This window comes from Pseudoxanthomonas koreensis, assembly GCF_041890415.1.
In the GTDB taxonomy this organism is placed as follows: Bacteria; Pseudomonadota; Gammaproteobacteria; order Xanthomonadales; family Xanthomonadaceae; genus Pseudoxanthomonas; species Pseudoxanthomonas koreensis_A.
The window spans coordinates 2,019,424-2,134,280 of record NZ_CP169056.1; the positions used below are offsets into that span (position 1 = coordinate 2,019,424).

Annotated in this window: 96 protein-coding genes and 2 tRNA genes (1 of these 98 running past the window's edge); 33 read left to right on the top strand and 65 right to left on the bottom strand. The window is 68.9% G+C overall.

All coding sequences use genetic code 11. From position 1 onward, the window contains the following. From ACEJ41_RS09305 to ACEJ41_RS09335, 7 genes are all read right to left on the bottom strand, one after another. Positions 1–1,693, bottom strand: the start of a protein-coding gene (locus ACEJ41_RS09305; protein ID WP_374012000.1) for a DEAD/DEAH box helicase family protein. Its footprint begins 1,766 nt before the window's first position; 1,693 of the gene's 3,459 nt are visible here — the first part of the coding sequence; it begins with the start codon at positions 1,691–1,693; its stop codon lies beyond the left edge, outside the window. Between the two features lie 2 nt (positions 1,694–1,695). Further along, positions 1,696–2,808 (bottom strand): restriction endonuclease subunit S, encoded by a 1,113-nt coding sequence (locus tag ACEJ41_RS09310; protein ID WP_374012001.1) that lies wholly within the window; start codon positions 2,806–2,808, stop codon positions 1,696–1,698. Next, positions 2,805–4,289 (bottom strand): N-6 DNA methylase, encoded by a 1,485-nt coding sequence (locus tag ACEJ41_RS09315; protein ID WP_374012003.1) that lies wholly within the window; start codon positions 4,287–4,289, stop codon positions 2,805–2,807. The genes ACEJ41_RS09310 and ACEJ41_RS09315 overlap by 4 nt, the downstream gene beginning before the upstream one ends. Continuing rightward, a complete protein-coding gene (locus ACEJ41_RS09320; RefSeq protein ID WP_374012004.1) occupies positions 4,286–5,152 on the bottom strand; it encodes a CBS domain-containing protein in 867 nt (288 codons plus the stop codon). Before ACEJ41_RS09320 ends, ACEJ41_RS09315 begins: the two co-directional genes overlap by 4 nt. Before the next feature lie 107 nt (positions 5,153–5,259). Continuing rightward, positions 5,260–5,556: a hypothetical protein gene (locus ACEJ41_RS09325; protein ID WP_374012005.1), complete on the bottom strand. Its 297-nt coding sequence runs from the start codon at positions 5,554–5,556 to the stop codon at positions 5,260–5,262. Between the two features lie 11 nt (positions 5,557–5,567). Continuing rightward, the gene (locus ACEJ41_RS09330) at positions 5,568–5,876 is read right to left on the bottom strand and encodes a type II toxin-antitoxin system RelE/ParE family toxin (RefSeq protein WP_374012006.1); all 309 of its coding nucleotides are present in this window, start codon (positions 5,874–5,876) and stop codon (positions 5,568–5,570) included. Continuing rightward, positions 5,873–6,148 (bottom strand): YlcI/YnfO family protein, encoded by a 276-nt coding sequence (locus ACEJ41_RS09335; RefSeq protein WP_374012007.1) that lies wholly within the window; start codon positions 6,146–6,148, stop codon positions 5,873–5,875. Before ACEJ41_RS09335 ends, ACEJ41_RS09330 begins: the two co-directional genes overlap by 4 nt. Positions 6,149–6,326: 178 nt before the next feature. On the opposite strand from ACEJ41_RS09335, the gene ACEJ41_RS09340 reads away from it, so the two are divergent. From ACEJ41_RS09340 to ACEJ41_RS09355, 4 genes are read left to right on the top strand one after another with little or no spacing between them, the layout of a single operon-like run. After that, complete coding sequence (locus ACEJ41_RS09340; RefSeq protein ID WP_374012008.1) at positions 6,327–6,674, top strand: ArsR/SmtB family transcription factor; 348 nt, start codon at positions 6,327–6,329, stop codon at positions 6,672–6,674. Then, the gene (gene arsC / locus ACEJ41_RS09345; RefSeq protein ID WP_374012009.1) at positions 6,671–7,102 is read left to right on the top strand and encodes an arsenate reductase (glutaredoxin); all 432 of its coding nucleotides are present in this window, start codon (positions 6,671–6,673) and stop codon (positions 7,100–7,102) included. Before ACEJ41_RS09340 ends, arsC begins: the two co-directional genes overlap by 4 nt. Further along, positions 7,099–7,824, top strand: a complete 726-nt coding sequence (arsH, locus tag ACEJ41_RS09350; protein ID WP_374012010.1) for an arsenical resistance protein ArsH — start codon at positions 7,099–7,101, stop codon at positions 7,822–7,824. Before arsC ends, arsH begins: the two co-directional genes overlap by 4 nt. 16 nt (positions 7,825–7,840) lie before the next feature. Further along, a complete protein-coding gene (locus ACEJ41_RS09355) occupies positions 7,841–9,145 on the top strand; it encodes an arsenic transporter (RefSeq protein ID WP_374012011.1) in 1,305 nt (434 codons plus the stop codon). 145 nt (positions 9,146–9,290) lie between these two features. Here the strand turns inward: ACEJ41_RS09355 and ACEJ41_RS09360 are convergent, their stop codons facing one another. The 3 genes from ACEJ41_RS09360 to ACEJ41_RS09370 form a co-directional block, all read right to left on the bottom strand. Beyond that, positions 9,291–9,902, bottom strand: coding sequence for a beta-lactamase hydrolase domain-containing protein (locus ACEJ41_RS09360; protein ID WP_374012012.1), 612 nt, complete (start codon positions 9,900–9,902; stop codon positions 9,291–9,293). 94 nt (positions 9,903–9,996) lie between these two features. After that, positions 9,997–13,059, bottom strand: coding sequence for an efflux RND transporter permease subunit (locus ACEJ41_RS09365; protein ID WP_374012013.1), 3,063 nt, complete (start codon positions 13,057–13,059; stop codon positions 9,997–9,999). Further along, positions 13,056–14,114: an efflux RND transporter periplasmic adaptor subunit gene (locus ACEJ41_RS09370; RefSeq protein ID WP_374012014.1), complete on the bottom strand. Its 1,059-nt coding sequence runs from the start codon at positions 14,112–14,114 to the stop codon at positions 13,056–13,058. Before ACEJ41_RS09370 ends, ACEJ41_RS09365 begins: the two co-directional genes overlap by 4 nt. 76 nt (positions 14,115–14,190) lie before the next feature. On the opposite strand from ACEJ41_RS09370, the gene ACEJ41_RS09375 reads away from it, so the two are divergent. From ACEJ41_RS09375 to ACEJ41_RS09385, 3 genes are all read left to right on the top strand, one after another. Beyond that, the gene (locus ACEJ41_RS09375; RefSeq protein ID WP_374012015.1) at positions 14,191–14,679 is read left to right on the top strand and encodes a MarR family winged helix-turn-helix transcriptional regulator; all 489 of its coding nucleotides are present in this window, start codon (positions 14,191–14,193) and stop codon (positions 14,677–14,679) included. Positions 14,680–14,823: 144 nt separating this feature from the next. Beyond that, positions 14,824–15,090, top strand: coding sequence for a hypothetical protein (locus ACEJ41_RS09380; RefSeq protein ID WP_374012016.1), 267 nt, complete (start codon positions 14,824–14,826; stop codon positions 15,088–15,090). Between the two features lie 148 nt (positions 15,091–15,238). Next, positions 15,239–15,919, top strand: coding sequence for a hypothetical protein (locus ACEJ41_RS09385; RefSeq protein ID WP_374012017.1), 681 nt, complete (start codon positions 15,239–15,241; stop codon positions 15,917–15,919). Between the two features lie 147 nt (positions 15,920–16,066). Here the strand turns inward: ACEJ41_RS09385 and ACEJ41_RS09390 are convergent, their stop codons facing one another. From ACEJ41_RS09390 to ACEJ41_RS09410, 5 genes are all read right to left on the bottom strand, one after another. Then, positions 16,067–17,359 carry an adenylosuccinate synthase gene (locus ACEJ41_RS09390; protein ID WP_374012018.1) on the bottom strand — a complete coding sequence of 431 codons (1,293 nt, stop codon included), beginning with the start codon at positions 17,357–17,359 and terminating at the stop codon, positions 16,067–16,069. 239 nt (positions 17,360–17,598) lie between these two features. Then, complete coding sequence (locus ACEJ41_RS09395) at positions 17,599–18,033, bottom strand: OsmC family protein (protein WP_374012019.1); 435 nt, start codon at positions 18,031–18,033, stop codon at positions 17,599–17,601. An 83-nt stretch (positions 18,034–18,116) separates the two neighbouring features. Then, the gene (gorA, locus tag ACEJ41_RS09400; protein ID WP_374012020.1) at positions 18,117–19,502 is read right to left on the bottom strand and encodes a glutathione-disulfide reductase; all 1,386 of its coding nucleotides are present in this window, start codon (positions 19,500–19,502) and stop codon (positions 18,117–18,119) included. Positions 19,503–19,514: 12 nt separating this feature from the next. Then, a complete protein-coding gene (locus ACEJ41_RS09405) occupies positions 19,515–20,768 on the bottom strand; it encodes an NAD(P)/FAD-dependent oxidoreductase (RefSeq protein WP_374012021.1) in 1,254 nt (417 codons plus the stop codon). A 95-nt stretch (positions 20,769–20,863) separates the two neighbouring features. After that, positions 20,864–22,120, bottom strand: coding sequence for a DUF418 domain-containing protein (locus ACEJ41_RS09410; RefSeq protein ID WP_374012022.1), 1,257 nt, complete (start codon positions 22,118–22,120; stop codon positions 20,864–20,866). 122 nt (positions 22,121–22,242) lie between these two features. Here ACEJ41_RS09410 and dnaE point away from each other — a divergent pair, with 122 nt between their 5' ends. Together dnaE and ACEJ41_RS09420 are read left to right on the top strand one after the other, a co-directional pair. Further along, a complete protein-coding gene (dnaE, locus tag ACEJ41_RS09415; protein ID WP_374012023.1) occupies positions 22,243–25,812 on the top strand; it encodes a DNA polymerase III subunit alpha in 3,570 nt (1,189 codons plus the stop codon). Positions 25,813–25,906: 94 nt separating this feature from the next. Further along, positions 25,907–26,866 (top strand): acetyl-CoA carboxylase carboxyltransferase subunit alpha, encoded by a 960-nt coding sequence (locus ACEJ41_RS09420; RefSeq protein WP_374012024.1) that lies wholly within the window; start codon positions 25,907–25,909, stop codon positions 26,864–26,866. A 21-nt stretch (positions 26,867–26,887) separates the two neighbouring features. On the opposite strand, the gene ACEJ41_RS09425 is transcribed toward ACEJ41_RS09420, so the two are convergent. From ACEJ41_RS09425 to ACEJ41_RS09435, 3 genes are all read right to left on the bottom strand, one after another. Next, positions 26,888–28,090 carry a hypothetical protein gene (locus tag ACEJ41_RS09425; RefSeq protein WP_374012025.1) on the bottom strand — a complete coding sequence of 401 codons (1,203 nt, stop codon included), beginning with the start codon at positions 28,088–28,090 and terminating at the stop codon, positions 26,888–26,890. A 101-nt stretch (positions 28,091–28,191) separates the two neighbouring features. Beyond that, the gene (locus tag ACEJ41_RS09430) at positions 28,192–28,956 is read right to left on the bottom strand and encodes a rhodanese-like domain-containing protein (protein ID WP_374012026.1); all 765 of its coding nucleotides are present in this window, start codon (positions 28,954–28,956) and stop codon (positions 28,192–28,194) included. Positions 28,957–29,066: 110 nt separating this feature from the next. Then, on the bottom strand, positions 29,067–29,624 hold the full coding sequence (locus tag ACEJ41_RS09435; RefSeq protein ID WP_374012027.1) for a sigma-70 family RNA polymerase sigma factor: 558 nt from the start codon (positions 29,622–29,624) through the stop codon (positions 29,067–29,069). Positions 29,625–29,728: 104 nt separating this feature from the next. On the opposite strand from ACEJ41_RS09435, the gene ACEJ41_RS09440 reads away from it, so the two are divergent. The 4 genes from ACEJ41_RS09440 (at position 29,729) to ACEJ41_RS09455 (ending at position 34,739) form a co-directional block, all read left to right on the top strand. Next, positions 29,729–32,137 carry a protein kinase gene (locus tag ACEJ41_RS09440; protein ID WP_374012028.1) on the top strand — a complete coding sequence of 803 codons (2,409 nt, stop codon included), beginning with the start codon at positions 29,729–29,731 and terminating at the stop codon, positions 32,135–32,137. A 65-nt stretch (positions 32,138–32,202) separates the two neighbouring features. Continuing rightward, the gene (gene tilS, locus ACEJ41_RS09445) at positions 32,203–33,507 is read left to right on the top strand and encodes a tRNA lysidine(34) synthetase TilS (RefSeq protein WP_374014109.1); all 1,305 of its coding nucleotides are present in this window, start codon (positions 32,203–32,205) and stop codon (positions 33,505–33,507) included. Between the two features lie 31 nt (positions 33,508–33,538). Beyond that, positions 33,539–33,796, top strand: coding sequence for an exodeoxyribonuclease VII small subunit (locus tag ACEJ41_RS09450; protein ID WP_374012029.1), 258 nt, complete (start codon positions 33,539–33,541; stop codon positions 33,794–33,796). Further along, positions 33,786–34,739, top strand: a complete 954-nt coding sequence (locus ACEJ41_RS09455) for a polyprenyl synthetase family protein (protein WP_374012030.1) — start codon at positions 33,786–33,788, stop codon at positions 34,737–34,739. Before ACEJ41_RS09450 ends, ACEJ41_RS09455 begins: the two co-directional genes overlap by 11 nt. 312 nt (positions 34,740–35,051) lie before the next feature. On the opposite strand, the gene ACEJ41_RS09460 is transcribed toward ACEJ41_RS09455, so the two are convergent. Continuing rightward, entirely contained in the window at positions 35,052–35,429 is a 378-nt protein-coding gene (locus tag ACEJ41_RS09460; protein ID WP_374012031.1) for a DUF4870 domain-containing protein, read from the bottom strand. Between the two features lie 64 nt (positions 35,430–35,493). Next, a complete protein-coding gene (gene pmbA, locus ACEJ41_RS09465) occupies positions 35,494–36,864 on the bottom strand; it encodes a metalloprotease PmbA (protein ID WP_374012032.1) in 1,371 nt (456 codons plus the stop codon). A gap of 433 nt (positions 36,865–37,297) precedes the next feature. Here pmbA and yjgA point away from each other — a divergent pair, with 433 nt between their 5' ends. After that, positions 37,298–37,888, top strand: a complete 591-nt coding sequence (yjgA, locus tag ACEJ41_RS09470) for a ribosome biogenesis factor YjgA (RefSeq protein ID WP_374012033.1) — start codon at positions 37,298–37,300, stop codon at positions 37,886–37,888. 140 nt (positions 37,889–38,028) lie between these two features. Here yjgA and tldD read toward each other — a convergent pair whose 3' ends face one another. The 4 genes from tldD to ACEJ41_RS09490 all read right to left on the bottom strand — a co-directional run bounded on the left by tldD (position 38,029) and on the right by ACEJ41_RS09490 (position 45,814). Continuing rightward, complete coding sequence (gene tldD, locus ACEJ41_RS09475; protein WP_374012034.1) at positions 38,029–39,474, bottom strand: metalloprotease TldD; 1,446 nt, start codon at positions 39,472–39,474, stop codon at positions 38,029–38,031. A gap of 142 nt (positions 39,475–39,616) precedes the next feature. Continuing rightward, positions 39,617–43,678, bottom strand: a complete 4,062-nt coding sequence (locus ACEJ41_RS09480) for a YhdP family protein (RefSeq protein ID WP_374012035.1) — start codon at positions 43,676–43,678, stop codon at positions 39,617–39,619. A gap of 61 nt (positions 43,679–43,739) precedes the next feature. Further along, positions 43,740–45,227 (bottom strand): ribonuclease G, encoded by a 1,488-nt coding sequence (gene rng / locus ACEJ41_RS09485; protein ID WP_374014110.1) that lies wholly within the window; start codon positions 45,225–45,227, stop codon positions 43,740–43,742. 8 nt (positions 45,228–45,235) lie between these two features. Further along, on the bottom strand, positions 45,236–45,814 hold the full coding sequence (locus ACEJ41_RS09490) for a nucleoside triphosphate pyrophosphatase (protein WP_374012036.1): 579 nt from the start codon (positions 45,812–45,814) through the stop codon (positions 45,236–45,238). A gap of 153 nt (positions 45,815–45,967) precedes the next feature. Here ACEJ41_RS09490 and ACEJ41_RS09495 point away from each other — a divergent pair, with 153 nt between their 5' ends. Further along, complete coding sequence (locus ACEJ41_RS09495) at positions 45,968–46,684, top strand: SIMPL domain-containing protein (RefSeq protein WP_374012037.1); 717 nt, start codon at positions 45,968–45,970, stop codon at positions 46,682–46,684. Positions 46,685–47,112: 428 nt separating this feature from the next. Here the strand turns inward: ACEJ41_RS09495 and ACEJ41_RS09500 are convergent, their stop codons facing one another. Both ACEJ41_RS09500 and rlmH read right to left on the bottom strand, forming a co-directional pair. Next, a complete protein-coding gene (locus ACEJ41_RS09500; RefSeq protein WP_374012038.1) occupies positions 47,113–50,205 on the bottom strand; it encodes a carboxypeptidase regulatory-like domain-containing protein in 3,093 nt (1,030 codons plus the stop codon). A 297-nt stretch (positions 50,206–50,502) separates the two neighbouring features. After that, positions 50,503–50,973, bottom strand: a complete 471-nt coding sequence (gene rlmH / locus ACEJ41_RS09505) for a 23S rRNA (pseudouridine(1915)-N(3))-methyltransferase RlmH (RefSeq protein WP_374012039.1) — start codon at positions 50,971–50,973, stop codon at positions 50,503–50,505. Positions 50,974–51,112: 139 nt separating this feature from the next. Here rlmH and ACEJ41_RS09510 point away from each other — a divergent pair, with 139 nt between their 5' ends. After that, complete coding sequence (locus ACEJ41_RS09510) at positions 51,113–52,822, top strand: glycoside hydrolase family 43 protein (RefSeq protein WP_374012040.1); 1,710 nt, start codon at positions 51,113–51,115, stop codon at positions 52,820–52,822. Between the two features lie 71 nt (positions 52,823–52,893). Here ACEJ41_RS09510 and ispD read toward each other — a convergent pair whose 3' ends face one another. From ispD to ACEJ41_RS09540, 6 genes are all read right to left on the bottom strand, one after another. Next, entirely contained in the window at positions 52,894–53,598 is a 705-nt protein-coding gene (ispD, locus tag ACEJ41_RS09515; protein ID WP_374012041.1) for a 2-C-methyl-D-erythritol 4-phosphate cytidylyltransferase, read from the bottom strand. Then, positions 53,598–53,924 carry a cell division protein FtsB gene (ftsB, locus tag ACEJ41_RS09520; RefSeq protein ID WP_374012042.1) on the bottom strand — a complete coding sequence of 109 codons (327 nt, stop codon included), beginning with the start codon at positions 53,922–53,924 and terminating at the stop codon, positions 53,598–53,600. The genes ispD and ftsB overlap by 1 nt, the downstream gene beginning before the upstream one ends. Positions 53,925–53,936: 12 nt before the next feature. Next, on the bottom strand, positions 53,937–55,229 hold the full coding sequence (eno, locus tag ACEJ41_RS09525) for a phosphopyruvate hydratase (protein ID WP_374012043.1): 1,293 nt from the start codon (positions 55,227–55,229) through the stop codon (positions 53,937–53,939). A gap of 290 nt (positions 55,230–55,519) precedes the next feature. Next, complete coding sequence (gene kdsA, locus ACEJ41_RS09530; RefSeq protein WP_374012044.1) at positions 55,520–56,353, bottom strand: 3-deoxy-8-phosphooctulonate synthase; 834 nt, start codon at positions 56,351–56,353, stop codon at positions 55,520–55,522. Next, a complete protein-coding gene (locus tag ACEJ41_RS09535) occupies positions 56,350–58,011 on the bottom strand; it encodes a CTP synthase (RefSeq protein ID WP_374012045.1) in 1,662 nt (553 codons plus the stop codon). Before ACEJ41_RS09535 ends, kdsA begins: the two co-directional genes overlap by 4 nt. Before the next feature lie 136 nt (positions 58,012–58,147). Further along, on the bottom strand, positions 58,148–58,408 hold the full coding sequence (locus tag ACEJ41_RS09540) for a hypothetical protein (protein ID WP_374012046.1): 261 nt from the start codon (positions 58,406–58,408) through the stop codon (positions 58,148–58,150). Positions 58,409–58,642: 234 nt separating this feature from the next. On the opposite strand from ACEJ41_RS09540, the gene parE reads away from it, so the two are divergent. Then, positions 58,643–60,532: a DNA topoisomerase IV subunit B gene (parE, locus tag ACEJ41_RS09545; RefSeq protein ID WP_374012047.1), complete on the top strand. Its 1,890-nt coding sequence runs from the start codon at positions 58,643–58,645 to the stop codon at positions 60,530–60,532. A 31-nt stretch (positions 60,533–60,563) separates the two neighbouring features. Here the strand turns inward: parE and ACEJ41_RS09550 are convergent, their stop codons facing one another. From ACEJ41_RS09550 to ACEJ41_RS09595, 10 genes are all read right to left on the bottom strand, one after another. Then, positions 60,564–61,127 (bottom strand): ECF-type sigma factor, encoded by a 564-nt coding sequence (locus ACEJ41_RS09550; RefSeq protein ID WP_374012048.1) that lies wholly within the window; start codon positions 61,125–61,127, stop codon positions 60,564–60,566. A 134-nt stretch (positions 61,128–61,261) separates the two neighbouring features. Then, positions 61,262–63,388 carry a glycoside hydrolase 43 family protein gene (locus tag ACEJ41_RS09555; protein ID WP_374012049.1) on the bottom strand — a complete coding sequence of 709 codons (2,127 nt, stop codon included), beginning with the start codon at positions 63,386–63,388 and terminating at the stop codon, positions 61,262–61,264. 28 nt (positions 63,389–63,416) lie between these two features. Continuing rightward, positions 63,417–64,442, bottom strand: a complete 1,026-nt coding sequence (gene yjfF, locus ACEJ41_RS09560; protein WP_374012050.1) for a galactofuranose ABC transporter, permease protein YjfF — start codon at positions 64,440–64,442, stop codon at positions 63,417–63,419. Continuing rightward, the gene (locus tag ACEJ41_RS09565) at positions 64,439–65,533 is read right to left on the bottom strand and encodes an ABC transporter permease (protein ID WP_374012051.1); all 1,095 of its coding nucleotides are present in this window, start codon (positions 65,531–65,533) and stop codon (positions 64,439–64,441) included. The genes yjfF and ACEJ41_RS09565 overlap by 4 nt, the downstream gene beginning before the upstream one ends. Then, the gene (locus ACEJ41_RS09570; protein WP_374012052.1) at positions 65,533–67,032 is read right to left on the bottom strand and encodes a sugar ABC transporter ATP-binding protein; all 1,500 of its coding nucleotides are present in this window, start codon (positions 67,030–67,032) and stop codon (positions 65,533–65,535) included. The genes ACEJ41_RS09565 and ACEJ41_RS09570 overlap by 1 nt, the downstream gene beginning before the upstream one ends. A 59-nt stretch (positions 67,033–67,091) precedes the next feature. Next, positions 67,092–68,057, bottom strand: coding sequence for an ABC transporter substrate-binding protein (locus ACEJ41_RS09575; RefSeq protein WP_374012053.1), 966 nt, complete (start codon positions 68,055–68,057; stop codon positions 67,092–67,094). 92 nt (positions 68,058–68,149) lie between these two features. Next, positions 68,150–69,586, bottom strand: a complete 1,437-nt coding sequence (locus ACEJ41_RS09580; protein WP_374012054.1) for an aldehyde dehydrogenase family protein — start codon at positions 69,584–69,586, stop codon at positions 68,150–68,152. A 26-nt stretch (positions 69,587–69,612) separates the two neighbouring features. After that, the gene (gene araD1 / locus ACEJ41_RS09585; protein WP_374012055.1) at positions 69,613–70,620 is read right to left on the bottom strand and encodes an AraD1 family protein; all 1,008 of its coding nucleotides are present in this window, start codon (positions 70,618–70,620) and stop codon (positions 69,613–69,615) included. A gap of 125 nt (positions 70,621–70,745) precedes the next feature. Next, entirely contained in the window at positions 70,746–71,672 is a 927-nt protein-coding gene (locus ACEJ41_RS09590; protein WP_374012056.1) for a Gfo/Idh/MocA family protein, read from the bottom strand. Between the two features lie 93 nt (positions 71,673–71,765). Continuing rightward, complete coding sequence (locus tag ACEJ41_RS09595; protein WP_374012057.1) at positions 71,766–72,824, bottom strand: aldose epimerase family protein; 1,059 nt, start codon at positions 72,822–72,824, stop codon at positions 71,766–71,768. 281 nt (positions 72,825–73,105) lie between these two features. On the opposite strand from ACEJ41_RS09595, the gene ACEJ41_RS09600 reads away from it, so the two are divergent. Next, the gene (locus ACEJ41_RS09600) at positions 73,106–74,662 is read left to right on the top strand and encodes an alpha-N-arabinofuranosidase (RefSeq protein ID WP_374012058.1); all 1,557 of its coding nucleotides are present in this window, start codon (positions 73,106–73,108) and stop codon (positions 74,660–74,662) included. A 95-nt stretch (positions 74,663–74,757) separates the two neighbouring features. Here the strand turns inward: ACEJ41_RS09600 and ACEJ41_RS09605 are convergent, their stop codons facing one another. From ACEJ41_RS09605 to azu, 3 genes are all read right to left on the bottom strand, one after another. Beyond that, on the bottom strand, positions 74,758–75,054 hold the full coding sequence (locus ACEJ41_RS09605; RefSeq protein WP_374012059.1) for a type II toxin-antitoxin system RelE/ParE family toxin: 297 nt from the start codon (positions 75,052–75,054) through the stop codon (positions 74,758–74,760). A gap of 1 nt (position 75,055) precedes the next feature. After that, positions 75,056–75,340 (bottom strand): DUF1778 domain-containing protein, encoded by a 285-nt coding sequence (locus ACEJ41_RS09610; RefSeq protein WP_374012060.1) that lies wholly within the window; start codon positions 75,338–75,340, stop codon positions 75,056–75,058. A 200-nt stretch (positions 75,341–75,540) separates the two neighbouring features. Next, the gene (gene azu / locus ACEJ41_RS09615) at positions 75,541–76,176 is read right to left on the bottom strand and encodes an azurin (RefSeq protein WP_374012061.1); all 636 of its coding nucleotides are present in this window, start codon (positions 76,174–76,176) and stop codon (positions 75,541–75,543) included. A 240-nt stretch (positions 76,177–76,416) separates the two neighbouring features. Here azu and ACEJ41_RS09620 point away from each other — a divergent pair, with 240 nt between their 5' ends. The 9 genes from ACEJ41_RS09620 to ACEJ41_RS09660 all read left to right on the top strand — a co-directional run bounded on the left by ACEJ41_RS09620 (position 76,417) and on the right by ACEJ41_RS09660 (position 89,151). Beyond that, positions 76,417–76,542: a hypothetical protein gene (locus ACEJ41_RS09620; protein WP_374012062.1), complete on the top strand. Its 126-nt coding sequence runs from the start codon at positions 76,417–76,419 to the stop codon at positions 76,540–76,542. A 10-nt stretch (positions 76,543–76,552) separates the two neighbouring features. Then, complete coding sequence (locus ACEJ41_RS09625) at positions 76,553–77,386, top strand: c-type cytochrome (protein ID WP_374012063.1); 834 nt, start codon at positions 76,553–76,555, stop codon at positions 77,384–77,386. Between the two features lie 39 nt (positions 77,387–77,425). Continuing rightward, positions 77,426–78,796: a cbb3-type cytochrome c oxidase subunit I gene (locus tag ACEJ41_RS09630; protein WP_374012064.1), complete on the top strand. Its 1,371-nt coding sequence runs from the start codon at positions 77,426–77,428 to the stop codon at positions 78,794–78,796. Between the two features lie 3 nt (positions 78,797–78,799). After that, complete coding sequence (locus ACEJ41_RS09635; protein ID WP_374012065.1) at positions 78,800–79,600, top strand: CbbQ/NirQ/NorQ/GpvN family protein; 801 nt, start codon at positions 78,800–78,802, stop codon at positions 79,598–79,600. 12 nt (positions 79,601–79,612) lie between these two features. Further along, a complete protein-coding gene (locus ACEJ41_RS09640) occupies positions 79,613–81,652 on the top strand; it encodes a nitric oxide reductase activation protein NorD (protein WP_374012066.1) in 2,040 nt (679 codons plus the stop codon). Between the two features lie 142 nt (positions 81,653–81,794). Next, positions 81,795–82,712, top strand: a complete 918-nt coding sequence (locus ACEJ41_RS09645) for a LysR family transcriptional regulator (RefSeq protein WP_374014111.1) — start codon at positions 81,795–81,797, stop codon at positions 82,710–82,712. A gap of 57 nt (positions 82,713–82,769) precedes the next feature. Then, positions 82,770–84,722 carry a glycoside hydrolase family 97 catalytic domain-containing protein gene (locus tag ACEJ41_RS09650; protein ID WP_374012067.1) on the top strand — a complete coding sequence of 651 codons (1,953 nt, stop codon included), beginning with the start codon at positions 82,770–82,772 and terminating at the stop codon, positions 84,720–84,722. A 175-nt stretch (positions 84,723–84,897) separates the two neighbouring features. Beyond that, positions 84,898–86,622 carry an IlvD/Edd family dehydratase gene (locus tag ACEJ41_RS09655; protein WP_374012068.1) on the top strand — a complete coding sequence of 575 codons (1,725 nt, stop codon included), beginning with the start codon at positions 84,898–84,900 and terminating at the stop codon, positions 86,620–86,622. A gap of 57 nt (positions 86,623–86,679) precedes the next feature. Then, complete coding sequence (locus ACEJ41_RS09660; RefSeq protein WP_374012069.1) at positions 86,680–89,151, top strand: beta-L-arabinofuranosidase domain-containing protein; 2,472 nt, start codon at positions 86,680–86,682, stop codon at positions 89,149–89,151. A 17-nt stretch (positions 89,152–89,168) separates the two neighbouring features. Here the strand turns inward: ACEJ41_RS09660 and ACEJ41_RS09665 are convergent, their stop codons facing one another. The 6 genes from ACEJ41_RS09665 to uvrB form a co-directional block, all read right to left on the bottom strand. Beyond that, positions 89,169–92,429, bottom strand: coding sequence for an error-prone DNA polymerase (locus tag ACEJ41_RS09665; RefSeq protein WP_374012070.1), 3,261 nt, complete (start codon positions 92,427–92,429; stop codon positions 89,169–89,171). Next, complete coding sequence (locus ACEJ41_RS09670) at positions 92,426–93,856, bottom strand: DNA polymerase Y family protein (RefSeq protein ID WP_374012071.1); 1,431 nt, start codon at positions 93,854–93,856, stop codon at positions 92,426–92,428. The genes ACEJ41_RS09665 and ACEJ41_RS09670 overlap by 4 nt, the downstream gene beginning before the upstream one ends. 9 nt (positions 93,857–93,865) lie before the next feature. After that, positions 93,866–94,492 carry a translesion DNA synthesis-associated protein ImuA gene (imuA, locus tag ACEJ41_RS09675; protein ID WP_374012072.1) on the bottom strand — a complete coding sequence of 209 codons (627 nt, stop codon included), beginning with the start codon at positions 94,490–94,492 and terminating at the stop codon, positions 93,866–93,868. Position 94,493: 1 nt separating this feature from the next. Then, positions 94,494–95,102 carry a transcriptional repressor LexA gene (gene lexA / locus ACEJ41_RS09680; protein ID WP_374012073.1) on the bottom strand — a complete coding sequence of 203 codons (609 nt, stop codon included), beginning with the start codon at positions 95,100–95,102 and terminating at the stop codon, positions 94,494–94,496. Between the two features lie 288 nt (positions 95,103–95,390). Beyond that, a tRNA-Val gene (locus tag ACEJ41_RS09685) sits at positions 95,391–95,465 on the bottom strand. Positions 95,466–95,880: 415 nt separating this feature from the next. Then, positions 95,881–97,908, bottom strand: a complete 2,028-nt coding sequence (uvrB, locus tag ACEJ41_RS09690; protein ID WP_374012074.1) for an excinuclease ABC subunit UvrB — start codon at positions 97,906–97,908, stop codon at positions 95,881–95,883. A 259-nt stretch (positions 97,909–98,167) separates the two neighbouring features. On the opposite strand from uvrB, the gene ACEJ41_RS09695 reads away from it, so the two are divergent. After that, positions 98,168–98,698, top strand: a complete 531-nt coding sequence (locus ACEJ41_RS09695; protein WP_374012075.1) for a GspH/FimT family pseudopilin — start codon at positions 98,168–98,170, stop codon at positions 98,696–98,698. A 28-nt stretch (positions 98,699–98,726) separates the two neighbouring features. On the opposite strand, the gene ACEJ41_RS09700 is transcribed toward ACEJ41_RS09695, so the two are convergent. From ACEJ41_RS09700 to ACEJ41_RS09710, 3 genes are all read right to left on the bottom strand, one after another. Then, positions 98,727–98,969, bottom strand: coding sequence for a hypothetical protein (locus tag ACEJ41_RS09700; RefSeq protein ID WP_374012076.1), 243 nt, complete (start codon positions 98,967–98,969; stop codon positions 98,727–98,729). 140 nt (positions 98,970–99,109) lie between these two features. Further along, the gene (locus ACEJ41_RS09705; RefSeq protein ID WP_374012077.1) at positions 99,110–99,598 is read right to left on the bottom strand and encodes a GNAT family N-acetyltransferase; all 489 of its coding nucleotides are present in this window, start codon (positions 99,596–99,598) and stop codon (positions 99,110–99,112) included. Positions 99,599–99,601: 3 nt separating this feature from the next. Then, the gene (locus tag ACEJ41_RS09710) at positions 99,602–99,865 is read right to left on the bottom strand and encodes a DUF1778 domain-containing protein (protein WP_374012078.1); all 264 of its coding nucleotides are present in this window, start codon (positions 99,863–99,865) and stop codon (positions 99,602–99,604) included. 485 nt (positions 99,866–100,350) lie between these two features. On the opposite strand from ACEJ41_RS09710, the gene ACEJ41_RS09715 reads away from it, so the two are divergent. The 4 genes from ACEJ41_RS09715 (at position 100,351) to ACEJ41_RS09730 (ending at position 103,668) form a co-directional block, all read left to right on the top strand. Next, positions 100,351–101,076 carry a toll/interleukin-1 receptor domain-containing protein gene (locus ACEJ41_RS09715; protein WP_374012079.1) on the top strand — a complete coding sequence of 242 codons (726 nt, stop codon included), beginning with the start codon at positions 100,351–100,353 and terminating at the stop codon, positions 101,074–101,076. 374 nt (positions 101,077–101,450) lie between these two features. Further along, positions 101,451–102,470 (top strand): replication initiation factor domain-containing protein, encoded by a 1,020-nt coding sequence (locus ACEJ41_RS09720; protein ID WP_374012080.1) that lies wholly within the window; start codon positions 101,451–101,453, stop codon positions 102,468–102,470. Beyond that, positions 102,467–102,829, top strand: a complete 363-nt coding sequence (locus ACEJ41_RS09725) for a helix-turn-helix domain-containing protein (protein WP_374012081.1) — start codon at positions 102,467–102,469, stop codon at positions 102,827–102,829. Before ACEJ41_RS09720 ends, ACEJ41_RS09725 begins: the two co-directional genes overlap by 4 nt. 26 nt (positions 102,830–102,855) lie before the next feature. Further along, positions 102,856–103,668, top strand: a complete 813-nt coding sequence (locus ACEJ41_RS09730; protein WP_374012082.1) for a tyrosine-type recombinase/integrase — start codon at positions 102,856–102,858, stop codon at positions 103,666–103,668. 65 nt (positions 103,669–103,733) lie between these two features. Here ACEJ41_RS09730 and ACEJ41_RS09735 read toward each other — a convergent pair. The 11 genes from ACEJ41_RS09735 to grxD form a co-directional block, all read right to left on the bottom strand. Then, positions 103,734–103,810: transfer RNA gene (locus ACEJ41_RS09735), tRNA-Asn, on the bottom strand. A 90-nt stretch (positions 103,811–103,900) separates the two neighbouring features. Beyond that, entirely contained in the window at positions 103,901–104,302 is a 402-nt protein-coding gene (locus tag ACEJ41_RS09740; protein WP_374012083.1) for a type IV pilin protein, read from the bottom strand. Between the two features lie 41 nt (positions 104,303–104,343). After that, complete coding sequence (locus ACEJ41_RS09745; RefSeq protein ID WP_374012084.1) at positions 104,344–108,111, bottom strand: pilus assembly protein; 3,768 nt, start codon at positions 108,109–108,111, stop codon at positions 104,344–104,346. A gap of 10 nt (positions 108,112–108,121) precedes the next feature. Further along, the gene (locus ACEJ41_RS09750) at positions 108,122–108,631 is read right to left on the bottom strand and encodes a PilX N-terminal domain-containing pilus assembly protein (protein WP_374012085.1); all 510 of its coding nucleotides are present in this window, start codon (positions 108,629–108,631) and stop codon (positions 108,122–108,124) included. Positions 108,632–108,643: 12 nt separating this feature from the next. After that, positions 108,644–109,678, bottom strand: coding sequence for a PilW family protein (locus ACEJ41_RS09755; RefSeq protein ID WP_374014112.1), 1,035 nt, complete (start codon positions 109,676–109,678; stop codon positions 108,644–108,646). A 20-nt stretch (positions 109,679–109,698) separates the two neighbouring features. Beyond that, positions 109,699–110,202, bottom strand: coding sequence for a type IV pilus modification protein PilV (pilV, locus tag ACEJ41_RS09760; RefSeq protein ID WP_374012086.1), 504 nt, complete (start codon positions 110,200–110,202; stop codon positions 109,699–109,701). Next, the gene (locus ACEJ41_RS09765; RefSeq protein ID WP_374012087.1) at positions 110,199–110,702 is read right to left on the bottom strand and encodes a GspH/FimT family pseudopilin; all 504 of its coding nucleotides are present in this window, start codon (positions 110,700–110,702) and stop codon (positions 110,199–110,201) included. Before ACEJ41_RS09765 ends, pilV begins: the two co-directional genes overlap by 4 nt. Before the next feature lie 125 nt (positions 110,703–110,827). Then, positions 110,828–112,210, bottom strand: coding sequence for a nucleotide 5'-monophosphate nucleosidase PpnN (gene ppnN, locus ACEJ41_RS09770; protein ID WP_374012088.1), 1,383 nt, complete (start codon positions 112,208–112,210; stop codon positions 110,828–110,830). Positions 112,211–112,248: 38 nt separating this feature from the next. After that, positions 112,249–112,851: a YhgN family NAAT transporter gene (locus ACEJ41_RS09775; protein ID WP_374012089.1), complete on the bottom strand. Its 603-nt coding sequence runs from the start codon at positions 112,849–112,851 to the stop codon at positions 112,249–112,251. Continuing rightward, complete coding sequence (locus tag ACEJ41_RS09780; RefSeq protein WP_374012090.1) at positions 112,848–113,594, bottom strand: SDR family NAD(P)-dependent oxidoreductase; 747 nt, start codon at positions 113,592–113,594, stop codon at positions 112,848–112,850. The genes ACEJ41_RS09775 and ACEJ41_RS09780 overlap by 4 nt, the downstream gene beginning before the upstream one ends. Continuing rightward, a complete protein-coding gene (gene grxD, locus ACEJ41_RS09785; RefSeq protein ID WP_374012091.1) occupies positions 113,591–113,902 on the bottom strand; it encodes a Grx4 family monothiol glutaredoxin in 312 nt (103 codons plus the stop codon). The genes ACEJ41_RS09780 and grxD overlap by 4 nt, the downstream gene beginning before the upstream one ends. A gap of 104 nt (positions 113,903–114,006) precedes the next feature. On the opposite strand from grxD, the gene ACEJ41_RS09790 reads away from it, so the two are divergent. Then, on the top strand, positions 114,007–114,585 hold the full coding sequence (locus tag ACEJ41_RS09790) for a superoxide dismutase (RefSeq protein WP_374012092.1): 579 nt from the start codon (positions 114,007–114,009) through the stop codon (positions 114,583–114,585). Positions 114,586–114,857 lie beyond the last annotated feature (272 nt).

Below are 114,857 nucleotides of genomic sequence, written 5' to 3' on the forward strand. Positions count from 1 at the left end.
ACTGCGCCTTCGGCGGCACCAGGTAGCCATCGGCCACCGCTTCATCCAGGCCATAGGCGTCGGTGGGCACGCCGGTCTCCAGCCCGAACAGGTGGTAGGTGTCGCGATCCACCTCGTCACGCGGGGTGGCGGTCAGGCCGACCAGATAGCTGTCGAAGTAACGGAAGATTGCGCCGTACTTCTGGTACACGCTGCGGTGGGCTTCGTCGATCACGATCAGGTCGAAGTGACCGACGCCGTACCTGCGCCTGGCCCCGTCCATCTCCTCGATCAGGCCCATCATGGTCGGGTATGTGGACAGGAACACTCGGCCTTGCCCGTTCCTGTCGGTGACCAGGTTGACCGGACTGGAATCGGGCAGGTGCGCCTTGAAGGCATTGGCCGCCTGCTTGACCAGCGCCACCCGGTCGGCGAGAAACAGCACCCGCTTGACCCAGTTGGCCCGCATCAGCAGCTCCACCAGCGCAATCGACATGCGGGTCTTGCCGGTGCCGGTGGCCATGGTCAGCAGGCCGGCGCGACGCCCCTGCGCCAGCGACTCCACCATCGCCCGGATGGCGCGCTGCTGGTAGGCGCGGCCACTGATGGCGACATTGACGGCCAGCGTACGCGGATCGACCTGCAAGCCGCGCCGGGTGATGGCGAGCGCCAGCTCGTCGGCATTGTGGAAGCCCTGCACCTCCCGTGGCGGCGCACGGGTATCGTCCCACAGCCAGGTGGCATGGCCGTTGGTGTAGTAGATGAGAGGGCGCTGCCCGCTCATCTGTTCCAGGCAGTCGGCATAGAGCTTGGCCTGCTGCCGCCCCACATCCGGGTCGCTGAAGCTGCGCTTGGCTTCCACCACCGCCGCCGGCTTGCCATCGGCGCCGTACAGCACGTAGTCGGCAAACCCCTCGCCCTTGCCGTTGGGCATGCCGACCAGCGGCACTTCGACCGCCGCGTTCCTGCCCACCTCCCAGCCGGCCTCCCGCAGCAGCACGTCGATGAAGTGCCTGCGGGTATCGGCCTCGTTGTAGTCATGGCCATCCGGCACCGCCAGGTTGGCGGCCTTGGCCTCGGCCAGCTCGGCGCGGCGCGCGGCCAGCTCTGCATCCACCTGCGCCAGCAGTGCCTCGCGCTCGGCCAGGGTGGCGGCCTGTTCGGCCAGCCGCGCCTCGCGCACTTCCAACGTCGCATGCAGTGCGCCGATCTGCTGCTGGAAGCGTTCCTCCTGCTTCTTCAGTTCTTCGCGGGTGAAGGTCACGGCCTCGTCGGCACGCACCAGTGTCGGCACCTGCTTCTCGTCCCACTCCGCCGCAATAGCCTTGGGATCGCTGGCACGGGTATAGGTACGGGCCAGCCAGAACAGCACATGGAACAGGTCGCGCACCAGCCGCATGGCATCGCCCGAGCCGATGTGCTGGCTGCCGTGCACGGCCTGGTTGCCGACCCGCTGGATCAGCCGCATCTTGTCGTGCACGTAGGGCGGCACCAGCTTCACGAACGCCGGCTGGGTCAGCAGCACGTTCAACCCGTTCTCATAGGGCATCCGCAGGTCGCGGTCGTTCTGGTACAGCCAGTGCACCGCCTGCTCCAGCGCATGGCGGGTGCGCATGCAGCAGGCACGCGGATCGGAATGGACCAGTTGCTCCGCACCCTTCGCCGGCTCGAGGAGCGGTTTGAACTCAGGGAGGAGGAACTGGAAGTTGGTCATCGTCACATTCCTGCCGAAAAGACCTGTGCTTGAACCGAGTTAAAGAGAAGATCTACATCCACCAACGCATTCAGCTGCTTGCTCTGCGCAGATTCGATCATCGCAACCCTTCGCGAGAACTCTGCTTGAAGTGATAAGTCAGGGACTGGAATCTCTACGCCACTGACAAGCTCGATATTGAGGTTCTTGACAGTGGCCCCAGGTGCGCGTCTCGCAAACTCTGCATACAACGAAGGCGAGGAAAGAACACTAAAAACATAGTCAGCGTTAGTCTTGGCTGCCTTAGGAGACAAGACAAGCCATCCGTCATGAATGCAGCCAGATGTTCGCAATATGTACGGGCGCCCAAAGCTCATGGAGTTCGTAAGCAGGAAATCCCCTGGCTTCACTGCCCGAGATCGCTTAGCCCCCTCTGGCTTGATCCTCCTTCTCGTTCCGGTGATGTATTTCGAACCTTCGACTGTGTCCCCGATCATGATCCAGTTGATGCCGTCCGGCGCGTCGGTGATGTAATCATCAATAGGTCGCGGAGAACCGCCGCGAGCGATCTCAAACAACTCAGACAGGCAGGTCTTTTCCCATCCTTTGGGATTGGCCACAGGATCGCCAAACATTTCAAGAAACACAGACTGCAGAAGTTGATCGAGCTTGGCGATGGCTTCGCGGCGCTTGACGCGAAGCGCGTCGGCCTTGTCCAGAATCGCCGCGATGCGGCGCTGCTCTGCAAGTTCCGGCAACTTAACTAGCCGCGATTTCACATTGCTCGGCTTTATGAACGGCTGAGCAGTACCCGATCGAACCCAACTACCCTCATCATTGAGTTGATACCAAAGGTACTTCGGATCGACTTTGCCCAAATCCGGGAAGATAAGTTGTGTGTTGGCGAGGCTTGTCCACTCCCCTTCAACATAAAAGCACTTTCCGCATCGAGCACCGATTGACGAAAGCACAATAGCCGGTCGATTGAATTCCGCAACCTCCAGATAGCCGTTAAGACCGCCGGCGCCGTACGCGGGGAATCCGGCATCGACAAAATCGTTTCCGGACAATTTAAGTCGCCCACCTTGAACGATCTCAGCCACGGAAGAAAGGCGTACTGATTCAAGGGGGCTCACTTCAGCATCCCCTCCAACTCATCCACCCCCCGCATGATCTCGGCCTCCAGCGCCTTCAGCTCGGCCAGGATCTTCAGCGGCGGATCGTACTCCACCGCCTCGTGCACCACCTGCTTGTAGCGGCTGATCGACAGGTCGTAGTCGTTGCCCGCGATCTCGGCCTTGGGCACCAGGAAACTCTGCTCGGTGCGCACGCGCTTTCCTTCGCCCTTGCGGCCCTGCCAGCGCTTGAGAATGTCCGGCAGGTTGTTGCTCTCGTGCCTGCCGGCATCCAGCGGGTTGCGCTTGTCGTCCAGGCTGTAGCCGTCGGCCTGCATGTCGTAGAACCAGACCTGATCGGTACCGCCGGAGTTGGTCTTGGTAAACAGCAGGATGGCCGTGGATACGCCGGCATAAGGGCGGAACACACCCGAGGGCATGGATACGATGCCATCGAGTTTGTGGTCTTCCACCAGCATGCGGCGTAGCGCCTTGTGCGCCTTGGACGAGCCGAACAGCACGCCGTCCGGCACGATTACCGCCGCACGGCCGCCGGGCTTGAGCAGCCGCAGGAACAGGGCCAGGAACAGCAGCTCGGTTTTCTTGGTCTTGACGACCTGCAGCAGGTCCTTGGCGGTGCTCTCGTAGTCCAGGCTGCCGGCGAACGGCGGATTGGCCAGGATCAGGCTGAACTGGCCCTCCACCCCGGCATGGCCCTCGCTGAGGCTGTCGCGGTACTCGATGGCCGGGTTCTCCACCCCGTGGAGCAGCATGTTCATGCTGCCGACGCGCAGCATGGTGGTGTCGAAATCGAAGCCATGAAAGGTTTCGGCGTTGAAGCGCCGGACAGATTTCTTGTCCTTGTAGATCTCGTCGCGATGGTGGGCGTCCATATACTCGGCCGCCGCGACCAGGAAGCCGGCGGTGCCACAAGCCGGGTCGCAGATGGTGTCTTCGGGCCGCGGTGCCATCATCTCCACCATCAGCTTGGTGATGTGGCGCGGGGTGCGGAACTGGCCGTTCTGGCCGGCGCTGGCGATCTTGCCGAGCATGTACTCGTAGACATCGCCCTTGGTGTCGCGATCGTCCATCGGCACCTGGTCGATCAGGTCCACCACCTTGGCCAGCAGCGCCGGCGTGGGGATGGTGAAGCGGGCGTCCTTCATGTGGGTGGAATAGGTGGACTCGCCCCCCTCTCCACCCAGGGTCTTGATGAAGGGGAAAACCTCGTCGGCCACCAGCCGGTACATCTCGGCCGGGGCGCCCAGTTCCTTGAACCTGGACCAGCGCAGCTTCTGCTGCCGCTTGTTGAAGATCGGGTTTTCAACGTCTTTGCCGGTGCGGGCGGCCTTCTTCTCGCGCCCCGTCTGCAGCTCGTCCAGCCGCTTGATGAAAAGCAGGTAGGTCATCTGCTCGATGACCTCCATGGGATTGGCGATGCCGCCGCTCCAGAACGCATCCCAGATGCGGTCGATCTGGGTTTTGATGGTGCCGGTGATCATCCGATCATCCTCTCTCTTTCTGCGGCGGAACTGTCCTTCCTGGCGCACGCACGCGCCAACTGGTCGAGTTCAGCAATCCACCTACGCATTTCCGTCACGAGCTTGCAAGTGGAGGCGGTCGCGCTCAGTTCATTCGCATGGGCAAGATTATTACGTAGCTTCTCGATCTCCTCGAACGTCCTCTTGAAGCGGCTTCTGGAAACTCCAGCTTCCCGGTCCCCCATGAGCTTTTCGACGATCTCCCGCTTGTCGCAGAACTGCGTGTAGAGCAATGGATCCACCTGGCTGTTGTCGCGCTTCGCCCTCACCATGACCTCGACAACCTTCGAGCACCGATCAGCTTTCAGCAGTGACAGCCAATCCTTCGGATCCGCGAACCGAGCGCTGATTACTTCCGCCATGACCATCTCCAGTTGGGTAACCAGCGCAAATAGGCAGGCTCGAACTGGAAGCTGCTGGATGTCGGAGATACTGACCAGCGCATCGATCCGGCCGCGAGACACAAGGAAGCGAAAGGGCTGAACGTGCGCCTGCTCCAGGAACTCCAGAATGCTTGTGTCTGCACCGACAAGGTGTCGCTCTGCCACCGGACTGGCAATGTCACGAACCTTCATGCCTTGGGCGGCCAACCCTGCATCACGCACGTCGAGAACCCCGATGATGGCACCCTCGTGCTCTACCGGCACATGATCAAAACCGTCTTCCGATACTCGTGCCTGCACCGCAGCAACCGGCTCATCCGGACCGCAGGTTACGAAGTTCTCCCTTGACGTGGCGATCAGCCTCAGACTCAGGCTTGCTTGATAGGCGAGCAGATCGCCAACCCTGTCCTGACTTCTTCCAGCGTCTACATGAAACGACATCAACACTTCCTCTCAAGACTCGTTAGGCAAGTTCACCAAGCTGCTGAGTACAACACGCCAGCCGGGGCCGCACGCAAATCCCCCGCAAGCTCCATATGTCCGCAGCTCTACGACTCGGAGGTCCTGACGATGCTGTAGCCCTTGGCGTTGTACAGGCCGTTGAGCTTGGGGTCATGGCCACGCAGTCGCACCGACCAGCCGTGACCGAAGACGTGGCGATACACGTCCTCAACGTCGTCGAGTTCAATCTGGTTTTCCTTGCGGTTTGCTCCAGTTCCCGGCTTGGCAACGCGGAACGTGGCCTTGCCCGTATTGCGGTTGACCAGACGATAGGGATAAAGACGCTGGCCGTTGCTGTGCTGGAACCAGAACCGGGTATCGAGGTCGTTCGTCGGCGCTGCCATTCTTCCTCTCCTTAGTGGTAATCGTCTTCGCGCTGATGCCTGGCGGCCAGCACGGTCAAGGTGGCGGCGTCCTCCACCTCGAACAGCAGCACGTAGCCGCTGGCCCCGAAGCCGATGACCAGTTCGCGCAGGAACGGGTCGGCCGCTGTGGCCTTGCGGCAGCTCAGCGGGGCGAGCTCGAGCACGGACACCGCATCGCGGATGGACTGGAGCGCACGCTCGGCGAGCGCGAAGTCGCCATCGCTGCGATCGAGCAGCCAGTCGTACAGGCGCTCCAGATCTTCCTGCGCTTCCTCCGTGAAGCGGACGCGGAAAGTCATGTGGACCCGGCCTTCCTGCGCGCCTTTTCCAATCGCTGCGCGAGGCCGTCCAGCACGTCGGCGGCTTCCACGTACCGTCCGTGCTCGCGTGCGCGGTCACGGGAGGCGAGGCCGCGCGCAATGAAGGCTTCCTGCTGACGGCGGCGCTCCACCTGGGCGCGAACGGATTGTTCGACGAAGCTGGAGAGCGATTCTCCTTCCTGCAGCACCGCTTCGGCGGCTTCGCGCAGGGCAGGCTCGACACGCAGGGACGGGAGGGAGGCGGTTTTCATGGTGAGGCCATCATGCGTTGCAATTGCAACGCATGATGGCGGAAATGGTCGGGATGGTAAACCCGGAGCCGGCGCGGTCGGCCCTAGGCAGGCCGATCTTGACGCCAGCAGAAGCTCCAGGCCGCTCCCCACGAGTCTTCATCCTTGCATTCTGCAAGTAAGTTTGTAGAGTGCCAACATGAATGACGCTGCTGCCGTCTCCGCCCTTGCTGCACTCGCCCATGGTGACCGCTTGGCTGCTTTCCGCATGCTGGTGCGCGCCGGCCCCGGTGGCATGCCCTCGGGCGAGATCGCGGAAGCGCTGTCGATCCCGCCCACCCGCATGAGCTTCCACCTGACCACGCTGGAGCGCGCCGGCCTGCTGCGCTCGTGGCGGGACGGGCGCCGCATCCTGTACGCGGCGAGCTACGGGCACATGCGGCAGCTCCTGGCCTTCCTCACCGAGGACTGCTGCTCCGGCAATCCGGAGATCTGCGGCGACCTCGCCCCCCTCCCCGCTTCCTGTTCCGCGGAAACCTGCCCATGAGCCCTTCCCCGCCGTCGACGTCGACGATCTACCACAACCCCGCCTGCGGCACCTCCCGCAACACGTTGGAGATGATGCGCCAGTCCGGCGAGCGCCCCGAGGTGATCGAGTACCTGCGGACGCCGCCGTCCCGCACGAAGCTGCTCGAACTCATCGCGGCAATGGGCATCTCGCCCCGCGATCTGCTGCGCCGGAAAGGCACGCCCTACGCGGAGCTGGGCCTGGACAACCCCGAGCTCAGCGACGACGACCTGGTGGACGCGATGCTCGCGCATCCGATCCTGATCAACCGCCCCATCGTCGTGACCCCACGGGGCGCAGCGCTGTGCCGGCCGTCCGAAAAGGTCCTGGCGCTGCTGGACAACCCGGTGGCGTCGTTCACCAAGGAAGACGGCGAGGTGGTCACGGCCGCGGAGCCATCCGCATGAGCGATGCCGTGGCGATCGACCTGCCCAATGTCGACCCGGCGCAGCTCGCTCCGATCGACATCCACGCACTGGCCGCGCCGGGCGATCCGGCTCATCCGCCCCGCATCCTGATCCTCTACGGGTCGCTGCGGGAACGTTCCTACTCGCGCCTGCTGGCCGAAGAGGCCGGCCGGCTGCTGCGCTGGTATGGCTGCGAAGTGCGCATCTTCGATCCGCAGGCCCTGCCGCTGCCCGATGGCGCGGCGCCCGATCATCCGAAGGTGAGCGAGCTGCGCGAGCTGGCGGACTGGTCCGAAGGCATGGTGTGGGTCAGCCCCGAACGCCACGGCGCCATGACGGGAATCATGAAGGCGCAGATCGACTGGATTCCCCTGGCGCAGGGCGCGAGGCGCCCGACGCAGGGCAAGACCCTGGCGGTGATGCAGGTCTCCGGCGGCTCGCAGAGCTTCAACGCGGTCAACCAACTGCGCGTGCTGGGCCGCTGGATGCGCATGGTCACCATTCCGAACCAGTCCTCCGTCGCCAAGGCGTTCCAGGAATTCGACGAAGCAGGCCGCATGAGGCCGTCGGCCTACTACCAGCGGGTTGTGGACGTGTGCGAGGAGCTGGTGAAGTTCACCTGGCTTGTGCGCGGGCGCTCGGCCTACCTGACCGACCGCTACTCCGAACGCATCGAAACCGCCGAAGCGCTCTCCAGGCGCGTCGACCAGCGCTCGATCTGAAGCCTTCGGAAACGCCATGCTCGCCTTCGCGATCTTCGTCGTCACGCTCGTGCTCGTCGTCTGGCAGCCCCGGGGTCTCGGCATCGGCTGGTCGGCGCTTGGCGGCGCCGCGGTTGCCCTTGCCACCGGCGTCGTCGGCTGGGGCGATGTGGGCACGGTCTGGAGCGTCGTCTGGGACGCGACCTTCACCTTCGTGGCGCTCATCATCATCTCGCTCATCCTGGACGAGGCGGGCTTCTTCGCCTGGGCCGCCCTGCACGTGGCTCGTTGGGGTGGCGGAGACGGGCGGAAGCTGTTCCCGCTGATCGTGCTCCTGGGTGCGGCGATCGCCGCGGTGTTCGCGAACGACGGCGCGGCGCTGCTGCTGACGCCGATCGTGCTGGCCATCCTGCTGCGCCTGCATTTTCCGCCCGCCGGGGCGCTGGCCTTCACCGTGGCCTGCGGCTTCATCGCCGATACCGCGAGCCTGCCGCTGGTGGTCTCGAACCTGGTGAACATCGTCACCGCGAATTTCTTCGACGTGTCGTTCGGTCGCTACGCGGCGGTCATGGTGCCGGTGAACCTGGTGTCGGTCGTCGCGACGTTGCTGGTGCTGTGTCTCTGGTTCCGCAACGACATCCGCGTCTCCTACGCGGTCGGGGAGCTGGAGGCGCCGCGCCTGGCGATCCGCGACCACGCCGTCTTCAGGGCCGCGCTGCCGCTGCTGGCGCTGCTGCTGCTGGCCTACTTCGCTACCGGGCCGCTCGGCGTGCCGATCTCGCTGGTGACCGGCGCGGCCGCGCTGCTGCTGATGGCCATCGCGGGACGCTGGGCGACCGGCGGCCGGGGCGCCACGATGGCGCTGCCTGCGATCCTGCGCGGCGCGCCCTGGCAGATCGTGCTGTTCTCGCTCGGGATGTACCTGGTGGTCTACGGGCTGGGCAATGCCTGGCTGACGGCTGCGGCGACCGGCGTGCTCGAATGGCTGGCCGCGCAAGGGACGTTCGTGGCGGGCGTGGGCACGGGCTTCGCCGTGGCCGCCCTGGCGTCGGTCATGAACAACATGCCGGCGACCCTCGTCGGTGCGCTGGCCATCGACGGCGCCGACGTCCCGGCGGCGACCCGCGAGCTGATGCTGTACGCCAACGTCGTCGGCAACGACCTGGGGCCCAAGCTCACGCCCATCGGTTCGCTTGCCACCCTGCTGTGGCTGCACGTGCTCGCAGGCAAGGGGCAGCGGATCACGTGGGGCCAGTACATGAAGGTCGGACTGGTGCTGACGCCACCGGTCCTGCTGGCGACGCTGGTGGCGCTGTGGCTCTGGCTGCCGCTGTCGCGATAGTGCGATTTGCTGGCCGGGCTCCGGAAGCGGCCGGCCCGCCGGGAGACAGGCTCACCTGCGGTCCCCGGCAACGGTGGAGAGGGCCAGCTTCAGATGCCGACCTTGCACGGTCTCCGCTCGCTGTTCGCGAGTGGCGAATACCGGGTCATCCGCCTGCGGCGCACGCCGCGGCCGCATCCTGTCCCGGCGCCAATGCCAGGCAGCGGTCGCGCGCCAGCTGCTCGCGGACCTTGCCTTCCAGGCTGCGCAGGCCCCAGCGGCGGCCTTCGGCGATGGCGGCTTCCTCTTCGGCGCCCTCCAGCCAGACGGCGCGCAGCGCAGCCAGTGCGCCGACGCGATTGCCGCTGGCGCAGTGGACCAGCGTCGGGCCTTGAGTGTCGCGAAGCAGCTGGTCGAAGGCGTCGACGGATTCACGGCTGAGGTCGGCGGGGCCGGCGATGGGCAGGTTGGCGTAGGACAGGCCGGCGCCGCGGACGGCGGCGGCTTCGTCGAAGTCGGGGGTTTCGGCGCCCGGGGTGAGGTCGATGACGTGAGTGATGCCGGCGGCGCGCAGGGCGGGCAGGTCTTCGGCGGTGATGCGGCCGCCGGTGTGGATGCCATCGACGGGGTTGGCGAAGCGGGAGAGTGCGGGGGCCTGGGGTGTGCCGTTGCCGGACGGCGGGTTGCCGGCGGTGGCGTGCGGGAGCAGGCACACGGCGGCAAGAACCAGGGCGGCGAGGCGGCGGGCCTGGGCGATGGGGAGTCGGGGGGTTGGCATCGGGGACTCCGGGGCTGGGCGTCGGGGAGTGGATTGTGGGGCTTCGGGGGCCCCACCCAGCCCTCCCCCGCTTTGCGGGGGAGGGAGCAAGGCGTCAGGCAGCGGCGGGGGTGCGGCGGCGGAACTTGGAGACCAGCCATTCCTCGGCGTCGTCCACCAGGGTGAAGGCGGCGGGGACGACCACCAGGCTGAGGATGGTGGAGGTGATCAGGCCGCCGATCACGGCCACGGCCATGGGCATGCGGAAGCTGGCGTCGGCGGTCAGGCCCAGGGCGATGGGCAGCATGCCGGCGCCCATGGCCATGGTGGTCATGATCACGGGGCGGGCGCGCTTGTGGCAGGCGTCCATCAGGGCCTCGTGGCGGGCCATGCCCTCCTTCTCGGCCATGACCGCGTAGTCCACCAGCAGGATGGAGTTCTTGACCGCGATGCCGATCAGCAGGATCAGGCCGATCAGCACCGACAGCGAGATGTCCAGGCCGGTGATCAGCAGCGCGCCGAACGCGCCGCCGGCGGCCAGCGGCACCGCCACCAGGATGGTGATGGGCTGGCTGGCGTGGTTGAACAGCAGCAGCAGCACGCCGTACACGCAGAAGATGCCGGCCACCATGGCCATGGCGAAGCCGCCGAACATCTCGGCGAAGATCTCGCTGTCGCCGGCGGCCTGGCGCACCACGCCCGGCGGCAGGTTCTGCAGCGAGGGCAGCGCGTCGATCTGGCCTTCCACCTCGCCCATGGCCTGGCCGTTGAGGTCGACGGTAATCGTGACGTTGCGACGGCGGTCGTAGCGGTCGATCTGCGATGGGCCGCTGGCGGTGGTGATCTCGGCCACCGCCGCAAGCGGCACGCTGCCGCCGCCGGCGGTGGGCACGCGCAGCTGGCCCAGAAGGGTCGGGTCGGACAGCGCTTCCTCGTTCAACTGCACGCGGATCGGCACCTGGCGCTCGGGCAGGTTGAGCTTGGCCAGGAACTGCTCGTAGTCGCCGCGGGTGGCCACGCGGGTGGCGGCGGCGATGTCGGCGGTGGACACGCCAAGGTCGGCGGCGCGCGCGGCATCGGGGCGCACGATCACTTCCGGGCGCACCAGGGATGCCGACGAGCTGACGGTGCCCAGGCCCGGCAGCTGGCGGATCTCGCGCTCCACCTCGCGCGAGGCGGCGGCGAGCTTGACCGGGTCGTCGCCGGCCAGCACCAGCTGCAGGGCGCGGCCGGGTTCGCCGCCCTGGAAGCTCAGGCGCGCGCCGGGCAGGTCGGCCAGGCGCTCGCGCACGCGCGCTTCGAGCTCGTACTGGGTGGCGTCGCGGTCCTCGGCCCAGCGGATCAGCAGCGTGGCCTTGCGCAGCTCGGCGCTGGTCATGTCGCCGGCCGGGCCGTTGGCGCCGCTGGTGCTGCCGGCGGTGACGAAGACATGCTCGATCTCCGGAATGTCCTCGATGCGCTGGCGCGCGGTCTCGGCCACCTGGCGGGTGGTGCCCAGCGCGGTGCCCGGCGGCAGTTCCACCAGCACGGTGCTGAAGATGCCGTCGCTGGGCGGGATGAAGGTCACCTTGAGGATCGGCAGCAGCGCCAGCGAGCCGATGAAGATCGCCAGCGCCGCGACCAGGGTGCGGTTGCGATGGCGCAGCGCGCGGTCGGCCCAGCGCAGGTACCACTGCATCAGCTTCGAATCGCCCTTGTGCTCGGGCATGGGCTTGAGCAGGTAGGCCGACATCATCGGCGTGATCAGGCGCGCCACCAGCAGCGAGAACAGCACCGCCGAGGCCGCGGTCCAGCCGAACTCGCGGAAGAACTTGCCGGGGATGCCCGGCATGAAGGCCACCGGGATGAACACCGCGGCCAGCGTGCACGAGGTGGCGATCACCGCCAGGCCGATCTCGTCGGCGGCCTCCAGCGCGGCCTGCTTGGGCGTCTTGCCCATGCGCAGGTGGCGGTCGATGTTCTCCACCTCCACGATGGCGTCGTCCACCAGGATGCCCACCACCACGGCCAGCGCCAGCAGGGTGATCATGTTGAGGCTGAAGCCGAACCAGTACATCACCGCGAAGGTCGGGATGATCGACAGCGGCAGAGCCACGGCGGAGATGAAGGTGGCGCGCCAGTCGCGCAGGAACAGGAACACCACGGCCACCGCCAGCAGCGCGCCCTCGTAGAGCATGTGCATGGACGATTCGTAGGAGTTCTCGGCCACCTCGGTGGTCGAGCCCACTTCGACGATGCGAAGGCGCTGCTCCTGCTCCTGCAGCTTCGCGATGCTGGCGCGCACGGCGTTGCCGACGTCGACCTCGCTGGAATTGGTGGTGCGCTGCACGGCGAAGCCGATCACCGGCTTGCCGTCGAGCGTGGTGCGCTGGGTGAGCGGCGCATGGCCGTCGCTGACGTCGGCGATGGTGGACAGGCGCACGCTGCGCCCGTCGGGCACGAAGATCGGGAAGTCCTCCAGCTCGCGCGCGTTGCTCACCGTGCCCAGGGTGCGCACGGCCTGCTCGCCGCCGCCCACGGTGGTGCGCCCGCCCGGCTGCTCCTGCTGGATCTGCGCCAGCTGCTGCGACAGCAGCGCCGGGCTCACGCCGAAGCCCTGCACCGCCTCGGGGCGCAGGTCCACGCGGATCTCGCGGTTCACGCCGCCGATGCGGCGCACCGCGCCCACGCCCGGCACCGCGAACAGGCGCTTGGACACGGTGTCGTCGATGAACCAGCTCAGCTCCTCGTCGCTCCAGCCATCGGCGGTGACGGCGAAGCTGATCATGTCGCCGCCGGTGACGTTGACCAGGGAGACGATCGGCGGCTCGACGTCGGCCGGCAGGTCGATGCGCACGCGGTCGATGGCGTCGCGCACCTCGTCCTTGGCGATGGTGCCGTCCTTCTCGATCTCGAAGGTGAGCACGGTGGTCGATACGCCCTCGTTGACGATCGAGACCATGTTGCGCAGGTCGGGAATGCTGGCGGTGGCGTCCTCGACCTTGCGCGTGACCTGGGTTTCGAGCGTGCTGGGACTGGCGCCGGGCAACGTAACGGTGACGTTGACCACCGGCACGGTCAGGTCGGGAAACTGCGAGACGGCCAGGCGGTTGAACGCGACCAGGCCGGCAGCCGTGAGCAGGATGAAGACCAGGATCGCCGGCAGCGGGCGATGGATGGACCAGGCGGAGAAGTTCATTCCACCACCCGCACCAGGTCGCCATCGCCCAGGAAGCCCGCGCCGCGCGCCACCACCTTCTGCGCCGGCTCCAGGCCCGAGCGCACTTCCACCGCATCGCCGTGGCGCGCGCCGGCCTCGATCAGGTGCTCGCGCACGCGGCCTTCGCCGTCGACGCTGAACACGAAGGCGCGGCCGTCGCGGTATACAACCGCGTCGCCCGGCACCAGCAGCGCGCTGGCGCGGCCCAGGGCGATGCGGCCCTGGGCGAACATGCCGGCGCGCAGCGGCCCGGGCTCGGGCAGGTCGGCGAACACGGTGCCGGTGCGGCTGCGCACGTCGAGCGCGGGCGAAACGCGGCGCACCGTGCCGGCCACCGGGCCGCCGGGGGTCTCCACCTGCACGACCATGCCCGGCGCGACCAGCAGCAGGTCGTTCTCGGCCAGTTCCGCGCGCCACTCCAGGCGGCCATCGCGGATCAGGCGCAGCAGTTCGCCGCCGGCACCCACCACCTGCCCAGGCTGCACGCTGCGCGCCGAGACCACGCCGTCCACCGGCGCGCGCACCACGGTGAAGTCGCGCTGCACGCGCGCGGCGTCGCGGCTGGCGATGGCGGTGTTGAGCTGCGCCTGCGCGTTGTCGCGCTGGGCCTCGGCCTCCTCGGCGTCCTGCAGCGCGACCATCTGCGAGTCGGCCAGCTCGCGCACGCGCGCGGCCCTGCGCCGGGCGGTCTCGAGGTTGGTGCTGGCCTCGCGCACCTGCGCCTCGGACTGCGCCAGCTGCGAGGCCATGGTGCGATCGTCCAGGCGCAACAGCACGTCGCCCTGCCGCACCACGCTGCCTACCTCCACCTCGACGCTGGACACGCGCAGGCCGGAGAGCTCCACGCCCACCGCCACTTCTTCCCACGCGGCCACCGCGCCCGAGGCCACCACCTCGCGCACGACCTCACGCGTCGTTGGCGTGGCCAGCGATACGGTCAGGCTCGGCACCGGTTCGCCGGGCGCGTCGTCGCCGCAGGCAGCCAGGGCCAGCAGGCCGGCAACGGCCAGTGCGCGCAGGGGATTGGCAAGCATGTGGGGATGGCTCGTATCAGAATGCTGATATCCTATCAGCACACTGACAACTTGCGAAACCCGTCGCGGTGGCCCGATGACCAAAAAAAACGCCAGCCCCCTGCATGCGTTCAGGAATTCCGACGCCTACCGCGCCACCTCGCTGGTCAAGCGCCTGCACCTGGGCCTGACCGCGCTCATCGAGGAGCGCTTGCGCGAGCACGGCATCGAGCTGTCGCGGCCGCAGGCACTGGTGCTCATGCACCTGCTGGAGCACCCCGGCTCTTCCAACGCGGACCTGGCGCGGATGAGCGGGGTGTCGCCGCAGACCATGCACCAGATCCTGCTGCGCCTGGGCCGCTGCCGGTTGGTGACGCGCGAGCCGCATCCCTGGCTGGGCCGGGTGATGTCGTTCCGGATCACCGCAACGGGACGCGACCTGGTGATGCGCGGCGCCGAAGTCGCTCAGGAGGTGATTGACGGCGCGCTGGGCGTGCTTTCACCTGCCGAACAGGAGCAGCTGGCCGACCTGCTGGGGCACTGCGTGGCGACGCTGCCTTCCACGCTGCTGAAACCGGACAAATGACAAGCGGCTGCGAGCCCTGCGCAGGCGTGCTGGCCACCATGCAATCCCTGCAGCAGGTTCGCCTGCAGGCAAGCTTGCTCCCCAACGGGTTGTTAACAGATGACCGCGTTATATTCCCGTTCCCCCTAGGCGAAGGAGATATGCATGTACACCAGGCAACATCGAATGCTGGCCCGCACGCTCGGCGTGGCGCTCGTGGCTACCGTGGCACTCGGCGGCTGCGCAACCTATGACGATGATTTCGCGGCGATCAACTCGCGCCTCGATCAGCTCGACAACAGGGTCCAGGGCGCCGCGCAGAGCGCCGAATCGGCCAATCAGTCGGCGCAGCAGGCCAACCAGCGGCTGGACCAGATCGAAAGCCGCGTGCAGAAGCTCGAGGCGGCCAAGCGTCGCACGCCGCGGGGCTGACCGCGGTCCTGCACCGTTCGCAATGAACGGTCGGGACACGGGATCCGGTGGCAGGGGGGCCACCGGATCCTGATTCATCCGCTTTCCTGATTGCTGGAGTCATCCCATCCGTACGCGTACCTGTCCTGCCGCCTGGGCGGCTCATGCCGTGCTTGCGTTGGCGCTCGCCGCCGTCGGCGCGGGCTTCGTCGGAGATGCCGCGGCGCAGCCGGTCGCTGCGCTCGACGAGCTTCCGCGCAAGCAGAAAGTATCCAAGGCGGTGATCAATCTCGCCGGCTGGGTTGTCGGCACCCGGGACAACCAGGGCTATCCGTTTGCGGTGATCGACAAGGCCGCCGCGCAGGTGCTGGTATTCGGTGGAGACGGCAAGCTCCAGGGCGCAGCGCCCGGGCTGTTCGGCTCGGCCGTCGGCGACCATACGGCGCCCGGCATTGCCGGCCTGGCGCTGCGCGAGATTCCGGGCCGTGACCGCACCACGCCTGCCGGCCGCTTCGTGGGCGGCTACGGCCCGTCCATCGATGCGGGGCGCGTGCTGTGGGTGGACTACGAATCGGCCGTGTCCATCCACCCGACCGCCACTGGCGTGCCGGCCGAGAAGCGCGCCGAACGCCTGGAATCGCCGACGCCGGACGACAACCGCATCACCCACGGCTGCATCAACGTCTCGCCCTCGTTCTACGAGCAGGTCATCCGCCCGACGTTCGAGAATGGCGGTGTGTTCTACGTCCTGCCCGATACGCAGCCGCTGGCCGAAACCTTCCCGGAATTCGCGCAGACCCGCCTGGGGCGGCGCAGCGCGGGCAAGCGCGCACGCACCGCCGCGCAGTAGCTGCTCCCGGTTAGCCATCGGAGCGCGCGCAGTGCGAGCGCGGCCTGCTCCCGCCGCCAGAAAACACGAAGCCCCGCTTTCGCGGGGCTTCCTTCATGCGGGGCACCAACTTTCCGGGGGCGGTGCAAGCGTGCCCCCGGTGGACCCTCAGGCAAACGGATCCTGCAGCACCATGGTGTGGTCGCGGTCCGGGCCGGTGCTGACGATGCTGATCGGGCAGCCGGCCAGCTCCTCCAGCGCGCGCAGGTAGGCGCGGGCGGCGGGCGGCAGTTCTTCCCACACGGTCACGCCGTGGGTGTTCTCGGTCCAGCCCGGGAACTCCAGGTACACCGGGGTGATCTCTTCCCAGCCCTGCGCATCCAGCGGGGCGTACTCGGTGCGCTTGCCGCGGTACTCGTAGGCGATGCACACCTTGAGCGTCTTCATGCCGTCGAGCACGTCGAGCTTGGTGATGCACAGGCCGGAGATGCCGTTGATGGCCACGGCGCGCTTGAGCGCGACGATGTCCATCCAGCCGCAGCGGCGCGGGCGGCCGGTGGAGGCGCCGTATTCGGCACCGCGGTCGCGGATGCCCTGCCCCACTTCATCGTCCAGCTCGGTCGGGAACGGGCCGCCGCCCACGCGGGTGGCGTAGGCCTTGGCGATGCCCAGCACGTAGTCGATGGCGTCGGCGCCCACGCCGGTACCGGCCAGTGCTCCGCCCACGGTGGTGTTGGAGCTGGTGACGTAGGGATAGGTGCCGTGGTCGATGTCCAGCAGCGCACCCTGCGCGCCTTCGAACAATACGCGCTTGCCGGCCTTGCGCAGCTCGTGGAGGATGCCGGCGGTATCGGACTTCATCGGCTCGACGTAATCGCCGAAGGCCAGCGCCTCGTCCAGGGTCTGCTGGAAATCCACCGCGTCCACGCCCAGGTACTTGGTCAGGACGAAGTTGTGGTAGTCCAGCGCGGCGCGCAGCTGGTCGGCCAGTTGGTCGGGATAGTGCAGGTCGGCGATGCGGATGCCGCGACGCGCCACCTTGTCTTCATAGGCCGGGCCGATGCCGCGGCCGGTGGTGCCGATGGCCTTGCCGCCGGCGGCCTTCTCTCGGGCCTGATCCAGGGCAATGTGGTACGGCATGATCAGCGGTGCGGCGGGGCTGATCTTCAGCCGGCTGCGCACTTCCACGCCGGAGGCTTCCAGCTCGTCGATCTCCTTGCGCAGGGCTGCGGGCGAGATCACCACGCCGTTGCCGATCAGGCACAGCGCGTCGTCGCGCAGGATGCCGGACGGGATCAGGTGCAGCACCGTCTTCTTGCCGTTGATGACCAGGGTGTGGCCGGCGTTGTGCCCGCCCTGGAAGCGGACCACGCCACCGATGCCCTCGGTGAGCAGATCGACGATCTTGCCTTTGCCCTCGTCACCCCATTGGGCACCGAGAACGACGACTGACTGACCCATGATGGGCAACTCCTGGATGTCTGGCGGCCATCGGGGCCGCGGGATGGGAAACCGTGCCGTGGCCCGGACCTGCCCGGGCCGGGTGCCATCGGGGCACCCGGGGCAGGGGCAGGACCCCGACACGGAAAAGCCGGACGGAGGCGCGCTGGGTAGCTGCCCTCGTCCGGCTTCGGTGGATTATCCGGGTTTTGCGGCCGCGGGGCCACCGGGGCCCAGCCGCGGGCCGGGAGACCGGCAGGTCAGGAGACCAGGGTGGCCTGCATCGTGATCGGCACGGCCGACAGGGCCTTGGACACCGGGCAGTTCTGCTTGGTGTCCTCGGCCACGGCGCGGAACTTGGCCTCGTCGATGTCCGGCACGCGGGCTTCGACGGTCAGCCGGATCTGCGACAGGGTCGGGCCGCCTTCCAGCGACAGGTCCACCTCGGCACGTGCATCGATCGACTCGGGGGTGAAGCCGGCCTCGCCCAGGTTGGCCGCCAGGGCCATGGCGAAGCAGCCTGCATGCGCGGCGGCGACCAGTTCCTCGGGGTTGGTGCCCTTCTCCTGGCCGAAGCGGCTGTTGAAGGCATAGCGGGTGCCTGACAGCAGGCCGCTGTCCGGGGTGGACAGCGTGCCGCGGCCACCCTTGAGGTCGCCTTCCCAGCGTGCGTTGGCGTTGCGCGAGATGCCCATGGTGGCTCCTGTGTGGTGTGCAAGGAGGCCCAGCCTAGCCACGCCGCCGTGAGCATCCCGTGCCCGCGCCGCGCGCCGGCCAGTTACATCAGCACCACTTCCTCGGCCGAGGTGGGATGGATGGCCACGGTGTCCAGCAGCTGCTGCCGGGTCACGCCCATCTTCACCGCCACCGCGAAGCCCTGCAGGATCTCGTCGGCCGCATCGCCCAGCAGGTGCAGGCCGACCACCCGCTCCTGCTCGCCCACGCACACCAGCTTGAACAGGCTGCGCCGCGGCGCATCGGCCAGCGCCTGCAGCATCGGCCGGAAGCCGGAGGTGTACACGCGCACCGCATCGCCGTGGCGCTCGCGCGCCTGCTCCTCGGTCAGGCCCACGGTGCCCAGCGGCGGATGCGAGAACACCACGGTGGCGATCTGTTCGTAATCCAGCCTGGCATCGGCCTGGCCACCGAACAGCCGGTCCATCAGCTTGCGCGCCGCGGCGATGGCCACCGGCGTCAGTGCCAGCTTGCCGGTCACATCGCCCACCGCATGCACACCCTCCACCGAGGTGTTTTCCCACTCGTCCACCAATACCTGGCCGCGCTCGCCCAGGCGCACGCCGGCCTGCTCCAGGCCCAGGTCGTCGGTGTTGGCGCGCCGGCCGGTGGCGAACAGCGCCATGTCGAACGTCCCGGGCACCGTGCCATCCAGGCCGCCCTTGTGGCGCACGCGCACGCGCCCGTCCTCGTCCTCCAGCGCATGCACCGAGGCTTCCAGGTGCAGGCGCACGCCATGGGCGCGCATGTCCTCCTGCAACTGCGCCACCACCTGCCCATCCATCTGCGAGAGCAGGCGCGGGCCGCGGGCAAAGATCTCCACCTTGCTGCCCAGGCCCTGCAGCACGCCGGCCAGCTCCACCGCGATGTAGCCGCCACCCACCAGGGCCACGCGCCCGGGCGCATGGCGCAGGTCGAAGAAATCGTCGGACACGCCGCCCAGCCCGGCGCCGGGAATCGACGGACGCTGCGCGTGCGCGCCGGTGGCCAGCAGCACCCGCCCGGCGCGAAGTTGCACGCCGTCGCCGGTCTGCACGGTATGCGCATCGAGCAGGCGGCCCCGGCACGGCATGGTCACGATGCCGGCCTCGTCCAGGCGCCGCCGATAGCTGGCGTGGATGTTGCCGATGTAGCGCTGGCGATGCGCCACCAGCGCCTCCCAGTCCAGGGTGGGCGGCAGCGCCAGGTCGAAGCCCAGGTCGGCAGCCAGGGCGATGCGCCCGGCCAGGTCGGCGGCCAGCCACATCGCCTTCTTCGGCACGCAGCCGAGGTTGACGCAGGTGCCGCCGAACTCGCCTGGTTCCAGCAGCGCCACCCGCGCACCATGCCCGGCGGCGCGGAAGGCGCCGGCCAGCCCGCCGGAGCCACCGCCGATCACGACCAGGTCGAAGTCGGCCTGGACAGGGGTTGGGTCGCGGCGCTGGCTCATGCGGCTCTCTCCTTACTGGAAGCGCTCCACCCGGTAGGGCGCAGGGTCGATGGCCGGCGCGCGGCCGGTGACCAGGTCGGCGATGAGCTGGCCGGTGGCCACGCTCATGCTGATGCCCAGCATGCCGTGTCCGGCCGCCAACCACACGTGAGGGTGGCGCGGGGTGCGGCCCAGCACCGGCAGGTCGTCCCAGGTCATCGGCCGCCAGCCATACCATTTCTCGCGCAGTTCCGGGCCGGCCGGCGTGTGCAGGTACTCGTGCGCGGCGCGCTCCAGCGCGGCCAGGCGCACCGTGTTGAGCGTGCTGTCGTAGCCGGAGAACTCCATCGTGCTGCCCAGGCGGAAACCGTCCTGCCAGGCGGTGACGAACACCGAGCGATCCTTCAGCACCAGCGGCCGGCGCGGGGCCAGGGCCGGGCGCGACCAGGTGATCGAGTAGCCCTTGCCCGGCTGGATCGGCACCTTCAGGCCCAGCGGCTTGACCAGCGCCGGGGTCCACGAGGCGGTGGCCACCACCAGCTCGCGGCCGTGGCGCTGGCTGCCGTCGGCCACGGTCACCTCCACGCCATCGGCATGCGGCTGCAGTGCCTGCGCACGGCAGCCTTCCTCGATCACGCCGCCGCGTGCGCGCACCACCCGCGCAAGTTCGGCGGTGTAACGGTCCGGGCGCAGGTGGGCGTCGTCGGGAAAGTGCAGCGCGCCGACCAGGCCCTCGCGCAGGGCCGGCTCCTGGCGCAGGTAATCGGCGCCGTCGATCGCCTCGGTGCGGATGCCGACCGCGGCCAGTGCCTCGCACTGGGCCAGGTAGTGCTCGAAGTTGGCGCGGTCGCGGAACACGTAGTCCAGCCCGCTCTCCACGAACTCGCACTGCAGCCCGTACTGGTCGATCCACCCCTTCAACCGGCTGCGCGAGTCGTTGAGGATGGCCGCGCGGGCGCCGGTGGCGGCCAGCCAGTCGCGCATGTTGCAGCGCCCGGCAAACCGCACCAGCCAACGCCACAGCACCGGATCCATGCGCGGCTTGAGGTACAGCGGCGCATCCGGAGTGAACATCCAGCGCAGCGCGCGCAGCGGCACGCCCGGCGCGGCCAGCGGCGGGGCGTGGCTGGGGGTGATGGTGCCGCAGTTGCCGTGCGAGGTGGCGCCGCCGATGGTGGCCGCTTCGAGCACGCGCACGCCACGGCCCGCCTCCAGCAGCGCCAGTGCCGTGGCCAGGCCGATGGCACCGCCGCCGAGGATCAGGACATCGTCTGGGGGGGAGTTCACCGGACGATTCTAGCGGAGCGGCCGGGCTGGACCGAACCCGGTTGCGCCGGAAAACAGTGTCGCGTCCGTGCCTGCGCGGGCGTCGGCTGCCGGCGTCAGCTGCGCAGCCGCATCGGCTGCAGCTGCAGGTAGGTCAGCGAGCGCCACAGCCATTCCACCGGGCCAAAGCGCATGCGCGACAGCCACAGGTGGCTGGCGATGGCCTGCAGCGCGAACAGCAGCAGCACGAACGGCACCTGCCAGGCGCGCGGCAGTTGCCCCAGCAAGCCCAGGCCATAGCCGTAGAACAGCAGCGTGCACACCACCGACTGCACCAGGTAGTTGGTCAGGGCCATGCGCCCGGCCGGTGCGAACCACGCGCCCACACGCGCGCCAACGCCGCTGCGCAGCAGGCGCACCAGCCAGCCCACGTAACCCAGGCACATCAGCACGCTGGCCAGCAGCGACAGCGCCTGGGCCAGCATCGATTCCAGGTCCAGGCGGTCGGCCGGCAAGGTCGGGGTGACGGCCATCGAGGCGCCCATCAGCGCCAGCCCCGCCGGCAATGCCAGCCAGCGCAGCAATGCGAACAGGCGCCGGTGCCGCTCCGGGGCGGCAATCGCACCGCTGCGCGCAAACGCCGCACCCAGCAGGAACACGCCGAACACCAGCGGCCCGAACACCGGCAACCCGGACATGAACAGCGCAACCTCGCGCCCACGCTGCACCACGGCCTCGGTGTAGCTGCCCGCGGGACCGTAGGCATGCAGCGCGTCGGCGGTGAGCTGGCGCATGTCCCCGGCCTGGGTGGCCATCGCATCGTTCCACTCGGCGGCCATGTCCGGCGCCTGCGCCGCCACCCAGGCCATCAGCCCCAGCAACAGCACCAGCGCCGGGCCGACCAGGCAGGCCAGCGCCCCCAGCCAGCCCAGCCAGCGCGCGGACAGATGGCGGAACGCCAAAAGCAGGAACGACAGCAGCGCGTACAGCACCAGGATGTCGCCGGACCACACCAGCAGCGCATGGACCAGGCCGATGCCCAGCAGGACCAGGCCACGGCGCCAGTAGATCCCGGAAAACGGGCGGCCCGCCGCCTCGGCACGCTGCGACATCACCGCAAAGCCCATCCCGAACAGCAGCGAGAACAGGACGTAGAACTTGCCCTGGACAAGGAAGTAGACCAGCGCATCGGCCACCCGGTCGGCACCGGTCAACGTCGGGTCCAGGCCGCTGGTGGATGCCAGCACCGGCATCACGAAGGTCTCGATGTTCATCAGCAGGATGCCGCACAGGGCGAAACCGCGCAGGGCATCAAGGATGGCGATGCGCTGCGCGGGGGCGGTGGGCTGCAGGGGGGAGCCAACTGGCTGCATGGGCGGTTCCGGTGGCAGGACCCGGGCATGATGGCCGATCCGCCCGGTGCCGCCTACGCGCCCGTGCGCGCGCCGCGGTCAAGCCTTGTCCCCCCTCCCCCCCGCCGGTACCCTCGGCGCGCATGTCCGGGTTCGTCCACCTCCACGTCCACACCGAGTTTTCGCTTGCGGACTCGACCATCCGCGTGCCTGACAAACCCGATCACGCCGATCCGGCCAAGGCCAAACAGGCCAACCTGCTCAGCCGGGCGGTGGAACTGGGGTTGCCGGCACTGGCGGTGACCGACCTCAACAACCTGTTCGCCCTGATCAAGTTCTACAAGGCCGCCGAAGCGGTGGGCATCAAGCCCATCGCCGGCGCCGACCTGGCGGTGGCGTCCGGGCCCGGCGAGGCGCCGTGGCGGATCACCGCACTGGTGCGCGACCACGCCGGCTATCTCAACCTCTCGCACCTGCTCAGCCGCGCATGGATGGAAGGCCACCGCACCGAGGGCGGCGTGGTGGTGACGCCGCAATGGCTGCGCGAGTGCAGCCAGGGGCTGGTGCTGCTGGCCGGGCGCGAGAGCCTGGCCGGGCGCCTGGCCGCCGAGCACCGCCACGACCTGGCCGAGCAGCAACTGCTCGACTGGCAGCGCGCCTTCGACGGCAACCTGTGCCTGGAGCTGGTGCGCACCGGCCGCGACGGCGAGGACGCATTCAACGCCTTCGCCCTGCACGCCTCGGCCGCGCGCGGGATCCCGGTGGTGGCGTCCAATGACGTGCGCTTCCTGGATGCATCCGGCTTCGATGCGCACGAGGCACGCGTGTGCATCGCGTCGGGCCGGGTGCTGGACGACCCCAAGCGCCCGCGCGACTACAGCGCGCAGCAATACCTGAAGTCGGCCGAAGACATGGCCAGCCTGTTCGCCGACGTGCCGGACGCGCTGGACAACACCCTGGAGCTGGCGCGTCGCTGCAATCTCGAGCTGACCCTGGGCAAGTACGCGCTGCCTGCCTACCCGGTGCCGTCCGACCAGACCCTGGAAAGCTGGATCCGCAGGCAGGCCCACGACGGTCTGGAACAGCGCCTGCAGAAGAACCCGCTGGCCCCGGGCCGCACCCGCGAGGACTACATCGCGCGGCTGGATTTCGAGCTGGACACCATCATCGAGATGGGGTTTCCCGGCTACTTCCTGATCGTTGCCGACTTCATCCAGTGGGGAAAGGCCCAGGGCATCCCGATCGGCCCGGGGCGCGGCTCGGGTGCCGGCTCGCTGGTGGCCTGGGCACTGCAGATCACCGACCTGGACCCGCTGCCGTACAACCTGCTGTTCGAGCGCTTCCTCAACCCCGAACGCGTGTCGATGCCCGACTTCGACATCGACTTCTGCATGGACCGGCGCGACGAGGTGATCGACTACGTCGCCGCCAGGTACGGCCGCGACCGGGTCAGCCAGATCATCACCTACGGCACCATGGCGGCCAAGGCGGTGGTGCGCGACACCGGCCGCGTGCTCGGCTTCCCCTACGGATTCGTCGACGGCGTGGCCAAGCTGATCCCCAACATCCTGGGCATCTCGCTCAAGGATGCGATGGGCGAAGGCAAGGACAGCGAGATGCGCTCGGACGAGCTCATCGGGCGCTACGAGGCCGAGGAGGACGTGCGCGACCTGATCGACCTGGCGCGCCAGCTCGAAGACCTCACCCGCAACGCCGGCAAGCACGCCGGCGGCGTGGTCATCGCGCCCGAACCGCTGCACACGTTCTGCCCGCTGTTCGCCGAACATGACCGCGACGGCCTGGGCCGCAACCCGGTCACCCAGTTCGACAAGGACGACGTGGAGGCCATCGGGCTGGTCAAGTTCGACTTCCTCGGCCTGCGCACGCTGACGATCATCGACTGGGCGGTGAAGGCGATCAACCAGCGCCATGCCCGCGCCGACATCCCGCCACTGGACATCGCCACCCTGCCGCTGGACGACGCCAGCGTGTACCGCGACGTGTTCGCCAATGGCAATACCGGCTCGGTGTTCCAGTTCGAATCGCCGGGCATGCGCCGCGCGCTGAAGGATGCCAGGCCCGACCGCTTCGAGGACCTGATCGCGCTGAACGCGTTGTACCGGCCCGGGCCGATGGAGATGATCCCCTCGTTCGTGGCGCGCAAGCACGGCGCGGAGGAGTTCGAATATCCGGATCCGCGCACCCGGGCGATGCTCGAAGAGACCTACGGGATCATGGTCTACCAGGAGCAGGTCATGCAGATGGCGCAGATCGTCGGCGGCTACTCGCTGGGCGGCGCCGACCTGCTGCGCCGGGCGATGGGCAAGAAGGTGCCGGCCGAGATGGCCAAGCACCGCGAGATCTTCCGCGAGGGCGCGGCCGGCGGCGGGGTCGACCAGAAGAAGGCCGACGAGATCTTCGACCTGATGGAGAAGTTCGCCGGCTACGGCTTCAACAAGTCGCACGCCGCCGCCTACTCGCTGGTCGCCTACCAGACCGCGTGGCTGAAGAAGCACTACCCGGCCGAGTTCATGGCCGCCACCCTGTCCTCGGACATGGACAAGACCGAGAAGGTGGTCGACTTCCTGGCCGAGGCGCGCGGGCTGGGCCTGACCGTGCTGCCGCCGACGGTGAACGACTCGCGCTACATGTTCGAGGCGGTGGACGCGACCACCGTGCGCTACGGCCTGGGCGCGATCAAGGGCGTGGGCCGTGGCCTGTGCGAGGTGATCGTGGCCGAGCGCGAGCACGGCGGCGACTACCGCGACCTGCTGGATTTCTGCCGGCGGGTGGATTCAACCAAGCTCAACCGGCGTGCGCTGGAGGCGATGGTCAATGCAGGCGCGATGGATGCGCTGGGCCGCAACCGCGCCACCCTGATGCTGCAATTGCCCGAAGTGATGAAGGCCACCGACCAGATGGCCAGGGAGGCGGCCGCCGGCCAGGTCTCGCTGTTCGGCATGCCCTCTGCCGATGCCGGCCCGGCGCTGGCACTGGAGCTGCCCGAGGCGCAGGAATGGAGCCTGCGCCAGTTGCTGGACGGCGAACGCGACACCCTGGGCCATTACCTCAGCGGCCATCCCTTCGACCCGTACCGCGAGGAAGTGCGGCAACTGGTCGGCGCCGACCTGGGCGAGCTGGACCGCCTGTGGGGCGCGGCACCGCAGGGCGAAAAGCGCGGCTGGCGCCCGGAAGTGCAGGTGGTGGTGGCGGGCCTGGTGGTCGGCATCCGCCGCAAGGGCGACAGCCAGGTGTTCGTGCAACTGGAGGACGGCCGCGGCCGGCTCGAATGCGGCGTGTTCGCCGAAGCGGCGGCCGACCTGTCCAGCCTGCTGGTGCGCGACCGCGTATTGATCGTGCAGGGCGGCCTGCGCGAGGACGAATTCAACGGCGGCTGGAGCCTGCGCCTGAAGCAGGCCTGGGATTTCGAGCACCTGTGCGCCCAGCACGCGCAGCGCCTGTCACTGCGCGTGGACCTGCGCGATCCGCAGGCCTGGCAGCAGATCGACACCGTCCTGGCCCGGCATCGCCCCGGCGTCACGCCATTGCGCCTGCACCTGCAGGTCGGCCGCGAGGGCCAGGCCGTGACCGGCGTGCTCGACCTCAACGGCGGCAACGCGGTGCGGGTGGCGCCGCCGCTGCTGGACGCCCTGCGCGCGCAACCGGGCGTGCGCGCGGTGAAGGTCGCGATCGGGCGGCCCTGGGCGCATTGAGCGGCCGCCTGGGCCAGGCGCACCATCCGCCCGGGTCCGGTCCCGGCCGGGACGTTCGGCTACACTGCCTGCTTCCTGTACGACCCGGTTCCCGATGAACCCGAATTACCTCGATTTCGAGCAGCCCATCGCCGACCTGGAAGCCAAGATCCAGGAACTGCGCAATGCCAGCACCGGCCCGGCCGTCAACGTGGACGCCGAGGTGCACGCCCTGCAGGACAAGTTGCGCAGGCGCACCGCCCAGATCTTCCGCGACCTCAGCTCCTGGCAGATCTCCCAGCTCTCGCGCCACCCGGCCCGGCCCTACACCCTGGACTACCTGCGGGTGATCTGCGACGAGTTCCACGAACTGGCCGGTGACCGTGCGTTTGCCGACGACAAGGCCATCGTCGGTGGCCTGGCCAGGATCGACGGACGCGCGGTGATGGTGATCGGCCACCAGAAGGGCCGCGACAACAAGGAAAAGATCAAGCGCAATTTCGGCATGCCCAAGCCGGAGGGCTACCGCAAGGCACTGCGCCTGATGAAGATGGCCGAACGCTTCGGCCTGCCGCTGCTGACCTTCATCGACACCATGGGCGCCTGGCCCGGGATCGATGCCGAGGAGCGCGGCCAGTCCGAGGCCATTGCCCGCAACCTGCTGGAGATGGCCGAGCTGCGCACGCCGGTGGTGTGCACGGTGATCGGCGAAGGCGGCTCCGGCGGTGCGCTGGCCATTGGCGTGGGCGACAGCACGGTGATGCTCGAATACAGCACCTACTCGGTGATCTCGCCCGAGGGCTGCGCCTCGATCCTGTGGAAGGATGCGGCCAAGGCCAAGGACGCGGCCGAGCAGCTGGGCCTGACCGCCAAGCGGCTCAAGGGCCTGGGCCTGGTCGACAAGGTGGTGCGCGAACCCACCGGCGGTGCCCACCGCAACCCGCGGCAGATGGCGCGCCGGCTCAAGGCGGTGCTGCTCAACGAACTGGACACGCTGGAACAGTTGCCGGTGGAGGACCTGTTGCAGCGCCGCTACCAGCGCCTGCGTGGCTATGGGGCCTACGACGCGGCCTGAGCCGCGCGCGCACCCGTCGATTCACCGTATCCGCTCAAGTTCGGTCGCGTTGGACGGCTGCACGTAGGGGTCGTCGGTACTCCAGGCATTGCGCGGATTGTCGTTGTCCTGGAACACCCGTGCGCCGCCATGGATCGAGCTGTGCACCGTGCCGCCATCGGTGCCGACGTAGGCATTGCGCTCGTAGATGCCGTCGATGCTGCGGGCGTGGATGCGGTCGTTGGTGGCCATGGTGTTGGCGTGGGTCTGGCTGCGGATGGCGGCCACGTCGCGGATCGTCTGCGAGCGGATCGCGGCCCGGTCAGCCTCGCCGCGCGCGTTGATCTCGGCCATGCGCCGCGCGTGCCAGGCATCGATGTCGCGGCGTTGCGCGGTGAAGTAGCGCTGGACGTTGGCCATCATCCGCTGCTTGGCCATGGAGAACCACTGCGGGTCGTCCTCGATGGATTCGACCACCCGATCCAGCAGGTCCAGGTCCAGCCGGCCGTTGGGCGCACGGTACGTGGTGACCCGGCCGACGCTGCCGGACACCTTGTTGCCCAGCGAGGACAGCACCACCGGGGCGGCCAGGACCTCGCGCATGTCCATGCCGTCGGCCTGGTAGCCGATCAGCAGCCGGCCGGCGTCGATCTGGCGCTGCTGGCCGGGCTGCGGCGGATCACCCTGCTGCTGCAGCCGCTGCTCGGTCGCCTGCGCCAGTTCCGGCCAATCGCTGTAGTCGAGCACGCGCGCGCCCGGGCGCGCCTGCCGGGCCACGGCCTCGAGGAATTCGCGCGCCGAGCGGTATGGCGCCACCGGACACGGGTCGGTCGGGATTTCCGTGCCCTGCACCTGCCAGGCGAATGCCGGCAGCACTTCGATCACGCTGGCGTTGTCCGGCGCGACCGCGCCCCAGGCGGCGCGCATCTGTCCCGAGTAGCACTCGGCGCCGTCGTTCCAGCGGATGCCGCCACTGGTTTGCCAGCCCGCAGGTACCAGCAGCCGGGTGGCCACCATCGGCTGCTGGAAGCCGGCATCGTCGATGATCTGCGCCGGCTCCAGGCGCAGGGTATCCACGTCCACCGACGACAGGGCCTGCCTGGCCGCGCCGAGGATGCCGCCGCCATCGTCGCCTGCATCCATCGCGCCCGCAGCACCGGAGGCGTCCTGCCCCGGGCGGCCGCCGCACGCCACCAGCGCCAGCGCAAGCAGAGCCGCCGGCAGCATCCAGATCGTCTTGCCCATGCCTGTGTTCTCCACGCCAGCGCTCCCGGCGACGGACATCGCCTTTCCCCACACAAGGCGTGGAATGCACGCCGATCGGCTCAGCAGGCGGCGCACGGCGGCTACGGTGCTGCGCCGTGCTGGACCGGCACGGTCTTCACCTGCAAGCCGGCCTGGCGCCAGGCTTCCAGTCCGCCGCGGTACCAGTGCACGTTGCGGTACCCCAGGCGGATCGCCCGCAGCGAGGCGTTGTAGGAGCCCCAGCACCGCGGCCCGCCGCAATAGAACACCAGCATCCGCGAGGTGTCGCCGCCGGTGGCCTGTTGCAGGTACTGGCCGAAGCCGCGCTGCACCTCGTCCTCGAACGTGCCGCCCTGGGCGGCCGGCATCACCGCGATCGCGCCGGGCAGGTGCTCCATGCTGGCGTAGGCGTGCAGCAGCATGGGCCCGCCCTGCCCGCCCTGCAGCAGCTGCGCCAGCTGCCGGGTGGCGATGACCTTGCCGCCGGGGATGGAGGTTGGCGTCGGCCCGCCGAGCTGGTCGGACGGACGCAGCTGCGCGGTCGGCGCAACGCCGAAATCCTGCGCTTCGCCCGCGCTGTCGCCGGCCTGGGCGGCCCGCGGCGGCTGTGCCTGTACCTGTGGCGGCGGGGCAATATACGGCCGCGATTGCGTTGCCGGCCCCGAAGCGCCGCGGCTGAAGCCGTCCTGTGCCCAGGCTCCGCCCGGGACGAGGCACCACCACGCAACCAGCACGAGGGCCACGGCCCGGCCATGGCGGCGATGGGGATCGGCGCGGCGGGCCGCTGCCCGTGCCGCGCCGCCGCCAGGATGGATGATGGAAGTGCCGCGTCGATCCAGCGCTGCAACGCCCCGTGCATCTTGCATGTCGGTCTCCAGGCAGGGCGAATGGCCCCTTCCTGACCCAAGGCGCAGGACACGACAGAATCGGCTCACTTCGCAGGCACCCGGCCACCGGCCACCCGCCGCCAGCGCACTCAATGCGGCCCGGACAGCGCCTCGAACAACCAGGTGCGGGCGACCTGCCAGTGCCGCTTCACGCTGGCCGGCGAACTGCCCAGCGCCTCGGCCGTCTCCTCGATGGTGAGCCCGCCGAAATAGCGCAACTCGACCAGCCGGGCCTTGTCCGGATCCAGCCGCTGCAGCGCTTCGAGCGCGCCGTCGAGGGCGGTGATGTCCACGCTGCCGGCGCCATCGGCCAGTTCCAGTGCGGTCAACGACACCCGCTCGCCACCGTCGCGCTTGAGTGCTGCGCGCCGGCGCGCGTGGTCCACCAATACCTCGCGCATGACCCGCGCGGCCATGTGTACGAAATGCACCCGGTCACGCCATTCGATCCGGTCCAGCCCACTCAGCCGCAGATAGGCCTCGTTGACCAGCGCGGTGGCCTGCAGGGTGTGCCCGATGCGCTCGTTGCCGAGCTGGCGCTGCGCGATCGCGCGCAGCTCCGGGTACACCGCATCGACCAGCCGGTCGCGCGCGGCCAGGTCGCCTTGCCGCCAGCGCGACAGCCACGTGGTGAATTCCCCGTTCACCGATCGAGTCTAGCAGCGGCCTGCACGCGCCGGCACTTGGGCCGGGCGGCCGCCGTCTGCTAGCGTCGCTGCGCCGGCCGGTCGCGCCGGCCGGGGAACGGCGCATGAACCCATCGACCGAGATGCAGGCCCTGCAGTGGCTGGAGCGCGCGCTCGAACGGCCCGCGCCCGACCGCCTGGCGTGGCTGCATGCGCAGTCCATGCCGGACGGGCTGCGCCGGCGCGTCGTGCGCCTGCTGGAATCCGAATCCAGCCTCGGCGACTTCCTCGAACATCCACCGGCCATGCCGGTTCCCGACGGCTTCCCGCAGCCCGGCGAGCGGGTGGGGCCGTTCCAGCTTGCGGCGCGCATCGACAGTGGCGGCATGGGCGTGGTCCACCTGGCCCATCGCGTGGATCGCGCCTACGAACAGCAGGTGGCGGTCAAGCTGATCCGGCCGCTGCATCCGGGCGCGGACCCGGCGCTGCTGGCGCAGCTGGTTACCCGTTTCGAAAACGAGCGCCTGCTGCTGGCCCGGCTCACCCACCCCAACATCGCCCGCATCCTCGATGGCGGCAGCACCGCCTCCGGCATTCCGTGGCTGGCGATGGAGTACGTGGAAGGGGGCGTGTCGCTGATCGAGTACTGCGAGCGCGCCGCACTCGACGTGGCCGCGCGCGTGCGCCTGTTCTGCAAGGTCTGCGACGGCGTGCAGGAAGCCCATCGCCACCTCATCGTGCACCGTGACCTGAAGCCGGAGAACATCCTGGTCGGCACCGATGGCGAGCCCAGGCTGCTCGACTTCGGCATCGCGCGCATGCTCGATGCAGGGGACGCGGCAGCGGGCCCGGCGTTGACCACGCTGACCGCGATGACCCCGGCCTACGCCAGCCCGGAGCAGGTCCGCAGGCAACCGGCGACCACGCGCTCGGACGTGTATTCGCTGGGCGTGGTCCTGTACCAGTTGCTGGCTGGCGTGCGCCCCTATGCCCTGGAGGGGCTCAGCCCCGCCGAGGCCGAGCGCACCATCTGCCACACCCAGCCACGGCCGCTGCGGCAGGCGGTATCGGCCGCACCACTGGCCGCATCGGAACGGCGCCGGCGCAGCGCCCGGCTCAGCAGCGACCTGGAGCGCATCGTCGCCAAGGCCATGCACAAGGACCTGGACCGCCGCTACGGCTCAGCCCAGGAGCTGGCCGACGACCTGCATCGCCATCTCCAGGGCCGCCCGGTGCTCGCCCACCCGGATTCGGCCTGGTACCGCACCACGAAGTTCGTCGGCCGCCATCGTGCCGGCACCGCGCTGGGGGCACTGGCGGTGGTCGCCGTGCTGGCCGCCACCGCCGGCGCCGCGTGGCAGGCACGCAAGGCCGCAGGCGCGGCGGAGGACATGCGCCAGGTCAATGCATTCCTGCTCGACGTGCTCTCCACTTCCGACCCGTACGAAAGCGGCGCCGAACTGACCCTGAGCCAGGCCCTCGATGCCGCCGCCGCCCGCATCGACCAGCACTTCCCCGACCGCCCGGACCTGTCCGCCGAACTGCGCTTCGGCATCGGCTACAGCATGCTCAGCCGCTTCCGCCTGGAACAGGCCGCGCCGCAGCTGGAGCGTGCGCTGCACGATAGCCAGCGCATGTTCGGCGCTGCCGATGTGCGCACCCTGCGCATCGTCGAAGGGCTGGCCGGGCTGCGCCACGCCCAGGGCCGCATCGGCGAGGCCGAGGCGCTGTACCGCGACGGCATCGCGCGCAGCGAACGTGCCGGCCTGCAGCACGATCCCGTCCACCTCTACCTGGTCAGCAATCTCGGCATGCTCTACATGACCCAGGACCGGTACGAAGAGGCCGCCACGATGCTGGAGCGCGCGCTGGCCCTGTGGCAATCGGCGCATCGGCGCGCCGGGCCGGATGCCGACCACGCCAACCTGCTTTCCAACCTTGCGCAGGTGGCGCACGCACGCGAGCAGTACGCGCAATCGGACGCCCTGTACCGGCAGGCCCAGGCCGAGTTCGAGCAACTGCATCCGCAAGGCGGCCCGGACCTGGCCATCGTCCTGGGCAATCGCGGCATGCTGGCCGAAGACCAGGGGGACGTGGCCGGCGCGCTGGCGCTGTACCGGCAATCGCTGGCGGTGCGCGAGCGCGTCTTCAGCGGCGACCATCCCTCAGTGGTGGTCGGGCTGAGCAACGTGGCGCGGCTGCTGGTCGCCACCGGCGAGCCGGCCGGCGCCGCAGCCACGGCCACGCGCGCGGCGGCAATGGCCGACCGGGTCTACACCTCGCCGCACTCCCGGCACCCCTCGACCCTGGCCACCCTGGCCGAGGCCCTGCTCGCCGAAGGCGATGCAGCGGCGGCCGGCGATGCATTGCTACGGGCGCATGGGCTGGCCGCAGGCCTGGAGGCGCCGCCGCCATCGCTGACCGCCTACCTGCAGCGGATCGGCGACCGCCTGTGCCACGCACCCGGCGCAGCGGTGGCCGCGTGCGCGCAGCTGCATTCGGCTGGCGCTGCGGCCGTGCCGGCACAGCCCTGAACGGTACTGCCGGCGCGGGTACCATGGCCGCCATGCCTTCGGACCTGCCGCCGCTGCCGCTCCCCATGGAGGACCTGCAGGGCCTGCAAGGTGCCTGGGTCGTCGGCTTCAGCGGCGGCCTGGATTCCACCGCCCTGCTCCACCGCCTGGCCGCCGAAGCGGCGCACCGCGTGCGCGCCGTGCATGTGCATCACGGGCTGCAGCCTGCGGCCGACGCCTGGGCGGAGCATTGCCGGCAGCAGGCACTGCGGTTGGGCATTCCGCTGGACGTGCGCCACGTGGAGGTCGCCCGCGATAGCGGCGCCGGCCTGGAAGCCGCCGCACGCCAGGCCCGCTATGCCGCATTGATGGCCGCACTGGCACCGGGCGACGTGCTGGTCACCGCGCATCACCTGGATGACCAGGCCGAAACCTTCCTGCTGCGCGCCTTGCGTGCGTCCGGCCCGGAAGGACTGGGCGCGATGCGTCCACTGCGCCGCCTGGGCCACGGATGGCACTGGCGTCCGCTGCTGTGGACCGCGCGCGAAACCCTGCATGCATACGCACATGCGCACGCGCTGGAGTGGGTCGAGGACCCCAGCAACGCCAGCGCTGACCCGGACCGCAACTACCTGCGCCTGCACGTGCTGCCGGTGCTGGGCGGGCGTTGGCCCCATGCCGGCCAGGCACTGGCACGCAGCGCCAGCCTGTGCGCGCAGGCCGACGCCTTGCTGGAGGCCGACGACCGGCATCTGCTGCGCCTGCACAGCGGCGACGACCCGCATGCCCTGCGCGTCGACGGCCTGCGCAGCCTGCCCGCCACCCGCCGCGCGCGGTTGCTGCGGCTGTGGGTGCGGCAGCTGGGCCTGCCGCGCCTGCCTGGACGCGGCGTGGAACGGATCGAGCACGAGCTGCTCGCAGCCCGCGCCGACGCCCGCCCCACCCTGGCCTGGGCAGGCGCGCGGATCACGCGCTGGCGCGACCTGCTCCACGCCGACGTGCTGCGTGCACCGCTGCCGCCGCAATGGAGCGCGCGCTGGGACGGCCGCGCAGCGCTGGATCTTCCCGACGGTGGCCGCCTGCTCCTGCGCGACGACGCGGGCCGGCCTTCCGCCACCGGCTTCGCGTCGCCGCTGCTGGTGCACCCGCGGCGCGGTGGCGAACGCATCGTCCTTCCCGGGCGCGGGCACTCGCACACGCTCAAGCATGTCCTGCAGGCGCGCGGCGTGCCGCCCTGGCGACGTGCCCACCTGCCGTTGCTGTGCGGCGACGATGGCCGCCTGCTGGCCGCCGGCGACGTGGCCTGGGCTGACGACATGACCCGCTGGCTGCGCGCGCACCACCTCCACCTGGCCTGGTATCCGCCCGGGACCGCTGCGGCGGCGCGTTGACCCCCCCGGTTGCACCGCGCACACTTCGCACATGCCCAAGGACACCACCCCCGACACCTCCCAGGTGGCCCAGTTCGAACACTCGCTGGACGAGCTGGAGCAACTGGTCGAGAAGATGGAACAGGGCGAGATGACCCTGGAAGACTCGCTGGCCGCCTACGAGCGCGGCGTCGGCCTGTACCGCCAGTGCCAGGGCGCGCTGGAGCATGCCGAGCTGCGCGTGCGCCTGCTCGCCGACCCCGACCAGCCCGACACCGCCCGCCCCTTCGCCGCCGACGATGGCGCCTGAGGCATTCGGGCGCTGGGCCACGCGCACCGAAGCCACCCTCGAACGCCTGCTGCCGGACCCGGCCGCCGCGCCATCGCGCCTGCATGCGGCCATGCGCCACGCCGCGCTGGGCAGTGGCAAGCGCATGCGCCCGCTGCTGGTCTATGCCACCGGCACCGCGCTGGGCGCGGACCAGGCCCTGCTGGACGCGCCGGCGGCGGCGGTGGAACTGGTCCACGCCTACTCGCTGGTGCATGACGACCTGCCGGCCATGGACGATGACGACCTGCGCCGCGGCCGCCCCACCGTGCACGTGGCCTTCGACGAGGCCACCGCGATCCTGGCCGGCGATGCCCTGCAGACCCTGGCCTTCACCGCCCTGGCGGCGGCCCCGGCCCCTGCGCAGTTGCGCATCGACTGGGTGCACGCGCTGGCCGACGCCGCCGGTGCCGCCGGCATGTGCGGCGGCCAGGCCCTGGACATCGACGCCACCGGGAGCGCACGCGGCCAGCCGGCCGCCAGCGCGCCCGCGCTGTCGACCACCGGCAAGGACGCAGCAGGTCGCCAGATGTTCGGCGGCGACGCCCTGGCGCGGCTTGAGCGCATGCATGCACTCAAGACCGGCGCACTGATCCGCGCGGCGGTGCGCATGGGCGCACTGGCCGCCACCGCGGATCCCGCGGTCCTGGCCCGGCTGGATGGCTTCGCCGCCGCGCTCGGCCTGGCCTTCCAGGTGCGCGACGACCTGCTGGATGTGGAAGGCAGCTCCGAGCAACTGGGCAAGACCGCCGGCAAGGACGCGGCCCAGGCCAAGGCCACCTACCCGGCGCTGCTGGGCATGGACGGCGCGCGGCTGCGCCTGCAGCAACTGGCGGTGGACATGGATGATGCCCTGGCTCCGCTCGGCGACCGCGCCGCCACCCTCGCCGCGCTGGGTCGGCTGGCAGTCACCCGCACGCATTGAGGCGGCGTGCGGTAGGAGCCGGCCTTGCCGGCGACCACCATGCCTGACGGGTCGTCGGCAGGCGGTTTCCCATGACGGTCGCCGGCGAGACCGGCTCCTACAACAGCACAATGCAGACCACTGTGCCTGACGGGCCGTCGGCTGGCGGTTTCCCATGGCGGTCACCGGCGAACAGCACAACATATATGCGGGGCGCACGGCCCTGGCATCCCGCACGACGTGCAGGGGCGGCCTTGACGCGAGTCCCGCAACGAAAACGGGGCCCGGTTTCCCGGGCCCCGCGTGCATCCGTGTCGCTGACGCCCTACCCGATCACTTGATCAGGCGGAGCGCGAACGGGTAGCGGTAGGCCTCGCCGTTGTTGGCCTTCATGCCACCGAGGATGCTGAAGACCAGGTTGGCGATCATCAGCACCGGGAACACCAGCAGGCCGATGAGGATGAACGAAAGCACCCAGGCCACGACGTAGCCGATGAACAGGGTGATCTGGAAGTTCAGCGCTTCCTTGGCCTGGTCGGTGACGAACCCCTTGGCGGCGTCGTCCTTGCTGACCAACCAGATGACCAGCGCGCCGATGAAGCCGGTGATGATGCCCAGCAGGTGGGCCAGCAGCGCCATGGTGCGCTGGTCCTGCGGCGCAGCACCCTCCGGCGCGGGCGGCGGTGCGGTAACGTTGTCGAATTCGCTCATCTTGTTCCCCGATAGTGTGTTGAAGGTGGCGGCGCCGTCCGGCACTCCCCGCCGGGGAGGATACTCAATCCGCGCCGGCAACGGTCATTTCACCTACCAGAATCGGCCCGGTGCGCACGTGCGAGCGCAGGTCGGGCTGGCTGCCGACCGCCTCGATCCGGGCAAACATCTCGCGCAGGTTGCCGGCGATGGTCAGCCCATCCACCGCATACGCGGCCGTACCGTCCTCGATCCAGAAGCCCGCCGCACCGCGCGAATAGTCTCCGGTGACGCCATTGACCCCCTGCCCCATCAGCTCGGTCACCAGCAGGCCGCGACCCATGCCGCGCATGATCTCCTCCAGGGTGCCGGCATTGGATGAGAGCTGCAGGTTGTGCACGCCGCCGGCATTGGCGGTGGTCTCCAGGCCCAGCCTGCGCGCCGAATAGCTGCCAAGCACGTAGCGCTGCAGCACCCCGTCCACCACCAGCGGGTTGTCCGCGGTGGCGACGCCATCGCCGTCGAACCAGGTGGAGCGCAGGCCGTGGCGCAGCAGCGGCCGCTCATCGATGCGCAGCCACTGCGGGAACAGCTGCGTGCCCATGCTGTCGAGCAGGAAGCTGGCCTTGCGATACAGCGCGCCGCCGGACACCGCGCCCAGCAGGTGGCCGACCAGCGAGCGCGCGACCTCGGCGGCAAACAGCACCGGGTATTGCCCGGTGGGCACGCTGCGCGGCGCCAGCCGGCCAGCGGCGCGCTCGGCGGCGCGGCGGCCGATCGCGGCCGGTGCCTCCAGGTCCTCGCGGGCAAGGCCGATGCTGTACCACCCGTCGCGCTGCATGCCCTCGCCCTGGCCGGCGATCAGCGCGACCCCGAGCGAGTGCTGGGTCTCGCGCTCGCGGCCGATGAAGCCATGGCTGTTGGCATAGACCGACAGGCTCTCGCCGCTGCCGAACGAGGCGCCGTCGGAATTGCTGATCCGCGCGTCGGCCTGGCGCCCGGCGGCCTCGCAGGCCAGAGCCAGGTCGATCGCTTCGTCGGCGTGCAGCCGCCAGGGATGCCAGGTATCCAGGTCGGGAAAGCGGCCGTCCGCCTGCGGCCGTGCCATCAGCGCCGCATCGGCCAGGCCCGCGGCCGGGTCGTCCTCGGTGTAACGGGCGATGGCGCAGGCCTGCTCGACCGTCGCCTCCAGGCTTGCCTCGTGCAGGTCCGCGGTGCTGGCGCTGCCCTTGCGCTGGCCGACGTACACGGTCACGGCAATGCCGCGGTCGTTGGACGCCTCCACCGTTTCCACCTCGCCCATCCGCACCGACACATTGAGCCCGTGCTCCTCGCTGCAGCTCACCTCGGCCTGGCTCGCGCCCAGCGCGCGGGCGCGGGCCAGCAGCTGCTGGGAGATCTCCGCCAGCCGATCCAGCCGCTGCTGGCTGTCGTCATTGCGCGCGATGTCGTTCACCTGTTGCACCTCGGAAAAGTGTGTTGTTCGATGGCGCGCACGGTCCGCGGCGGCACTCGCATGCAACCTCCAGGACTGCACCAGCGCCTCCAACCCAGCCGCGAACCCAACGCCACGAAGGACGCCGTACCCCGGGGATATGGCCCAAGTGGCACATGGATGTGCCACGGCCCTGAGTAAAGACAGGATGTCGTCCCGAAGGGTGGGCCATATCCCCGGGGTGCGGCGGCCCCATCCGAAGCCTGCGTTCCTGCCTTGGTAAAGACAGGATGTCGTCCCGAAGGGTGGGCCATATCCCCAGGGTGCGGCGGCCCCATCCGGAGCCAGCGCTCCTGCCTTGCACTGTCGCCGATGCAGACACGGTTGCCCGCAGGGACGCGGCCATCCTTGGCCTTGCAGGTAGAATCGCATCCACCCGAAAGAACTGTGCCCCATGCGCGGACGCGACGAAGACACCGGTGAGTTCCTCTCCCCCAGCCGCAGCCAGCAGCGCCGCGAAGCGCTGGGCGTGCTTGAGCTTGCCGAAAAACTGGCCAGCCTCACCCCGAGCCAGCTGTCGAAACTGCCGATTCCCGAGGACCTGCTGCCGCACCTGGAGCACACCCGCAAGATCACCGCCCACGTCGCACGCAAGCGCCAGCTCGCCTTCCTGGCCAAGCAGATGCGGCGCGAGGACGATGAAGCGCTCGACGCCATCCGCGACGCCCTCGACGAGGACGGCGTGGCCGCCCGCCGCGAAGTCGCCCTGATGCACCGCATCGAAGCCTGGCGCGAGCGCCTGCTGGCCGAGGGCGATGTCGCCCTGGGCGAACTGCTCGACGAGCTGCCCGCGGCCAACCGCCAGCACCTGCGCCAGCTTGTCCGCAGCAGCCTGGAGGAGCGCAAGCGCAACAAGCCGCCGCGCGCATCGCGCGAACTGTTCCGCGAGCTGCGCACGCTGCTGGGGGGGCACGCTGCCGGCAGCGATGCCGATGCTGCGCCCGGCGATGGCGACACGCCGGACGACGACCTCACCGACGACTGAGCCACCCGCGCACCGCATGCGCATGGCCGACCAGTCACGGCGCCCGCACGCCCGTGCATTGCTGCGCCGCATGCGTGTCGCCCGCGCAGGCATGGCCAGCACCGTCCCGCGCGCGGGCCGATGCACATCCACGCCGGCCCTCACGCCCGGGTCCCGCCTACGGTCAGCCCGTCGATCAGCAGCGACGGCTGGCCCACGCCCACCGGCACGCTCTGCCCATCCTTGCCGCACACGCCCACGCCCTCGTCCAGGGCCAGGTCGTGGCCGACCATGCGCACCTTCTGCATCGTCTCCGGCCCGTTGCCGATCAGGGTCGCGCCCTTGACCGGCGCGGTGACCCTGCCGTCCTCGATCAGGTAGGCCTCGGTGGCCGAGAACACGTACTTGCCGCTGGTGATGTCGACCTGGCCACCACCGAAGTTCACTGCGTACAGGCCCTTCTTCACCGAGGCGATCATCTCCTGCGGGTCGTGGTTGCCGGCGAGCATGTAGGTGTTGGTCATGCGCGGCATCACCAGGTGGGCGAACGACTCGCGGCGGCCATTGCCGGTGGGCGCCATGCCCATCAGCCGCGCATTGAGCGAATCCTGCATGTAGCCGACCAGCACGCCGTCCTCGATCAGCGTGGTGCAGCGCGTGGGCATGCCCTCGTCGTCGATGTTGAGCGAGCCGCGGCGGCCCTCCAGGGTGCCGTCATCGACGATGGTCACGCCCGGCGCCGCCACCCGCTGGCCCATGCGCCCGGCGTAGGTGGACGTGCCCTTGCGGTTGAAGTCGCCCTCCAGGCCGTGGCCGACCGCCTCGTGCAGCAGCACCCCGGGCCAACCGGGCCCAAGCACCACCGGCATGGTGCCGGCGGGCGCGTCGATCGCCTCCAGGTTCACCAGCGCCTGGCGCAGCGCCTCGCGCGCCAGCGCCTCCGGGCGGCCACCGGAAAACAGCTCCGCGTAGGAATAGCGGCCACCGCCGCCGGCATAGCCGGACTCGCGGCGGCCCTGGTGTTCGACGATCACCTGCACGTTGAGCCGCACCAGCGGACGCACGTCGGCGGCCAGCACCCCGTCGCTGCGTGCCACCAGCACCGTATCCACGCCGCCCGACAGGCTCACCGACACCTGGATCACGCGCGGGTCGGCCGCGCGCAGCAACCGGTCCAGCGAGCGCAGCAGCTCGACCTTGTCCTGGTTGCCCATGCCGTCCACCGGGTCCAGCGCCGGGTACAGGGCGTGGCCGCCAGTACGCACCAGTTGCCGCGGCGGTTGCGCGCCACCGTCGCGGGCGATCGCGCGCGCCGAGGCGGCGGCCAGGCGCAGGGCATCGGCGTTGATGTCGTCCGAATAGGCGAAGCCGGTCTTCTCGCCGCTGATCGCGCGCACGCCCACGCCCTGCTCGATGGAGTGCGCGCCGTCCTTGACGATGCCGTCCTCCACCGACCAGCTCTCGCGGCGGGCGTGCTGGAAGTACAGGTCGCCGAAGTCGATGCCCGGCCCCAGCAAGGTATTGAAAGCCCGGTCCAGGCCGGTGGGATCGAGGCCACCAGGCAGCAGCAGGCGGGATTCGGCAAGGGTCAGGCTGGAAGCGGTCATCGTCAACGCGGACTCGGGCGGAAGGGCTGCGGCGGTATCGGCGCGCTGTCTATCATGACAGCAACCTGCAGCCGGCCTTCATGTGGAGGCACAGCGCGCGCATCCGCCGGCGCGATGCAGTGGCGGTGCCGTGCGCGGCATCTCAATCGCGCGGCGGCACGCCGGCATCGGCCTGGTCGGGAGCGGCCTGGTCGGGAACGGCTGGCGCAGCGTGCACGGGCGCTGCAGGGTCTTCGGCGGCGGGCGGTGGCGCAGTCGCCTCCTCCTGCGGCGCCGGGTCGCGCGTGATCACATCCACCCTGGGTTCCTTCCATGGCCCGCTGACCCGATAGGTGCGCGCGCCGATCTCGCCCAGCGGTTTGCGCAGCACCGCGTTTGCCGCCGCGCCCACGGCCGCGCCCACCGGCCCGCCGGCCACCGCGCCGACCACGGCCAGCAGGTTGCCGGACTTGGGCTGCACGTCGATGGTCTGGTCGAAGCGCTGCGCGCGCAGGTCGGTATGGCCGCGAATCAGGATGTCGGCCGCGGGGCCTTCGATATGCATGTCGTCGGTGTGGGCCGCGCCATCGGCGAAACGCACGCTGCCCTGCAACTGGCTGAAGGCAAAACCACGGGAGAAGAAATCCCGGAAATCGAGGATCAGCCGCCGCGGCAACTGGGCCACGCTGAGCAGGCCGAGCACGCGCCCGGCACCCGGCTCCACCTCCAGCAACTGCCCGTCGCGCACGTCGATGTGCAGCGCACCTTGCAATGCGCCGAGGCGGAAGCCGGCGGGCGATCCGGGCCAGCGCGCGTCCAGGTCGATGCTGCCCTTGCCGCGCGCCAGCCAGTCCGCGTAACCGAGGCCGGCAACCAGGCGGCCCATGTCCTCGCTCTCCACCCGCATCTGCAGGTGGGTGCGTGCGGCCGCGCCCTGGCCCAGCCACTGGCCGGTGATGTCGGTGCGCTGCCAGTCCGAGCGCAGTTGCAGCGCATCCACGCGCAGGCCTCCGGCCACCGGGCGGGTGCGCAGCGTGGCCCGTCCAAGTTCCGCACCGCGGTAGCGCAGGTCGTCGATCTCCAGCACCAGCGGCGGGATGCCGGCCGGGTCGAAGCTGCCGGCCGGCACGCCGGATGCGGCAGCGCCAGGTGCACCGGCAGGTGCGGCCGCCGCGGACGCGGCGCTGGATGTCGCGGCAGCGGCGTCCGTGCCTGTTGCGGGTGCCGCCGCGATGGCGGCGGCCGCTGTGGCCGTGGCCGCAACGCCAGCCTGCGCCGGCGCACCGGTATCGTTATCGGCCTCGGCAGTCGCGGCTGCCTGCGGTTGCCAGTGCAAGCGGGTGAAATGGCCGTGCACCGGCAACCCGTCCTGCTCCGGCACGGTCAGGCTGCCCGCCAGTGCCGGGCCATCGACGCTCACCGCCACCGCCCCGGGGGTCGGGCGCAAGCGCAGCCGTGCCTGCGCAAATTCACCCCCGAGCAAGTGCAGGCGTGTGGCCAGCAGGTCCACCTGGCGCAACGGCAGCCCACCATCACCGCTGCCCTTGACCAGGCCGATCCATTCCAGCGCATCCAGTTCGTGGGTGCGCCCGCCAATGACGATGCCCGATGCCGGCGGCTCGGCGGCCACCGTCGCGCTGCCCAGGGTGACCTGCACGCCGGTGGCGCCGTTGCGCTCGCGGGTGCGGATGGCCAGGCGCTGGCCCATGGCCACGTCGATATCGCCGCTGCCCAGCGGCAAGGCCACCTTCACCGCCGCACCCAGTGCCTGCGCGGCCGGCTTGTGCAGCGGTGAGGGAAGGTCCAGGCGGGTGCCGACCAGATTGGAGCGCAGGCGCAGTTCACCGGCCACGGTATCGTCCGCACTGGCGCTGGCGCCGGCCCGGGCGCGCGGCACGGCCAGCATCAGGTTCCAGGTCGAGCGGCCGCGCACGTACGGCTTGAGCCAGTCCAGCGACGGCGCGCGCGCGAGCAGGTCGGCCGCCGCCATCGGCACCCGCAGGTCGGCTTCGAACGACTGCGCCGCATCGCGCACGTGCGGGCTGCCCGCACGCAGCGCCAGCACGCCGCGCTGGCCACCGTGGACCACGTCCAGCGCCGCGGCGGCAAACCCGTCGCTGTCGTAGTGCGCCAGCCCGCGCACCTCCTCGAACGCCAGGTTCCAGCGCTTCTCGGCAAGACGGGCACCCAGCAGTTCCACGCTGCCCTCGACCCGGGCCGGGGCATCGTCCCGGTGCAGCGGCAGGTTCAGCACGAAGCTGGCGCGTGCCGGGCCCGATGCGTCCAGGTTGTCCAGGGTCTGCGCGTGTTCGGCATGCAGCGGGCTGCGACGCAGCAGCGCCAGCAGGCGCGCGGCATCGGCGGTGGCCTGGGCACGTACCTGCAGCGGCGCATCGCCGTAATCGGCGATGCCGGCATGGAAACTGCGCACCGGCACGCCGCCCAGCTTGCCGCGGCCCTGCACCTGGAATCCATTGCCGACGAATGCCACCTCGGCGGCGGTGTCGTCCAGCGCCGGCCACTGCTGCTGGAAGCGGAAGCGGCCGCGCTCGATCCGCGCACGCGCATCGAACAGGCCGTTGCGGCGGGTAAAGGGCCAGTCGTCCAGATCGCCGGAGATCAGCGCGCGGCCGCCACGCACGCTGCCGTCCTCCAGCGCCATGTCCAGCCATTGCACGGCAGCCTGCGACATCGAGTGCCGCAACCAGAATTTCTTGGCGGCCGGCACCGGCGCATCGTCCAGTTCGGCGGCCACGTCGATCCACGGCCGGCTGCCGTCCGCCTGGAACCACAGCCCGCCGCGTACATGGGCGCCGTAGTCCACGCCGCGAATGCGCAGCGCCGGCGTGCCCACCCGCCAGCCCGCGCCCTCGCGCCAGCCGAGCAGGTGCCCGTCAAGCTGCACCTGGTGGACCACGCCGAAGCCACGCGGCCAGTCCACTGCCAGTGCGCTGCCCGGGTCCAGCGCCAGTTGCCAGCCCTGGGCATCGCCCTGGAATGCACCCGACAGCCCCGCCACCCCGGGCGCGTCGCCGACCACGGCGATGGCCAACCCGTCCAGGTGCCCGGACACCCGCAGCGCGCCACCTCGCTCGCCGGCCAGCTCCAGCTTCGAGACCCGCAACCGTGGGGCGGCATCCAGCAGCCAGGCGCGCTGCGACGCGGGCAGGCGGTCGCCCAGCGCGGCCAGCGCAAACAGTGGCGTCGCGTCGATGTCGCGGGCTGCCAGCGCATAGCGCGGGCCTGCGGCCGCGGTCAGCCCATCGAGCACCTGCGCGCCACGCGCATCGGTCATCCGCAACAGGGGCGCATCCAGGCGCCAGCCACCATCAGCCATGCGCCAGCGCAGGCGACCACGCAGTTCGTCGAAGGCATGCTGCGGACGCGCCCGCCCGGGCAGCGGCGCGCCGGACAGCACGACCCGGTGGAACTGGAACTGGCTGGTGACCTGCACCGGGCGGTGGCCCTGCAGCAGCACCCAGCCCTGCATCCGCCCGTCGCCGGCGACCGGCGCCACACCGGCGTGGCGCAGCAGCGGCGCCCATGCGGCCAGGTCGTCGCTGTCCAGGTCGATGTAACCGCGGCCATCGCCGCTGCCGCGGTCGAACTCCAGCGCCAGCCGCAAGGGCTGGCCGCGGGGGCCGACCCAGCCGCGCAACCCGGCCTGGAGCCGTGCCCCGTCCACCCGCAGGCGCAGGTCGATCCGCGGAATGCTCGCCTGCAGGCCCAGTTGCGGCGCATCCACATCCAGACGGCCGCCGATCACCTGCAACTCGCCTAGGCCTTCCAGGTATTCGAGCGGATCGACCTGGCTGGCCTGGGCTGCCGGCAGGCCACGGATGGACCAGCGGCCGTCATCGGCACGCTGCAGCGCCAGCGACGGCCCGCGCAGCCGCAGTTCGGTGAAGGATCGGCCAGGGAACAGGCCGGCATACAGCGAGACGAGCACCTCGGCCTGGCCGACACGCACGCCCTGCTCGCCCTCGCCGATGTGCAGCCCATCCAGGCGCAGCAGCGGCCCGCGCCGGGTCCATTGGGTCTGCAGCCGCTCGAATGCGACCGGGCGCCCGGCCTTGTCGCTGAGCCAGGCGGCGATGCGCTGCGGGTGCCGCTCGGCCAGCGGCAGCAACTGGCTGAGCGTGCCGATCACCAGCGCCACCATGACCAGGACCACGGCCAGCAGGTAGGCAAGCCAGCGGCGCAGCCAGCGCAGGTGGCGACGCATCAACGCGGCACCCGGCGCCCGGGGGAAGTGGTCAGCATGTCACCCACCCCGCATGCCGCCGCTACAGCAGCACCACATCGAACTGCTCCTGCAGGTACTGCTCGTCGGCCTGGAAGCGGATGCTCTTGCCGAGGAACTCCTCCAGCTCGGCCACCGCGGCCGACTCCTCCTCGGTGATGCGCACCACCACCTTGGGCGAAGCCAGCACCAGCAGGCGCGCGGCCTCGAACTGGCGCACCGCGCGGGTGATTTCGCGGAAGATCTCGTAGGTCACCGTCTCGGTGGTCTTGACCGAGCCGCGGCCGCCACACTCCGGACAGGCTTCAGACAGCTGGTGCTCCAGGCTTTCGACCGTGCGCTTGCGGGTCATCTCCACCAGCCCCAGCGGCGAGAAGTCGTACACCGTGGTCTTGGCGTGGTCGCGCGCGAGCGATTTCTCCAGCGTGCGCAACACCTGGCGACGATGCTCCGGATCGGTCATGTCGATGAAATCGATGATGATGATCCCGCCCAGGTTGCGCAGGCGAAGCTGCCGCGCCAGCGCCTGCGCGGCCTCCAGGTTGGTGCGGTACACCGTTTCTTCCAGGTTGCGCTGGCCCAGGAAAGAGCCGGTGTTGACGTCGATGGTGGTCATCGCCTCGGTCTGGTCGATGACCAGGTAGCCGCCGGATTTCAACGGCACCTGCTTGTCCAGGGCGCGCCCGATCTCGTCTTCGACGCCGTACAGGTCGAAGATCGGGCGGTCGCCGGTGTACAGCTCCAGCTTCTCGGCCAGCACCGGCATGTACTTGGCAACGAACGCCTGCAGCTTGTCGTAGGTATCGCGCGAGTCCACCCGCACCCGCTCCACGTCCTTGCGGATCAGGTCGCGCACCGAGCGCAGCGGCAGGCTCAGGTCTTCGTAGATGATGCTGCACGGCGCGGCCTCGCGGCCACGGCGCTCGACCACGTTCCACACCCGCGACAGGTAGGCGATGTCCTCGGCCAGGGCCTCGGCCGGCTGGCCCTCGGCGTTGGTGCGCACGATGTAGCCGTGGCCGCCATGGCTGGCCGCCAGCTCCGACACCAGCGCCTTGAGCCGCTGGCGCTCGGCCTCGTCCTCGATCCGTGCCGACACCCCGACGCTGCGCGATTGCGGCAGCAGCACCAGGTAGCGCGATGGGATGCTGATCTGGGTGGTCAGGCGCGCACCCTTGGTGCCGATGGGGTCCTTGACCACCTGGACCACGATCTCCTGCCCGTCGCGCAGCAATTCCACGATCGATGGGGTGGCCACCGGCTGCGGCGCGACGTCCTCGGCCACGCCGGCGGCCACCGGCGCGGGCCGGACCACGTCGTTGGCGTGCAGGAATGCGGCGCGCTCCAGCCCCACTTCGACGAATGCCGCCTGCATCCCGGGCATCACCCGTTGCACCTTGCCCTTGTAGATGTTGCCGACCACGCCCCGGCGCCAGCCACGCTCGATGTGCAGCTCCTGCAGCATGCCGCTTTCGACCACGGCCACGCGGGTTTCGCGCGGGGTGACGTTGACCAGGATCTCCTCGGACACGACGGCGCTCACCCCGTCACCCCGGCGCCGGCACCGCCCGCCAGCAACCGCACGGTGTGGTGCAGGGGCAGGCCCATGACCCCGGAGTAGCTCCCGGCCAGGTGTTCGACGAACGCTTCGGCGCGGCCCTGGATCGCATAGGCGCCGGCCTTGCCCATGGCCTCGCCGGTGGCCACGTAGGCCTCGATCGCGGCGTCGGCCAGCGGCGCAAAACGCACTTCGGTCGCCGACAGGGCCTCGCGCTCGCCGGTTGCCTCCACCACCACCACCGCCGACAGCACGGTGTGGGTGCGGCCCGACAGGCGCCGGAGCATGGCTGCGGCGTCGGCCGCGTCGATCGGCTTGCCGAACACTTCGTTGTCCAGCACCACTTCGGTATCGGCGCCCAGCACCTGCGCGCCAGGCTCGGCCGATACCGCGGCCCAGCCGGCGCGCGCCTTGTCGCGGGCCACGCGGCGCACGTAGTCGGCCGCCCGCTCCCCTGGCGCCCGGATTTCCGGGACATCGACGTCGAGCAGGCGGTAGTCAAGGCCGAGGCGTTCAAGCAGCTCGGCGCGGCGCGGGGATCTGGAGGCCAGGTAAAGCATGGGGAAAGGATAACCTGCGACGGCCGGCTGAATGCCGGCCCCATCCGGTTCAATCCACCGGGCCCCCAACAGGCTCACCGCGCGTTCATCCCTGCAGACCGACGCTGCGCGCGTCCCGTGCCGGTCGCACCGTACCCCAAGGAGAACAATCCCATGCGCACGCCCCTCGCCACCCTGCTCGCCCTCCTGGCCCTGTCCAGCCCCGCGGTTGTCCATGCCCAGGCACCGGCCGCACTGCCGACGGACGCCACGCTGCTGTCCGTCTCCACCCAGGCGCAAGCCAGCCGCGCCCCGGATATCGCCACCCTGTCGGCCGGTGTGGTCACCCAGGCCGCCGACGGCAACAGCGCCATGCGCCAGAACGCGGAGCTGATGAACAAGGTCCTGGCGGCGGTGAAGGCCGCCGGCGTGGCCCAGCGCGACGTCCAGACCAGCGGCATCAACCTGCACCCGCAGTACCACTACCAGGAGAACCAGCCGCCGCGCATCACCGGGTACCAGGCCAGCAATACCCTCAGCCTGAAGCTGCGTGACGTGGCCGGGATGGGCAAGGTGCTCGACGCGCTGGTGGCCAGCGGAGCCAACCAGATCAACGGCCCCAGTTTCGGCATCGACGACCCCGAGCCCCTGTACGACCAGGCGCGGATCGAAGCCCTGAAGCTGGCCCGGGCGCGCGCGGAAACCTACGCCAAGGCGCTGGACCTGCGCGTGCGCCGGGTGGTCAGCGTCAACGAGGGTGGCGGCTCGATGCCGGGGCCGATGCCGATGATGGCCCGGGCCAAGGCCGAAGCATTCGACAGCACCCCGGTGGCTGCCGGCGAGAGCAGTGTCTCGGTGCAGTTGGAGGTGGTGTTCGAACTGGGGCGGTAGGCACGCCCCAGGCTCAGGCGACCCCGGGCACCCGCGGCACATGCGGGGGTGGTGCGGCGGGAAGCCATGGTCGCGGCGGTGCGGTGCGATGCCTGCTGCCGCTCATGTCCCCCGGCTGCGGCCTGCGGCCGCAGCCTCCTCCTTGACTTCCCGTCAGCAGGCATCGCACCACACCGTGTCACGCTCATCGGCCGCCGCATGTAGGAGCCGGCCTTGCCGGCGACCAGCCTGCATGCCCAGGGTTGCGATCGCCGGCAAGGCCGACCCCTGCAAAGGAGTCGCGCCCTGAGGCCGCGCCTGCAACGGCGCATCCATGCGCCGAAGCGCCGCGGCACTGCATCCGCACCCTCCCTTCGGTTGGGAGAAGAACCAAAAAAAGCCGCCGGCATGAAGCCGGCGGCAATCTGTAGCAGTAACGGTGCGCGGGATCAGAAGTCGTAACGCGTGGTCACCCTGATCGTACGCGGCTGCGAGAACAGCAGTTCCTGACCGAAACGCTGGTCCGGAGTCACGCGGTTCTCCGAGTACTTGCCGTACCACACGCCCGACACCTGGCGATTCAGCGCGTTCAACACGTCAAGCTGGAAGGTCAGCTTGTTGTTGGCCCAGTTCGGAACATAGGCCACGTTGAGGTTGAGCTGGAACGTCCAGGGGTTGTTGCCGGCCGAGCCACGCGACGCGAACCGATAGTCGGCCGACGGCGCGACATAGCCAGGCGCACCCGGAGGCGTACCCGTACCAGCCAGGCCGCAGAAGTAGTAATACGAGCCGTTGTACAGGCCTGCATCCGCGGTCGGGTAGTAACTGGTGCAGGAACGCGGGCGGCCGGACGCCATGATCAGGCTGGCACCGGTACGCCACTCAGGCGACCACTCGTAGTAACCGAACGCCTTCAGCTGGTGCTTGCGGTGGTTCGGCAGCGGACCGTTGGCACCGACCATGAGCTGCGGCAGATCCCAGTCCTGGGTCACCGACACGTCTTCCTGACCGCCAGCACCGGTATCCAGATCGGAAGCCAGCTGACCCTCGGTGTTGCCGTAGTTGCGCGAGAAGGTGTACTCGACCTTGCCGTAGAAATTGTTGGCGAAGGCGCGCTCGAGGAACAGGTCCACGGCATAGTAACGACGCTTCAGCTGCGGCAGGTCCAGCTGCTGGGCACTGTAGTGCACCTGCTGGAAGCCGCCATCGGCCTGCTCTTCCCAGAACGTGTTGCCCACGCCCGGATTGAAGATGAAGCAGCCACCACTCAGCGCCGGAGTACAGGTATCGTCGATGGCGCTCTTCAGGTCACGATAGGTCAGCTTCGCACCCCAGGCCAGGTTGTTGCCCAGGTCCTGCTCCATACCGACGATGAACTCGTCCTGGAAATGGGACTTGAGGTTGACGGCCGCCACGGTGCGCGGATCCGGCGAGTTGCCGCATTCCAGGTTCGGTGCCATGACGGTCGAACTGCCCGGGCACAGGTAGCCCACGTCCGTCACCGGCACATTCGTCAGGCCCGTCGGGTTGCCGCTTGCGTCCACACCGGTGTAGGTGAAGTACTCAAGGGTGTACAGCGAGCCGGACGCCGCACGCACGGCCACGTTGTTGGGCAGCGCCAGGTGATAGCGACCGGCGTTGGCAAACAGCTTCAGGGTGGAATCCCCGAACACGTCCCAAGAGGCGCCGATGCGCGGTGCCCACTGGTTGCGCTGGCTCACGTACTTCTCGCCACCGCCAGTGAAATTGCTGAACTGCTCGTTGCGCAGGCCGAGTGACAGCAGGAAATTGTCGGTGACCTGCCAGCGATCCTCGATGTACTGCGCCTGCTGCTCGGTCCTGACCGTCGCGATCTGGGTGTAGTACTGGCGACGGACGTAGTAGCCATCCGGGCCGAACCCGCCGGCGGATGCAGGCGAGCCGATGCCATGCGACCCGTCAATCGGTGCGGTCGGATTGTCGGTGCGGGAGTACACCCACACGAAGCCACCGCCGTACTCGCTGCCGGTGAAGGACTCGGCGTCCATGGAGTCATAGCCGATGCGGATGTCGTGGTTGCCGATGCGGTAGCCGACGTCCAGTCGCCAGCCTTCGGTTTCGTCGTAGGCACCCGGAATGCCGACACTCGCGGCGGTCCAGCAGCCCGAATAGTTGGCGACAGGAATCGACGGATGTCGTGATGCGGCACTGGAGGAGGTGCGCGGGCAACTCGGGTCGTAACCCCACGGGTCTTCCGAATGCTCGATCTTCTGCTGGCCGTACAGTGCCGAGACCGTCAGGTTGTCGGTCAGGTAGCCGGTGTACTTGCCGATGTACAGCTTCGCGTCATCCTTGTTCTTGGTGCCGGCGTTCTGCACGGTGCCCGGCGTGAACGTCGCGTAGTCGTACGTGTAACCGACCGACTCGTACTCGGTGACATCGGACACGCCGGTGAACTCGAGCAGGTGGTTGTCGGTGATGTACCAGTCGATCTTCGCGGCCCAGCGCGGGAAATCCCACTGGTAGTCGCGATAGGCGTCCGGCGTGGTCGCACCCGCCTGGCTGGTACTGGCCACGCCCGAACCATCACGACGGCTCTGCTCCGCATCGGCGTAGATGAACAGGCGGTCCTTGATGATCGGGCCGCCGACGTAGATACCGGTGGTCTGTTCCCAGTACTGGTTCTTGTTGCGGTACTGATAGAGCGTTCCGTCGGTTCGCTTGGCCGGATTCGGATGGTCGGGACCATGCATGCCGGTATCCGGGAAGTACGTGTTGCGCGGGCTTGCGCGCAGGGATTCCGGACTCCAGATGGAGTAGATGCCACCCTTCCACTCGTTCGTACCGCGCTTGGTGACGATATTGATCACGCCGCCCGTCGAACGACCGAACTCGGCGCCGTAGCCGCCCGTGAGGACCTGCTGCTGCGAAATCGCATCGAACGGGAGGGTGGTGAAGCCGAGCGAGGTGAGCGGATTGGTGACCGCGTAACCGTTGATGTAGTACGCGTTCTCGGACGAAGCCGCACCGCCGAAGCTCGGAATAGTGCTGCCACTGTCACTGAGGTAGCTGTCGCTGCGCACGACGCTGGGTGCCAGCAGCGCCACACTCGCCACGTCACGGCCGACCGAGATCTTGCTCAGCTGCTCGGCGGTGAAGACGGTGCGCGTGTCGACCTGGGAGACGTCGAGCGCCGGAACGGTGGTGCCCAGCACTTCAACGCGGTTGAGGTTCTGGATGTCACCGTGGAAGGAGACCTCGGTACCACCGGCGATGGTGACCAGGATGTTCTCGCGCGTGCTGACGGTTTGGCCATCCTTCTGGAGCGTCACCCGGTAATTGCCGTTGGGCAGGTCCGACGCCCGGTAACGACCCGCCGAGTCCACACCAAGGGTGCGGCTCTGGCCGGTATCCATGTTCTGGACGACTACCGTGGTGCCCGTTTCAGACGGCACGACACCGAAGATGCTGCCGGTCACGTTGGACTGGGCCTGGACGCCACCGGCGAAGCACATACCCAGTGCCACACCCAGCGCGGTTCGCTTCAGGACTCTCCTCCGCATTTCACTCTTCATAGTTTGTGCTCTCCGTTGTGGCCGCCATGGCCGTCGTCGTCGTAGGCCTGCCCGGTGTCGAAAGACAGGGTGCCGAATAGCAGGGTGTCGAGAGGCTACACCCTTTCATGTGAAAATTAAAGTTTCGTTAGACCTGGTGCCCAAGTGGGTTACGCCTGCCAGGCAGGGATCGGTAATGTGTCCCAGCACACGGTTCATACCACAGGGTATGGAGGAACAGTAGCGTCACGCAGCCACTTCTTGAGCCAGGTCAACATCTGGCGCGCATCCTGGGCCGTATGGCGTCTAGCCCCGGTGATACGGGTGGTTGGCCAGCAGCGCGGCGGCCCGGTAGAGCTGCTCGGCCACCACCAGGCGCACCAGCATGTGCGGCAGGGTCAACGGACCCAACGACCAGGACTCGGTTGCGGCGGCCAGGACGTCGGGGGCGTGGCCCTCGGGTCCGCCGATCAGGAAGGCCAGGTCGCGGCCCTGCCCGCGCCAGTGCTCCATCCGCTGCGCCAGTTGTTCGGACGTCCAGGCCTTGCCGGGAACATCCAGGGCCACGACGTGCGCATTCTTCGGCAGCGCCGCCAGCACCCGCCGGCCTTCGTCGGCAATCGCGCGCACGGGGTCGCGGCCCTTGCCGCGCAGGCCGGGCTCCACCTCCACCAGTTCCAGGGGCAACCAGTGCGAGAGCCGTTTTCGGTACTCGACGAAACCTTCGGCGACCCACGGCGGGGCGCGCTCGCCGGTGGCGATCAGACGTGCCTTCATCGGGACATGATAGCGGCGACGTGCCGCGTGCCCCCGACGCCAGCTATTCCCGCGCAGAAGCCCTGCCATGCCCCGTATCCGGGCTGCTACGGTCGCCTGCGTCGCGGCCTGCGCCGCATCCGACGCGAGAAGTCACCCGATGGGCCTGTTCCGCATCACCTGTGCCCTCCTGCTGGCCGCCGTGGCCGGCTCGCCCCCCGCGCACGCCGCCCCGGGCGCGGACCTGGAAGCGGCCTTCGACTGGTTCCACTACCAGGGCAGCGACCCGGCCGATGCCGTGCATGCCCCGGCGCCGGGCCAGTTCCGCAATCCGGTGCTGAAAGGCTTCCATCCGGACCCTAGCGTGGTGCGGGTGGGCGATGACTTCTACATGGTCACCTCGACCTTCGGCTGGTTCCCGGGCATCCCCGTTTTCCACAGCATCGACCTGGTGAACTGGACCCAGATCGGCAACGCCATCGATCGGCCCGACCAGTTGGACTTCGGCAGCCACGACCTGGTCAACGGGGTGTTCGCGCCGGCGATCGAATACCACGATGGCCGCTTCTGGATTGCCAATACCTGTTTCCCGGCCTGCGGCGGCAACTTCATCATCACCGCCACCGACCCGGCCGGGCCGTGGTCGGACCCGGTCTGGCTGCCGGACCTGGCCGGCGGCATCGATCCGTCGCTGTTCTTCGACGACGACGGCCGCGCCTGGATCGTCAACAACGACGTGCCCGACGGGCCGCTGCGCTACGAGGGCCACCGCGCCATCTGGCTGCAGCAGTTCGATCCCGCCAGCATGCGCACGATCGGCCCGCGCAGCGTGCTGCTGGATGGTGGGGTGGTGCCGGAGGAGCGGCCCGAATACGTGGAAGGCCCGCACCTGTTGAAGAAGGACGGCTGGTACTACCTGATTGCCGCCGAGGGCGGCACCGGCGAAGGCCACCGCCAGGTGGTGCTGCGCAGCCGCACGGTCACCGGGCCGTACACGCCGTGGTCCGCCAATCCCATCCTCACCCAGAACGACCTGCCGCGTGAGCGTCCCTTCCCCATCACCTCGGCCGGGCATGCCGATCTGGTGGACACGCCCGACGGCCAGTGGTGGGCGCTGTTCCTGGGCAACCGCCCGTACCCGCCGCTGAGCGGCCATTTCGTCAACACCGGGCGCGAGACCTTCCTGCTGCCGGTGCAGTGGGAGGATGGCTGGCCGCGCATCACCACGCCGGCACAGGTGATTGCCTACGTGCTCGATGCGCCGGACCTGCCCGCCGGCAGCGCCGCGTTGCCGACGTCCGGCGGGTTCGCCATCGAGGACGATTTCGATGGCACGCGCCTGCCGTTGCACTGGATGACGGTACGCAATCCGCGCCAGGCGTGGTATCGGCTGGAGGGCGGCGCGCTGCACCTGCGCGCGCGCGCCGTGCAACTGGGCGAGCGTGCGAATCCCTCGTTCCTGGCGCGCCGGCAACAGCACCAGGACGCCGACGCCAGCACCTCGCTGCGCTTCGTGCCACGACGCGACGGCGACATCGCCGGCCTGGCAGCGTTCCAGAACGAGGATGCCTGGTACCTGCTGGCGGTGACGCGCGAACGCGGGCAGCCGGTGGTGGCCCTGTTCCGGCGCGACCGGCGCGATGCGGCGCCGGGTGGCGAACGCCTGCTGGCCGCGCCGCTGGCAACCACCGATGCGCCGGTGCAGTTGCGCATCCGCGCACGCGGCGCGGCGTACGACTTCGAATACGCGACCGTGCCCGGGCAGTGGCACACGCTGGCCGAAGGGCTGGACGGCACCCTGCTGAGCACGGCCAGGGCCGGCGGCTTCACCGGTGCGGTATTCGGCGTGTACGCGGCGCGCGCGCCCTGAGGCGCGGGGAGGCGATCCGCCTTCGCAGGCACGGCCATGCACGCCGGCAAGCGGTCGCGCCGAAGCTGCTTCTACGGGTGCTCCCCGCCCCGGCGCGCAAGCTCGAACTCGAACCGGGCCAGGTCGGCGGCGGTGGTGACCTTGAAGTTGTCCTCGCGGCCTTCCACCAGCAACGGGCGCAGGCCCTGGTGTTCCAGCGCCATGGCCTCGTCGGTCACTTCGATCCCGGCCGCCGCCGCCGCCTGCAGGGCGCGCGTGAGCTGCAGGCGCCGGAACAGCTGAGGGGTCAGTGCGCGCCACAGGCGCTGGCGCGGCTCGGTGGCATCGATGCCGCCATCGTCGCCGGCACGCTTGAGTGTGTCGCGCACAGGCGCGGCCAGGATCGCGCCGACCGGGTCGGCGCGCCCACGCTCGAGCAACTGCTCCAGGTCGCCGGCCGCCAGGTTCGGCCGTGCCGCATCGTGGACCAGCACGAAATCGTCGCCGCGCACCGCATCGGGCAGCGCGGCCAGCGCGGCCAGCACCGAGGCCGCGCGGCTGTCGCCGCCGGTGCAGGTCAGCAGCGGCTTGCCGGCATGCTCGTGCCAGCCCGGCCACCAGGGATCGTCCGCGGCCAGGGCCAGCACCGCGCCGGCCACCGCCGGGTGCGCCAGCAGCGCGTCCAGGGTGTGGGCCAGGACCGGCTGGCCGGCGACATCGAGATACTGCTTGGGCACCTCTCCGCCGAAGCGGGTACCGCGCCCGGCGGCAGGCACCACGGCCCAGACCTGGGGCATCAGTCCTCCTCCACCGGGGCAGGCGGTGCCGGGCTGGGCACCGTGGGATCCTCGACCACCCGGTAGAACACTTCGCCGGGCTTGATCATGCCCAGCTCACTGCGCGCGCGCTCCTCGACCGCGGCCACGCCTTCCTTGAGGTCGCGCACTTCGGCGGCCAGGGCCAGGTTGCGCTCCTCCAGGCCCTGGTTCTCGCGGCGTTGGGCATCCACCTGGGACGCCAGCGCGGTCACCTCGCCTGCGCTTCCGGCGCCGAACCAGAGCCGGTACTGCAGCCATCCCAGCAGCAGCACCAGCCCCAGCAGCACCCAGCGCAGGATGCGCATGGCGTCTTCGCGTCAGCGCTTGAGCGAGATGAACGCGTCGCGGCCGGCATAGCGTGCCGAGGCACCCAGCGCTTCCTCGATGCGCAGCAGCTGGTTGTACTTGGCCACGCGGTCGCTGCGGCACAGCGAGCCGGTCTTGATCTGGGTCGCGGTGGTGGCCACGGCAATATCCGAGATCGTGGTGTCCTCGGTCTCGCCGGAGCGATGCGACACGATCGAGGCGTAGTTGGCCTTGTGCGCCATGGCAATGGCATCCAGGGTCTCGGTCAGGGTGCCGATCTGGTTGACCTTGATCAGGATCGCGTTGGCGGTGCCCGAATCGATGCCCTGCTTGAGGATCTTCGGGTTGGTCACGAACAGGTCGTCACCGACCAGCTGCACCTTGCTGCCCACGCGCTCGGTCAGCAGCTTCCAGCCGGCCCAGTCGTCCTCGGCCAGGCCGTCCTCGATGGTGATGATCGGGTACTGGGCGACCCAGTCGGCCAGGAAGTCGACGAACTGCTCGCTGGTCAGGCGCTTGTTCTCGCCGACCAGGTGGTACTTGCCGTTGTCGAAGAACTCCGACGACGCCACGTCCAGGCCCAGCAGCACGTCTTCGCCAGCCGTGTAGCCGGCCTTGCCGATGGCCTCCAGGATGGTGTCCAGGGCTTCGACATTGCTGCGGAAATCCGGGGCGAAGCCGCCCTCGTCGCCCACCGCCGTGCTCAGGCCGTGGCCCTTGAGCACCGACTTGAGCGAATGGAAGATCTCGGTGCCGGTGCGCAGCGCCTCGGAGAACGAGCCGGCGCCAACCGGCAGCACCATGAACTCCTGGAAGTCGACGTTGTTGTCGGCATGCGCGCCGCCGTTGATGATGTTCATCATCGGCACCGGCAGGCAGACGTCGGATTCGGTGATGCCGGACAGGTATTGCCACAGCGGCTGCTTCTTCGAAGCGGCGACCGCGTGCGCAGCAGCCATCGACACGCCCAGCAGCGCATTGGCGCCCAGGCGGCCCTTGTTCTCGGTGCCGTCCAGGTCGATCAGGCGGCGGTCCAGGCCCTGCTGGTCAACCGCGTCCAGGCCGGCCAGGGCCTGCGCGATCGGGCCATTGACGTTGGCCACCGCGTTCTTCACGCCCTTGCCCAGGTAGCGGGTCTTGTCGCCGTCGCGCAGTTCCACGGCCTCCTTGGTGCCGGTGGAAGCGCCGGACGGCACCGCGGCGCGCCCGAAGGAGCCGTCGGCCAGGGTCACCTCGGCTTCGAGAGTGGGGTTGCCGCGACTGTCGAGGATTTCGCGGGCGTGGATCTTGGCAATGCTGGTCATGGAAGCGCAAACGTCCGGTGGGGTGGAGTCGGACGAGAGTTTAGCGGAGCGCGGCCTGGCCTGCCGGATTTGCGCCACTTTGCGGACCACCGGTCGGTTGCCGGCGAAAGCATCGGCAGCCCCTGTAGGAGCCGGCCTTGCCGGCGACCGCCACGGTGGATGCGTTCGCGCGAAACTTGGCGGCGAATGGTCCACCCGCCTCCACGGTCGCCGGCAAGACCGGCTCCTACAACAGGGGTTGCGGCGAGGAGGTACGGCGGGGGGTTATGGCGGGGAGGTACGGCGGAGGCTTACAGCGCCTGTTCGGCGAAGCCGTGGCGCTTGGTCACCGCGTCCAGTTCCAGCAGCGTTTCCAGCAGCGCCTCCATCCGGTCCAGCGGCCAGGCGTTGGGGCCATCGGACAGGGCCTTGGAGGGGTCGGGGTGGGTTTCGGCAAACAGGCCGGCCACGCCCACGGCCACCGCCGCACGCGCCAGCACCGGCACGAACTCGCGCTGGCCGCCGGAACTGGTGCCCTGCCCGCCCGGCAACTGCACCGAATGGGTGGCGTCGAACACCACCGGGCATCCGGTCTGGCGCATCACGCTCAGCGAGCGCATGTCGCTGACCAGGTTGTTGTAGCCGAAGCTGGCGCCGCGCTCGCACACCATGATCTGCCCGTTGCCGGTGGACCTGGCCTTCTCCACCACCGGCGCCATGTCCCACGGCGAAAGGAACTGGCCCTTCTTGATGTTGACCGGCTTGCCGGCGGCGCAGACATTGCGGATGAAGTCGGTCTGGCGCACCAGGAAGGCCGGGGTCTGCAGCACGTCCACCACCGAGGCCACCTCGTCCAGCGGGGTGTACTCGTGCACGTCGGTCAGCACCGGCACGCCGACCTGCTTCTTCACCTCGGCCAGCACCTTCAACCCTTCCTCCAGGCCGGGCCCGCGGAAGCTGGTGCCGGAGGTGCGGTTGGCCTTGTCGAAGCTGGACTTGAAGATGAAGTTCATCCCCAGCCGCGCGGTGATCTCCTTGAGCCGGCCGGCCACGTCCAGCTGCAGTTGCATCGATTCGATCACGCAGGGGCCGGCGATCAGGAACAGCGGCCGGTCCAGGCCGGCCTCGAATCCGCACAGCTTCATGCCCGCGCCTCCTTCAGCAACTTGCCGCCGGCCTTCTTCTCGCGCGCGGCGCGGATGAAGCCGACGAACAACGGGTGGCCATCGCGCGGGGTGGACAGGAACTCCGGGTGCGCCTGGCAGGCGAGGAACCACGGGTGCGCGCTGCGCGGCAGCTCGACCATCTCCACCAGCAGGTCGTCCATCGACTTGGCCGAGATCACCAGGCCCGCGTCCTCCAGTTGGGTGCGGTAGCGGTTGTTGAACTCGTAGCGGTGGCGGTGGCGCTCGGCCACCACGTCCTTGCCGTACAGCTCGCGCGCCAGGGTGCCGGGCTTGAGCCGTTGCTCCTGCAGGCCCAGGCGCATGGTGCCGCCCAGGTCCGAACCCTCGTTGCGCAGTTCCATCTCGCCACTGGCCGTGCGCCACTCGGTGATCAGGCCGATCACCGGGTGCTCGCACTGCTTGTCGTTCTCGGTGCTGTTGGCACCCTCCAGCCCGGCGACGTGGCGCGCGTAGTCCACCACCGCCGCCTGCATGCCGTAGCAGATGCCGAAATACGGGATGCCGTGCTCGCGGGCGTAGCGGGAGGTGAGCACCTTGCCCTCGAAGCCGCGGTCGCCGAAACCACCGGGCACCAGCACGCCATCGACGTCGGCCAGGGCGGACATGTCACTGCCCTCCAGCTCCTGCGCCTCCAGCCACTTCAGGGTGACCCGGGTGCGCTGGCGCAGGCCACCGTGCTTGAGCGCCTCGCCCACCGACTTGTACGCATCCTTGTGATCCACGTACTTGCCGACCACCGCGATGGTGACCTCGTCGACCGGGCGCACCGTTGCATCGACCGCCGCCTCCCACTCGCCCAGGTCCGGCGCCTGGCTGGAAGGCAGCCGCAGGCGATCCACCACCAGGGTGTCCAGGCCCTGCGCATGCAATTCCAGCGGCAGCTTGTACAGCACGTCCACGTCCTGCACCGAGATCACCGCGCGCTCGGACACGTTGGTGAACAGCGCGATCTTGCGCCGCTCGCCATCGGGCAGCGGCTGCTCGCTGCGGCACAGCAGCACGTCGGGCTGGATGCCGATCGAGCGCAGCTCCTTGACCGAGTGCTGGGTGGGCTTGGTCTTCAACTCGCCGGCCGCGGCGATGTACGGCACCAGGGTCAGGTGCATGAACAGCGCCTTGTCCGGGCCGCGCTCGGCGCGGATCTGGCGGATCGCCTCCAGGAACGGCAGCGATTCGATGTCGCCCACCGTCCCGCCGATCTCCACCAGGGCCACGTCGAAGCCCTCGGTGGCCTCGTCGATGCAGCGCTTGATCTCGTCGGTGATGTGCGGGATCACCTGCACGGTGGCGCCGAGGTAATCGCCGCGGCGCTCCTTGCGGATCACGGCCTCGTAGATGCGGCCGGTGGTGACCGAATTCCTGCGGTTCAGGCGGGTGCGCACGAAGCGCTCGTAGTGGCCCAGGTCCAGGTCGGTCTCGGCGCCGTCGTCGGTGACGTACACCTCGCCGTGCTGGAACGGGCTCATCGTCCCGGGATCCACGTTGATGTAGGGGTCCAGCTTCATCATCGTGACCTTCAGGCCACGGGCTTCGAGGATGGACGCAAGCGACGCGGCGGCGATGCCCTTGCCTAGCGAGGACACGACACCGCCGGTCACGAATATCAGGGGAGTCATGGCGGGGCTCCGGAAACCCATAGTCTACCGGCTGGCCCGGCATTGCCCAAGCCGGCCCCCGCCCGGAAACGCGGCGCGCGGCCCGCAAATGCCCGGCCGCAGGCGTCTTGCAGGCGTCTTGCAGCTGCCGCCGCGATCAGCGGCGGGCACGCTCCTCTTCTTCCTCTTCGCGCTGCGGCCGGGCCTTGTCGCGGCTGTCCTTGCCGCTGCGGGCGGCTTCGCGGCGCTTGGCGCGCTCGGCATCCTCGTCGCGCTCGCGCTGTTCCTGGGCCTTGTGCTCGGCAAGTGCGCCCTGCGGGTCCTGCGACGGCCGGGCCTGGGACTGCGCCAGCAGGGGCACCGCCACGACGGCGGCCGCCACCACGGCCACTACGCTCCACAACAGATGTCGGTTCATGTGTTCCTCCTTCGCTGGGGCCGATCACCACGCCCGGATGGGGTTGCCACCACAGGATGGTGGCGACGGCGCGGGATTTCCAGCGCCCGCATACCGGAACCGGACCGGCACCGGGCACGGCGCCCGTTATACGCGCCCGTGCCGCACGTGCGCATGAACGCCATCCGGACGTGCAAAAACCGGCACCAGGCCGCACACTTCCAGGCTGTTTCCCCGCGCCGCCAGCAGCATTCCATGAGCAGCCGCTACAACGCCGCCGATATCGAAGTCCTTTCCGGCCTGGACCCGGTCAAGCGCCGCCCGGGCATGTATACCGACACCACCCGGCCCAACCACCTGGCCCAGGAAGTCATCGACAACGCGGTGGACGAGGCCCTGGCCGGGCACGCCAGGACCGTCGAGGTGGCCCTGTACCGGGACGGCAGTTGCGAGGTGGCCGACGACGGCCGCGGCATGCCGGTGGACATCCATCCGGAGGAGAAGATCCCCGGCGCGGAGCTGATCCTCACCCGGCTGCATGCAGGCGGCAAGTTCAACAACAAGAACTACACCTTCTCCGGTGGCCTGCATGGCGTGGGCGTGAGCGTGGTCAACGCGCTGTCCACCCTGGTGGAAGTGCACATCAAGCGCGACGGCAGCGAACACCGGCTCAGCTTCCGCAACGGCGACCGCGCCACCCCGCTGGAGGTCGTCGGTGCGGTCGGGCGCAAGAACACCGGCACCCGCCTGCGCTTCTGGCCGGACCCGAAGTACTTCGACACGCCGAAGTTCAACCTGCGCGCCCTGCGCCACCTGCTGCGTGCCAAGGCGGTGCTGTGCCCCGGCCTGACCGTGACCCTGCTGGACGAAGCCAGCGGCGAACGCGACACGTGGCATTACGAGGACGGCCTGCGCGACTACCTCAAGGGCGCGCTGGCCGGGCTGGAACTGCTGCCGGCCGAGTTGTTCACCGGGGCGCTGAAGAAGGACACCGAAACCGTGGACTGGGCGGCGGCCTGGCTGCCGGAAGGTGACCTGGTGCAGGAGAGCTACGTCAACCTGATCCCCACCGCCCAGCACGGCACCCACGTCAACGGCCTGCGCTCGGGCCTGACCGAGGCGCTGCGCGAGTTCTGCGACTTCCGCAACCTGCTGCCGCGTGGGGTCAAGCTGGCGCCGGAGGATGTCTGGGACCGGATCTCGTTCGTGCTGTCGCTGAAGATGACCGACCCGCAGTTCAGCGGCCAGACCAAGGAGCGGCTGAGCTCGCGCCAGGCGGCCGGCTTCATCGAGGGTGCCGCGCACGATGCGTTCAGCCTGTGGTTGAACCAGCACGTGGAACTGGGCGAGAAGATCGCCCAGCTCGCGATCGAGCGCGCCAGCGCGCGGCTGAAGACCGAAAAGCAGATCGTGCGCAAGAAGGTCACCCAGGGCCCGGCGCTGCCGGGCAAGCTGGCCGACTGCATCAGCCAGGATCTCTCGCGCACCGAATTGTTCCTGGTGGAAGGCGACTCGGCCGGCGGCAGTGCCAGGCAGGCGCGCGACAAGGATTTCCAGGCCATCCTCCCGCTGCGCGGCAAGATCCTCAACACCTGGGAGGTCGCCAGCGGCACCGTGCTGGGGTCGGAGGAAGTGCACAACCTGGCCATCGCCATCGGCTGCGACCCGGGCAAGGACGACATCTCCGGGTTGCGCTACGGCAAGGTGGTGATCCTGGCCGACGCCGATTCGGACGGCCTGCACATCGCCACCCTGCTCAGTGCGCTGTTCCTGCGCCACTTCCCGGCACTGGTGGCCGCCGGGCACGTGTTCGTGGCAATGCCGCCGCTGTTCCGGGTGGACGTGGGCAAACAGGTGTTCTATGCGCTGGACGAGGAAGAGAAGCGCCTGCTGCTGGAGAAGATTTCGCGCGAGAAAATCAAGGGCCAGGTCAACGTCACCCGCTTCAAGGGCTTGGGCGAAATGAATCCGCAGCAGCTGCGCGAGTCCACCATCCACCCCGACACCCGCCGCCTGGTGCAGCTGACCGTGGACGATGGCGACCAGACCCGCGCCCTGATGGACATGCTGCTGGCCAAGAAGCGCGCTGGCGACCGCAAGGCCTGGCTGGAAACCAAGGGCGACCTGGCCTCGCTCGAAGTCTGAGCCGATATCGGCTTGCTACCGTGCCGCCGCCTCAGCCGGCGAGCTGCCGGTTCAGCCAGGCCTTGGCGAAGCGCAGGTCGCGGTCCACCGTGGGCACCGAAACATCCAGCACGGTCGCGATCTCCTCGTGCGACATGCCGCCGAAGTAGGCCAGTTCCACCACCCGGCCGGCACGCTCGTCATGGCCGCTCAGCCGTTCCAGCGCCTGGTGCAGGGCAAGCACGTCGTACACGCCGGTGTCCTGCACCGGCCCGCCCTGCAGGTCCGCGTGCGACAGAGTCACATTGACCACATCGCCACCGCGCTTGGAAGCGGCGCGGGCGCGGGCATGGTCGACCAGCACCGCGCGCATCTTCAATGCCGCCAGGGCGAAGAAGTGGGCACGGTCGGCAAAACCCACGTCCCGTCCCAGCATCCGCAACAGCGCCTCGTGCACCAGCGACGTCGGCCGCAGCGTCGCGTCGCCGCGGCCGCGGTCCAGACGCGCGGCGGCCATCTCGCGCAGCATCGCGTACACCGAGTCGAACAGCGACTCGCGCGCCTGCAGGTCGCCGGCGCGCCATGAGTGCAGCAAGGTGGTGATGTCGTGCGACACGCGGTGTGTTCCCGGTCAACCGACGCGCGGGCGGGCTCGATGCCACGCGTCCGGCCCGATTATAGGCCTGCGTCCGCGGGCGCCATGGGCGCACGGCCCCATGTCGGCTCAGTGGGTCGGCTCAGTGGGTCGGCTCAGTGGGCCGGCGCCGGGTCCTGCGACCACACCAGCACGCTGCCGTCGCGCCGGTCCGGACGGGCGCCTGCATGGTTGGCCGCATACGCCTCGCCGCTGTCGGGCAGGATGCCGAGATAACGCCCGGTGCGCAGCGACAGCAGCATGAACTGGCGGTCGCGCAGCATGTCCTGCCACAGGAACAGGCTGTCTTCCGACTCCGGCAACAGGCGCACGTCGGCGGCCAGGCCGGCACCGACCACGGTCAGGAAGCCGCTGCCATCCATCGCCTCCAGCGCCACCCGCCCGCGGCCACGGTCGTGCACCCGGAAGCGCGCGCCGGACGACGCGGCTTCTCCGGTACCGGCCGCAACCGGCTGCAACACGCCCAGCGGATGCACGCGCGCGATGCTGCCGTCGCCAAGGTTGGAAAGGCTCACCACCCGGCCGTGCGGAATGTTGCCGGAGCGGTCGGCCAGCGGCTCGTGCACGCGGAAGTCGTCGAAATCCGCATGCCCGCCGCCGTCGCCGTAGGCGAACAGCGCGTAGCGGCTGCCCTGGAAGGTCTTGAGCTGGTAGGGAAGCCGCACCGGCTCGCCGATCTGCTCGAAGCGGCGGCCATCGAAACTGTAGGAGAACCGCGCAAGGTCGTCGTCGTAGTCGCCCTCCACGCGCAGGTGCACGCGCGGCGAATGCAGCGGCACATCGACCCGGCGGTCGCCGTGTTGCCCGTACCAGCGCAACCGTGCGCCGTCGTTGTCGCGGACCACGCCCAGCCACGCGGCCGGCATGTTGAGGATGCCCAGTCCCGCGCTATCGCCCGCGCGCAGCCCATCGGCATCCAGCACCACCATCGCCGACGATACCGGCCCGACCACGCGCTGGGTCAGGGTGTTGCGTGCCCACAGGAAACCGTCTGCCGGCTGCGCATGCAGGCGCAGCCACCCCGGGCGCTCGCCCAGCGACCACTTGCCGGGCACCGGCTGGTGGTTCCACTGCCACACCGGCGACAGCGACGGGCCATCGAAGCGGTCGCTGCGCGACCACGTGGCGCGCGGCGCGGCATCCACGCCGGGGACGGGCTTGAACCAGGTGCGCGGGCTGCGGCCCAGGTTGCCCGGCACGCCGAAATACGGCCAGCCGTCGTGCCAGGTCAGCGGCGAGATGGCCGTGGTGCGGCCGATGGACTTGAGATCCATCATCGAAAAACCCCACCACTGCCCGTCCGGCGCCTGCACGATCCCGCCCTGGTGCAGCGGCACGGCACCCAGCGCGTTGGCACCGGGCTTGTGCATGGAGAAACGGGTGGCGCCGGTGGGCACCGGAGTACGCTGGCCGACCGCATCCTCCCACCAGCCACGCTGGGTGCCGAAGGTTTCGCCGGCGCTGATCACCACGGTTTCCCACGGGCCGTCCAGGCGCTCGGCGCGCGCGGCCTGCATCCGCCCCGTGGGCGCGTAGTTGGCGCTGATGATGTAGTAGCGGCCATCGACCTTGTAGAAATGATGGCCCTCGCCCATGCCGTTGCCGGCCGGGATGATGGTGCGCTCGCTGCCTTCGACCACGCCGGACAGGTCCGGCTTGAGCTCGACCAGCTTGACCTCGTTGTAGTCGTACACGGCCCAGACCCGGCCGTCGTCGTCGAACAGCACCGACAGGTCGTGCAGGTTGCGGTCGATCCTCGAATGCGTCCACGGCCCGGCCGGATCGGTGGCGGTGAACACCTGCAGGCCACGTTCGTTGACGTTGGCGAAGATGTGGAAGCGGCCGTCGTGGTAGCGCAGGCACGGCGCCCAGATGCCCTGGCCGTAAAGGTCCTTGCCATCCTCGAGCCGGTACTCCGGGCCTTCGGGGAAGGCCGGCATGGCGTAGGACACAAGCTCCCAGTTGACCAGGTCGCGCGAACGCAGCACCGGCAGCCCCGGCACCGCGTGCATGGTGGTGCCGGTCATGTAGAACCAGTCGCCCACGCGGATCAGGTCCGGGTCGGAGAACTCGTCGTAGAAGATCGGGTTGGTGAAGGTGCCGTTGCCGTTGTCGGCGATCCAGGTGGAAGCGGCGGCGACCGCCGGCCGGGCGATCGCCACGGCCAGCAGGACCAGCGCGGCCAGGCAGGCAGTGCGGAGCAGGGTCAGGGACACGTGCACGCGATGCCTCCGGAAAACGCGGACATGCTCAAGCGGTCGCGCCGGCACCCGCCGCACGACGGCTGAACAGGCGCTGCAACAGGCAGAACGCCAGCAGCAGCACGCCGATGGCGATGCGCGTCCACCACGAACTGAGGGTGCCATCGAACACGATCATGGTCTGGATCAGGCCCAGCACCAGCACGCCGAACAAGGTGCCCAGCACATAGCCACTGCCACCGGCCAGCACGGTGCCGCCGATCACCACCGCGGCGATCGCATCCAGCTCCAGGCCCATCGCGTGCAGGCTGTAGCCACTGAGCATGTAGAACGTGTAACTCACCCCGGCCAGGGCCGAGCAGAAACCACTCAGTGCGTACACCTGGACCAGGGTGGATGCCACCGGCAGGCCCATCAGCGCCGCCGACTGCTCGCTGCCGCCGATCGCATACACCGTGCGCCCGAACCGGGTGCCGCGGGCCAGCACCGCGCCGGTGGCCACCACCAGCAGCGCCAGCACCGCACCGGCCGACAGCGACACGCCGCCACCCAGCGGGATGCGCAGGTTGGCCACGGCCACGTGGAATGCGTGGTCGATGCCGATCGAATCCACGCTCACCAGGGTGGCTGCACCGCGCGCCAGGAACATGCCGGCCAGGGTCACCACGAACGGCTGCAGCCGGTAGCGCTGCACCAGCACCCCCATCAGCGCGCCGAAGCCGGTGCCAAGCGCCAGCACCAGGGCGATGGCGGTCAGCGGGTGCCAGCCGTGGTGCTGCACCAGGCTGGCCAGCAGCACGGTGCTGAAGGCGATCACCGCGCCGACCGACAGGTCGATCCCGCCGGTGAGGATCACGAAGGTCATGCCGACCGCCACGATCAGCAGGAACGCGTTGTCGATCAGCAGGTTCAGGAACACCTGCGGGGACAGGAAACCGTCGTACAGCACCCCGCCGGCGGCGGACATGGCCACGAACAGGGCGACCGTCACCGCCAGCGACAGGGCGCCCGGGTCGCGCAGCATGCGCAGCAATCCGCCGCGCCGCGCGACGGGCATGGAGTCCTGCGCGCTCATGCCCGGCCTCCGCTGGCGGGGCGGGTGACCAGCGCACGCATCTGGCCGCGGAACTCCGGGGACTGCAGCAGCAGCACCGCGGCCACCAGCAGCGCCTTGACCACCAGGTTGACCTGCGGCGGCACGCCGATGGCGTAGATGGTGGTGGTCAGGGTCTGGATGATGAGCGCACCCAGCAGGCTGCCGGCGAGGCTGAAACGGCCGCCCGCCAGCGCGGTGCCGCCAAGCGCCACTGCCAGGATGGCGTCCAGTTCGAGCAGTTGCCCGGCGTTGTTGGCATCGGCGCTGGCGACGTTGGAGCTGACCAGCAGCCCGGCCAGGCCGGCGGTGAAACTGCAGAACACGTACAGGGCAAGGGTGATGGCGCGGGCGCGCACGCCGGCCACGTGCGCAGCCACCGGGTTGTGCCCGATCGCGCGCACGAACAGGCCCAGCGCGGTGCGTTCCAGCAGCAGCTTCAGGCCCACGAACACCACCACCACCAGGAACAGCGAGAACGGCAGCCCCAGCAGGAAGCCGCTGCCGATGAAGGAATACGGGGCGTAGTAGATGGTCAGGATCTGGCCATCGCCGATCAGCTGCGCCACGCCGCGGCCGGCAACCATCAGGATCAGGGTGGCGATGATCGGCTGCATGCCGGCCTTGACCACCAGCAATCCGTTCCACAACCCGCACAGCGCCGAAACGCCCAGCGCGGCCACGACCGCCAGCCACAGCGGCATCAGGCCGTCACCGCCGCCGGCGGTGGCGCGCCCGATGGTCCAGGCCGCCACCATTGCGGCGATGGCCAGCACCGCGCCCACCGAGATGTCCAGGCCGCGCACGGCGATCACCAGGGTCATGCCCAGCGACACCAGCACCAGTGGCGCGGCGCGGTTGCCGATGTCCACCAGGTTCCCGTACAGGCGGCCGTCGCGCCACTCCAGCGAAAGGAAACCGGGATTGAGCACGCCGTTGCCCAGCAGCAGCAGGCCCAGCGCCAGCAGCGGCCAGAACAGCGGATGGGCCAGCACCCGCTTCCACAGCGACGGGCGCGTGGGCGAAGGCGCAGCCGCGGGTGCCTGGGATGTCGTGGTGTCGTTGGCGTCCATCACCCATGCCCCGCAATCAGGTCCAGCACCTGGCCACCGTCGCTGCCACCGGGCAGTTCGCCCGCCTTGCGGCGCTCGCGCATCACCGCGATGCGGTCGCACAGGCGGGTCAGTTCCTCGATCTCGGCGGAGATGAACAACACCGCCATGCCCTGCCGCGCCAGGCGCACGACTTCGGCCATGATTTCCTGCTTTGCGGCGATATCGATGCCGCGGGTTGGCTCATCAAGAATCAGCAGGCGCGGCTCGGTGGCCAGCCAGCGCGCCAGCACCACCTTCTGCTGGTTGCCGCCGGACAGCGCATCGACCGGGGTTTCGATGTCCGCGGTCTTGATCCCGAGCAGGCGCACGAACTCGCGCGCCATCGCCTGCTGCCGTGCCGGCGCCAGCGCGCGCCACCAGCCGCGGCGTGCCTGCAGCGCCAGCACGATGTTCTCGCGCACCGACAGGCCAGCGACAATGCCCTCGGTCTTGCGTTCCTCCGGGCACAGCGCCAGGCCATGGGCCACCGCCTCGGCCGGGTGGCGCAGTTCCACGTCCTTGCCGCCCAGGCGCAGGCGCCCGGCGTCGGCACGGTCCAGGCCGAACAGCAGCCGCGCCAGCTCGGTGCGGCCCGAGCCCAGCAGCCCGCCCAGCCCCAGCACTTCGCCGGCACGCAATTGCAGGTCCACAGGCTGCAGGCTGCCGCGCCGCGCAAGGGCGCAGGCCTCGGCCACCACCTCGCCGACCGGGGCCGCCTGGCCCTCCTGGCGGCCGGCAACCAGCTCGACCTCGCGCCCGACCATCGCCGCCACCAGCGCGGGCGGCGGCAGTTCATCGGGCGCGTACTGGCCCACGAAGGCGCCGTTGCGCAGCACGGTGATGCGGTCGGACACCGCGTACACCTGGTCGAGGAAATGGGTGACGAACAGGATTGCCATGCCGCGCTCGCGCAGCTGGCGCATCACGCCGAACAGGGCCTGCACTTCGCCCTCGTCCAGGCTTGATGTGGGCTCGTCCAGGATCAGCACCCGGGCCGACACGCCCAGCGCGCGGGCGATGGCCACCATCTGCTGCACTGCCACCGGATAGCTGCCCAGCGGCCGCTCCACGTCGATGTCCAGGCGCAGCCCGGCCAGCAGTTCACGCGAACCCTCGCGCACCCGGCCCCAGTCGATCAGCCGGCTCCAGCGCTTGCGCGGGTAGCGGCCGGCATACAGGTTCTCGGCCACCGACAGGTTCGGGCACAGGTTCACTTCCTGGTAGACCGTGCTGATGCCCTCGTGCTGCGCCTGCAACGGCGTGGCCGGCGCGATCGGGCGCCCGTCCAGGACGATGCTGCCCGCGTCGGGCCGTTCGACCCCGGTCAGCAGCTTGATCAGGGTCGACTTGCCCGCACCGTTCTGCCCCATCAGCGCGTGGATTTCGCCGGCGCGCAGGGTCAGGCCGGCGTCCTCCAGCGCCACGGTGGCACCAAAGCGCTTGTGCAGGCCGCCGGCCTGCAGCACCACCGGGTTCATCCGCCGGCCCTGCAGCGGGGCAAGGGCCGGAGGGGGCGTGCGGTTGCGCGCATCGGCCGTCAGTACTTGCGGTTGGGCAACTCGGCGGCGGCCTGGTCGCGGGTGAACACACCCTCTTCGACCATCACCCGCTTGGGCACCTCGCGGCCGGCATGCACGTCGCGGATCAGCTGCGCCAGCTGCGGGCCGAGCAGCGGATTGCACTCCACCGTGGCATTGAGCTTGCCGGCATTCATCGCCTCGAACGCGCCGCGCACGCCGTCGATCGACACGATGCGGATGTCGGTGCCCGGCTTCAGGCCGGCTTCCTCGATCGCCTGGATCGCGCCGATGGCCATGTCGTCGTTGTGCGCGTAGAGCACGTCGATGCCGCCTGTTTCGGCCTTGAGGAAGGCTTCCATCACTTCCTTGCCCTTGGCCCGGGTGAAGTCGCCACTCTGCGAGCGCACGATGCTGAAGCGCGCGTCCTGGTCGATGACTTCCTTGAAACCGCGCATGCGGTCATTGGCCGGGGCCGAGCCCACCGTGCCCTGCAGCTCGACGATGCGCACCGGCCCTTCCAGGCCTTCGCTGTCCTCGATCAGCCAGCGCGCCGCGCGCCGGCCCTCTTCCACGAAGTCCGAGCCGATCAGGGTCGCGTACAGGGATTCGTCGGACACCTGCACCGCGCGATCAGTCAGCACCACCGGGATGCCGGCGGCCTTGGCCTCGCGCAGCACGGTTTCCCAACCGGACTCGACCACCGGCGAGAACGCGATCACGTCCACCCGCTGGGCGATGAACGAGCGCAGCGCCTTGATCTGGTTCTCCTGCTTCTGCTGCGCATCGGAGAACTTGAGGTTGAACTCGGGCGCAGCCAGCGCCTCTTTCACCGAGCGGGTGTTGGCGGTGCGCCATTCGCTCTCGGCGCCGACCTGGCTGAAGCCCACGGTAATAGCGTCGTCGCTGGCGCCCTGCCCGCCGCCGGAGCAGCCGGCAAGCGCTGCGGCACAGGCGGCCAGCGCCAGGAATGCGTACTTCTTCATCTTTCCCCTCCGTTGAACATCTGCGCCCCGCGGCCGGAATCCCCGGCAGGCCGGCACGCGCCCTCCAGCGCATGCCGGCCGCGGACGCCGGCTCAGGCCAGCGTGTAGGCGGTCTTGACCGTCGTGTAGAACTCCACCGCGTAGCGCCCCTGCTCACGCGGACCATAGCTGGATGCCTTGCGCCCGCCGAACGGCACGTGCGGGTCCACCCCGGCGGTCGGCAGGTTGACCATCACCATGCCCGCCTGCGCATGCCGCTTGAAGTGGCTGGCGTGCTTGAGCGAGGTGGTGCAGATGCCGGCGCACAGGCCGAACTCGGTGTCGTTGGCCATCGCCAGCGCGTGCTCGTAGTCGTCGGCACGCAGCAGCGCAGCCACCGGCCCGAAGATCTCCTCGCGCGCGATCCGGTCCGACGGCTTGGCCGCGAACAGGGTCGGTGCCAGGAAGTGGCCGCGGGTCTTCCACTCGACCTGCTCGCCACCGGCCAGCAGCTCGCCGCCATCCTCATGGCCGGCCTTGATGTAGGACAGGTTGGTATCCAGCTGCGCCTTGCTGGCGGCCGGGCCGATGTCCACGCCCTGTTCGAGCGGATCGCCCACCCGGATCTTGGCCATGCGCGCCTGCATCCGCGCGGCGAACTCGTCATGCACCGAGGCTTCCACGATCAGGCGGCTGGAGGCCGTGCAACGCTGCCCGGTGGAGTAATAGGCGCCGTTGACCGCGCACTCCACCGCCTGGTCAAGGTCGGCATCGGCCAGCACCACCAGCGGGTTCTTGCCGCCCATCTCCATCTGCACCTTCAGCGCGCGCGCCGCGGCCTGCTTGAGCAGCGCGTGGCCGGTGGGCACCGAGCCGGTGAAGGTCAGCGCGTCCAGGCCCTTGTGCTCGATCATCGCCTGGCCAACCACCCGGCCGCTGCCCAGGACCATGTTGAACACGCCTTCCGGCAGGCCGGCGCGCGACAGGATCTCGGCAATGGCCCAGGCGCAGCCGGGCACGATCTCGGCCGGCTTGAACACCACGGTATTGCCGTAGGCCAGGGCCGGGGCGATCTTCCAGGCCGGGATGGCCAGCGGGAAGTTCCACGGCGCGATGATGCCCACGGTGCCGACCGGCTCGCGGGTGATCTCCACGTCCACGCCGGGACGGGTGGAGGCGAGCTTCTCGCCGGGGATGCGCAGGGCCTCGCCGGCAAAGAACTTGAAGATCTGCCCGGCACGCCCGGCCTCGCCGATGCTCTCGGCCAGGGTCTTGCCTTCTTCCTGCGCCAGCAGGCGGCCCAGCTCCTGCTTGCGGGCGAGGATCTCGGTACCGATCGCATCGAGGATGTCGGCGCGCTGCTGCGGGTTGGACAGGCCCCACTTGGGCGCCGCGGCGCTGGCCGCATCGACCGCCTGGGCGGTGTGCGCGGCGTCGATCACGCCGTACTGGCCCACGGGGGTATCCAGATCGGCCGGGTTCTCGTTGGGACGGCCACCATCGCCTTCCACCCACTGGCCGGCGATGTAGCTGCTGAAACGCTGGTTCACGGTGTTCTCCTCTACGATCCTGCGCGTCACAGTACGCGCACGCCGCCGGGGGCGAAAGCCGAGGCGGCCGTGCGCAGGGTATTGCGCAGCGGCGCACCCAGGTCCGGCAGTTCGATCTCGAACACGTCGCCCGGCTGCGCGCGAACGCCATCGGCAAAGCTCAGCGTGCCGGTGCCGAAGAAGTGCAGGTGCACGTCGCCCGGACGCCGGTGCGCGGCGTACTTGAAGTGGTGGTATTCCAGGTTCTCCAGCGAATGGCACATGTTGGCCTCGCCGGTGACGAAAGGCTTCTCCCAGGCGACCGCACCATCACGCAGCAGGCGGCTGGTGCCGTGCAGGTCGCGCGGCAGCGCGCCGGCGCGCAGTTCCGGGCCGACCGCGCAGGCGCGCAGCTTGGAATGGGCCAGGTACAGGTAGTTCTGGCGCTCGGTGACGTGGTCGGAGAATTCGTTGCCGATGGCGTAGCCCAGCCGGTGCGGGGTGCCGTCCGGGCCGATCACGTACAGCCCGACCAGTTCCGGCTCCTCGCCGCCATCGAGGGCGAAGTCCGGCGAGTCCAGCGCTGCACCGGGAGCGGCGAGGATGTCGCCGTCACCCTTGTAGAACCACTCCGGCTGCACGCCCGGCTGTCCCGGCGGCGGCATCCCGCCTTCCACGCCCCAGTGGAAGATGCGCATGGAGTCGGTGAGGGTGCCCTCCTCGGCCTGCTCCTGCAGCTTCTTGTGCATGGCGTCGCGGGTGGCGGCGCTGCCCAGGTGGGTCAGGCCGGTACCGGTGACCAGGCAATGCGCGGGGTCCGGATGCTGCAGCGGACTGAGCACGCGGCCGTCGCGCAGCAGGCCGGGGTATTCCAGGCGCGCCTGGCCCGGCGTGGCCTCGACCTGGGCCTCCAGGCTGCGGCCGGCGGCAATGGCGGCCACGGCCAGCGCATACATGCCGCCCTCGCTGTCGAGGACCCGCACCTGCGCGCCGTCGGCGTCGACCACGCCCACCCGGGTCTTCCCGGCATCGTCACTCAACTGGATCAGTCGCATCGGCTATCCACTGCTTCCATGGGAGTCCACCCCGCATTCTGACGGGTCGACGAATATGCATCCAATTCATTCCAGAGAGAAATGGATACGGATTCTCGTATGTCTGTGCGACGCAGGGGCGCGGCTCAGTCGTGGAACGCCTCCACCACCTTGCGCCGGCCCAGCATGAACGCATCGGCCACGTGCCGCAGCGGCGCCAGGTCCACGTCCGAGCGGCCGGCGCGGATGATCTCGGCAAAGCGCCGGTAGAGCGAGGGGTATTCCTGCTCCGGCTCGCCGTGGACCAGGCGCCCGTCCACCGACAGCCTGGCGCCGCCCTCGGACAGCACCATTTCACCAGCCTGGGTGCGCGCAATGATGTCCCAGCTCTGGGGGCCGACCTGGCGCCAGTCGAACTCGGCCTCCAGGTCCAGGCCGGCCGCATCGGTGAAGCGGATCGACGCGGCGATGGGGGCGTCGCGGTTTTCCGGGAATTCCAGGGTCGCAGCGGTGGCAAACACCTGGCGCGGCAGGATCCGGGTCACGATGGACAGCGCATTGATGCCCGGATCGAAGACCCCCAGCCCGCCCGGCTGCCAGATCCAGTCCTGCCCGGGATGCCACTGGCGCACATCCTCCTTCCACATCACCCGCATCGAGGTGATGGTGGTGCCGGCCAGGAACGCGCGCGCCGCCTCCACCGCCGGTGCATAGCGCGAATGCCAGCTGGCGAACAACGACACGTCCTTGCGCGCGGCCAGCGCGGCCAGGTCTTCGACTTCCGACAACGTCGCGCCCGGGGGCTTTTCCAGGAACACGTGCTTGCCGGCCTCCAGCGCCGCAACCGCCGCGGCGTGGCGGTACTGCGGCGGCATGCACAGGGAAACCGCATCGATGGACGGCACCGTTGCCAGCATCTCTTCGATCGAGGCGAAATTGGCCACGCCCTCCACCTGCGCGTTGCGGCTGGCCGCCGCGACCAGGCGGTAGTCGGCATTGGCGGCCACGGCCGGCAGGTGCTGGTCGCGCACGATCTTGCCGACACCGACGATGGCCAGGTTGATGATTGACATGGGTGCAGTCTCCACGGAAAGCCTTCAGGGTCGGCACGGGCGCGCCGCGCGCGTTGTTGGTTCGCTCGCCGGGCCGCGACAGCTGGCCCGGGGTCAGTTGCGCTGCAGCGCGGCGGCCACGGCATCCCAGCCACGGTCGCGGCCGGGCATGGCGAAGCGGTAACCGATGCGGCGCCGGAACGCCGTGCCGGGGCGCAGGATCGCATCCGGGAACGCCGGCTGGTTGGGCGCATCCGGGAATCCTTGCGGCTCCAGGCACACGCCGCGGCCCAGCCCCGGATGCTGGCGGTCCAGTCCGTGCCCGCCATAGAGCTGCAGCCCGGGCGCGTCGCAGTCGATGCGCATCGCCACCCCGCTGTGCGGCGAATACAGCATCGCGGCGCAGTCGCGCGCCGACTCCAGCACCAGGCAATGATCGTAGCCGCCGCAGGCCTGCAGTTGCGGATCGGCGGGGTCGAACGCGGCGTCGAGTGTACGCGCGCTGCGGAAGTCGAACGCGGTACCGGCCACGCCGGCGACCGCGCCGTTGGGGATCAACTCCGCGTCCACCGGCAGATAGCCGTCCGCCGGCACCTGCAGTACCTGCGCCGATGCGGGCACCGCCGGGTCGCCGGCCAGGTTGAAATAAGGATGGTGGGTGGGATTGAACGGCGTGGCTGCGTCGCAGCGGGCCTCGAAATCCAGCACCAGGCTCGCGCCTTCCAGCCGGTAGGTCGCGCGCACGTCGAGGTTGCCCGGGTAGCCTTCCTCGCCATCGGGCGAGTGGTACTGCAGCACCAGCATGTCGGGGCGGTATTCGATCACCTCCCACAGGCGGCGGCCGAAGCCGAGCATCCCGCCATGCAGGTGGTTGCGCCCTTCGTTGGCGGCCAGCGTGTACGCACGCCCGTCCAGGCTGAAGCGCGCGCCGCCGATGCGATTGCCATAGCGGCCGACCAGGATCCCCAGGTAGGCCGGATCGGCGAAGTAGGCGCGCGCATCGGCCAGGCGCAGGATCGCATCCACCGGGCCGCCGGCGCCCGGCACCACCAGCCGCGCCAGGACGCCGCCCAGGTCGAGGATGTCGGCGGCCACGCCCGCCTCGCCTTGCAGGCGATAGGCATGCACCGCGCGCCCGTCGTCCAGATGGCCGAACCGCCAGATCTTCTCCACCCGTCATCGCTCCGGATCCGGCGCCGGTGCCGGAGCGCCACAGCATAGGCAAGCGCCCGCCACGGCTGCCATCCCGCATTTGGCATGGCGCGCACGCCAAATCGAATAGCTGCCGCGCCATACCGACTTTGACATGGGTCGCCACGGCTAATTCATTGGCGGATGCCTGCGCGCACCCCTACCCTGTGGCCGGACCCGGCCAGCGGCGCACCGCAGGCAATGCCCGGTACGATCGCCGCAGCAGCCGCCACCACACCTACGCAACATCCGAGGCGACAACGATGCTGAAGAACACCTTGCGCACCCTGGCGCTGACCTCCGCCATGCTCGCTGCCGGCATCGCCGGCGCCCAGGACAGGATCCAGGCCAACGCCACCCTGCACGCCGACCAGCCCGGCGACACCGTCAGCCGCTACATCTTCGGCCAGTTCGCCGAGCACCTGGGCTACGGCATCTACGGCGGCATCTGGGTGGGCGAGGATTCGAAGATCCCCAATACCCGCGGCTACCGCAACGACGTGGTCGAAGCGCTCAAGCACCTGCAGGTGCCGGTGGTGCGCTGGCCGGGCGGCTGCTTCGCCGACGAGTACTACTGGCGCGACGGCATCGGCCCGCGCGAGAAGCGCCGGGTCAAGGTCAACAACAACTGGGGCGGCGTGACCGAACCCAACAGCTTCGGCACCCACGAGTTCATGGAGTTCGCCGAACTGATCGGCACCGACGCCTACATCTCGGGCAACACCGGCAGCGGCTCGCCGCGCGAGATGGGCGAATGGGTCGAGTACATGACCTACGAGAAGGGCTCGACCCTGGCCGAGGAACGCCGTGCCAACGGCCGCGACAAGCCGTGGAAGGTGCCGTTCTTCGGCGTCGGCAACGAGATGTGGGGCTGCGGCGGGCACATGACGCCCGAATTCGCGGCCAACCTGCACCGCCAGTTCCAGACCTTCGTCAAGGTGCCGGCCGGGGTCGAGGTCACCAAGGTGGCCGCCGGCGCCAATGGCGACGACTACAACTGGACCGAGGTGATGATGAAGATCGCCGGCGGGCACATGGATGCGCTGTCGGTGCATTACTACACCGTGCCGGGCAAGTGGCCGCCGCGCGCCTCCTCCTACGAGTTCGACGAGGCCGCATGGATCGACACCCTGTCCACCGCGCTGCAGGTGGACGAGCTGCTGCGCAAGCACATCGAAGTGATGGATCGCCACGACCCGGAAGGCAAGGTCGACCTGTACCTGGACGAGTGGGGCACCTGGTACGAGGCCTACCCCGGCACCAACCCCGGTTTCCTGCAGCAGCAGAACACCCTGCGCGACGCCCTGGTGGCCACGATCCACTTCGACGTGATGAGCCGTTACGCCAAGCGGGTGAAGATGGCCAACATCGCGCAGATGGTGAACGTGCTGCAGGCGATGATCCTGACCGAAGACGACAAGATGGTGCTCACGCCCACCTACCACGCCTTCGAGATGTACCTGCCGTGGCAGGACGCCACCCACCTGCCGCTCACCCTGAAGACCCCGCAGTACCGGCTCGGCGAAACCTCGGTGCCGGCGGTGCATGGTTCTGCGGTGCGGGCCAAGGACGGGCACGTCTACGTGGCGCTGTCCAACCTTGACCCGAACCGGGCCGCCGACGTGTCTGCCAGCATCTCCGGCCTGCAGGCCGGCGCGGTGTCCGGACGCATCCTGACCGCCCCGGCGATTACCACGCACAACACCTTCGAGCAGCCCGACCAGGTGAAGCCGGCGGCCTTCAACGGCGCCTCCATCACCGGCTCCTCGCTCAAGGTGGGGCTGCCGGCCAAGTCGATCGTGGTACTGCGCCTCGAGTGACCGGGCCTGAGGTTCGCACATGAAAAAAGGGCGCTTCGGCGCCCTTTCTTCATCTCGATGCTGCTCCCGGGATGCCAGCGCCAGGGCCGCCCTCATCATCCTCGCGTGTAGCCCGCCTCGCGCTGCGCACGGATGGCCAGGACCAGGGCCATGTCGATTGGCGGAAGGTAGCGATACAGCGCGACGTAAGCCCCTGCCCCCCGCCCGATCAACAGTTCCCTCCGGTCGTTGCCGGCCGGGCGCCCGATCAACGGATTGTCCTTCAGCACATCGAAGGCGCTGATGATTCCGTCCAGGCGCGCCTCGGCCGCCTCGACCTCGTGCTGATGCAGATGGTCGATGATCCGCTCCAGTTCCTCGATCACGCCGGGCGCCAGGCGTACGCCCGCCACCTCAGCGCTCCTGTACGCGTGTCGCAGGCCGTTTCCCCGGGGTACCGGCCAGCCGCCGTTTCAGATAGCTGCGCGCCTCCTCCCAGGGGATGCTTTGGCCGGACTCCAGGAATTCGGCATAGCGCTGATCGGCGACCGCGCGGAAGGAGGCACGCTGCTCGGCAGCTTCCGCCTTCTCGGCGATCGCTTCGAGGATGAAGTTGTGCGAGGTCGTCCCGGCCTCCTCCGCAGCGCGGGCAATGCGCGCCTTGAGTTCATCGGACAGGCGGATCGTGGTGGTGCTCATGCGGACTCCGGGCACATTGCGCCAGCGACAATGTAGCACACATGTGTCACATCGACGCTGATCCGGGCCGCCTGTCCGTGTCTGTCGTCCCCGATCTCCGGCAGAAGCACATCCAGAACCAGTGGCCTTGCCTGCCGACAAGAGGCGGCGCGGCTGCGCGGTGGCAGCCACGCCGCTGACGTACGTACCCCGTGCCGCGATCAGCCGACCTTGATCGGGCCGTGCATCACCGTCCAGTGGCCCGGGAAACTGCAGAAGAACTCGTACGGGCCGTCACCCTTGATCTTGCTCACGTCAAAGCTGACCGAGGTGGTCTGGCCGCCGCCGATCATTTCCGAGTGCGCGATGACGCGGTCATCGTCGGCCTTGAGGTAACCGCCATCCACGCCGCTGGACATGCCATCGGCGGCAATGCCTTGCCGGTCGGCTGCCGCGGCGATCACCACGTTGTGGCCCATGGCCGCCACCGGGAGCTTGCCGCTGTGGACCAGGTTGATCGTGAAGCGGGAGCACGATGCGGGCACCGTGATCGAGCCGACGTTGAACTTCATCGCGTCATCGCCTTCGATCGTGGTGCTGCAGTTGCTGACCACCGCTTCGTTGCCGGCGGGAGCGGCGGCGTCCGCACCAGCGGCCTGGTCGACCTGCGCAGCGGCCGGGTCATTGGGCGCGGCGGGAGCGATTGGCGCAGTGGGCGCAGCAGCCGTGTCGGCCGGAGCAGCGGTGCTCGCAGGGACATCGCGGTCGACGGCCTGCGGCGCCTGGTCGTTGCCGCCGCCGCAGGCGGTGAGGGCAAGCGCGCAGGCGATGCTCAAGCTGGCAATCTTTACATGCATGGCAGATCTCCTTGTTCGATTGACCACGACATCATGGGCAGTCCACGGTAGCGCGGAGTGAAGGCCCGGGGATCGGGCGGCCGGACGGGCGCAAGCGGCCCGTCGCCCCTTGCCGGCCACCGGGCCCGTGCTACGGTATTGACAGGATCTTGATCGCTGCACCGCACAATGCGTCCAGCGATGGCAACTGACACAGTTCGGCACCAACATGCCCATGTCGCCTATCCAGGGAGCAGTCCAATGAAAGCGACCAGTCTGATTTCGCCCGTGCGTTGGTTCGGAATGCTGGTGCTGCTGCTGATGGCGGTTGCCGTGGCCTATGCCGGGTACACCGCGATCGCCTACTGGCCCTCGATCGCAGTCTGAGGGAGACCCCATGAACAAGCGGCAGTCACGGATCTTCGCCATCGTCGCAACCGGCCTCGCTGCCGTTGCCTTCGTCGGCCTCACCATCCACAGCCACATGCGCTTCGGCGAGCTCACCAACGCGCAGGAGATCACGCCGGAAATCACCCATGGCAAGGATGTCTGGCACAAGTACAACTGCATCAACTGCCACACCCTGTTCGGCGAAGGCGCCTACTACGCGCCGGACCTGACCAAGATCGCCCAGCACCGCGGCGAGGCCTACCTGAAGGCCTACATGCGCGACCCGTCGAATTTCTACGACGAGCAGCGCCACCGCCGCCTGATGCCCACGCAGAACCTGAGCGAAGTCGAGATCGACAACCTGATCAAGTTCCTCGACTGGGTGTCCAAGGTCGACAACCAGGGCTGGCCGCCGCGACCGATCCTGGTCGCGGGCGGAAGCATGAACGTGGCCGCGCAAGGTACCGACGCGGCAGTGCAGGACGTCAGGCCGGTGACCGCAGCCAGCGATCCGCGCGCGATCGGCGAGCACCTGTTCCGCACCGCGGTGCCGGCATGCACCGCCTGCCACTCGCTGCAGCCGGGAGTCCAGCTGGCGGGTCCGTCGATGGCCGGCATGGCCGAAACCGCCGCGCGCACGCTGGCATCGCCGGACTACACCGGCAACGCCACCGACGTGGAAGGCTATATCCGCGAGTCGATCGTGAACCCCAGCGCACACGTGGTGCCGGGCGACATGTTCTCGGCCGACGGCGTGTCGTTCATGCCGAACACGTATCCGGAAAGCCTGAGCGAAGAGCAGGTCGACCAGCTCGCCGCCTTCCTTGCGTCGATGAAGTAAGCACTGGCCGCGCCCGCGCCGGCACCAGGAGATTTCCCTATGCGCTACAAGTCCCAATCGGTCGCCTACTGGTACTTCGCCGTGGCGATGGTGCTGTTCGGGCTGCAGATCGTGTTCGGCCTGCTGTCCGCCGCCAAGTACCTGGGCCCGGACCCGCTGCTGTACATCCTGCCGTTCGACGTGACCAAGACGATCCACACCAACCTGCTGATCGTGTGGGTGCTGACCGGCTTCATGGGCGCGACCTACTGGATGGTGCCGGACGAGTCGCGCACCGAGCTGTACAGCCCCAGGCTGGCGTACTGGCAGCTCGGGCTGTGGACGCTGATGGGGGTGACGGCCGTCATCGGCTACCTGTTCCGCTACGGCACCGGCAACAAGCTGCTCGAGCAGCCGCTGCCGCACAAGCTGGTCATCGTGGTCTGCATGCTGATGTTCCTCTACAACATCGGCATGACGATCAAGCGGTCCGGGCGTTTCACCACCACCGAGGGCGTGCTGCTGGGCGGCCTGGGCCTGTCGGCGGTGCTGTACATCCCGGCGCTGCTGCACTACGAGAACTACACCGTCTCGATCTTCTACCGCTGGTGGACCATCCACCTGTGGGTCGAGGGCGTGTGGATGATGATCATGGCCGGCTTCCTGGCCTACCTGCTGATCCGCCTGTCGGGCATCGACCGGGAGGTGATGGAGAAGTGGCTGTACGTGATCGTGGGCCTGGTGTTCTTTGCCGGCATCCTGGGCACCGCGCACCACTACTACTGGGTGGGCGTGCCGCACATCTGGCTGCCCATCGGCGGCTTCTTCAGCGCGCTCGAGCCGCTGGCGCTGGCGGCGATGGCGATCTACGCCTATGCGGCGATGCGCCGCGGCGGCATGCGCCACCCGAATGCACTGGCCCTGCACTGGACCATCGGCAGCGCGATCTTCGCCCTGTTCGGTGCCGGCCTGCTCGGCCTGGCGCATACCTGGCCCAGCGTGAACAAGTGGACCCACGGCACCCTGATCACCGCGATGCACGCGCACTCGGCGTTCTATGGCGCCTACGCGATGATCGTCATGGCGATGATCACCTATGCGCTGCCGGGGCTGACCAACCGCCCGCAGAACAACTACTCGCCGCTGGGCTATTGGGCATTCTGGCTGCAGGTCACCGGCATGTTCGGGATGACGCTGTCGTTCGGCACCGCCGGCATCGCCCAGGTGTACCTGGAGCGGATCATGGGCATGGGCTACCTGGATGCGCAGCTCAAGATCCAGGTGCATTTCCTGATGCTGATCCTGGCCGCGACGATCTTCGCCACCGGCGTGGCGATGTTCATCTACGACTTCTTCCGCTACCGGCCGCAGTTCAACGTGATCGACGAGGGCGCACCGGAAGACCGGCCGGTGGTGGCCCCGGAACGCTGATCGGTGGAGGCACCCAGCAGCCCCGCGAACGGCGGGCCGTACTACCTTGCCAGCGGCAACGAGGTCGGCATCGTCGAGCAGTGCCATGCCGCCGGGCTGGCGGTGATGCTCAAGGGGCCCACCGGCTGCGGCAAGACCCGGTTCGTCGAGCACATGGCCTGGCGGCTGGGCCGCCCGCTGATCACGGTGTCCTGCCATGACGACCTGACCGCCAGCGACCTGGTCGGGCGCTTCCTGATCCGCCACGACGACACCGTGTGGCAGGACGGCCCGCTGACCCGGGCCGTGCGCGAAGGTGCGATCTGCTACCTCGATGAAGTGGTGGAAGCGCGCCAGGACACGATCGTGGTCCTGCATCCGCTCACCGACTACCGGCGCATCCTGCCGATCGACCGCACCGGCGAGACCCTCGAGGCCGCGCCGGGGTTCCAGCTGGTGATCTCCTACAACCCCGGTTACCAGCGCATGCTCAAGGACCTCAAGCCGAGCACGCGCCAGCGCTTCGTGGCCATCGAGCTGGGCTTCCCCGAGCCAGCCGCCGAGGCGGCGATCGTGGCCACCGAGAGTGGCGTGGAGCGAGGCACCGCGGTCGCCCTGGTGGAACTGGCCAACCGCGTGCGCACGCTGCGCGACCGCGGCCTGGCCGAGGTGCCGAGCACGCGCCTGCTGATCGCCGCCGGCCGCCTGGTGGCCAGCGGCATCGGCGTGCGCGAGGCCTGCAACGCGGCGGTGATCGCGCCGCTGAGCGACGACCCGACCCTGCTCGGCGCGATGCGCGAACTGGTCGACGCAATGTTCCCCTAGGCCGGTGCCGCCGTGGCCGAAGCCGAAGACCTGGTCGTCGATGCCGCGCGTCATGCGACCGTGTTCATCCGCGACACCTGGCGCCGGCACTACGCGCGCGCGCCCGACGAACCCGTAGCGCTGGCGTCACTGGCGCGGCGGCTGGACCTGCTGCTGTCGGCCGCCTGCGGCACCAGCCTGCCGATGCGCGTCGCCCTGCCGCCGGCGCGGCCCACCGTGCTGCACCGGCTGTTCCACGCACCGGCGTACCCGCGTCACCGGCAGGCGCTGCCGGCCACCAGCGGTGACACGATCTGGCTGCCCGCCCACCTCGACACCTGCGACCCGGTGGAGGCCGCCGAGCTGTATCGCGCGATCGCCATGCAGCAGGCGCACCGGGCCATGCGCGGCCACGTCCAGGCAATCGTCCAGCAGCGTGATCCGCTGCTGCGCGACACCGCACTGGTGCTGGAGGCGCAGGCCGCCGAGCGCGAGGTCGCGCGGCGCTTCCCCGGCCTGCTGCCGGCACTGCGTCGCCTGCGCCGGCGCGCGCTGGCAGCGCGACCACCGCTGCACGCCTTCGCACCTGCCCGGCAGCCGCTGGAGCAGCTGGTGCGCGCGATTTTGGAGCGCGACCTGGAATGCGAGCCGGAGCCCGCGCCGCGTGCAGCGCGCGGCGCGGTCGACGACCCGCTGGCCGAAGCCGGACGCCTGCTGCAGGACTGGAACATCGGCCGCGCCGAGATCCGCCGGCTCGGGCCGATGCCGCTGTATCGCGACTGGTGGACCGGCGAGTTGCGCGCGACCGGCGGTGCCGCGGCCCACCTGGTCGACGGCGCGCCGTCCGACCGCGAGCAGGACGACCGCCCGGTGCGCAGCGCGCGCATGGAGCGGCGGCCCGACGAACGCGAAGCGACCGAGGACGAGGACAAGCCCGGCGAGCCCGGTGTGTGGATGATCCAGCAGGACGCACCGCACGAGGTGGCCGAGGATCCCTTCGGCCTGCAGCGCCCGGTGGACCGCGACGACGAAACCAGCGCCGACGAGTACGGCGACATGCTCTCCGAGCTGGCATCCACGCGGATGATCGCCGCGCCCGATCCGCCGCGCGAGGTGCTGCTGTCGGACGACCCGCCACCCACCCGCGCGGTGCTCGAATTCTCCGGACAGGACAACGGGGACGCACGCTTCCGCTATCCCGAATGGGACCACGCCAGCGCCTCCTACATCGAGCGCGGCACCACCGTGCGCATGCTGCCGCCCGTGCCCGGCAACCCGGCCTGGGTCGACGCCACCCTAGCCCGCCATCGCGCGCACCTGGATGGCATCCGCCGCCAGTTCGAGGCACTGCAGCCCGAGCGCGTGCGCCTGCGCCGGCAGAACGACGGCGAGGACATCGACATCGACGCCTGCGTGCAGGGCCGCGCCGACCTGCGCGCGGGCGGCTTCCTGCGCGAGGGCCTGTACGAGGCGCGGCGCCCGGGCCGGCGCAGCATCGCGGTATACCTGCTGGTGGATGCCAGCGGCTCGACCGATGGCTTCATCGGCGACGGCCGGCGCGTGATCGATGTCGAGCGCGAGGCGCTGCTGCTGGTGTGCATGGCCCTGCAAGGGCTGGGCGAGCCGTTCTGCGTGACGGCCTTTTCCGGCGAAGGCCCGCACGGCGTGCGCATGCGCATGCTCAAGGACTTCGACGAGGCCTACGGGCAAGAGGTCGCACTGCGCATCGCCGGCCTGGAGCCGGAAAACTACACCCGCGCCGGCGCCGCCATCCGCCATGCCACCGCACTGCTGATGCGCCAGCCGGCCGAGCATCGCCTGCTGCTGATGCTGTCGGATGGCAAGCCCAACGATGCGGACCGCTACGACGGCGTGTTCGGTGTGGAGGACATGCGCCAGTCGGTCACCGAGGCGCGGCTGCAGGGCATCTTCCCGTTCTGCCTGACCGTGGACCTGCAGGCGCCGGGCTACCTGCCCAAGGTGTTCGGCCAGGGCCACTACGCGCTGCTGTCGGCGCCCGAACGCCTGCCGCTGGTGCTGCTGGACTGGACCCGGCGCCTGCTGGCGCGGTGAGGGTGGCGGCCCGTCGCCGGCCGGGGGATGGATATGCAACAGATGCGGGAATCGACATAATCCATATCAAAGACCGTATGGAACCCCCGTCGTGAGCAGCCCGCCCTGGTTCGTCCGTGCGCGCCTGAAGACGCGCCAGTTGATGCTGCTGATCGCGATCGAGGAGCACGGCAACATCCACCGCGCGGCCGAGTCGCTGAACATGTCGCAGCCGGCGGCGTCCAAGCTGCTCAAGGACCTGGAGGAGTTGATGGGGGTGCCGCTGTTCGAGCGCCTGCCGCGCGGGATGCGCCCCACCTGGTACGGCGAGAGCATGATCCGGCACGCGCGCATCGCCCTGTCCAGCCTGGACGAGGCCGGCGCGGAGATCGAGGCGCTCAAGGCCGGGCATGCCGGCAACGTGGCAATCGGCGCGATCGCCGGCCCGGCGATGACCCTGCTGCCGCCGGCGCTGGCCCAGCTCAACCGCGACCACCCGGACCTGCGCGTGTCGGTGCTGGTGGAAAGCAGCGACGTGCTGCTGGAGCAACTGGCGCACAACCGCATCGACCTGATGATCGGCCGCCTGTTCGCGCGCCACGACAAGCGCAACCTGCACTACGAGCCGCTGGCCGAGGAGGAGGTGTGTGCGATCGCCCGGCCCGGCCATCCACTGCTGGCGCTGAAGAAGCCCGGCCTGGCCGAACTGGCGCAGTTGCCGTGGGTGCTGCCGCCGGAAGGCAGCGTGCTGCGCCACCGCTTCGAGCTGATGTTCCAGAACGCCGGGCTGGAGCCACCGCGCCAGGTGATCGGTACCGCCGCGCTGGTGATGGTGCCGCGCCTGCTGCAGGACAGCGACCACCTGGCCGTGGTGCCGGTGGACGTGGCGCGCCACTACGCCGGGCACGGCATGGTGCGGGTGGTGCCGGTGGACCTGTCGTGCAGGATGGCCTCGTTCGGATTCATCACCCGCACCGACTGGCTGCTCTCGCCGGGCGCGCGCAACGCGCTGGCCGCGCTCAAGGACGCTGCGCAGCGGGTGTATGCGCCGGCGGCCAAGCCCGCGCGCAAGGGCGGCTGAGCCGGCGGCACCAACCACGCAAGCCGGCACCCCCAACTCCATCCCCGGGACGACGACATGATCCGCAAATCGACCTTGCTGTGGCTGCTGTGCGCCCTGCTGCCGCTGTCGGCCTGCAGCCAGGACCAGGACTACACCCTGCACAGCCCGGATGGCCGCATCGCGGTCGCCCTGGACCTGGACGGCCAGGGCCGGTTGCACTACGCGGTCACGCGCGACGGCGCGGTGGTGCTGGAGCGCTCGCGCCTGGGCCTGGTCCTGGACGACCGTGACCTCGCCCACGGCTTGCGCACCCTGCGTGCCGATGCGCCGAGCCTGGTGGAGGGCGCGTACACCATGGTGCAAGGCAAGCAGAAGGACATCACCTACCGCGCCCGCGAGCGGCGCTACCGGGCGGAAAACGCCGACGGCCAGGTCCTGGAATTGACCCTGCGCGCGTCCGACGACGGCATCGCCTTCCGCTACCGCGTGGAGGGTGACGCGCAGGCCGGCTATCGGGTCAAGGACGAACTCACCAGCTTCGCCTTCGCCGGCGGCAGCCGCGCCTGGCTGCAACCGATGGCGGTGGCGCAGACGGGATTCGCCAACACCAACCCGTCCTACGAAGAGCTCTACCTGATGGACATTCCGGTCGGCGAGCCCTCGCCGTCCGCGGCCGGCTGGGTGTTCCCCGCCCTGTTCCACACCGCCGGTGGCTGGGCGCTGCTCACCGAAGCGGGCATGGATGGCCATTACCACGCATCCCGCCTGCAGGCACAGGCTCCGGGCGGCGAATACCGGATCGGCTTTCCGACCGGGCCGGAGGTCTTTCCCGGCGGCGCCCTGGCCGCACAGGGCACGCTGCCGCTGGCCTCCCCGTGGCGGATCATCGCCATCGGCGACCTGCCCACGCTGCTGCGCTCCACCCTTGGCACCGACCTGGCGCAACCTGCGCTGGCGCCGATGCCATGGGTCAAGCCGGGCCTGGCCAGCTGGAGCTGGGCGCTGCTGAAGGATGCGTCGGTCAACGCGGACACCCAGAAGCGCTTCATCGACTACGCGGCCGCGATGGGATGGCCGTACACCCTGGTGGACGTGAACTGGGACCGCACCATCGGCTACGAAAAGATGACGGAATTGACGCAGTACGCGGCGCGGAAGAACGTGCGCCTGCTGCTCTGGTACAACTCCTCCGGCGACTGGAACGAAACCGACTTCACGCCCAAGAGCACGCTGCTGGCGCCCGCGCAGCGCCGCGCCGAGTTCGCCCGCTTGCAGCAGATGGGCATTGCCGGCATCAAGGTGGATTTCTTCGCCGGCGACGGCCAGTCGATGATCAACTACTACCGCGACATCCTGCAGGACGCGGCGGACCACCGGTTGCTGGTGAACTTCCACGGCTGCACCCTGCCACGCGGGCTGCAGCGCACCTTCCCCAACCTGATGACCATGGAATCGGCGCGCGGCCTGGAGTTCGTCACCTTCACCCAGGACAACGCCGACCAGGCGCCGGAACACATGGCCATGCTGCCGTTCACGCGCAACGTCTTCGACCCGATGGATTTCACCCCCACGGTGCTGGCGGAGATCCCGGACATCGAGCGCCGCACCCGCAACGGCTTCGAACTGGCGTTGCCGGTGCTGTTCCTGTCCGGCCTGCAACATGTGGCCGAAACCGATGCGGGCATGGCGCAGGTGCCCGAGCACGTGCGCGATTACCTCATGGACATCCCGGTGCTCTGGGACGAGAGCCGGCTGCTGGATGGCTACCCGGGCAGGTTCGCGGTGGTCGCGCGCCGCAGCGGCGACACCTGGCATGTGGTGGGCATCAATGCCGACCCGGAAAACCGGCGCCTGGCGCTGGACCTGTCATTCATCGGTACGCGCACGGGCCAGATGATCACCGACGGCGCGACCGCGCGTGACCTGGTGCGCAGCGACCTGCAGGCGGGCGCCACGGTCACGGTGGACATCCGGGACCGCGGCGGCTTCGTCATGAAGTTTCCGGCACCCACTGCGACCACGCACTGAAGCGCCACCAGCACGCACAACGGGATGGATTGCAATATGGGCATTGATCAGCGTGTTTTTGTTATTTTTCTGGCATGCCGCTGACCGGTAGCATCCTTGGCCAACACGGTGGGCTGCGCCGGGACCTTTCCCGACCCCGCCCGCCGCTCCTCCTCCGGGCAAGGATCCCGAGCGCATGAGCGAATCCAGCAAACCACCCCTTCGCAGCCAGCAGTGGTTCGGCCGCGACGGCAAGCAGGGTTTCTACTATCGCAGCTGGCTAAAGGGCCTGGGCCTGCCGCACGACATGTTCGACGGACGCCCGGTGATCGGCATCTGCAACACATGGTCGGAGCTGACGCCGTGCAACAGCTCGTTCCGCGAGCTGGCCGAGCACGTCAAGCGCGGCGTGTACGAGGCCGGCGGCTTCCCGCTGGAGTTCCCGGTGATGTCGCTGGGCGAAACCCAGATCCGCCCCACCGCCATGCTCTACCGCAACCTGGCTTCGATGGACGTGGAGGAATCGATCCGCGCCAACCCCATCGACGGCGTGGTGCTGCTGATGGGCTGCGACAAGACCACGCCCTCGCTGCTGATGGGCGCGGCCAGCGTGGACCTTCCTTCCATCGGCGTGTCCGGCGGGCCGTCTCTGTCGGGCAACTGGCGCGGGCAACCGGTCGGCTCGGGGACCGGCGTGATCGAGATGTCGGAGATGGTGCGCGCCGGCACCCTGTCGCAGGAGGACTTCACCGAGGCCGAAGCCTGCATGCAGCGCTCCAAGGGCAGCTGCATGACCATGGGCACGGCCTCGACCATGGCCTCGATGGTGGAGGCGCTGGGCATGTCATTGCCGGAGAACGCGGCCATCCCGGCGGTGGATTCGCGCCGCTTCCGCCTGGCCCACCTGTCCGGCCGCCGGATCGTGGAGATGGTGCGCGAAGACCTGCGCATGTCCAAGGTGCTCACGCGCAAGGCATTCGCCAACGCGATCCGCGCCAATGCCGCCATCGGCGGCTCGACCAATGCGGTGATCCACCTGCTGGCCATTGCCGGGCGCCTGGGCGTGGAGCTGAGCCTGGACGACTGGGATGCGATCGGCTCGCGCCTGCCGTGCCTGGTCAACCTGAAGCCATCGGGCGAATACCTGATGGAGGACTTCTACTACGCCGGCGGCCTGCCGGCGGTGCTGCGCGAGATCGCCGCCGAACTCGACCTGGATGCGATGACCGTCAACGGCCACACCCTGGGCGAGAACATCGGCAATGCGCCGTGCTGGAACCGCCAGGTGATCCGTCCGCTGGACCAGCCGTTGCGCGCCGAGGCCGGCATCGCCGTGCTGCGCGGCAACCTGGCCCCGGACGGGGCGGTGATCAAGCCGTCGGCCGCCTCGCCGCACCTGCTGCGCCATCGCGGCCGTGCGGTGGTGTTCGAGAGCATCGAGGACCTCAAGGCACGCATCGACGACGAAGCGCTGGACATCGACGAAACCTGCGTGATGGTGCTCAAGAACTGCGGCCCGCGCGGCTACCCGGGCATGGCCGAGGTCGGCAACATGCCGCTGCCGCCCAAGCTGCTGCGCCGTGGCATCACCGACATCGTGCGCATCTCCGACGCGCGCATGAGTGGCACCGCCTACGGCACCGTGGTGTTGCACGCCGCACCCGAAGCCGCGGCCGGAGGCAACCTTGCGCTGGTGCGCGACGGTGACTTCATCGAACTGGACGTGCCGGGCCGGCGCCTGCACCTGGACGTGGACGACGCCGAGCTGGCGCGCCGCCGCGCGCAGTGGACTCCGCCTCCGGCCCCGGAACGCGGCTGGGCCAAGCTGTACGTGGACCATGTGCAGCAGGCACACCTGGGCGCGGACCTGGACTTCCTGGTCGGCGGCAGTGGCGATGCGGTCGGGCGCGACTCGCACTGAGGCGGCCCGGCGCGCTGGCAATCCCGGCCCCACCCCGTTGCTGCAGGAGTACCAGCCATGCGCGCACCCGGAACCGGACTGACCCGCCGCCGTTTTGTCACGGCCCTCGGCGCGACGGCGCTGCTGCCGGCCCTGCCCGCCTTGCCGGCGCTTGCCCTGCCTGCATCCACTGGCGCCAGCCGCGGCCCCGTGCACCTGTTCGGCCTGGCGGACGTGCGCCTGGGCGAAGGCGTGTTCGCCCATTCCAGCGCGCTCAACCTGCGCTACCTGGCGGCGCTGGACATCGACCGGCTGCTGGCACCGTTCCGGATCGAAGCCGGCCTGCCCTCGCCCGCAGCCAGGTACCCGAACTGGGAATCGATGGGCCTGGACGGCCACACTGCAGGCCATTACCTGTCGGCTCTGGCGCAGCAGGCCGCGCAGGGCAACACGGACATGCGCCGGCGCCTGGCGGCGATGGTCGAAGGCCTGGCCGAATGCCAGCGCGCCAACGGCAATGGCTACGTCGGTGGCGTGCCCAACGGCGGCGTGCTGTGGAACCGCATCGCCAGCGGTGATTTCCAGGCCGAGTCGTTCTCGCTGGAAGGCGCATGGGTGCCGTTCTACAACCTGCACAAAACCTTTGCCGGCCTGCGCGATGCCTGGCTGATGGCCGGCAACGCGCAGGCGCGCGACGTGCTGGTGCACTTCGCCGACTGGGCCGGCGCGCTGGTCGCGCACCTGGACGACAACCAGCTCCAGCGCGTGCTGGACACCGAGCACGGCGGCATGAACGAAGTGCTGGCCGACGTGTACGCCATCACCGGCGAACGGCGCTACCTGGCACTGGCACGCAGGTTTTCGCACCGCGCCATCCTCGACCCGCTGCTGCGCCGCGAGGACCGGCTCGACGGCCTGCACGCCAACACCCAGATTCCCAAGGTGATTGGTTTTGCCCGCATCGGCGAGCTGGATGGCGACCCTGCATGGATCGAGGCGGCGCAGTTCTTCTGGGAACGCATGGCCATGCACCGCAGCATCGCCTTCGGCGGCAACAGCGTGCGCGAGCATTTCAATCCGGTCGACGACTTCAGCGCGATGACCACCTCGCGCGAGGGCCCGGAAACCTGCAACAGCTACAACATGCTGCGGCTGACCCTGCTGCTGGAGCGGCTGCGGCCCGACCCGCGCCACGCCGATTTCTACGAGCGGGTGCTGTTCAACCACATCCTGTCCACCCAGCACCCCGGCCATGGTGGCCTGGTCTACTTCACCCCGATCCGACCGCGCCATTACCGGGTGTACTCGCAGCCACAGGAATGCTTCTGGTGCTGCGTGGGCACCGGCATGGAGAACCACGGCCGGCATGGTGCATTCGTGTATGCGCACGGCCCCGGCTCGCTGCGGGTGAACCTGTACATGGATTCGCAGCTGCACTGGCGCCAGCGCGGCGTGGTGCTGCGCCAGCGCACGCGCTTCCCCGAGGAAGCGCGCAGCACGCTGGAACTTGCGCTTGATGCGCCGCAGGCGTTCGCGCTGGAGCTGCGCCATCCGCACTGGCTGGATGGACCGCTGCAGGTGAAGGTCAACGGCCGGCGCTGGCCGGTGGAGTCCACGCCCTCGTCCTTTGCGCGGATCGAGCGTGAGTGGAAGGACGGCGACCGGGTCGAGATCGCGCTGCCGATGACGACCCGGATCGAGGGCCTGCCCGACGGCTCGGACTGGGTCGCGGTGATGCACGGTCCGCTGATGCTGGGCGCACGCACCGGCACCGACGCGCTGGAAGGGTTGATCGCCGACGACGGCCGCGGCAGCCACATCGCGCCCGGCCCCTATCTGCCGCTGGACCAGGCGCCGATGCTGGTGGGTCCGCGCGATGCGCTGGCCGCGGGCATCGTGCCGGTGGCAGGGGGTACACCGCTGGTGTTCAGCGCCGACCTGCTGCTGCGGCCCACGTCGTTCCGCGGCCTGCGCCTGGAGCCGATGCACCGCATCCACGATGCGCGCTACATGGCCTACTGGCGCACCACCACGGCGGCCGAGTATCCGCAGGTGCTGGCAGCGATCGAGGCCGCCGAACGCGAGCGCCAGGCACTGGACGCGCGCACCCTGGACCAGGTCCAGCCCGGTGAGCAGCAGCCGGAAGTCGACCACGCTTACCAGGGCCGGGACAGCAACACCGGCGCGATGCTGGGACGGCCCTGGCGCGATGCCGGGGACAGGTTTTCGTATCGCATCCACGCACGACGGCCGGCTGCGGCGGGCACGCCGCTGGCCTTGCAGCTGACCGTGTTCGGCGGCGAGTGGCAGGCCGCCATGGACGTGCGCGTGGATGGCCACACCCTGGGCAGGATCGTGCTGGACGGCAGCGGCGCGGACGACCTGGTCGTGGAGCAGATCGACATTCCGGCAGGGGTCGCTGCAGCGATCCACGGCAGCGAAGGCGTGCGAGTGGAGTTCGTCGCGCACGCGGACCGGCGCACGCCGCGTCTGTTCGAGTTGCGGCTGGTGTCATTGCCTCCAACGGAGCAGACGCCCGCATCGCACTGACCGGGACCCACACGCGATCAGTGGAAATCCCTTGATGGCACCGCCAGGGTGCCGAGCAGGCTGCTGAGGTCTTCCATCCGCCCGGCGATCAGGTGCTCGACCCCGTCCACCCGCTCCCAGCGCCCGCGCACGGCCAGCAGCCGCGATTGCAGCAGCGGCTTGCGCTGGCGGATCGCCAGGTCCGGCCAGACGATCACATTGACCATGCCGTGCTCGTCCTCGAGGGTGACGAAGATGGTGCCCTTGGCCGTTGCCGGGCGCTGCCGCTGGGTGACCAGCCCGGCCACGTATACGCCGCTCCCGTGCGGACGACGCTGCAGTTCGCGCGAACCGAGAATGCGACGCTGCGCCAGCTGCGCGCGCAGCAGCGCCAGTGGATGGGTGCGCAAGCTCAGCCCGGTGCTGCGGTAATCCGAAGCCAGCTCTTCACCCAGGCGCGGTGCCGGCAGTTCGATCCGTGCTTCGTCCGGGCTGCCGGGCAGCAGCGGCCGCTGCTGCTCGATGCCGGCCACCGCCCAGCGCGCGGCGTTGCGGTGGCCGGCCAGGGAATCCAGCGCACCGGCTTCAGCCAGCGCCTGGCGCGCCTTCGGATCCAGGCCCGCGCGCAAGCACAGGTCGTGCACGTCGGCGAACGCCGCATCCGCACGCGCAGCCACGATCGCAAGCCCCGCCTTTTCCGCCAGTCCTGCCACCTGGCGCAGGCCCAGGCGGATCGCCGGCTGGCCGCCGTCGTCCATGCCGGTGCGTGGATGCCCGCCTTCCAGGGTGTTGTCCCAATCGCTGCAGGCTACGTCCACCGGCCGCACCTCCACGCCTGCGCGGTCACCGCGCCCGCGGCGCGCGTCCTGCACGATCTGGCCGGGCGAATAGAACCCCATCGGCTGCGCATTGAGCAGCGCGCAGGCAAACGCCGCCGGCTCGTGCCGCTTGAGCCAGCAACTGATATAGACCAGCTTGGCGAACGAAGCGGCGTGGCTCTGCGGGAAGCCGTAGGAACCGAAACCCTTGATCTGTTCGAAGATCTGCTCGATGAATCCGGAGTTGTAACCCTTGCGTTCCATCAGTTCGCGGATACGCACGCGGTGCCGCTCCATGTCGCCGCCGCGCCTCCAGGCCGCCATCGAACGACGCAGGCCATCAGCCTCGTCGGCGTTGTAGCCGGCATGCATCACCAGCTCCATCACCTGCTCCTGGAACAGCGGGATGCCCAGTGTTTCGCCGAGGATTTCCCTCACGCCCGCGGACGGATAGGTCACCGGTTCCTTACCCATGCGCCGGCGCAGGTACGGATGGACCATGCCACCATGGATCGGGCCGGGACGGACGATGGCCACCTGCACCACGATGTCGTAGAACCGCGCCGGCCTGAGCCGCGGCAGCATGCTCATCTGCGCGCGCGATTCGATCTGGAATACGCCCACGGTGTCGGCGGCCTGCATCATCGCGTAGGTGGAGGGTGCGTCCTCCTCCGGCAGCCGGGCGATGTCGGGCCGGTAACCGCGGTGCCGTTCCACCAGGTCCACCGCCTTGCGGATGCAGGTCAACATCCCCAGCGCCAGGCAGTCGACCTTGAGCAGGCCCATGGTTTCCAGGTCGCCCTTGTCCCACTGGATGATGGTGCGCTCGGCCATGGCCGCGTTCTCCACCGGCACCAGCTGCCACAGCGGCGCGTCGGAAATCACGAAACCGCCCACGTGTTGCGACAGGTGCCGCGGCCGCCCTTCGAGCATCGCCGCCAGGTCCAGCACCCTGGCGATCAGCGGATTGTCCGGATCGAAGCCGGCTTCGCGCAGGCGCTGCTGCATGGGCGTCTCGCCATTGCCCCAGCCGAAGCACTCGGCCAGCAGGGCGATCTGGTCCGGCGGCAGGCCGAACGCCTTGGCCACGTCGCGCACCGCGCTCTTGCCGCGGTAGCTGATCACGGTGGCGGCCAGGGCCGCGCGCTGGCGCCCGTACTTGCGATAGACGTACTGCAGCACTTCCTCGCGGCGCTCGTGTTCGAAATCCACGTCGATGTCGGGCGGTTCGCCGCGCGCGCGCGACAGGAAGCGGGCGATCAGCAGGCGGGTCTCGGCCGGGTTGACCGCGGTGATGCCCAGCGCATAGCAGACCGCCGAATTGGCCGAAGAGCCGCGCCCCTGGCAGAGAATGCCGCGCGAGCGTGCATAACGGACGATGTCATGCACGGTCAGGAAAAATGCTTCGTACTTCAGCTCCGCGATCAGCGCCAGCTCTTCCTCGACCTGCGCAGCCACTTTGGGGGGCGTTCCCCGTGGCCAGCGTTCGCGTATGCCGGCCTCGGTCAGCGCGCGCAGGCGGCTGGCAGGGGTCTGCCCTTCGGGCACCAGCTCGGCCGGATAGTCGTACTTCACTTCGCGCAGGGTGAACACGCAACGTCGCGCCAATTCCACGGTGGCCTGCAGCAGATGCGGCGGGTAGATGTTGCCCAGCGCGCGGCGCGTGCGCAGATGGCGCTCGCCATTGCGGAACAGCAACGCACCGGCCTGCGCCAGCGGGGTGGTGTGGCGGATCGCGGTCAGCGTGTCCTGCAGGATGCGCTCGCGACGGTTGGCCATGTGCACGTCGCCACTGGCCAGCGCCGGCAGCCGCAACCTGTCGGCCAATGCCAGCAGGCGCGACAGCCGCACGGCATCATCGGTTTCCCGGTGCAGCTCCACCGCAAGCCAGGCACGTTCGCCGAACACCTGGCGCAGCCAGCCGCCCTGCTCCGGATCCGGTTCGTCGCCAGGCAGCCACAGTGCGAACAGGCCGCAACTTCCGGCATCCAGCCCGCATGCGCCCACCACCCGCTCCACGTCGCCCCGTGCCAGGCAATAGCGGCCCTTGCCGGCGGCACGGCGGGCGATGGTGATCAGTTCGCACAAGCGGGTGTAGCCGGCCCGGTGCTCGACCAGCAGCACGCAGCGGAGTCCATCCACCAGCACGAACTCGCTTCCGACCACCAACGGCAGGCCGGTGGACTCGGAAGCTTCCAGTGCACGCACGATGCCGGCCAGCGAGCATTCGTCAGTGATCGCCAGCGCGCTGTAGCCGCAGCGCCGCGCGCGCTCGAACAGGGCGGCGGCATCGCTGGCTCCGCGCAGGAACGAGAAATCCGACAGGCAATGCAGTTCCGCATAGGCCGGCAGACCGTCGGCTGCATGGGCATCGTCGTTGGCCGCACCCCGGCGCAGGCGCCGCGCAACCTGCTGCGCACGTGGCGCTCCCTCGCCGGGAATGTCGCGGCACTGGCCGTGGATGGCGCCGTCCCGATTCATGCGAACCACCCGTGCAGCATCCAGCCACCGCGCTCCCCCGGTGGTGCGAACGCCCAGGCGCGCTGGCCTTGCGCCGTCTCCAGCACGTAATAGTCCCGGCGCGTGTCGGCATCGTCCCACCAGCCGCTTTCCAGGCGCTCCGGGCCGGAGATGATCCGCACCCCACCCCGCAATGGCAGCGGCCTGGGCAACAGCCACAACGGGCGCGGAGGCCGTGGCGGCGCGGCCTCGATGCACGCATCTTCGCCCTGCACGCGCCGCCAGGCACGTTCGGGCCGTGGATCGGCAGCGGGACCGACGCGATAGACCGCCTCCTCGCCCAGCCGTGCGCGCAGGCGCTCGCGCAGCTGTGGCCACGGCAACTGCTGCTGGGCTCGCGTGTCGAACAGGTCGCGGCTGGCAGGCACGAATGGGGGCAGCTGTCGCGCCAGCAGACGCACCGCGACCACCGGTGCGGGAAGGGATGCGCGCTCCAGGCGGATGCGCGCCAGCTCGAACAGCATGGCCGGCTCGCGTTCGGCCGACAGCAGTCCAACCGGCACGTCGGTATGCGCCTGCGTGCCATGTTCGCGCCCGTGCTCCAGGCGCAGCACGAAACGCTGCACGCCACCATCGCGGATCGACAGTGCGGTGCACAGGTCGCCGATCAACCGACGTAGCGGAAACAGCAGGGCGGTATGGCTGTCCACTTCATGACCCAGTTCCACCCGCCCATCGAAATGGTCCGCCGGCAGGTAGTACTCGAGTGGATCATCGGCCTGCCCGTACAGCCGTTCCAGATGTTGCAGCAGTGGCAGGCCGAAGCGGCGGCGCAAGGCATCGCCCGGCAGGCCGCGCAGGGTGCGCAGGTCGGCGATGCCCATGCGCCGCAAGCGCGTCCCCAGGCCGTCGGGCAGGCAGGCGCGGTGCACCGGCACCTGATCCAGCTGCGCAGCCAGGGTGGCCGCGTGCGGGATCGCCAACCCGTCCTGCAGACCAGCCAGCACGCGCGCTGCGCGCGGGGTCGGTGCCAGTGCAATGCGGTGGCGGAAACCCAGCGCAACGAGTTCCTCGCGCAAGCGGGCCTCGATCCGCGGCCACGGCCCGAGCAAGCTGAAGCTGCCGCGCACCTCCATGACGATGCAGCCCGGCCACTGTGCGCTGACCAGCGAGCTGTGCCGGTACGCCCAGGCAGCGAGGAAACGTTGCCAGCGTGCTTCAGCCGCATCCTCGTATTCGACCATGGCGAAGTCGCGCAGCAGCGCGTGCGCGGCAACCAGGCGCATGCCAGGCGCCAGCCCCGCCGCGGCGGCCGCCGCGTTCACCGCATGCAGGCTGCGTAGCTGCGCTGGCCCGTGGATCAGCGCCAATGGCGCGTCCGGATCCGGCCGTCGGCGAAGGACGGCGTCGAGCGCCAACTGCGGCAGCAGTACACAGGCCCAGAGCATGGCGCCCCCTCACGCCACGCCCGGAGCGAAGGCGCGCGCCGGCGCCGGACCACCGCGGCATTTACGCACATGCCACGCCACATCGCCCCGCCCGTCGCGTGCCAGTTCCAGGCGCAGCGCAGCCGGCGAGGCGTTGACCGCATGCCTGCGGTCACGCAAGGCGAAGCCCAGGCAGGCACCACTGTCGGCGGCTACCTGCAGCCGGCGCAGCGAGGTCGCATCGGCCTGTCGCGGCCAACCCAGCACGGCGGCGCACGCACCGCTGCGCAGGCACTGCTCGAACGCCCACAGCGCATCGGAGGGTGCGGCGTCGATGATCTCCAGCCCGGCCAGTTCCACTCCCGCGTCCTGCCATGCGGGGGCATAGGGAATGTAGGGCGGCGCGACCAGGGCCACCGTGCCGCCGGCGTGGGTCAACCGCGCCAGCGTCGGCAACAGCAGCGACAGCTCGCCCACGCCATCCACCGGCAGCAGCAGTTCGGTCAACGCGCGCCGCGGCCAGCCGCCCTGCGGCAACAATGCGTCGAGCGCGGCGTGGCCGGTAGGCTCGCCATCTGCGGCGATCGCGGTGTTGCGACCGGCGTGCCACAGCGTGCGCGCGGCCAGCATCGATTCGAGGGCAACGACCTGTCCCATTTCAGCCCCGCCGGACCAGGCCGCAGTACACGCCTTCGATGGCGAAGTCCTGCCCCGGACCCACCAGGATCGGCGCATGCGCCGGGTTCCGTGGCAACAGGACGATCTGCCGTCGCGCGCGTTGCAGCCGCTTGATGGTCAGTTCGCCATCGATCCGCGCGACCACCGTCTGGCCGTCCCACGCCTCGGGCGTGCGGTGCACGCCAACCAGGTCGCCATCCAGGATGCCGTCGTTGATCATTGAATCGCCCTGCACCCGCAGCAGGTAATCCGGCCGCGGCGAGAACAGCCGGGCGTCCATGGCCAGGGTATCCACGAGCCCGGCATCGGCATCGATGGGCGTGCCCGCCGCCACCCGGCCCAGGATCGGCACCTGCAGCAGCCCCGGTCGCGCCTGCACCCCTGCCGGGCGGATGCCCCGCGCCTGGCCGGAGGCCACCTCGATCAGCCCTGCTTCGGCCAACGCGAGGACGTGCTTGCGCGCTGCACCGCGGGAGGCCAGCCCGCAGGCATCGGCAATCTCGGCCAGGCTCGGCGGGTGGCCATGGCTGGCGTGCTGATCCCGGATGAATGTCAGGATCGCGGAACGGCGGGGACTGAGATCGGCCATGGAGTACATTTGTACTCCATTCTCGCAGGCTGGCCAAGATCAAATGGCGTGGCCTGTGACCGGAGCCCGGTGCACCGGGACGGGGCCCGGATCACCCGGAGTCGGCCTGCACTGCGATGGCAACCTTGGGGGAGCCTGGCATCGAAGGTTGCGAAGAGCAGGCCTTCGTAGATCCGCAAAACGCCCAGCCAAGGCTGGGCCATCGCAGGCAATGCCACTGCGATGCCAACTGGCCAGGATGCGAAAACAGGAAAACCATCGAAACCGTTGCATCGCAAGAGTTTCAGATGGTGGGCGGTACAGGGTTCGAACCTGTGACCCCTACCATGTCAAGGTAGTGCTCTACCGCTGAGCTAACCGCCCGTCGCGCTGCGCGGATTGCCCGCGTCAGGGGCGCGCATTCTATCGTGCGCCGGGGGCGGCCACAACCGGCAAGGTCGGTGTCCGCGGCTCCGGTGGATGGGCCGGGAGAACCGGCGGAGCGCGGAGCCGGTCCTGGAGGGGGCCGGCCGGTGGCTACGTCGGCCGGTCGGTGGCCGAGCCGGACATGGCGGGTCGCCGGCGAGACCGGCTCCTACAAAATAAACGGCCATGACCGAGGGCGGATATGGCAGGTCGCCGGCGAGACCGGCTCCTACAAAATAAACGGCCATGACCGAGGGCGGATATGGCAGGTCGCCAGCAAGACCTCGCCCCCTGCAGGAGCCTTGCCGGCGACTGCGATGGCTGGCAGATCGGTGGATGGTCCCGGCATGACGGTCGCCGGCGAGACCGGCTCCTACACGGCCAGGCTGGCTTCCTTGAGCCTGCGGATCTGGTCGCGCAGGCGGGCGGCGTCCTCGAACTCCAGGTCGCGCGCGTGCTGGTACATGCGCTGCTCCATCTCCTTGATCTTCGCCGCTGCCCTGGCCGGGTCCAGCGCGGCGTAATCGGCGGCGGGCTCGGCCACCTGCCGGGTCTTGCCGCGCGCAGCCTTGCCGGCCTTGGCCTCGCCGGGCTCGGCTCGCGCACCCTCCATCACGTCCATGATCTCGCGCACCACCGCGCGCGGCACGATGCCGTGCCGGGCGTTGTATTCCTCCTGCTTTTCGCGACGCCGGTCGGTTTCGTCGAGCGCGCGCCGCATCGAATCGGTCACCCGGTCCGCGTACAGGATCGCCTTGCCGCGCAGGTTGCGCGCGGCCCGGCCGATGGTCTGGATCAGCGAGCCGGTCGAGCGCAGGAAGCCCTCCTTGTCCGCGTCCAGGATCGCCACCAGCGACACCTCGGGCATGTCCAGGCCCTCGCGCAGCAGGTTGATGCCGACCAGCACGTCGAACTTGCCCAGGCGCAGGTCGCGGATGATCTCCACCCGCTCCACCGTGTCCACGTCCGAGTGCAGGTAGCGGACCTTGATCCCGTGCTCGGACAGGTAGTCGGTGAGGTTCTCGGCCATGCGCTTGGTCAGGGTGGTGACCAGCACGCGGTCGCCGTCGGCCACGCGCAGGTTGATCTCCGACATCAGGTCGTCGACCTGGGTGGCGACCGGGCGGATCTCCACCTTCGGGTCGACCAGACCGGTCGGGCGCACCACCAGTTCCACCACCTGGTCGCCGGCTTCGCGCTTCTCGTATGGCCCGGGCGTGGCCGAGACATAGATCGAGCGCGGTGCCCGCGCCTCCCACTCCTCGAACTTCAGCGGCCGGTTGTCCAGCGCCGACGGCAGGCGGAAGCCAAACTCCACCAGTGTTTCCTTGCGCGAACGGTCGCCCTTGTACATCGCACCGATCTGCGGAATGGTCACGTGCGACTCGTCCACCACCAGCAGCGCATCGGCGGGCAGGTAATCGAACAACGTGGGCGGCGGCTCGCCCGGCGCCTTGCCGGTGAGGTGCCGCGAGTAGTTCTCGATGCCCGAGCAATAGCCGACCTCGGCCATCATCTCCAGGTCGAACTGGGTACGCTGGGCCAGGCGCTGGGCCTCGACCAGCTTGTTCTGCGCATACAGCTGCTCCAGCCGCTCCTTCAGCTCGACCTTGATCGTCTCGATCGCGGCCAGCACGCGCTCGCGCGTGGTCGCGTAGTGGGTCTTGGGGTAGATCGTGTAGCGCGGCAGCTTGCGCAGCACCTCGCCGGTGAGCGGGTCGAACAGGGCGATGTTCTCGATCTCGCCGTCGAACAGCTCGATCCGCACCGCCTCGGCGTCGCTTTCGGCCGGGTGCACGTCGATCACCTCGCCGCGCACGCGGAAGGTGCCGCGCTGCAGCTCGTACTCGTTGCGGGTGTACTGCAACTGGGTCAGGTGGCGCAGCAGCTCGCGCTGGTCGATGCGCTCGCCACGCGACAGGATCAGGCGCAGCGACAGGTAGTCCTCCGGCGCGCCCAGGCCGTAGATCGCCGACACCGTGCCCACCACCAGCGCATCCGGCCGCGACAGCAGCGCCTTGGTCGCCGCCAGCCGCATCTGCTCGATGTGGTCGTTGATCGAGCTGTCCTTGTCGATGAACGTGTCGGTCGAGGGGATGTAGGCCTCGGGCTGGTAGTAGTCGTAGTAGCTGACGAAGTATTCGACCGCGTTGTTCGGGAAGAACGCCTTGAACTCGCCGTACAACTGCGCCGCCAGGGTCTTGTTCGGCGCCATCACCAGGGTCGGCTTCTGCACCGCCTGGACCACGTTGGCGATGGTGTAGGTCTTGCCCGAGCCGGTCACGCCCAGCAGCACCTGCCTGGCCAGCCCGGCCTCGAACCCGGCGATCAGTTTTTCGATGGCCTGCGGCTGTTCACCCGCGGGTGAATACGGAGACACCAGCTCGAATCGCTCGCTCATGGGCGGCACCGTGGTGAGGGACCGACCAGTATAGACACGGCGGCCGGCTGACCCTTGCAGCCCTTTCACACCCCGCAGGCGGCGCCCATGCGCGCAACGGCCCCGGGGAGAGAGGCCGGGGAAGTCCAGAATCCCTGCGCCCAAGGGGCGCTCCTACAGCGCGGTGCCGGATTTCCTACACGCAGCTGCGCCACACGCCGATTCCGCAGGCCCGGGCCCGGCGCCATCCTGACCACTCCCGAGCGAAAGGATTTCGCCCATGCGCAAGGATGCGCCGGGGTTCACCCTGATCGAATGCCTGATCGTGCTTGCGGTCACCGCCATCCTGTTCGGCCTGGCCCTGCCCGGCTTCCAGGAGGCCCTGCACCGCCAGCGCACCACCACCGCCATGCACCTGGTCAGCGCGCAACTGGCGCAGGCCCGCAATACCGCCATCACCCTGCGGATGCCGGTCACCCTGTGTCCCTCGCGCGGGGGCGGGCGTTGCCACGACGAGCCGGACTGGAGCGCAGGCTGGCTGCTCTACCTGGACCCCAAGCGCAGCAGCCAGCCGCACAGCCCGCAGGACATCCTGCGCGACGTGCAATTTCCGCTGCACGAGTCGATCCAGGTGCGCGCCAGCGGCGGGCGGCTGCGCGTGCGTTACCAGCAGGACGGCCTGGCCGGCGGCAGCAACCTCACCCTGCGCGTGTGCCATAGCGAGCGCCTGGGTGGAGAAATCATCGTCAACAATACCGGCCGCGTGCGCACCCGCAAGCCTTCCGCGGGCACTGTCTGTCCGGGTTACTGACGCTGCAACGGGGCGGATGGCCTGCCAGTCAGAGACCAGTCGGGCAAGGCTCGCCCTCGCTTTCCCCGGGCGCCAGGCCTGCATCGGCCAGCATGCAGTTGAGCCGCCGGTGGATGTAGGCCTCGTGCTCGGCCGGTGGCGCGCGGGTCAGTGGCTCGGCCTCGGCGGCGAAGGCTTCCAGGACCTTGTCCCGCTCCAGCTCGGCCATCAGTTCGGGCAGTCGCCGCTGCAGGCATTCAAGGGCGGCATCAATGTCGGCACGCGTCTCCATGCGGGCATGGTGCGGGGCGCGATGTCACGGCGCTGTAGAGGACGAGGCACCACGCCGTCCTGAACGCCCGGCAGTCTCCCTGACATCACGCCCTTGGCGGGAGTGACTTGAAGTCGTGGATTGGGTCGAGTGCATAGGAGTCATGAACTCCCCAGCGGCAAGTACCACGTGCGCGAACCTGCCGCCGCCTCACGGAAACCATAGGCGCGATAGAAGCGGGCCGCTTTCTCGTGCAGCGTGTCCACCAGCAGCACGTACACGCCGAGCTGCTCACGCAGAGCCATGCTGCGCACCACGGCATGTGCCAGCAGATAGTCACCGTGGCCTTTGCCCTGCTCGCTGGCAGCGACAGCCAGCCGCCCCATGCGGACGGCCGGCACCGGATAGGTTGGCAGACGCTTGCGATCGGTCTCCTGCAAATTGGTCAGCAGTAGTTGGGCAGCGGACAGGCTGTAATAACCAAGGATGCGAGCCGGCTCGGCGTCGTCCACAAGGACGTGCGTGGTACTGATGCCGTCGCGGTGATGCTGGGCAGCTTGCCTGTGCAGGTAAGCATCCAGGGTGGGCTCGCCGCACGCCAACCCGTCGCGATCGTGCCGCTTTGGCTTGAGCTGCTCGACAACGAGCACGCCTCAGGCCTGCGTGACGCGGGCAAGGGCCTTTTTCAGCTTGGCATTGGGCTGGAACGGCGCATCCAATGCCTTGAGGAACCGCCTGGATTCCTCGGTCGACAGGGTGATGGACAGCTCGGCAGCCATGACGTTTTCGGCTTCGCGCAGGACCGCATCACGCACGAAAGCGGACAACGGCACACCCCGCAGGTCGGCGGCACGGGTGATACGTGCCTTGTCTGCAGGATTCAAGCGCAGGTCCAGGCGGGCGGCAGCAGTAGTCATGGCAAACTCTCCTTGTACGGAAGTTCACCGTACACTCCTGCGAAGAGAAAGCAGGCTAGTCGGAGCGCCCAGGCAAGGGCCGGAACACTGGATCCGTGGGTTCATCCCAGTGGGGCGGTCCTGCCGGAACGAGTGAAGCCGTCTCGACAGGACAGGAGGTACATCCACCGACGGGAAACAGGCAAACAACAAAAAGGCCCGCCGAAGCGAGCCTAAGTGCTTGAATCATTTGGCGCCCGAAGTTGGACTCGAACCAACGACCCCCTGATTAACAGTTGTTCCATATAACAGTCCGCATCACGTAACCCATTGATCCTGCAATGCCCGCCAAGCATACGGAGCAGCCTAAAACAACTATTATCAAGGGCCGCTGGCTACGATCTGGCTACGTTCCATCTCGTAGAACCTGCAGCCAGTGACCCCAGCGCACCAACCGAGAGTTCCCGCACTTCGAACCAATAACTCAAGGCCGGAGGGCCGAATATATGGCGAGATGCACTGCACCAAGACGTGGACATAGGTCGGCGGCGGCGAGGGCGGAATGCCCCGCTTGCGGCTCCCGCGGCGGATACGGCTACGGGGGCGGGTACAGCAGCGGATATAGCAGCAGCTCGTACTACCCGACAGCTAGCAGCTCTAGCTCCAGCTATAGCGGCTCACGTGGCAGCAGCGGAGGCAGCGCCAAGAAGACCTCTAAACCCCGCTGGTCCCGAGCAGGCTCCGCCGTCTTCTACACCCCATCAGAGGTGCAATCACTGACCCCTATTCGGGAGTCGGTAGAGGCTCAGGCCGCGCAGCACCCTGACAAACGCGATGTTTTCCTTTGCCACGCTTGGGATGATCGTCAGGGAGCCGCCAAGGACTTGCACGACCTACTAGAAGCAGCGGGCGTCAAAGTGTGGTTCAGCGAAAAGGATCTCGGTCTGGGAGTCCCCATGATGCGCGCAATTGATAGGGGGCTAGCCAACTCAAAGGTGGGCTTAGTACTAGTAACCCCAGCGCTGCTCGCACGCCTCCCTAAGGAAAGTGTGGCAGACAAGGAGTTATCAACCCTACTGGCTGGAAATCGACTTGTCCCCATCGTGCATAACACAACATATGAAGCACTGCGCGACGTGAGTCCTATGCTTGCTTCACGTACCGGCCTAGATACCGCCGAAGACTCCATGTCGGAAGTCGCCTCAAAAATTGCTGAGCTCGTCGCAGCGTAGAACTGTTATCCACGGGCTATCCATGGCCCGAAGCCCGGCGGTCGGTTCGGCGCTTGCGTCGAACCGAACCGGCCGACGGGTTGCTTCGCGACGCGAAGCAAGGCGATGGGTAGGCGGTGGATAACTTGATATTGACAAGCGGACTGACACTTGCGAATCTCTGGTTTCACAAGTAGTAACTTATCGGCGCATTCCGCGAAGTCATGGTCGCGTCCATGACCTCTCAAAGCAGAAATAGACAGGCTTTGAGATGAAGCAATAGGTGCGCAACTCTTCTCGGGTCTGTCCCCTCCTTGTGATTCCTCGCAACCATGCGAAGGAGTCAGAGGGCGTGCATCGAGCCTGACTCCAACGCGTCACTTGGAGCCAATTTCATGCAGACAGACCACATACCCCGCAGCTTGATCGAAGGCGCCGACCGGCCGCGCGAAACAGAGCGTGAGCGATGGTTGGCGCGGCCGGTCGGCGCAAGCGAGAAGGCAATCGGCGATGTGCCCCGTCTAGTAACACGGGGCGAAAGTCACACGGATACCATCGCGCATATCGACTGGCTGGCCTGCACCTGGCTTCCTGCCGGCGGTAACTTCGCCACCCTTGTCGAGTCAGTCCTCAGCCTTCCGCAGAAGGACTGGAAGCAACTCCAGGGCGGCTGGCAGGGCTACGAAACCCGCGTCGACCTCGGGGGCTTCGGTCTGCTTGCCTACGGCGGGGAACATCAGCGCGGCACGGTACACCTTGAGCTGAACGCCCTTGGCTGCTCGCGGGTCCAAGACTGGAACGCGGTGCGCGTCTGGTGCGAAGCCTACGGCGTCCGGCTTACACGCATCGATCTGGCGCACGATGATTTCACCGGTGCAACCTTCACCATCGCGCAGGCGCGCGAATGGTTCGAAGAGGGCCAGTTCAACACGGGAGGCCGCGCACCCCACGCACGCTTGGTGGACGATCTTGGCTCCGGCAAGGGGAAAACCCTGTACGTGGGCCAGAGGCAGAACGGCAAGCTGTGCCGGGTCTACGAGAAGGGGAAGCAGCTCGGCGACCCCACCAGCCCATGGTGCCGCGTGGAAGTCGAGTTCCGCGGCAAGTCGCGCATCATTCCGCACGACGTGCTGGTCAGGCCGGGGGACTACCTGGCCGGCGCCTACCCTTGCCTCGCCCATCTTTCGCAACACCAGGACAAGATGCAGACGCTCGCCAAGGCGGGCGAGATCGGCTATGCGCGCATGGTGGACTGCCTGCGCACGCAGTACGGCCAAGCGCTGAACGTGATGCTGCGGGTGGAGTCCGGGGACCCGTTCGCCGTGCTGGAGCAGGCCATGAGGCCCGGAACGCCGAAGCGGCTGGTCAACCTCCCACTGCCACGGGGGGAAAGCCAGCGGGAAGGAGCAATGTGATTACGCTCACCCTGCTGGAGGCCGCCAAGCTGCTGAAGCTTCACCCGGTGACGGTTGCTGAATGGGCAATCGACGGACGCATACCCGGCGCCAAGATCGGCAGGCGCTGGGTGTTCATCGAAGCTGACCTTCTCGGCTACGTTCGGGCAAACTACGCGCGGCGGGCGTTGCAGGGTGACAGCTCGGAGATTTCTCAATGTCACTCTACAAACGCAAGGACTCACCGTACTGGTGGGTCAAGCTCACGGTCGGCAATCGACGCGTGTCGCAAAGCTCTGGGACTACCAACAAGCGGCAAGCCCAGGAGTTCCACGACAAGCGAAAAGCCGAACTGTGGGAACAGGAACGGCTCGGCGTAAAGCCGCGTCGGACGTGGGATGAAGCAGTGCTTCGCTACCTGAAGGAGGTACAGAAGAAGTCGATAGACGACGACAAGCTGCATTTGCGCTGGCTGCAACCCCGGCTTGAAGGCATGGGCCTGACCGACATCACGCGTGATGTGCTGGACAGGCTCATTTCGGAGGGCCTTGATGAGGGCAAGAGCAATGCCACCGTCAATCGCAGGATTCAGGTGGTTCGGGCCGTCCTTCGCCGGGCGCAACTGGAATGGGACTGGCTCGACAAGCTGCCCCGGTTCCGGCTGCTCAAGGAGTCGCAGGGCCGCAATCGCCACCTGAGCCGCGCAGAGGCCGCACGGCTGCTGGTCGAACTGCCTGAACACCTGCGGGCCATGGTGCGCTTCTCACTTGCCACCGGGCTGCGGCAGGCCAACGTGAAAGGACTGCGTTGGTCACGGGTGGACATGCAGCGCGGGGCAGCTTGGGTGGAGGCGACGGAAGCCAAGGGCAAGCGGGCGATCCCGGTGCCTTTAAACGCCGAAGCCTTGCAGGTGCTCACGGAACAGCAAGGGAAGCACCCCGAGTGGGTGTTCACGTTCCGAGGAAGGCCCGTGGAGTTCAAGACCGGCACGAAGGCATGGCGTAATGCCCTGAAGCGTGCCGGCATCGAGAACTTCCGCTGGCATGACCTGCGGCACACCTGGGCCAGCTGGCACGCGCAGGGCGGGACCCCGATGCACGTTCTCCAGAAGCTCGGAGGGTGGCAGACCCCGGCCATGGTTCAGAGGTACGCGCACCTGGGCATGGATGACCTCAAGCGGTACGCGGAGCAAGTGACGATGGAGGCGCCACCCCAGTAGCTACGATTCGGCTACGCCAGAAAGAACTTAGGCCCGCCGAAGCGAGCCTAAGTGCTTGAATCATTTGGCGCCCGAAGTTGGACTCGAACCAACGACCCCCTGATTAACAGTCAAGTGCTCTAACCGGCTGAGCTATTCGGGCGGGGCGCACATTGTAATGGGGCCGGGCTGCAGGGGGCAATACATCCCGTGGTCCCGTCCGCCCTCGCCGGCACCCCGCGCAGGCCTGGCGTCACCAGCACTCGCTCAGCGGCGCCGCTCCCGTCTTGGATTTTGCGCCGGTATTGGTGACGGCCAGGGTGCCGCAGCGGTCACTAGCCTGCCCGCCCTGGGGGGTCGCCGTAATGGTGAACGTGGTGGCGGTGACCGCCGGCGCCAGCGTGTAGCGCGCCGTGGCCCCTGCCTCGCGCGGCGACTGGGTGGTCGGAAGGGTGAAGCCGGTGTAGGCGTTGTTCACCGTGAAGTGGCGCTCGGCCAGGCCCGCGTACTCCACCAGGTCGGCCTTGGCCTGCGCCCGCCGGCTCTTGCGGATGTGCTCGTTGTAGGACGGGACTGCAATGGCGGCGAGGATCGCCACGATCGCAACCGCGATCATCAACTCGATCAGGGTGAAACCGCGTGCCTTGCGTTGCATGGTCACTTCCGTGGCTGTGGGACGTTGGCCGTGACGAAGGTTCATCGCACCTGCCTCCAGGATTGGCGGCCACAGGGGCGTGGCAGGTACATCGGCGGCGCACCTGCGACGTGCACCACCATCGAGCAGCGGGCTGCAATAGCAGCATCGATGTCGGCCTGCGAGGCACCTGCCTCCAGCGGAGCCACGCGCGGCGTGGTCATCACCGCCACGTCCTTGACCGGAGCCGAGCCGCCGGTGGCCAGTTCCACCGCACCGGTGGTCGACCCTGGCTGGTTGCCGGTCGGGCTGCCCATGCGCACCTTGGTGAGCGCGGCCGCGCCGCTGAGCGCATTCAGCCCGTACAGCCAGTTGGCGCCGTTGACCGCGCAATTGTCGGTATTGCTATTGTCCGATGGCTCATAGACCGGGAAGAACACCACCCCGCTCTCGATCCGCGGGTAGCCCACCGACCGCTGCCGTGTCGGCAGGTCCAGGTACCAGCCCAGCTTGCCGGCGCCCAGGGCGGTGGTGCTGGTGGCACGGAAGCTCGAGGTCACCGAGCCAACCGTCTGCTGTTGCAGTGCATCGCGATTGGCAACCGGGACTCCTCGGTCCTGGATGCCGTACAGCGTCTGGGTGCTGAGGATGTCGGGATCGCCCACGAAGGAGAAGCGTCCCGAGCCGAAGTACACCATCACGCTGCCACCCGGCCCGGCGGCGGTGGTGATGCCGCCGGTGATCGCCTGGCGGTTGCCTCCGGCGTCCTTGGCAATGAACAGTGGCTCCGCACCCGCCGTGCCGGCGAGCAGGTCGAACTTCCAGATGGCGCCATGCTGGTCGGCCGCATAGGCGGTGTCGGCGTAGCCATCCCGGCCCGGCACCGTAGTGCCGCCCGAGTCACGCTTGGTGTCGATGACCACCACGTTGCCCAGGCCGTTGTACGGTTCCGGCGGGGTCGCCTCGGCGGCACTGATCACCGCAGCCGACCCGGTCCAGGCGTCAACCACGAACAGTGAAGCCGTCTGCGCCGCACTGTTGTAACCGTTGCCGAACACCACCTTCCAGGACACCGCACCGAGGCCGGTCTTGACCGGCACGATCACCGGTTTGCCCAGCACGTGGCCGATATTGTTGCTGATCGTGGTGTTGCCGGTGATCAGGTTGTTGATCTCCCACAGCACCGTCGGGGAATCCGGGTTGGTGATGTCGAGGGCAAACACGCTGCGCCCGCCGGCGCCGGACGTGCCCACGGCGATCGTCTTCCAGGCCGTGCCGTTGTAAATGTCGGACACGGTGACCGGGCCGTCCACCAGGTAGCGGTGGCGGAACTTCTGGTCGTCCTTGTCGTCCGGATCGTAGGGGTACAACAGGTCGCCCATATATCCCAGCGCGGTGGCCGGAATGTAGGCGAACACCTCGTTGCCACCCGGCGGCGAAGAGCTGCGCCCGTCGAACACGTGGAACATGCCGTCATTGGCACCCACCAGCACCAGGGACCGCCCTGCGGTCTTCTTGGCGTCAAGGAACGCCTTGTAGCTGGTGGCCATGGTGCCGCCGAACGACTGGTAGCCGTAGTCATCCGTGGAGGCGACCATCACCGGGGAAGAATTGACGATGTCGCCCAATACGGTGCTGCGGGTGCGCAGCACGCCCTCGTCCGTGCGCGAGCCGCGCAGGTAGGCGATGGCGCGGGTTGCATTCATGCCCGAGCCAAGGGCCGTCAGCTCGGCAGCAGTACAGCGCCCGCTCGTACAAAGGTCGGCCAGGGTGACGTTCGATGCATTGAACTCCGCAACCGTGGGCACGACGCTTGCGGCGGTCTTGCCGAACTTGATGGTGCGGCCATTGGCGCCCTGGGCCGCCAACCGTTCGCTGGCCTCCCACACCTTCGAGAAGCTCACCGCGCCGGTCAGCGGATCGGAACTCACCGCATCGGCAGTGAGCTGGCCGAACCAGTCGGTGCCGTTGTTGCGCACCTCATAGCTCGGGGCCACGGTGATGGACCCGGTGCCGATGCGCGCTCCACTCACCGCCACCGTGCCCGCCGGTGACTTGCCAGCGCTCACCGCAGCCAGGATGCGGCGCATGGCGGTGGTGATTTCGCTGGAGGTATTGGCGTTGATGAACTCGCCGCGGGTATTGACGGTGGCATGCCACAGGTCGTCCACGGTGCCGATGCTGTCATTGGCAGGGCGGCTGGACGGCCAGGCGATGGAATCGACGAAGGGATCCTGCTTGGGGTTTGCCGTCGGGTCGAACTCCACGCCGCGCATGCCCAGGGTGATGGCATAGAGGTTCATGTGCAGATTGGACTGGCAATCGAGCCGCTTCCACTCCGTCGACCCAACCGCGGCCGTCTTGCATCCTTCCGGCACGGGCACCTTGCCCCCCGGAAGGTCGGTCCTCAGCGGCGAGTTTCCTGCCGAGCCGATCTGGCCGTTGGTCGAGTTGTTGTTGAAGTAGTACTTCGACGCGATGGCGGCGATGGTGTTTGAAGCGGTCGGGTCGAACGGCGCCCCCAGGTTCATCGCCGAGGCGCTGACGCTCTGGTTGTTCGTGGCGCCATCGGTGAACAGCATGCCGGCGTTCTTCTGGCAGGCCGAGATGATCGGCGCGCCATCGCCGGTGCGCTTGAACTGGGTGCCCATGAAGTCGATTGCGTTGGCATTGGGCGTGCCGTTACCATCGCTCACCAGGCCCAGCAACGTGCTGGAACCAGGGCTGGAGGTGTTGCTGCCGAACAGGGCCTTCTTCTGGGTCACGTCATCCATGTCGTACATGGTGACGGTGTTGCGGTTGTTGATGGTGAAGTAGCCGACCCGCATGTTGTTGACGTCGGCCAGTGCGTGCGAGGCTGCCGCCACGGCGGCCTTGTGGCGGTTGTTGTAATAGGTGAACCAGTTGGCGTAGTTGCGCGCCGCCACCGTGTTCCCGGCCGGGATGGTGAACTTCCACAGGCTGCAGCCGGTGCCGCAGGCATCCTGGATTTCGGTGCCGCTCATGCCGGCATAGGCATTGGGGTAGCCCGGGATCTCCGGCAAGGCATTGGTGGGCAGGTAGAACGTTGCCGGGTAGTACTCGATGTACAGCTCGCAGCTGGCGGTCATGGTGTGGCCGCCCGCGCCCACCGTGCGATCGCTGTTCCCCTGCAATCCACCGCAATTGCCGCCGGTGAGCCGGTATTTCATGTCCGCGGGCAGGCGCATGCCCGTGAACGCGCGGAAACGCGACCTGGCGTTCTTGTCGAACACGTTGGACGTCAGGCTGAAGCCGACGCCGCTGCCATCGTGCGGCTCGAGCTTCGGGTTGCTCGGGTTCGAGTCCGGATAGAAGGTGCCGTCACCCTTGGCCCACGGCGTGTACAGCGTGCCCGGGTCGTAGTAGCTGTAGCTGTAGGCCGGCGAACGGGCGAAGCCGAACGCGTCGATCGGCGGGATGGCGTTGTTGGTCAGGTCGCGCACGCTGGTCATGTAGTACATGTAGCCGCACGTGCCGTTGGAGTTGGTGCGGGTCTGGCGCAACTGGCCGGGACCGGAGAAGAAGCTCCACGAGGTGCTGCTGGACGAGGAGGACGTGCTGCTCCAGCACGCGCCGCCGCCGCCGCCGGCACCCGGGCTCTCCGTGGTCGGGAAGACGGCCTGGTAGCGCATTGAGCGCGAGTCATCCATGGCCATGATGAAGGCCGGCGGGGTGACACTGGTGACGTTCATCGGCGACTGCGCCAGCACCGGCGCGCCGACCTGGGCGGACACGCCGTAAAGGCCGTATCCGGCAATACCGGCCACCACGAGGAAGGCGGAAACCAGTTTGGTTCGACGGTATGCCATGGGACTACCCTCAGGGCCTGAAAATGGTGTCGACGGCCGCATTGGCGGTGGCCGCATCGTTGGTGGCGTAAACGCTGATCTGGAACACGGGGTTCGGGTCTTCGTTGACTGGCGCGGTGCCCATGTCGAGGCTGGCGTTTCCGGAAATGCAGGGACCGATCTCGCGGATGTTCACCCGGCCGGCCTGTGGCACGTCCACCGACTTGGCGGCAGCCCAGGTAGTGGGGTCGAACCCGTCATCGCAGACCTTGTTGATGTCGACGGCCGCGGCACTGCAGGCACCGCTGCGGTTCACCACGCCTTCGACGAAGCACTCGCGCTGCCGCACCTCGGCTTCCGCGTTCTGGAAGGCGAGGTTCACGTTGAGGTAATTGGACGCCATGCGCTCCTGCAAGCCGGCGACCTGCATGCCCACGATGCCGATCATCGCCAGCAAGATGATCATGATCATGGCGACGTACAGCGCCGCGCCTTGCTGGCGCCGCGGCGACCGGGGGAGCAGGATGGATGAGCGGCTCATGAGATCCCGTCCTTACTGGCCATAGAGGCGGTTGCGCAGGGCGATTGTTGACTCGTACACGGCGCGATAGCGCCCGTCGGTTGGCAGCGTGGGGGTGGCATCGAGGACGCGCGGCGGCGCCACGGTCGCCTGGGGGGCCGCAGCCGGGTTCGGGCTTACCGCCAGCACGCCGATCTGCACCTGGCCCACGCGCCGCCAATCGGTCTCGGCGCCGCCCACGCCGGCAGCATTGGCCTGGGTGGCCACATAGCCGGTCAGTGCATCTGCCGGGCCCTGGTCCAGCCCGTAGCGGAACTGCAGGTTCTCGATGCCCTCGACCAGCTCCTCGCTGGTTACGCCGCCACCGGGTGCGACCCGCGCGCGCCACAATGAGGGGCGCCCGCCGGCGCCGTTGCCGACGTAATAGACGACCACATCGGCGCGATACAGCATCGCCGGGCCGCCACCGGGCAGCGCACCATACAGCGCCAGGTCGATGCCAGCGGGGGCCGTGACCCTGCCGGCACCTGCCGCCACGGATTGCGCGGCGAATACATCGGCAAACGAACAGTCGGCGATGCCGAACATGGTCGGATTGGCCACGCCACCTTCGGTCAGCGCGTCCCACTGGGCCGGGGGGATGTCGATGGTCCCGGCGACTGGGTCGATGGCATGCACCGGGACGCCGGTGCCGCGCAGGAACCTGAGCACGATCACGTCAGTGCCGCCCACACGCCCTGGATTGAGGGTGATGCCGGCCGGATTGGAATTCTCGTAACCCCGGATCGAGAACCCGAAGTCGAGCGGGCCATTGGCCGCGAAATGCGAGGTGAGGCTGCCGGTCACCTGGCGGTGGGACTGGTCGTTCACGCAGCCGAAATGGCCTGCCATGCGGATGTCGCGCTGGAGGAAGTCCAAGGCGAAGCGGCCGTTCTCCTGGACGCGCGCGATGCCCTCGGAAAGCTGGTAGGCGGAACGGGCCGCGCCGAAAACCTGGACCAGGCCCAGCACCAGCATCGAGCCGATCAGCAGCGCGATCATCAGCTCGATGAGGGTGAGGCCGCCCATCCGGTTGTGGAATGAGGTTTTCACAGGCGGGTCACCGTGCGGAATGTCTGGTTGCCTTCGGTGTCGGCGACGGTGCCGTCGTTGTCCGCGTCATTCCAGCGCTGGTCGCGCCAGGTGATGTCCACGGACACGCCGCCGCCCACGCAATTGGAGGTGTCGCAGGCGACCACGGCGGAGGCATCGGCCCCCAGTGCCTTGCCCAGCCTGCACTGCCACACGGTCTTGTATGCGTCCGCGCCCACCGTCGCCCCCGGCACACAGCTGGCCGGAGTGGACGTGGCGGCATAGTCGTCATCGGCGTACTGGGCCGCAGTGAGCCGGTTGGTCCGCATCTGGTCCAGCATGTCGTAGGCCAGGTTGGCCGCCTGGGTGCGCTGGTTGGCGCTCTGGGTGAAGCGCACGCTCATGGTCTGCAGCAGGGCGAAGCCGAGCAGCCCGAGCGCCATCACCAGGATGGCGATCATCACCTCGATCAGGCTGAAGCCGGCGGCCTGGCGCGGCGAAAAGGTCAATGTGCGCTTCACGAACATGCCTCCTGGGTGACCCGGGCCTGGCCGGTCACGTTGACGCTGACACAACGGGCCGGGGTATCGACGCCCTTGGGCTTGACCCCGAACTGGGTTGCCGTCCCGTCCACGCGGCCCTGGACGGTGAAGCTGACCCCGTCGGCCGGCCCGGTGATGTCGGCACCGTCCTTCGCCTGGATGTAGCGGACCGGGGTCTGCACCGTGCCCGCGCCGGTGGCGTCGGTGCGCCAGACCATCCAGCCGCCGGCCCAGTCGGTGGTGCTGCTGCAACTGGTGCCGTTGCTGCTGGGGCACACGCCGGCCACGCCGACGCCCTTGATCGCCTCGGTGCGCGCCAGCGACAGCGAGGCCAGCACCTCGTTGGAGGTGGTGGCGACCCGGTTGGAACGGATGCTGGCCTGGAAGCTCGGGAACGCCAGGGCCGCCAGGATGGCGACGATGGCGACGACCACCATGAGTTCTATGACGCTGAACCCGTTTTGGCGTGTGAAAGGCATGCGGTCGCTCCCCAGCGTGATGGCCGGAGCCTAGCCGGTTTGCCGTGCGCGCGCCAAGGCCCGGCGGGACGAGCGGTCATTCTGGCCCGAAGGGCGGGCAGCGGCCTGCGGCGGTGCCCGCGGGCCTAGGCAACCACCCGGTAGCAGGGGCGGTAATGACCGGCGATCTTCATCCTGCGCTGCTCGACGAAGGCGCGCAGCAGCCCGTCCAGGGCCTGCATCATGTCCGGGGCGCCGTGGATCTCGAACGGGCCGTTGGCTTCGATCTGGCGGATGCCGTCCTCCTTGACGTTGCCGGCCACGATCCCGGAGAACGCGCGGCGCAGGTCGGCCGCCAGCGCCGAGGGCGGCCGGCCGTGGTGCAGGTCCAGCGCCGCCATGGCTTGGTGGGTGGGCTCGAAGGGCTGCTGGAACGCCAGCGGAATGTCGATGCCCCAGTTGAAGTAGAACGAATCCTTGTGCTCCAGCCGCGCCGCGCGCACCTTGCGGATGCCGGCGGTCATCTTCTTGGCCACGGCGGCCGGATCGCCGATCACGATCTCGTAGCGCGAGGTCGCCGCCTCGCCCAGGGTCAGGCGCAGGAAGCGGTCGATCTGCTCGAAGTACGGCGCGGCGATGGTCGGCCCGGTGAGGATCAGCGGGAACGGCAGGTCCGCGTTCTCCTCGCGCAGCAGGATGCCGAGCAGGTACAGGATCTCCTCGGCGGTGCCCACTCCACCGGGGAACACGATGATGCCGTGGGCCAGGCGCACGAAGGCCTCCAGCCGCTTCTCGATGTCCGGCATGATCACCAGCTCGTTGACGATCGGGTTGGGCGATTCGGCGGCGATGATGCCCGGCTCGGTGATGCCGATGTAGCGGTTGGTGCGCTTGCGCTGCTTGGCGTGGGCGATGGTGGCGCCCTTCATCGGCCCCTTCATTGCGCCGGGGCCGCAGCCGGTGCAGATGTCCAGCCCGCGCAGGCCCAGCTCGTAGCCCACCTGCTTGGTGTAGATGTATTCCTCGCGCGAGATCGAGTGTCCGCCCCAGCACACCACCAGGTTCGGGTCGGCCGGGCGCAGCACGCGTGCGTTGCGCAACACGCCGAACACCGCATCGGTGATGCCCGACGAGGACTCCAGGTCGGTGGCGTACTCCGGGCCCAGCTCGATCGCGGTCCAGGCCAGGTCGCGCACCACGGCGAACAGCAGCTCGGCCACGCCGCGGATGATCTCCCCGTCCACGAACGCCATCGCCGGGGCGCCCTTCAGGTCGATGCGCACGCCACGGTCCTGCTGCGCCACCTGGATGTCGAAATTCGGATAGAGGTCGCGCGCGGCGCGCGGGTCGTCGTTGGCGCTGCCGCTGGTCAGCACCGCCAGCGCGCAGCGGCGCAGCAGGTCGTGCATGCCGCCGCTGGAGGCATCGCGCAGGCGCGCCACCTCGGTTCGCGAGAGCACGTCCAGGCCTCCGCGCGGATAGATGCGTGCGTCCTGCACGGGCAGCGTGCTCGTAACCGTTTCGTTCATGGATCTTCTTCGTTGGGGTAATGGTCGATACGCGATGATCAGGCTGCGGCGGTTGCAATGCCCAGGTACGCGGTCAGCCCATCCAGCAGCATCTGCACGGAAATGGCCACCAGCAGCATGCCCATCAGCCGCTCGATGGCGGCCAGCGGACGCGGGCCCAGCAACCGGTAGAGGACCGGCGAGGCAAGCAGGATCGCGGCGGTCACGCCCCAGGCCAGGAGCAGGGCCAGGCTCCATTCGCCCAGCCGGTCCGGCTCGTTGCTGCCCATCAGCATCACCGCGGCCATGCCCGAAGGGCCGGCCACCAGCGGGATGGCGAGCGGCACGATGAAGGGCTCGCCGTCGGGCATCCCGCCCATCAGGCCTTCCGGGCGCGGGAAGATCATGCGGATGCCGATCAGGAACAGGACCGCGCCACCGGCAATGGCCACCGACTCCTGGCGCAGGTGCATCAGTTCCAGCGCGTACTTGCCGCACCACAGGAACAGCATCAGCACCCCCAGTGCGATCAGCAGTTCGCGCACCAGCACCACGCGCTGGCGCGCCGGGGTCAGCGACTTGAGCACGCTCAGGAACACCGGGACATTGCCCAGCGGGTCCAGGATCAGGAACAGCAGCAACGCGGCCGACAGGATGGTCATGCCGGCGCGGGGTTCCAGACGGTGCCGCGGCGCGATGCGCCGGCCGCCGAAAGAAGTTCCACGCAGGCCGGCGCGTAGGCGTCCGGGTCGTGTCCGGGCTCGCGGTCGTCGGCATAGGCGCGCGCGCGCAGCGGCGTGCGCATCGGCCCCGGCTGCAGGCCATGCACGCGCACCGGGGTGGTTGCCAGTTCGGCCGCCAGCATGCCGACCAACCCATGCAGGCCGTGCTGGGCCACGCCATAGCCGCCCCAGTAGGCCTGGCCAACCCGGGCCAGCGCATCCACCGCCAGCACCACCGCGGCATCGGGCGCCTGCCGCAGCAATGGCAGGCAGGCCTGCACCAGCCACCACGGCGCGGTCAGGTTGACGTGGATGGCGCGGGCGAAGGCCGCGGGGTCCTGGTGTTCCAGGGGGGTCAGGCCACGGAACTCGGCAGCGCAATGGAGCACGCCGTCGAGGCGGCCCAGTTCGGCCTGGATCCGCACTGCCAGTTCGGCATAGTCGTCGGGCGAGGCGCCTTCCAGGTCCAGCGGGTACAGCAGTGGCTCCGGCCCGAGCCGGGCGACGGCGTCATAGATGCGGTTGAGCCTGGGAAGGCGGCGGCCAAGCAGGACCAGGGTGGCACCGGCGGTGGCGCAGGCACGGGCGGCAGCGGCGCCCAGGCCGCCGTGGGCACCTGCAACCAGGACCACGCGCCCGGCCAGCGGCTGCGCGGCGGCAACCGGAAGATCCAGCAGGCTCACTGCGACTGCGCTTCGCTGACCATGCGCTGCAACTCCCCGGACTCCAGCAGTTCCAGGGTGATCTCGCAGCCACCGATCAGCTCGCCGTGCAGGAACAGCTGCGGAAACGTCGGCCAGTTGGAATAGCGCGGCAGGTTGGCGCGCACCTCCGGCTCCTCCAGCACGTTGACCGTATGCAGCTGCGCGGCACCGGCGGCTTGCAGCGCCTGCACCGTGCGCGCCGAATAGCCGCACATCGGAAAGGCCGGCGTGCCCTTCATGAACAGCACGATCGGGTGCGCCTCGACCTCGCTCTGGATGCGTTCCATCACCACTCTCCTGGGCGCCGGGGCTGGCCGCGGCGTCGGCTAGACTGAGGCGCAATTGTAATCCCTGCGCGCAACCCGCCGCCGTCCCTCCAGCCGCCATCACGATGCCGATCGAACTGCCCGCCCTGCCCTTCGCCCGTACCGCGCTGGAACCACACATCCGGGCGGCCACCCTGGACCTGCACCATGGCGTGCACCACCGGGAGCACGTGGATGCGACCAACCGCCTGCTGGAAGGCAGCGCACTGGAGCAGATGGAACTGGACGAGATCGTGCGCCATGCGCGCGGCGGCCTGTTCGAGCAGGCGGCCCAGGCCTGGAACCACGCCTTCCTCTGGACCTGCCTGTCGCCACGCGGTGGCGGCGAGCCGGGCGGCCGCCTGGCCGAACTGCTGGCCCGCCGCTATGGCGATGTCGCCCATTTCCGCGAGGAGTTCACCCGCGCGGCGCTGGAGCTGTCGGGGCCGGGCTGGACATGGCTGGTGCAACACCCTGACGGCACCCTCGGGGTGGTGACCACCCATGGCGCGGCCACTCCGGTCACCGGCGCGGACATCCCGCTGCTGGCCTGCGACCTGTGGGAACACGCCTGGTACCTGGACCGGCACGACGACCGCGCCGGTTACCTGCAAGCATTCTGGAACGTGGTGGACTGGGACGCGGTAGCCGCCCGGGTGCGCTGAGGCGGTTTTTGCGGGGTCTCGGGAGTGACGGCGCCGGCCGTTTTGTAGGAGCCCGTCTTGCGGGCGAACTCGCAGCACGGAACGCCTCCTGCCACGTCATACCGCGCTGCGGTCGCCGGCGAGACCGGCTCCTACAACAGCAGGCGTCCGGGCGGACGCGGTTGGACGAGGCCGGCCGTTGTGTAGGAGCCCGTCTTGCGGGCGACCGCGCGGCACGGAACGCCTCCGCCACGTCATACCGCGCAGCACGGAACGCGTCCGCCATGTCATAC

What these genes read in the sequence shown, in the direction of transcription:
- ACEJ41_RS09315 (WP_374012003.1), bottom strand. Translation starts at nt 4,289, where the DNA reads ATGATCACCGGCACCATCAAAACCCAGATCGACCGCATCTGGGATGCG.
- ACEJ41_RS09320 (WP_374012004.1), bottom strand. Translation starts at nt 5,152, where the DNA reads ATGTCGTTTCATGTAGACGCTGGAAGAAGTCAGGACAGGGTTGGCGAT.
- ACEJ41_RS09325 (WP_374012005.1), bottom strand. Translation starts at nt 5,556, where the DNA reads ATGGCAGCGCCGACGAACGACCTCGATACCCGGTTCTGGTTCCAGCAC.
- ACEJ41_RS09330 (WP_374012006.1), bottom strand. Translation starts at nt 5,876, where the DNA reads ATGACTTTCCGCGTCCGCTTCACGGAGGAAGCGCAGGAAGATCTGGAG.
- ACEJ41_RS09335 (WP_374012007.1), bottom strand. Translation starts at nt 6,148, where the DNA reads ATGAAAACCGCCTCCCTCCCGTCCCTGCGTGTCGAGCCTGCCCTGCGC.
- ACEJ41_RS09340 (WP_374012008.1), top strand. Translation starts at nt 6,327, where the DNA reads ATGAATGACGCTGCTGCCGTCTCCGCCCTTGCTGCACTCGCCCATGGT.
- arsC (WP_374012009.1), top strand. Translation starts at nt 6,671, where the DNA reads ATGAGCCCTTCCCCGCCGTCGACGTCGACGATCTACCACAACCCCGCC.
- arsH (WP_374012010.1), top strand. Translation starts at nt 7,099, where the DNA reads ATGAGCGATGCCGTGGCGATCGACCTGCCCAATGTCGACCCGGCGCAG.
- ACEJ41_RS09355 (WP_374012011.1), top strand. Translation starts at nt 7,841, where the DNA reads ATGCTCGCCTTCGCGATCTTCGTCGTCACGCTCGTGCTCGTCGTCTGG.
- ACEJ41_RS09360 (WP_374012012.1), bottom strand. Translation starts at nt 9,902, where the DNA reads ATGCCAACCCCCCGACTCCCCATCGCCCAGGCCCGCCGCCTCGCCGCC.
- ACEJ41_RS09365 (WP_374012013.1), bottom strand. Translation starts at nt 13,059, where the DNA reads ATGAACTTCTCCGCCTGGTCCATCCATCGCCCGCTGCCGGCGATCCTG.
- ACEJ41_RS09370 (WP_374012014.1), bottom strand. Translation starts at nt 14,114, where the DNA reads ATGCTTGCCAATCCCCTGCGCGCACTGGCCGTTGCCGGCCTGCTGGCC.
- ACEJ41_RS09375 (WP_374012015.1), top strand. Translation starts at nt 14,191, where the DNA reads ATGACCAAAAAAAACGCCAGCCCCCTGCATGCGTTCAGGAATTCCGAC.
- ACEJ41_RS09380 (WP_374012016.1), top strand. Translation starts at nt 14,824, where the DNA reads ATGTACACCAGGCAACATCGAATGCTGGCCCGCACGCTCGGCGTGGCG.
- ACEJ41_RS09390 (WP_374012018.1), bottom strand. Translation starts at nt 17,359, where the DNA reads ATGGGTCAGTCAGTCGTCGTTCTCGGTGCCCAATGGGGTGACGAGGGC.
- ACEJ41_RS09395 (WP_374012019.1), bottom strand. Translation starts at nt 18,033, where the DNA reads ATGGGCATCTCGCGCAACGCCAACGCACGCTGGGAAGGCGACCTCAAG.
- gorA (WP_374012020.1), bottom strand. Translation starts at nt 19,502, where the DNA reads ATGAGCCAGCGCCGCGACCCAACCCCTGTCCAGGCCGACTTCGACCTG.
- ACEJ41_RS09410 (WP_374012022.1), bottom strand. Translation starts at nt 22,120, where the DNA reads ATGCAGCCAGTTGGCTCCCCCCTGCAGCCCACCGCCCCCGCGCAGCGC.
- dnaE (WP_374012023.1), top strand. Translation starts at nt 22,243, where the DNA reads ATGTCCGGGTTCGTCCACCTCCACGTCCACACCGAGTTTTCGCTTGCG.
- ACEJ41_RS09420 (WP_374012024.1), top strand. Translation starts at nt 25,907, where the DNA reads ATGAACCCGAATTACCTCGATTTCGAGCAGCCCATCGCCGACCTGGAA.
- ACEJ41_RS09425 (WP_374012025.1), bottom strand. Translation starts at nt 28,090, where the DNA reads ATGGGCAAGACGATCTGGATGCTGCCGGCGGCTCTGCTTGCGCTGGCG.
- ACEJ41_RS09430 (WP_374012026.1), bottom strand. Translation starts at nt 28,956, where the DNA reads ATGCAAGATGCACGGGGCGTTGCAGCGCTGGATCGACGCGGCACTTCC.
- ACEJ41_RS09440 (WP_374012028.1), top strand. Translation starts at nt 29,729, where the DNA reads ATGAACCCATCGACCGAGATGCAGGCCCTGCAGTGGCTGGAGCGCGCG.
- tilS (WP_374014109.1), top strand. Translation starts at nt 32,203, where the DNA reads ATGGAGGACCTGCAGGGCCTGCAAGGTGCCTGGGTCGTCGGCTTCAGC.
- ACEJ41_RS09450 (WP_374012029.1), top strand. Translation starts at nt 33,539, where the DNA reads ATGCCCAAGGACACCACCCCCGACACCTCCCAGGTGGCCCAGTTCGAA.
- ACEJ41_RS09455 (WP_374012030.1), top strand. Translation starts at nt 33,786, where the DNA reads ATGGCGCCTGAGGCATTCGGGCGCTGGGCCACGCGCACCGAAGCCACC.
- ACEJ41_RS09460 (WP_374012031.1), bottom strand. Translation starts at nt 35,429, where the DNA reads ATGAGCGAATTCGACAACGTTACCGCACCGCCGCCCGCGCCGGAGGGT.
- yjgA (WP_374012033.1), top strand. Translation starts at nt 37,298, where the DNA reads ATGCGCGGACGCGACGAAGACACCGGTGAGTTCCTCTCCCCCAGCCGC.
- tldD (WP_374012034.1), bottom strand. Translation starts at nt 39,474, where the DNA reads ATGACCGCTTCCAGCCTGACCCTTGCCGAATCCCGCCTGCTGCTGCCT.
- ACEJ41_RS09480 (WP_374012035.1), bottom strand. Translation starts at nt 43,678, where the DNA reads ATGCGTCGCCACCTGCGCTGGCTGCGCCGCTGGCTTGCCTACCTGCTG.
- ACEJ41_RS09490 (WP_374012036.1), bottom strand. Translation starts at nt 45,814, where the DNA reads ATGCTTTACCTGGCCTCCAGATCCCCGCGCCGCGCCGAGCTGCTTGAA.
- ACEJ41_RS09495 (WP_374012037.1), top strand. Translation starts at nt 45,968, where the DNA reads ATGCGCACGCCCCTCGCCACCCTGCTCGCCCTCCTGGCCCTGTCCAGC.
- ACEJ41_RS09500 (WP_374012038.1), bottom strand. Translation starts at nt 50,205, where the DNA reads ATGCGGAGGAGAGTCCTGAAGCGAACCGCGCTGGGTGTGGCACTGGGT.
- rlmH (WP_374012039.1), bottom strand. Translation starts at nt 50,973, where the DNA reads ATGAAGGCACGTCTGATCGCCACCGGCGAGCGCGCCCCGCCGTGGGTC.
- ACEJ41_RS09510 (WP_374012040.1), top strand. Translation starts at nt 51,113, where the DNA reads ATGGGCCTGTTCCGCATCACCTGTGCCCTCCTGCTGGCCGCCGTGGCC.
- ispD (WP_374012041.1), bottom strand. Translation starts at nt 53,598, where the DNA reads ATGCCCCAGGTCTGGGCCGTGGTGCCTGCCGCCGGGCGCGGTACCCGC.
- ftsB (WP_374012042.1), bottom strand. Translation starts at nt 53,924, where the DNA reads ATGCGCATCCTGCGCTGGGTGCTGCTGGGGCTGGTGCTGCTGCTGGGA.
- eno (WP_374012043.1), bottom strand. Translation starts at nt 55,229, where the DNA reads ATGACCAGCATTGCCAAGATCCACGCCCGCGAAATCCTCGACAGTCGC.
- kdsA (WP_374012044.1), bottom strand. Translation starts at nt 56,353, where the DNA reads ATGAAGCTGTGCGGATTCGAGGCCGGCCTGGACCGGCCGCTGTTCCTG.
- ACEJ41_RS09535 (WP_374012045.1), bottom strand. Translation starts at nt 58,011, where the DNA reads ATGACTCCCCTGATATTCGTGACCGGCGGTGTCGTGTCCTCGCTAGGC.
- ACEJ41_RS09540 (WP_374012046.1), bottom strand. Translation starts at nt 58,408, where the DNA reads ATGAACCGACATCTGTTGTGGAGCGTAGTGGCCGTGGTGGCGGCCGCC.
- parE (WP_374012047.1), top strand. Translation starts at nt 58,643, where the DNA reads ATGAGCAGCCGCTACAACGCCGCCGATATCGAAGTCCTTTCCGGCCTG.
- yjfF (WP_374012050.1), bottom strand. Translation starts at nt 64,442, where the DNA reads ATGAGCGCGCAGGACTCCATGCCCGTCGCGCGGCGCGGCGGATTGCTG.
- ACEJ41_RS09565 (WP_374012051.1), bottom strand. Translation starts at nt 65,533, where the DNA reads ATGGACGCCAACGACACCACGACATCCCAGGCACCCGCGGCTGCGCCT.
- ACEJ41_RS09570 (WP_374012052.1), bottom strand. Translation starts at nt 67,032, where the DNA reads ATGAACCCGGTGGTGCTGCAGGCCGGCGGCCTGCACAAGCGCTTTGGT.
- ACEJ41_RS09575 (WP_374012053.1), bottom strand. Translation starts at nt 68,057, where the DNA reads ATGAAGAAGTACGCATTCCTGGCGCTGGCCGCCTGTGCCGCAGCGCTT.
- araD1 (WP_374012055.1), bottom strand. Translation starts at nt 70,620, where the DNA reads ATGCGACTGATCCAGTTGAGTGACGATGCCGGGAAGACCCGGGTGGGC.
- ACEJ41_RS09590 (WP_374012056.1), bottom strand. Translation starts at nt 71,672, where the DNA reads ATGTCAATCATCAACCTGGCCATCGTCGGTGTCGGCAAGATCGTGCGC.
- ACEJ41_RS09600 (WP_374012058.1), top strand. Translation starts at nt 73,106, where the DNA reads ATGCTGAAGAACACCTTGCGCACCCTGGCGCTGACCTCCGCCATGCTC.
- ACEJ41_RS09610 (WP_374012060.1), bottom strand. Translation starts at nt 75,340, where the DNA reads ATGAGCACCACCACGATCCGCCTGTCCGATGAACTCAAGGCGCGCATT.
- azu (WP_374012061.1), bottom strand. Translation starts at nt 76,176, where the DNA reads ATGCATGTAAAGATTGCCAGCTTGAGCATCGCCTGCGCGCTTGCCCTC.
- ACEJ41_RS09620 (WP_374012062.1), top strand. Translation starts at nt 76,417, where the DNA reads ATGAAAGCGACCAGTCTGATTTCGCCCGTGCGTTGGTTCGGAATGCTG.
- ACEJ41_RS09625 (WP_374012063.1), top strand. Translation starts at nt 76,553, where the DNA reads ATGAACAAGCGGCAGTCACGGATCTTCGCCATCGTCGCAACCGGCCTC.
- ACEJ41_RS09630 (WP_374012064.1), top strand. Translation starts at nt 77,426, where the DNA reads ATGCGCTACAAGTCCCAATCGGTCGCCTACTGGTACTTCGCCGTGGCG.
- ACEJ41_RS09645 (WP_374014111.1), top strand. Translation starts at nt 81,795, where the DNA reads ATGCTGCTGATCGCGATCGAGGAGCACGGCAACATCCACCGCGCGGCC.
- ACEJ41_RS09650 (WP_374012067.1), top strand. Translation starts at nt 82,770, where the DNA reads ATGATCCGCAAATCGACCTTGCTGTGGCTGCTGTGCGCCCTGCTGCCG.
- ACEJ41_RS09655 (WP_374012068.1), top strand. Translation starts at nt 84,898, where the DNA reads ATGAGCGAATCCAGCAAACCACCCCTTCGCAGCCAGCAGTGGTTCGGC.
- ACEJ41_RS09660 (WP_374012069.1), top strand. Translation starts at nt 86,680, where the DNA reads ATGCGCGCACCCGGAACCGGACTGACCCGCCGCCGTTTTGTCACGGCC.
- ACEJ41_RS09665 (WP_374012070.1), bottom strand. Translation starts at nt 92,429, where the DNA reads ATGAATCGGGACGGCGCCATCCACGGCCAGTGCCGCGACATTCCCGGC.
- ACEJ41_RS09670 (WP_374012071.1), bottom strand. Translation starts at nt 93,856, where the DNA reads ATGCTCTGGGCCTGTGTACTGCTGCCGCAGTTGGCGCTCGACGCCGTC.
- imuA (WP_374012072.1), bottom strand. Translation starts at nt 94,492, where the DNA reads ATGGGACAGGTCGTTGCCCTCGAATCGATGCTGGCCGCGCGCACGCTG.
- lexA (WP_374012073.1), bottom strand. Translation starts at nt 95,102, where the DNA reads ATGGCCGATCTCAGTCCCCGCCGTTCCGCGATCCTGACATTCATCCGG.
- uvrB (WP_374012074.1), bottom strand. Translation starts at nt 97,908, where the DNA reads ATGAGCGAGCGATTCGAGCTGGTGTCTCCGTATTCACCCGCGGGTGAA.
- ACEJ41_RS09695 (WP_374012075.1), top strand. Translation starts at nt 98,168, where the DNA reads ATGCGCAAGGATGCGCCGGGGTTCACCCTGATCGAATGCCTGATCGTG.
- ACEJ41_RS09700 (WP_374012076.1), bottom strand. Translation starts at nt 98,969, where the DNA reads ATGGAGACGCGTGCCGACATTGATGCCGCCCTTGAATGCCTGCAGCGG.
- ACEJ41_RS09710 (WP_374012078.1), bottom strand. Translation starts at nt 99,865, where the DNA reads ATGACTACTGCTGCCGCCCGCCTGGACCTGCGCTTGAATCCTGCAGAC.
- ACEJ41_RS09715 (WP_374012079.1), top strand. Translation starts at nt 100,351, where the DNA reads ATGGCGAGATGCACTGCACCAAGACGTGGACATAGGTCGGCGGCGGCG.
- ACEJ41_RS09720 (WP_374012080.1), top strand. Translation starts at nt 101,451, where the DNA reads ATGCAGACAGACCACATACCCCGCAGCTTGATCGAAGGCGCCGACCGG.
- ACEJ41_RS09740 (WP_374012083.1), bottom strand. Translation starts at nt 104,302, where the DNA reads ATGCAACGCAAGGCACGCGGTTTCACCCTGATCGAGTTGATGATCGCG.
- ACEJ41_RS09745 (WP_374012084.1), bottom strand. Translation starts at nt 108,111, where the DNA reads ATGGCATACCGTCGAACCAAACTGGTTTCCGCCTTCCTCGTGGTGGCC.
- ACEJ41_RS09750 (WP_374012085.1), bottom strand. Translation starts at nt 108,631, where the DNA reads ATGAGCCGCTCATCCATCCTGCTCCCCCGGTCGCCGCGGCGCCAGCAA.
- ACEJ41_RS09755 (WP_374014112.1), bottom strand. Translation starts at nt 109,678, where the DNA reads ATGGGCGGCCTCACCCTCATCGAGCTGATGATCGCGCTGCTGATCGGC.
- ACEJ41_RS09765 (WP_374012087.1), bottom strand. Translation starts at nt 110,702, where the DNA reads ATGCCTTTCACACGCCAAAACGGGTTCAGCGTCATAGAACTCATGGTG.
- ppnN (WP_374012088.1), bottom strand. Translation starts at nt 112,210, where the DNA reads ATGAACGAAACGGTTACGAGCACGCTGCCCGTGCAGGACGCACGCATC.
- ACEJ41_RS09775 (WP_374012089.1), bottom strand. Translation starts at nt 112,851, where the DNA reads ATGACCATCCTGTCGGCCGCGTTGCTGCTGTTCCTGATCCTGGACCCG.
- grxD (WP_374012091.1), bottom strand. Translation starts at nt 113,902, where the DNA reads ATGGAACGCATCCAGAGCGAGGTCGAGGCGCACCCGATCGTGCTGTTC.
- ACEJ41_RS09790 (WP_374012092.1), top strand. Translation starts at nt 114,007, where the DNA reads ATGCCGATCGAACTGCCCGCCCTGCCCTTCGCCCGTACCGCGCTGGAA.